General features: G+C 73.0%; 104 protein-coding genes (1 of these 104 cut by a window edge). 58 read left to right on the top strand and 46 right to left on the bottom strand.

The annotated features are described in order from the left end of the window. From ACFQS1_RS18585 to ACFQS1_RS18570, 4 genes are all read right to left on the bottom strand, one after another. Positions 1–635, bottom strand: the 5' portion of a protein-coding gene (locus ACFQS1_RS18585) for a xanthine dehydrogenase family protein molybdopterin-binding subunit (RefSeq protein ID WP_378969789.1). The gene continues 1744 nt to the left of window position 1, outside the view; 635 of the gene's 2379 nt are visible here — the first part of the coding sequence; the start codon lies at positions 633–635; its stop codon lies off the left edge, out of view. Further along, complete coding sequence (locus ACFQS1_RS18580) at positions 632–1141, bottom strand: (2Fe-2S)-binding protein (RefSeq protein WP_378969787.1); 510 nt, start codon at positions 1139–1141, stop codon at positions 632–634. The genes ACFQS1_RS18585 and ACFQS1_RS18580 overlap by 4 nt, the downstream gene beginning before the upstream one ends. 96 nt (positions 1142–1237) lie before the next feature. Then, positions 1238–2302, bottom strand: a complete 1065-nt coding sequence (locus ACFQS1_RS18575; RefSeq protein ID WP_378969784.1) for a vWA domain-containing protein — start codon at positions 2300–2302, stop codon at positions 1238–1240. Then, positions 2292–3284 carry an AAA family ATPase gene (locus ACFQS1_RS18570; protein WP_378969782.1) on the bottom strand — a complete coding sequence of 331 codons (993 nt, stop codon included), beginning with the start codon at positions 3282–3284 and terminating at the stop codon, positions 2292–2294. The genes ACFQS1_RS18575 and ACFQS1_RS18570 overlap by 11 nt, the downstream gene beginning before the upstream one ends. Before the next feature lie 40 nt (positions 3285–3324). Here ACFQS1_RS18570 and ACFQS1_RS18565 point away from each other — a divergent pair, with 40 nt between their 5' ends. Both ACFQS1_RS18565 and ACFQS1_RS18560 read left to right on the top strand, forming a co-directional pair. Next, a complete protein-coding gene (locus ACFQS1_RS18565; RefSeq protein ID WP_378969780.1) occupies positions 3325–3741 on the top strand; it encodes a nitroreductase/quinone reductase family protein in 417 nt (138 codons plus the stop codon). Positions 3742–3790: 49 nt separating this feature from the next. Beyond that, positions 3791–4627 carry a patatin-like phospholipase family protein gene (locus tag ACFQS1_RS18560; protein WP_378969777.1) on the top strand — a complete coding sequence of 279 codons (837 nt, stop codon included), beginning with the start codon at positions 3791–3793 and terminating at the stop codon, positions 4625–4627. A gap of 26 nt (positions 4628–4653) precedes the next feature. On the opposite strand, the gene ACFQS1_RS18555 is transcribed toward ACFQS1_RS18560, so the two are convergent. The 5 genes from ACFQS1_RS18555 to ACFQS1_RS18535 all read right to left on the bottom strand — a co-directional run bounded on the left by ACFQS1_RS18555 (position 4654) and on the right by ACFQS1_RS18535 (position 7483). Further along, positions 4654–5070: a hypothetical protein gene (locus ACFQS1_RS18555; RefSeq protein WP_378969775.1), complete on the bottom strand. Its 417-nt coding sequence runs from the start codon at positions 5068–5070 to the stop codon at positions 4654–4656. Between the two features lie 39 nt (positions 5071–5109). Continuing rightward, positions 5110–5691 carry a winged helix-turn-helix domain-containing protein gene (locus ACFQS1_RS18550; RefSeq protein WP_378969772.1) on the bottom strand — a complete coding sequence of 194 codons (582 nt, stop codon included), beginning with the start codon at positions 5689–5691 and terminating at the stop codon, positions 5110–5112. A gap of 63 nt (positions 5692–5754) precedes the next feature. Beyond that, positions 5755–6450, bottom strand: a complete 696-nt coding sequence (locus ACFQS1_RS18545) for a SprT-like domain-containing protein (RefSeq protein WP_378969770.1) — start codon at positions 6448–6450, stop codon at positions 5755–5757. Positions 6451–6535: 85 nt separating this feature from the next. Then, positions 6536–6985, bottom strand: a complete 450-nt coding sequence (locus ACFQS1_RS18540) for a nuclear transport factor 2 family protein (protein ID WP_378969768.1) — start codon at positions 6983–6985, stop codon at positions 6536–6538. Between the two features lie 207 nt (positions 6986–7192). After that, on the bottom strand, positions 7193–7483 hold the full coding sequence (locus ACFQS1_RS18535; RefSeq protein WP_378969766.1) for a hypothetical protein: 291 nt from the start codon (positions 7481–7483) through the stop codon (positions 7193–7195). Positions 7484–7642: 159 nt separating this feature from the next. Here ACFQS1_RS18535 and ACFQS1_RS18530 point away from each other — a divergent pair, with 159 nt between their 5' ends. Then, positions 7643–8653, top strand: a complete 1011-nt coding sequence (locus ACFQS1_RS18530; RefSeq protein WP_378969763.1) for a PP2C family protein-serine/threonine phosphatase — start codon at positions 7643–7645, stop codon at positions 8651–8653. Between the two features lie 17 nt (positions 8654–8670). Here ACFQS1_RS18530 and ACFQS1_RS18525 read toward each other — a convergent pair whose 3' ends face one another. The 4 genes from ACFQS1_RS18525 to ACFQS1_RS18510 all read right to left on the bottom strand — a co-directional run bounded on the left by ACFQS1_RS18525 (position 8671) and on the right by ACFQS1_RS18510 (position 11644). Then, positions 8671–9276, bottom strand: a complete 606-nt coding sequence (locus ACFQS1_RS18525) for a glycoside hydrolase family 6 protein (protein ID WP_378969761.1) — start codon at positions 9274–9276, stop codon at positions 8671–8673. Between the two features lie 48 nt (positions 9277–9324). Beyond that, on the bottom strand, positions 9325–10044 hold the full coding sequence (locus ACFQS1_RS18520; protein WP_378969758.1) for a polysaccharide deacetylase family protein: 720 nt from the start codon (positions 10042–10044) through the stop codon (positions 9325–9327). Then, positions 10038–10925 carry a glycosyltransferase family 2 protein gene (locus ACFQS1_RS18515; protein WP_378969756.1) on the bottom strand — a complete coding sequence of 296 codons (888 nt, stop codon included), beginning with the start codon at positions 10923–10925 and terminating at the stop codon, positions 10038–10040. The genes ACFQS1_RS18520 and ACFQS1_RS18515 overlap by 7 nt, the downstream gene beginning before the upstream one ends. Positions 10926–11050: 125 nt before the next feature. Continuing rightward, a complete protein-coding gene (locus ACFQS1_RS18510; protein WP_378969754.1) occupies positions 11051–11644 on the bottom strand; it encodes a TIGR03086 family metal-binding protein in 594 nt (197 codons plus the stop codon). 96 nt (positions 11645–11740) lie between these two features. On the opposite strand from ACFQS1_RS18510, the gene ACFQS1_RS18505 reads away from it, so the two are divergent. Further along, the gene (locus tag ACFQS1_RS18505) at positions 11741–12385 is read left to right on the top strand and encodes a TetR/AcrR family transcriptional regulator (protein WP_378969752.1); all 645 of its coding nucleotides are present in this window, start codon (positions 11741–11743) and stop codon (positions 12383–12385) included. Here ACFQS1_RS18505 and ACFQS1_RS18500 read toward each other — a convergent pair. Next, on the bottom strand, positions 12382–12705 hold the full coding sequence (locus ACFQS1_RS18500) for a hypothetical protein (protein WP_378969750.1): 324 nt from the start codon (positions 12703–12705) through the stop codon (positions 12382–12384). The two genes, ACFQS1_RS18505 and ACFQS1_RS18500, sit on opposite strands and share 4 nt — an antisense overlap. Before the next feature lie 16 nt (positions 12706–12721). Further along, on the bottom strand, positions 12722–13528 hold the full coding sequence (locus ACFQS1_RS18495; protein ID WP_378969747.1) for a hypothetical protein: 807 nt from the start codon (positions 13526–13528) through the stop codon (positions 12722–12724). Between the two features lie 122 nt (positions 13529–13650). Between ACFQS1_RS18495 and ACFQS1_RS18490 the strand changes: the two genes are divergently transcribed. Continuing rightward, the gene (locus ACFQS1_RS18490) at positions 13651–13893 is read left to right on the top strand and encodes a hypothetical protein (protein WP_378969745.1); all 243 of its coding nucleotides are present in this window, start codon (positions 13651–13653) and stop codon (positions 13891–13893) included. Here ACFQS1_RS18490 and ACFQS1_RS18485 read toward each other — a convergent pair. The 3 genes from ACFQS1_RS18485 to ACFQS1_RS18475 all read right to left on the bottom strand — a co-directional run bounded on the left by ACFQS1_RS18485 (position 13877) and on the right by ACFQS1_RS18475 (position 16259). Beyond that, positions 13877–14182, bottom strand: coding sequence for a type VII secretion target (locus ACFQS1_RS18485; RefSeq protein ID WP_378969742.1), 306 nt, complete (start codon positions 14180–14182; stop codon positions 13877–13879). The genes ACFQS1_RS18490 and ACFQS1_RS18485 overlap by 17 nt on opposite strands. Before the next feature lie 77 nt (positions 14183–14259). Beyond that, positions 14260–14919 carry a response regulator gene (locus ACFQS1_RS18480; RefSeq protein ID WP_378969740.1) on the bottom strand — a complete coding sequence of 220 codons (660 nt, stop codon included), beginning with the start codon at positions 14917–14919 and terminating at the stop codon, positions 14260–14262. Continuing rightward, positions 14916–16259 (bottom strand): sensor histidine kinase, encoded by a 1344-nt coding sequence (locus ACFQS1_RS18475; protein WP_378969737.1) that lies wholly within the window; start codon positions 16257–16259, stop codon positions 14916–14918. Before ACFQS1_RS18475 ends, ACFQS1_RS18480 begins: the two co-directional genes overlap by 4 nt. A 132-nt stretch (positions 16260–16391) precedes the next feature. Here ACFQS1_RS18475 and ACFQS1_RS18470 point away from each other — a divergent pair, with 132 nt between their 5' ends. Both ACFQS1_RS18470 and ACFQS1_RS18465 read left to right on the top strand, forming a co-directional pair. Continuing rightward, positions 16392–17048 carry an ABC transporter ATP-binding protein gene (locus tag ACFQS1_RS18470; protein ID WP_378969735.1) on the top strand — a complete coding sequence of 219 codons (657 nt, stop codon included), beginning with the start codon at positions 16392–16394 and terminating at the stop codon, positions 17046–17048. Then, a complete protein-coding gene (locus ACFQS1_RS18465) occupies positions 17045–19279 on the top strand; it encodes an ABC transporter permease (protein WP_378969732.1) in 2235 nt (744 codons plus the stop codon). Before ACFQS1_RS18470 ends, ACFQS1_RS18465 begins: the two co-directional genes overlap by 4 nt. Here ACFQS1_RS18465 and ACFQS1_RS18460 read toward each other — a convergent pair. Genes ACFQS1_RS18460 through ACFQS1_RS18450 form a run of 3 tightly spaced genes read right to left on the bottom strand, consistent with a single transcriptional unit; the run spans position 19265 to position 32882 of the window. Next, positions 19265–25567, bottom strand: a complete 6303-nt coding sequence (locus ACFQS1_RS18460) for a beta-ketoacyl synthase N-terminal-like domain-containing protein (protein WP_378969730.1) — start codon at positions 25565–25567, stop codon at positions 19265–19267. The genes ACFQS1_RS18465 and ACFQS1_RS18460 overlap by 15 nt on opposite strands. Continuing rightward, positions 25564–31257 carry an SDR family oxidoreductase gene (locus ACFQS1_RS18455; RefSeq protein ID WP_378969728.1) on the bottom strand — a complete coding sequence of 1898 codons (5694 nt, stop codon included), beginning with the start codon at positions 31255–31257 and terminating at the stop codon, positions 25564–25566. The genes ACFQS1_RS18460 and ACFQS1_RS18455 overlap by 4 nt, the downstream gene beginning before the upstream one ends. An 8-nt stretch (positions 31258–31265) precedes the next feature. Further along, positions 31266–32882, bottom strand: coding sequence for a PfaD family polyunsaturated fatty acid/polyketide biosynthesis protein (locus ACFQS1_RS18450; protein ID WP_378969726.1), 1617 nt, complete (start codon positions 32880–32882; stop codon positions 31266–31268). A gap of 72 nt (positions 32883–32954) precedes the next feature. Between ACFQS1_RS18450 and ACFQS1_RS18445 the strand changes: the two genes are divergently transcribed. The 4 genes from ACFQS1_RS18445 to ACFQS1_RS18430 are packed head-to-tail and all read left to right on the top strand — an operon-like array spanning position 32955 to position 38914. Continuing rightward, entirely contained in the window at positions 32955–36365 is a 3411-nt protein-coding gene (locus tag ACFQS1_RS18445) for an AMP-binding protein (RefSeq protein ID WP_378969724.1), read from the top strand. Next, positions 36346–37485, top strand: a complete 1140-nt coding sequence (locus tag ACFQS1_RS18440) for a DUF3419 family protein (RefSeq protein WP_378969722.1) — start codon at positions 36346–36348, stop codon at positions 37483–37485. Before ACFQS1_RS18445 ends, ACFQS1_RS18440 begins: the two co-directional genes overlap by 20 nt. Next, positions 37482–38096, top strand: a complete 615-nt coding sequence (locus ACFQS1_RS18435) for a class I SAM-dependent methyltransferase (RefSeq protein ID WP_378969720.1) — start codon at positions 37482–37484, stop codon at positions 38094–38096. Before ACFQS1_RS18440 ends, ACFQS1_RS18435 begins: the two co-directional genes overlap by 4 nt. Continuing rightward, positions 38093–38914: an alpha/beta fold hydrolase gene (locus tag ACFQS1_RS18430; RefSeq protein WP_378969717.1), complete on the top strand. Its 822-nt coding sequence runs from the start codon at positions 38093–38095 to the stop codon at positions 38912–38914. The genes ACFQS1_RS18435 and ACFQS1_RS18430 overlap by 4 nt, the downstream gene beginning before the upstream one ends. Here ACFQS1_RS18430 and ACFQS1_RS18425 read toward each other — a convergent pair. Together ACFQS1_RS18425 and ACFQS1_RS18420 are read right to left on the bottom strand one after the other, a co-directional pair. Further along, positions 38883–40595, bottom strand: a complete 1713-nt coding sequence (locus ACFQS1_RS18425; RefSeq protein ID WP_378969715.1) for a methyltransferase — start codon at positions 40593–40595, stop codon at positions 38883–38885. The two genes, ACFQS1_RS18430 and ACFQS1_RS18425, sit on opposite strands and share 32 nt — an antisense overlap. Before the next feature lie 115 nt (positions 40596–40710). Next, positions 40711–41844, bottom strand: coding sequence for a Fic family protein (locus ACFQS1_RS18420; RefSeq protein ID WP_378969712.1), 1134 nt, complete (start codon positions 41842–41844; stop codon positions 40711–40713). A gap of 95 nt (positions 41845–41939) precedes the next feature. Between ACFQS1_RS18420 and ACFQS1_RS18415 the strand changes: the two genes are divergently transcribed. Then, positions 41940–42719, top strand: a complete 780-nt coding sequence (locus ACFQS1_RS18415; RefSeq protein ID WP_378969710.1) for an LLM class F420-dependent oxidoreductase — start codon at positions 41940–41942, stop codon at positions 42717–42719. 27 nt (positions 42720–42746) lie between these two features. Here ACFQS1_RS18415 and ACFQS1_RS18410 read toward each other — a convergent pair whose 3' ends face one another. Further along, positions 42747–43265 (bottom strand): transglycosylase SLT domain-containing protein, encoded by a 519-nt coding sequence (locus ACFQS1_RS18410; RefSeq protein WP_378969707.1) that lies wholly within the window; start codon positions 43263–43265, stop codon positions 42747–42749. Between the two features lie 195 nt (positions 43266–43460). Between ACFQS1_RS18410 and ACFQS1_RS18405 the strand changes: the two genes are divergently transcribed. The 6 genes from ACFQS1_RS18405 to ACFQS1_RS18380 all read left to right on the top strand — a co-directional run bounded on the left by ACFQS1_RS18405 (position 43461) and on the right by ACFQS1_RS18380 (position 49491). Next, positions 43461–45140 carry an ABC transporter substrate-binding protein gene (locus tag ACFQS1_RS18405; RefSeq protein WP_378969704.1) on the top strand — a complete coding sequence of 560 codons (1680 nt, stop codon included), beginning with the start codon at positions 43461–43463 and terminating at the stop codon, positions 45138–45140. 75 nt (positions 45141–45215) lie between these two features. Further along, complete coding sequence (locus ACFQS1_RS18400) at positions 45216–46223, top strand: ABC transporter permease (RefSeq protein ID WP_378969702.1); 1008 nt, start codon at positions 45216–45218, stop codon at positions 46221–46223. Between the two features lie 8 nt (positions 46224–46231). Continuing rightward, positions 46232–47173 (top strand): ABC transporter permease, encoded by a 942-nt coding sequence (locus ACFQS1_RS18395; protein WP_378969912.1) that lies wholly within the window; start codon positions 46232–46234, stop codon positions 47171–47173. A 6-nt stretch (positions 47174–47179) separates the two neighbouring features. After that, positions 47180–48157: an ABC transporter ATP-binding protein gene (locus ACFQS1_RS18390; RefSeq protein WP_378969700.1), complete on the top strand. Its 978-nt coding sequence runs from the start codon at positions 47180–47182 to the stop codon at positions 48155–48157. Further along, positions 48154–49260 carry an ABC transporter ATP-binding protein gene (locus ACFQS1_RS18385; RefSeq protein ID WP_378969698.1) on the top strand — a complete coding sequence of 369 codons (1107 nt, stop codon included), beginning with the start codon at positions 48154–48156 and terminating at the stop codon, positions 49258–49260. The genes ACFQS1_RS18390 and ACFQS1_RS18385 overlap by 4 nt, the downstream gene beginning before the upstream one ends. Before the next feature lie 24 nt (positions 49261–49284). Further along, positions 49285–49491, top strand: a complete 207-nt coding sequence (locus ACFQS1_RS18380; protein ID WP_378969696.1) for a carbohydrate kinase family protein — start codon at positions 49285–49287, stop codon at positions 49489–49491. A gap of 17 nt (positions 49492–49508) precedes the next feature. On the opposite strand, the gene ACFQS1_RS18375 is transcribed toward ACFQS1_RS18380, so the two are convergent. Next, a complete protein-coding gene (locus ACFQS1_RS18375; RefSeq protein WP_378969693.1) occupies positions 49509–50396 on the bottom strand; it encodes a phosphotransferase family protein in 888 nt (295 codons plus the stop codon). 19 nt (positions 50397–50415) lie between these two features. Beyond that, on the bottom strand, positions 50416–50910 hold the full coding sequence (locus tag ACFQS1_RS18370) for a sigma-70 family RNA polymerase sigma factor (protein ID WP_378969691.1): 495 nt from the start codon (positions 50908–50910) through the stop codon (positions 50416–50418). A 145-nt stretch (positions 50911–51055) separates the two neighbouring features. Here ACFQS1_RS18370 and ACFQS1_RS18365 point away from each other — a divergent pair, with 145 nt between their 5' ends. The 3 genes from ACFQS1_RS18365 (at position 51056) to ACFQS1_RS18355 (ending at position 55062) form a co-directional block, all read left to right on the top strand. After that, a complete protein-coding gene (locus tag ACFQS1_RS18365; protein ID WP_378969689.1) occupies positions 51056–53803 on the top strand; it encodes a helix-turn-helix transcriptional regulator in 2748 nt (915 codons plus the stop codon). A 99-nt stretch (positions 53804–53902) separates the two neighbouring features. Continuing rightward, the gene (locus tag ACFQS1_RS18360; RefSeq protein WP_378969686.1) at positions 53903–54628 is read left to right on the top strand and encodes a TetR/AcrR family transcriptional regulator; all 726 of its coding nucleotides are present in this window, start codon (positions 53903–53905) and stop codon (positions 54626–54628) included. Continuing rightward, positions 54625–55062 carry an SRPBCC family protein gene (locus ACFQS1_RS18355; protein ID WP_378969684.1) on the top strand — a complete coding sequence of 146 codons (438 nt, stop codon included), beginning with the start codon at positions 54625–54627 and terminating at the stop codon, positions 55060–55062. Before ACFQS1_RS18360 ends, ACFQS1_RS18355 begins: the two co-directional genes overlap by 4 nt. A 13-nt stretch (positions 55063–55075) precedes the next feature. Here ACFQS1_RS18355 and ACFQS1_RS18350 read toward each other — a convergent pair whose 3' ends face one another. After that, entirely contained in the window at positions 55076–55624 is a 549-nt protein-coding gene (locus ACFQS1_RS18350; RefSeq protein WP_378969681.1) for a CGNR zinc finger domain-containing protein, read from the bottom strand. Between the two features lie 53 nt (positions 55625–55677). On the opposite strand from ACFQS1_RS18350, the gene ACFQS1_RS18345 reads away from it, so the two are divergent. Both ACFQS1_RS18345 and ACFQS1_RS18340 read left to right on the top strand, forming a co-directional pair. After that, positions 55678–56655, top strand: coding sequence for a DMT family transporter (locus tag ACFQS1_RS18345; RefSeq protein WP_378969679.1), 978 nt, complete (start codon positions 55678–55680; stop codon positions 56653–56655). 194 nt (positions 56656–56849) lie between these two features. Beyond that, positions 56850–58064: an EAL and HDOD domain-containing protein gene (locus tag ACFQS1_RS18340; RefSeq protein ID WP_378969677.1), complete on the top strand. Its 1215-nt coding sequence runs from the start codon at positions 56850–56852 to the stop codon at positions 58062–58064. Between the two features lie 38 nt (positions 58065–58102). On the opposite strand, the gene ACFQS1_RS18335 is transcribed toward ACFQS1_RS18340, so the two are convergent. From ACFQS1_RS18335 to ACFQS1_RS18325, 3 genes are all read right to left on the bottom strand, one after another. After that, complete coding sequence (locus ACFQS1_RS18335) at positions 58103–59764, bottom strand: hypothetical protein (RefSeq protein ID WP_378969675.1); 1662 nt, start codon at positions 59762–59764, stop codon at positions 58103–58105. Between the two features lie 133 nt (positions 59765–59897). Next, positions 59898–61703 (bottom strand): SulP family inorganic anion transporter, encoded by a 1806-nt coding sequence (locus tag ACFQS1_RS18330; RefSeq protein WP_378969672.1) that lies wholly within the window; start codon positions 61701–61703, stop codon positions 59898–59900. 109 nt (positions 61704–61812) lie between these two features. Then, positions 61813–62157: an ArsR/SmtB family transcription factor gene (locus tag ACFQS1_RS18325; protein ID WP_378969666.1), complete on the bottom strand. Its 345-nt coding sequence runs from the start codon at positions 62155–62157 to the stop codon at positions 61813–61815. Between the two features lie 179 nt (positions 62158–62336). On the opposite strand from ACFQS1_RS18325, the gene ACFQS1_RS18320 reads away from it, so the two are divergent. Beyond that, a complete protein-coding gene (locus tag ACFQS1_RS18320) occupies positions 62337–62711 on the top strand; it encodes a DUF488 domain-containing protein (RefSeq protein ID WP_378969663.1) in 375 nt (124 codons plus the stop codon). A 5-nt stretch (positions 62712–62716) separates the two neighbouring features. On the opposite strand, the gene ACFQS1_RS18315 is transcribed toward ACFQS1_RS18320, so the two are convergent. Together ACFQS1_RS18315 and ACFQS1_RS18310 are read right to left on the bottom strand one after the other, a co-directional pair. Continuing rightward, positions 62717–63622 (bottom strand): universal stress protein, encoded by a 906-nt coding sequence (locus tag ACFQS1_RS18315; RefSeq protein ID WP_378969661.1) that lies wholly within the window; start codon positions 63620–63622, stop codon positions 62717–62719. Positions 63623–63627: 5 nt separating this feature from the next. Further along, positions 63628–66033 (bottom strand): glycoside hydrolase family 65 protein, encoded by a 2406-nt coding sequence (locus ACFQS1_RS18310; protein WP_378969659.1) that lies wholly within the window; start codon positions 66031–66033, stop codon positions 63628–63630. A gap of 165 nt (positions 66034–66198) precedes the next feature. Here ACFQS1_RS18310 and ctaD point away from each other — a divergent pair, with 165 nt between their 5' ends. From ctaD to mnhG, 8 genes are all read left to right on the top strand, one after another. Then, positions 66199–67950 carry an aa3-type cytochrome oxidase subunit I gene (ctaD, locus tag ACFQS1_RS18305; protein WP_378969656.1) on the top strand — a complete coding sequence of 584 codons (1752 nt, stop codon included), beginning with the start codon at positions 66199–66201 and terminating at the stop codon, positions 67948–67950. 145 nt (positions 67951–68095) lie between these two features. Further along, positions 68096–68881, top strand: coding sequence for a CBS domain-containing protein (locus ACFQS1_RS18300; RefSeq protein ID WP_378969653.1), 786 nt, complete (start codon positions 68096–68098; stop codon positions 68879–68881). 96 nt (positions 68882–68977) lie between these two features. Further along, on the top strand, positions 68978–71809 hold the full coding sequence (locus ACFQS1_RS18295; protein ID WP_378969651.1) for a Na+/H+ antiporter subunit A: 2832 nt from the start codon (positions 68978–68980) through the stop codon (positions 71807–71809). Then, positions 71806–72243, top strand: a complete 438-nt coding sequence (locus ACFQS1_RS18290; RefSeq protein WP_378969649.1) for a Na(+)/H(+) antiporter subunit C — start codon at positions 71806–71808, stop codon at positions 72241–72243. Before ACFQS1_RS18295 ends, ACFQS1_RS18290 begins: the two co-directional genes overlap by 4 nt. Then, entirely contained in the window at positions 72240–73793 is a 1554-nt protein-coding gene (locus ACFQS1_RS18285) for a Na+/H+ antiporter subunit D (protein WP_378969646.1), read from the top strand. The genes ACFQS1_RS18290 and ACFQS1_RS18285 overlap by 4 nt, the downstream gene beginning before the upstream one ends. Then, complete coding sequence (locus tag ACFQS1_RS18280) at positions 73790–74377, top strand: Na+/H+ antiporter subunit E (protein ID WP_378969644.1); 588 nt, start codon at positions 73790–73792, stop codon at positions 74375–74377. Before ACFQS1_RS18285 ends, ACFQS1_RS18280 begins: the two co-directional genes overlap by 4 nt. Continuing rightward, entirely contained in the window at positions 74374–74634 is a 261-nt protein-coding gene (locus ACFQS1_RS18275) for a monovalent cation/H+ antiporter complex subunit F (protein WP_378969641.1), read from the top strand. The genes ACFQS1_RS18280 and ACFQS1_RS18275 overlap by 4 nt, the downstream gene beginning before the upstream one ends. Beyond that, entirely contained in the window at positions 74631–74993 is a 363-nt protein-coding gene (gene mnhG / locus ACFQS1_RS18270) for a monovalent cation/H(+) antiporter subunit G (protein ID WP_378969639.1), read from the top strand. The genes ACFQS1_RS18275 and mnhG overlap by 4 nt, the downstream gene beginning before the upstream one ends. 24 nt (positions 74994–75017) lie before the next feature. Here the strand turns inward: mnhG and ACFQS1_RS18265 are convergent, their stop codons facing one another. Further along, on the bottom strand, positions 75018–75893 hold the full coding sequence (locus ACFQS1_RS18265) for a universal stress protein (protein ID WP_378969636.1): 876 nt from the start codon (positions 75891–75893) through the stop codon (positions 75018–75020). A 171-nt stretch (positions 75894–76064) separates the two neighbouring features. On the opposite strand from ACFQS1_RS18265, the gene ygiD reads away from it, so the two are divergent. The 3 genes from ygiD (at position 76065) to ACFQS1_RS18250 (ending at position 79293) form a co-directional block, all read left to right on the top strand. After that, a complete protein-coding gene (gene ygiD, locus ACFQS1_RS18260; RefSeq protein ID WP_378969633.1) occupies positions 76065–76910 on the top strand; it encodes a 4,5-DOPA-extradiol-dioxygenase in 846 nt (281 codons plus the stop codon). 178 nt (positions 76911–77088) lie between these two features. After that, positions 77089–77460, top strand: coding sequence for a hypothetical protein (locus ACFQS1_RS18255; protein WP_378969631.1), 372 nt, complete (start codon positions 77089–77091; stop codon positions 77458–77460). Between the two features lie 309 nt (positions 77461–77769). Continuing rightward, positions 77770–79293 carry a diguanylate cyclase gene (locus ACFQS1_RS18250; RefSeq protein WP_378969629.1) on the top strand — a complete coding sequence of 508 codons (1524 nt, stop codon included), beginning with the start codon at positions 77770–77772 and terminating at the stop codon, positions 79291–79293. A 6-nt stretch (positions 79294–79299) separates the two neighbouring features. Here ACFQS1_RS18250 and ACFQS1_RS18245 read toward each other — a convergent pair whose 3' ends face one another. After that, positions 79300–80526 carry a PP2C family protein-serine/threonine phosphatase gene (locus ACFQS1_RS18245; RefSeq protein WP_378969626.1) on the bottom strand — a complete coding sequence of 409 codons (1227 nt, stop codon included), beginning with the start codon at positions 80524–80526 and terminating at the stop codon, positions 79300–79302. Positions 80527–80919: 393 nt separating this feature from the next. On the opposite strand from ACFQS1_RS18245, the gene ACFQS1_RS18240 reads away from it, so the two are divergent. The 3 genes from ACFQS1_RS18240 to ACFQS1_RS18230 are packed head-to-tail and all read left to right on the top strand — an operon-like array spanning position 80920 to position 85238. Next, positions 80920–82167 carry an arginine deiminase gene (locus ACFQS1_RS18240; RefSeq protein WP_378969624.1) on the top strand — a complete coding sequence of 416 codons (1248 nt, stop codon included), beginning with the start codon at positions 80920–80922 and terminating at the stop codon, positions 82165–82167. Between the two features lie 27 nt (positions 82168–82194). After that, positions 82195–83682 carry a Na+/H+ antiporter NhaC gene (gene nhaC, locus ACFQS1_RS18235; RefSeq protein WP_378969622.1) on the top strand — a complete coding sequence of 496 codons (1488 nt, stop codon included), beginning with the start codon at positions 82195–82197 and terminating at the stop codon, positions 83680–83682. A 2-nt stretch (positions 83683–83684) separates the two neighbouring features. Beyond that, complete coding sequence (locus ACFQS1_RS18230) at positions 83685–85238, top strand: basic amino acid/polyamine antiporter (protein ID WP_378969619.1); 1554 nt, start codon at positions 83685–83687, stop codon at positions 85236–85238. A gap of 25 nt (positions 85239–85263) precedes the next feature. Here the strand turns inward: ACFQS1_RS18230 and ACFQS1_RS18225 are convergent, their stop codons facing one another. Continuing rightward, positions 85264–86916 (bottom strand): threonine/serine exporter family protein, encoded by a 1653-nt coding sequence (locus ACFQS1_RS18225; protein ID WP_378969617.1) that lies wholly within the window; start codon positions 86914–86916, stop codon positions 85264–85266. A 155-nt stretch (positions 86917–87071) separates the two neighbouring features. Here ACFQS1_RS18225 and ACFQS1_RS18220 point away from each other — a divergent pair, with 155 nt between their 5' ends. Then, complete coding sequence (locus tag ACFQS1_RS18220) at positions 87072–88169, top strand: AI-2E family transporter (protein WP_378969614.1); 1098 nt, start codon at positions 87072–87074, stop codon at positions 88167–88169. Positions 88170–88299: 130 nt separating this feature from the next. After that, complete coding sequence (locus ACFQS1_RS18215; RefSeq protein WP_378969612.1) at positions 88300–88890, top strand: STAS domain-containing protein; 591 nt, start codon at positions 88300–88302, stop codon at positions 88888–88890. A 114-nt stretch (positions 88891–89004) separates the two neighbouring features. Here ACFQS1_RS18215 and ACFQS1_RS18210 read toward each other — a convergent pair whose 3' ends face one another. From ACFQS1_RS18210 to ACFQS1_RS18200, 3 genes are read right to left on the bottom strand one after another with little or no spacing between them, the layout of a single operon-like run. Next, on the bottom strand, positions 89005–89562 hold the full coding sequence (locus ACFQS1_RS18210) for a GerMN domain-containing protein (protein WP_378969609.1): 558 nt from the start codon (positions 89560–89562) through the stop codon (positions 89005–89007). Further along, a complete protein-coding gene (locus tag ACFQS1_RS18205) occupies positions 89559–90911 on the bottom strand; it encodes a sensor histidine kinase (protein WP_378969607.1) in 1353 nt (450 codons plus the stop codon). The genes ACFQS1_RS18210 and ACFQS1_RS18205 overlap by 4 nt, the downstream gene beginning before the upstream one ends. Next, complete coding sequence (locus tag ACFQS1_RS18200) at positions 90908–91585, bottom strand: response regulator transcription factor (RefSeq protein ID WP_378969604.1); 678 nt, start codon at positions 91583–91585, stop codon at positions 90908–90910. Before ACFQS1_RS18200 ends, ACFQS1_RS18205 begins: the two co-directional genes overlap by 4 nt. Before the next feature lie 144 nt (positions 91586–91729). Here ACFQS1_RS18200 and ACFQS1_RS18195 point away from each other — a divergent pair, with 144 nt between their 5' ends. Together ACFQS1_RS18195 and ACFQS1_RS18190 are read left to right on the top strand one after the other, a co-directional pair. Further along, a complete protein-coding gene (locus ACFQS1_RS18195) occupies positions 91730–92071 on the top strand; it encodes an STAS domain-containing protein (protein WP_378969602.1) in 342 nt (113 codons plus the stop codon). A gap of 261 nt (positions 92072–92332) precedes the next feature. Next, complete coding sequence (locus ACFQS1_RS18190; RefSeq protein ID WP_378969600.1) at positions 92333–92662, top strand: BON domain-containing protein; 330 nt, start codon at positions 92333–92335, stop codon at positions 92660–92662. A gap of 11 nt (positions 92663–92673) precedes the next feature. On the opposite strand, the gene ACFQS1_RS18185 is transcribed toward ACFQS1_RS18190, so the two are convergent. After that, the gene (locus ACFQS1_RS18185; RefSeq protein ID WP_378969598.1) at positions 92674–93054 is read right to left on the bottom strand and encodes a nuclear transport factor 2 family protein; all 381 of its coding nucleotides are present in this window, start codon (positions 93052–93054) and stop codon (positions 92674–92676) included. Between the two features lie 67 nt (positions 93055–93121). Here ACFQS1_RS18185 and ACFQS1_RS18180 point away from each other — a divergent pair, with 67 nt between their 5' ends. The 3 genes from ACFQS1_RS18180 to ACFQS1_RS18170 all read left to right on the top strand — a co-directional run bounded on the left by ACFQS1_RS18180 (position 93122) and on the right by ACFQS1_RS18170 (position 95308). After that, on the top strand, positions 93122–93718 hold the full coding sequence (locus ACFQS1_RS18180) for a TetR/AcrR family transcriptional regulator (protein WP_378969595.1): 597 nt from the start codon (positions 93122–93124) through the stop codon (positions 93716–93718). Between the two features lie 139 nt (positions 93719–93857). Continuing rightward, positions 93858–94340, top strand: coding sequence for an STAS domain-containing protein (locus tag ACFQS1_RS18175; RefSeq protein ID WP_378969593.1), 483 nt, complete (start codon positions 93858–93860; stop codon positions 94338–94340). Between the two features lie 407 nt (positions 94341–94747). Then, positions 94748–95308, top strand: coding sequence for a GNAT family N-acetyltransferase (locus ACFQS1_RS18170; protein ID WP_378969591.1), 561 nt, complete (start codon positions 94748–94750; stop codon positions 95306–95308). A gap of 47 nt (positions 95309–95355) precedes the next feature. Here the strand turns inward: ACFQS1_RS18170 and ACFQS1_RS18165 are convergent, their stop codons facing one another. Both ACFQS1_RS18165 and ACFQS1_RS18160 read right to left on the bottom strand, forming a co-directional pair. Beyond that, positions 95356–95562 carry a hypothetical protein gene (locus ACFQS1_RS18165; protein ID WP_378969588.1) on the bottom strand — a complete coding sequence of 69 codons (207 nt, stop codon included), beginning with the start codon at positions 95560–95562 and terminating at the stop codon, positions 95356–95358. Beyond that, positions 95559–96206: a sigma-70 family RNA polymerase sigma factor gene (locus ACFQS1_RS18160; protein WP_378969586.1), complete on the bottom strand. Its 648-nt coding sequence runs from the start codon at positions 96204–96206 to the stop codon at positions 95559–95561. Before ACFQS1_RS18160 ends, ACFQS1_RS18165 begins: the two co-directional genes overlap by 4 nt. Before the next feature lie 68 nt (positions 96207–96274). Here ACFQS1_RS18160 and ACFQS1_RS18155 point away from each other — a divergent pair, with 68 nt between their 5' ends. Together ACFQS1_RS18155 and ACFQS1_RS18150 are read left to right on the top strand one after the other, a co-directional pair. Then, positions 96275–96763 carry a peroxiredoxin family protein gene (locus ACFQS1_RS18155; protein WP_378969583.1) on the top strand — a complete coding sequence of 163 codons (489 nt, stop codon included), beginning with the start codon at positions 96275–96277 and terminating at the stop codon, positions 96761–96763. Between the two features lie 69 nt (positions 96764–96832). Next, the gene (locus ACFQS1_RS18150) at positions 96833–97279 is read left to right on the top strand and encodes a CBS domain-containing protein (protein WP_378969581.1); all 447 of its coding nucleotides are present in this window, start codon (positions 96833–96835) and stop codon (positions 97277–97279) included. A 9-nt stretch (positions 97280–97288) separates the two neighbouring features. Here ACFQS1_RS18150 and ACFQS1_RS18145 read toward each other — a convergent pair whose 3' ends face one another. After that, a complete protein-coding gene (locus ACFQS1_RS18145; protein ID WP_378969579.1) occupies positions 97289–98857 on the bottom strand; it encodes a hypothetical protein in 1569 nt (522 codons plus the stop codon). Further along, positions 98854–99747 carry an ABC transporter ATP-binding protein gene (locus ACFQS1_RS18140; RefSeq protein WP_378969576.1) on the bottom strand — a complete coding sequence of 298 codons (894 nt, stop codon included), beginning with the start codon at positions 99745–99747 and terminating at the stop codon, positions 98854–98856. The genes ACFQS1_RS18145 and ACFQS1_RS18140 overlap by 4 nt, the downstream gene beginning before the upstream one ends. A 177-nt stretch (positions 99748–99924) precedes the next feature. Here ACFQS1_RS18140 and nhaA point away from each other — a divergent pair, with 177 nt between their 5' ends. Next, the gene (nhaA, locus tag ACFQS1_RS18135) at positions 99925–101277 is read left to right on the top strand and encodes a Na+/H+ antiporter NhaA (protein WP_378969910.1); all 1353 of its coding nucleotides are present in this window, start codon (positions 99925–99927) and stop codon (positions 101275–101277) included. Positions 101278–101349: 72 nt separating this feature from the next. Further along, positions 101350–102645, top strand: coding sequence for an ArsB/NhaD family transporter (locus tag ACFQS1_RS18130; RefSeq protein ID WP_378969573.1), 1296 nt, complete (start codon positions 101350–101352; stop codon positions 102643–102645). Here ACFQS1_RS18130 and ACFQS1_RS18125 read toward each other — a convergent pair. Then, a complete protein-coding gene (locus tag ACFQS1_RS18125; RefSeq protein WP_378969571.1) occupies positions 102642–102911 on the bottom strand; it encodes a putative antibiotic biosynthesis monooxygenase in 270 nt (89 codons plus the stop codon). The two genes, ACFQS1_RS18130 and ACFQS1_RS18125, sit on opposite strands and share 4 nt — an antisense overlap. A gap of 75 nt (positions 102912–102986) precedes the next feature. Continuing rightward, entirely contained in the window at positions 102987–103919 is a 933-nt protein-coding gene (locus ACFQS1_RS18120; protein WP_378969568.1) for an NAD(P)/FAD-dependent oxidoreductase, read from the bottom strand. Between the two features lie 77 nt (positions 103920–103996). On the opposite strand from ACFQS1_RS18120, the gene ACFQS1_RS18115 reads away from it, so the two are divergent. Continuing rightward, a complete protein-coding gene (locus ACFQS1_RS18115; RefSeq protein ID WP_378969566.1) occupies positions 103997–104596 on the top strand; it encodes a helix-turn-helix domain-containing protein in 600 nt (199 codons plus the stop codon). Positions 104597–104620: 24 nt separating this feature from the next. Here ACFQS1_RS18115 and ACFQS1_RS18110 read toward each other — a convergent pair whose 3' ends face one another. Then, positions 104621–107152, bottom strand: coding sequence for a LuxR C-terminal-related transcriptional regulator (locus tag ACFQS1_RS18110; protein ID WP_378969563.1), 2532 nt, complete (start codon positions 107150–107152; stop codon positions 104621–104623). A 225-nt stretch (positions 107153–107377) separates the two neighbouring features. Between ACFQS1_RS18110 and ACFQS1_RS18105 the strand changes: the two genes are divergently transcribed. The 8 genes from ACFQS1_RS18105 (at position 107378) to ACFQS1_RS18070 (ending at position 113020) form a co-directional block, all read left to right on the top strand. Next, positions 107378–108151, top strand: a complete 774-nt coding sequence (locus ACFQS1_RS18105) for an SDR family NAD(P)-dependent oxidoreductase (RefSeq protein ID WP_378969560.1) — start codon at positions 107378–107380, stop codon at positions 108149–108151. A gap of 15 nt (positions 108152–108166) precedes the next feature. Then, positions 108167–108475 carry a ScoMcrA-related endonuclease gene (locus tag ACFQS1_RS18100; RefSeq protein ID WP_378969557.1) on the top strand — a complete coding sequence of 103 codons (309 nt, stop codon included), beginning with the start codon at positions 108167–108169 and terminating at the stop codon, positions 108473–108475. Next, positions 108475–109392, top strand: a complete 918-nt coding sequence (locus tag ACFQS1_RS18095) for an alpha/beta fold hydrolase (protein WP_378969555.1) — start codon at positions 108475–108477, stop codon at positions 109390–109392. Before ACFQS1_RS18100 ends, ACFQS1_RS18095 begins: the two co-directional genes overlap by 1 nt. A gap of 336 nt (positions 109393–109728) precedes the next feature. Further along, positions 109729–110055 carry an aldo/keto reductase gene (locus tag ACFQS1_RS18090; RefSeq protein ID WP_378969553.1) on the top strand — a complete coding sequence of 109 codons (327 nt, stop codon included), beginning with the start codon at positions 109729–109731 and terminating at the stop codon, positions 110053–110055. Positions 110056–110062: 7 nt separating this feature from the next. Next, positions 110063–111532 carry a dihydrolipoyl dehydrogenase family protein gene (locus tag ACFQS1_RS18085; RefSeq protein WP_378969550.1) on the top strand — a complete coding sequence of 490 codons (1470 nt, stop codon included), beginning with the start codon at positions 110063–110065 and terminating at the stop codon, positions 111530–111532. Continuing rightward, complete coding sequence (locus ACFQS1_RS18080; protein ID WP_378969548.1) at positions 111529–112134, top strand: sulfite oxidase-like oxidoreductase; 606 nt, start codon at positions 111529–111531, stop codon at positions 112132–112134. The genes ACFQS1_RS18085 and ACFQS1_RS18080 overlap by 4 nt, the downstream gene beginning before the upstream one ends. Beyond that, entirely contained in the window at positions 112104–112859 is a 756-nt protein-coding gene (locus ACFQS1_RS18075) for a ferredoxin reductase (protein ID WP_378969546.1), read from the top strand. Before ACFQS1_RS18080 ends, ACFQS1_RS18075 begins: the two co-directional genes overlap by 31 nt. After that, positions 112856–113020 (top strand): DUF6510 family protein, encoded by a 165-nt coding sequence (locus ACFQS1_RS18070; protein ID WP_378969544.1) that lies wholly within the window; start codon positions 112856–112858, stop codon positions 113018–113020. Before ACFQS1_RS18075 ends, ACFQS1_RS18070 begins: the two co-directional genes overlap by 4 nt. Positions 113021–113146: the final 126 nt, after the last annotated feature.

Raw genomic sequence — 113146 nt, 5'->3', positions numbered from 1 at the left:
CCCGGGTCGACGATGACGCTGCGCGGTTCCATGAAGGCCGGGATGAGCCGCTGCTGGACGTAGCGTCGCTCGATCACCACCTCGTCGTCCGCGGCGGCGACGTCGCCGCCGGTGCCGGCTTGCGCCGAGTCGAAGACCCACGTGTACGACTTGTTGGTGCCCTTGTCCGGATGCACCAGGGGCGACCCCTCGGCCAGCGCCTGCTCGAGGTCGAGCACCGGCGTCAGCGGCTCGTAGTCCACCTCGATCGCCTCGAGGGCGTCCATCGCGCTGGCCTGGTCGCGCGCGACGACGACGGCCACCGCCTCGCCGTGGTGGCGCACCGTGCCGACCGCGAGCGGCGGCCGGTCGGGGTGCACGATGTCCTCGGTCACCGGCCACGCGCACGGCAGGCTGCCCTGCACGTCGGCGACGTCGGCGCCGCTGAACGCGGCGACCACGTTGGGCCGGCCCAGCGCCGCCGAGGTGTCGATCGAGGTGATCCGGGCGTGCGCGTACGGGCTGCGCAGGATCGCCATGTGCAGCAGGCCGGGCAGCGTGATGTTGTCGGTCCAGCGGGTGCGGCCGGTGATCAGCCGGGCGTCCTCCTTGCGCTGGCGTTCGCGGCCGACCTCGCGGTCGTCGGTGACGGTCACGACGGCACCTCCCCGTTGCGCAGCTCGGCGGCGGCGGCCCGCACGGCCCGGACGATGTTCTGGTATCCGGTGCAGCGGCACAGGTTGCCGGAGAGGCCGTCGCGGATCTCGTCGTCGGTCGGGTCGGGGTTGTCGCGGAGCAGGTCCACCGCCGACAGCATCATGCCGGGGGTGCAGAACCCGCATTGCAGGCCGTGCAGCTCGTGGAAGGCCCGCTGCACGGCGTGCAGCGAGCCGTCGGGGCCGGCCAGGCCCTCGACCGTGGTGATGCTGGCGCCGTCGGCCTGCACGGCGAGCACCGAGCAGCTCTTGACGCTCTGACCGGGCCGGTCGGTGGCGCCCATGAGCACCGTGCACGAGCCGCAGTTGCTCGTGTCGCAGCCGATCACCGTGCCGACCTTGCCGATCTGTTCGCGGAGATAGTGGACGAGGAGAGTGCGCGCCTCGACGGTGTCGATGTATTGATTGCCGTCGACGGTCACGGAGATTTTGGCGGTGGAAGACACGGCGCCTCCCGCGGTTGGGCGAAACCAGCCCGCGGCGGACGCACACGGGCCACTGCATTACGGTGAGTTTCCTCACTGATCACAGGCGGCGCAAGGTCAGATCGACACCTCGTCGAGCAGCGCCGTGATCGCCGCGATGCTGTGCCCGGCCACCAGGGCGTCGACGTGCGGCAGCACCGCGGCCAGCCCGCCGGCCGTGGGGGCGAAACCGGGCCGGGCGGCGTGCGGGGTGGCCCAGATCAGGCGGTGCGCGAGCCGGCGTACGTGGGCTGCCGCCACGCCGAGGTCGGCCGGATCCCCGCGTTCCCAGCCGTCGCTGAACACGACCACGACGGCCCGCCGGGCGACGCCGCGATGGCCGTGCCGGCGCAGGAACTCGGTGAGCGTGTCGGCGAGCCGGGTGCCGCCGCGCCAGTCCGGGATCGCCTGCCCGGCGGCGAGCAGCGCCGCCTCCACGTCCCGGGTCCGCAACGACGGCGTGACCCGGGTCAGCCGGGTGCCGAGCGTGTACACCTCCGTCCACCGTGGACGATTCCGGACCAGCGCGTGCCCCAGCCGCAGCAGCGCATCGGCGTACGGCGCCATCGACCCGGAGACGTCGGCCAGCAGCACCAGCCGGCGCGGCCGGGGCCGGCGGGAGCGCCGGGCCAGCAGCCGCGGCTCGCCGGCCGCGCGCAGCATCGCCCGCATCGTCCGCGGCGGATCGGGCCGTCCCCGGGGCCACGGCCGGTACCGCCGGCCGGGGCGCCGCGGATCGGCGGCCGCGGCCAGCGTCAGCAGCCGCATGGCCTCGGCGCGCTCGGCAGCCGACAGCGTGGCCAGATCGCGGTGGCGCAGCACCTCCGCGTCGCCGGCCCGCACCGCGAGCCCCGAGTCGCCGTCGAGGGTCTCGTCCGGCGGCCGTTGCGATCGGAACAGCGCCCGCTCGGGCAGCCGGCGCACCTGCCACGGGGTGCCCTTCGGCTCGGCGTCCCGGGTGAACCCCGCGAACGCCGCATCGAAGCGGGCGACGTCGTCCGGCGAGCCGCACAGCGTCAGCCGGGCTGCCCAGTAGAGCAGGCGGGGGCCGGTGGCGTCCACCGCCCGGAACATCGCCTGGACCCGGTCCGGCGTCGCCGGGACGCCGGCCGCCCGCACCGCGGCGACGAGGTCAAGGAGCATCCGCCGCCGCCTCGACGAGGTCCTCCGGCGGCAGGGCGCGTACCCGGTCGATGTCCTCCCGGACCTTGAGCACCGCGCCGAGCGTCAGCGCCGTGATCTCGGCGCTGAGCGCCGTCGCGCCGAGCGCGCCGACCGCCGCCGCCCAGTCGACGGCCTCCGCCACCCCGGGCGGTTTGACCAGGTCGAGCGCCCGCAGCCGGGCCGTCGCGCCGGCGATCTGCACCGCCAGCCGCTCGGTCACCTCCGGCAGCCGGATGCGCAGGATCGCCGCCTCCCGCTCCGGCGCGGGGTGCCCGACCCAGTGGTACAGGCACCGTCGCTTGAGCGCGTCGTGCACCTCCCGGGTCCGGTTGCTGGTCACCACGACCAGCGGCGGCTCGGCGGCGGCTATCCGGCCCAGCTCCGGTACGGTCACCGCGGCGTCGGCCAGCAGCTCGAGCAGGAACGCCTCGAACTCGTCGTCGGCCCGGTCGACCTCGTCGATGAGCAGCACGCAGGGCGCCTGCTCGATCGCCTGCAACAGCGGCCGGGCGACCAGGAAGCGCCGGTCGTAGAGGCCGGCCTCCAGCTCCTCGGCCGTCTTCGCGCCCCCGGCCGCCGCCTCCACCGCGCGCAGATGCAGCACCTGGCGCGGGAAGTCCCAGTCGTACAGCGCCTGCGCCGCGTCGAGCCCCTCGTAGCACTGGAGCCGGACGAGCGGGAGCCCGGTCGCCTCGGCCAGGGCGCTCGCGAAGGCGGTCTTGCCCACGCCCGCGTCCCCCTCGAGGAAGATCGGGCGGTGCAGCTTGAGCGCGAGGAAGCCGGCGACCGCCAGCCCCTCGTCGGCGAGATAGCCGGCGGCGGCCAGCGCCTCGGCCAGGGCGGCGGGGTCGGCATATCCGGGCACGGCTCCACTATGCGCGTACGGAGATCCGCTGGCTACCGCCGACCGGGCGGCCGGCGCGAAGGTCCAGTCGTTCTCCCGGTACGCGAAATCGGTCACAGTCCCGGTAGAAATTCCGCAAATCAACTAATCTCCGGGCATGGCCTCTTTCAACGACACGGTGATCGAGAAGTTCCGCGCGAGCAAGGGCGTGCTTGGCGGCCACTGGGAGGGAAAGACGACTCTGCTGCTGCACACGCTCGGCCGCAAATCCGGGAAGAACTTCGTCAACCCGCTGGTCGCGGCGCCCTTCAACGGCTCGTACATCGTCTGCGGCAGCGCGGGCGGCGCGCCGGGGGACCCGCAGTGGGTCGCCAACCTGGAGGCTGTCGATGGCCCGGTGACCGTCGAGCTGGGCGCGGACACTCTCAAGGCCGACCACCGCGTGGTCCGGCCGGGTCGCGACGACGACTGGGACAAGCTGTACGGGGTGTGGCGCGCGTACTGGCCGGACGCCGCCGACTACGAGACCAAGACCGACCGCAAGTTCCCGGTCGCCGTGATCACCGTCCACTGAAGTCCCGGCAGGACTGGCCCGGCAGCCGCCGCCCCGGTTAGCGTGCGGTATGAAACGCGCGCTGGTACTGGGCGGCGGCGGGGTGACCGGCGTCGCCTGGGAGATCGGGATGCTGACCGGTCTCGCCGAGGCGGGAGCCGATCTCACCGGCGCCGACATCATCATCGGCACGTCCGCCGGCTCGGTGGTCGGTGCCTTGGTGGCCGGCGGCCGCCCCCTGCCGGAGATGTACGCGGGCCAGCTCGCCCCGCCGACCGCCGAGCTGCCCGCCCGGCTCGGCGTGACGACGCTGCTGCGCTGGGCGTGGGCGGCGGCCGGCCGGCGCGACGAGCAGCGCGCCCGGGCCCGGATCGGCGCGATGGCGCTCGCCGCGCGCACCGTGCCGGAGGCCGATCGCCGCGCGGTCATCGCCGCCCGGCTGCGCAACCGCGACTGGCCCGAGCGGCGCCTGCTGATCACCGCGGTCGACGCGCGGACCGGCGAGTTCGTCGTCTTCGACCGCGAGCACGGCGCGAGCCTGATCGACGCGGTGGGCGCCAGCTGCGCGGTGCCGGGCGTGTGGCCGCCGGTCACCATCGGCGACCGCGTCTACATCGACGGCGGCATGCGCTCACCGGTCAACGCCGACCTCGCCGCCGGCTACGACCGCGTCGCCATCCTCGCGCCGGTGACCGGGGGCTTCGGCCCGTCGGGGCGGCTCAGCCGGCAGATCGCCGCCCTCGGCGGCCGGGTCGTCCTCATCCAGCCGGACGGGCCGGCGAGACGAGCCTTCGGCCGCAACGTGCTGGACCCGGCCCGCCGAGCCGCCGCGGCCCGAGCCGGCCACGCCCAGTCCAGGCAGGAATCCGCCCGAGTCGCCGACTTGTGGACCGGGGCGGCAGCCTGACGCCCTTCCGGCCGATCAGAACGGACTCATCTGGTCGAGAACCTTGCGGCAAGGTCGACGATCTGCTCCACCTTCGGCAGATCGCGCTCGACGTCCTCCGTCTCCATGCTGGGATGTTCGGCGGACGGGTATTCGGCCTGATTCCGGCGTCGGCGCATGCGGTCGAACGGTCGCAGCACTCCGCCCAGCGGCGGATCAAGCTGAGCGGACACCGCCTCGCGTACCGCGATGTGCCCGCCCCGGCTCGTCGCTCGCAGCCCTTGGTTTTCGAGCACGGCCGCCAAGGCCTTGCGCGCCGCGTCGTAGACCAGCTGATAGCTGCCGACCGGATCGATACCGGCGATTGCGCGCGCGGATTCCAGGTGTTGCCGTGCCTGCCCGAGGAGTACCTCCGCGTGATCCCGGCTGGCCGGCACTCGTTCGAGCTCGCCGCTTCTGATCATGCCGTCGAGAGTGTCGCGTCCCTGCTCCCACCTCATTGGTCATCTCTCCGAAAGATCGATCGGATATAGCGGCCGCGCGCGCACCGAGGTCAGGAAGGGATCGTTGCCGGATCCCCACGCCCGGGCGGAAACCTGGTGTACGTTGACTTCACGACCGAGCCGCTGCTCGGCGGCCCGGGCCGCGTCGGCGAGGTCGTCCTCATCAGCCGCACCGACGATCAGGACATCGATGTCACGTGGCGGTGGCCCCTGCTCGCCTGCGTAGCGCGCCGCCCAGGAGCCGTACACGTACGCCTCGTCGACGCCCCCGACCGCGGCGAGCAACTCGCCGAGAACGGCGACTGGTCCGTAGGTCAGAGCCAACAGCTCGCCGAGTGGACGCGCCAGCGGGTTGTCGATATTCGCCCGCAGCAATCGCAGATTTCCCCGGCGCTCCTCGCGCACCACGTCGGCCTCGGAAAGGCGATCGACTTCGCGGCTGATCGTGGACTGAGACACGTGGAGTCGATGGGCCAGCTCCGTGACCGAGTATTGCTCATCGGGATGGAGGAAGAGCCACGCCAGCAGTTCGCCGACCAGCGGCGAACGAAGCAGTGGGAGCAGCCGCGACTGAGCTTGCACGTCTTGCATACTACCTTGCAGGATCTGCAAGTAGTACGGGCGCGGTCAGTCGCCGGGCGGCGGTCAGGGGCTGGGTTGCGTCAACGGCTGGGCGGCCGTGAAGGCCACGCTCAGCAGCCCGGCGCCGGTCTGGACCTGGTAGCGCGTGCGTCCGCGCTTGACGACGGTGCCGGCCAGGCCCGCGTACTTGCCCGTGCCGGTCACCCGGACCCGTTCGCCGACCTGGACCGGGACGGGCGCGGCCGGCGGCGCGGATCGGCCGGCCCGGATGCGCGCCAGCTCGGCCTCGTACCGGGGGTCCATCGCGGCCGGCCGGCCGCGATGGGACCACGTGTAGATCGCGGCCGGGTCGAAGCCGCGCGAGCAGCCGCGGCAGGACTTGACGCGGATCGGCCGGCGGTGTGCCGTCGTGCGGTGACCGGCCGGGCAGATGCCGACCCACGGTCCCTCGACGCCGGGCGCGTCGGCCGGCATGCAGCGCTCACCCGAGCAGCCGATCCGCCGCGCGGTGGCCCGCCAGGCCCGGTCGTGGCCGTGCCGCGGGCCGGTCAGGGCATGGGCGATCTCGTGCAGCACCGTCTCGGTGACCTGCTCGGCGTCGTAGACGGAGATCAGCGGCCGGGACAGCCCGATCTCCTTGCCGGCGAAGCGGCACACCCCGGCCCGGGTCTTGGCGTTGTCGAACACCAGCCGCCATCCGGCCAGCCCGTGCCGGGCCATCAGCCGCGAGGCCAGCCGGCTCGCTTCGGTCAGATCCACCCGTTGCTCCCCGCCGACGTACCAGGCCCGCCATCGTGCCACGCCGGGCCCGGACCGGCGGTCCACGGGTCGATCGGGGCTACGGTCAGCGCAGCGGAAGCTCGGTGCGGTCGCCGGCGGCGCGGGGGCCGAAGATGCGGCGGTCGGACTCCTCGATCCGCAGGTCGTTGATGCTGGCCTCGCGGCGGCTCATCAGGCCCTCGGCGTCGAACTCCCACAGTTCGTTGCCGTAGCTGCGCCACCACAGGCCCGCGGCGTCATGGCACTCGTACTGAAAACGTACGGCGATGAGGTTGTCGCCAAAGGTCCAGAGCGACTTGCGCAGCGCGTAGTCGAGCTCGCGCTGCCACTTCGTGGCCAGGAAGGCCTCGATCTCGGCGCGCCCGGTGACGAAGACGTCCCGGTTCCGCCAGACCGAGTCCTCGGTGTACGCGAGCGCGACCCGCGCGGGATCGCGAGTGTTCCAGGCGTCCTCGGCGGCCTGCACCTTCGCGGCCGCGGTCTCGCGGGTGAAGGGGGGTAGTGGTGGGCGCATGCAATCAACATAGCCGCACCCGCCCGTGTGGCGGTTTGAACCTATCCGCGGATGGTGAACGGTCGGAGGAGTTTGAACGCTGGCTTTCCGGGCATCCGTCGCAGCCACGCGTTGGGAGGAAATGGATGCAGGCCGTTTCGGTCAGGGCCACGGCCGGCGCCAAGCCGCCGGGCTGACAGGGCGCGCGCCGATGGACGGCACCGACGGCTACGCACAACGCCTGGCGGAGCTCACCGCGAGGATCGAACAGTCCCGGCTCAGCCCGGAACTGGTCTGCGAGCGCGCGGCCGGCCTGCTGGCCGGGCGGGTCGGCTGCTGCGTCGACGACGCCCACACCCACCTGCGGATGCTCGCGGCGCAGCGCGACTCCGAGGTCGCCGACGTGGCGGCCGCGGTGATCGCCACCCTGGAGACCCGCCGGCCGTTGCCGTCCATCGGCCCGTACGTCGTCGACTTCCACATCGGCGCCGGAACGCCGCCGGCCGACGGGGCCGGCACGCGGGTCTATCCCGGCGAGCACGCCCCCTGGCCGAGCGGATCGCCCAGACCGAGCGGCTCGGGCAGCTCGGCTGGGGCGAGTGGGACCTGGTTTCCGACGCCACCGTCTGGTCCGAGGGCCTGTACCGGATCTACGAGCGGGACCCGGCGGACGGCCCGATGCCGCGGGAGGAGTCGGACGCGCTCGGACTGTCCGAGGACGAGGCACATCGCCGGTACGCCGCGGAGGCGTTCGGCCGCGGCGAAACCGTGGACGTGACGACCCGTGCCCGCATCAACGGCAAGGTCAAGTGGTTGCGCGCCGTGATCGACGCGATCCGCGACGCCGATGGCCACCCGGTCAAGATCTACGGCATCATCCAGGACGTCACCGCTCGCGAGAACAGTCGCGCGAAGCTGGCCGAGGTCCAGGAGGAGCTGCGCGAGCACAAGCGGAGCCTGGCCGCCGAGCACCGGGTGGCCACCCAGCTCCAGCAGATCGTGCTCCCGATCCCGGACGCGCCGATCAAGCTGCCGGGGCTGCGCGTCGGCGTACGGTATCTGCCGGCCGAACAGGCCGGCCGGGTCGGCGGCGACTGGTACCACGCCGCGCCCGGCCCGGACGGCGCCGTCATCCTGGCGGTCGGCGACGTCGCCGGGCACGGCCTGTGCGCCGCGGCCACCATGGCGAAGCTGCGTCACGCCCTCGCCGCGCTCGCGGTGACCACGACCTCCGACCCCGCGACGCTGTTGATGCACCTCAACGTTCTGCTCTGCACCACCGGGCCGGGGGAGGCGGCGCCCGCCGCCACCGGCGTCGTCGCCCGCTACGAGCCCGCCGGGCGGACCCTGATCTGGGCCCAGGCCGGACACCCCGCACCGCTGCTGGCGCGCGACGGCAGCACCGCCGAGCTGCCCCGGCCGGCCGGGCCGCTGCTGGGCGCCCTGCCGCGGGCCACCTACGCCACTGCCACCTGCACGCTGGAGCCGGACGACCTGCTGGTGCTCTACACCGACGGGCTCGTCGAACACCGATCCGGCGGCGTGGACGCCGGGCTGGGCCGGGTGATCGAGCTCCTCGACAGCCTCGCCACCGGTCCGCGGCCGATGGAGGACTTCCTCAGCCGGCTGCGCCGCGCCAACCCCGACGACGACACCTGCGTCCTGGCCGCGCGACCCGACCCGGTGTGAGCCGGCGACGCCGGGATTCACGACCGTTCCATGGCCCGCTTTCCGTGGATCAGGCGCAGAGCCAGCTCCGGGCTGAAGACGCCGGCCGCGGTGGTGGGCGCGATGCCGCACTTGCCGTCCGAGTTGCCGGGGTTGGTGATCCAGAGCTCGAGGGCGGCCGGATCCGCCGTCGAGCGCCGGCCCAGCTTGCGACCGCCGGGGTTGCACCATTTCCCGTTGCCGCCGTTGCCGTTGCGGCTGGTGTCGATGACGTACCCGGCGGGCCGGCGCAACGCGGCCCGCACCCGTTCCGCGTACCGCCGGGACTGGGACGTGCCGATGTAGTTGGAGACGTTGACGGCGAAGCCGCGCACCCGGGCCACGCCGGCCGCCCGCAGCCGCTTGGCCATCGTCGCGGGACCGGTCCAGTCGGCATGGCCGGCGTCGATGTAGGTCCAGGCGCCCGGGGCCCGCTCGGCCAGGATCCGGGTGGCCGCGTTGAGCAGCCCGAGCCGGGTGGCGATCTGCGCTATGGGCTGACTGCTGATGGCGTTCCGGATGGGGGGCGCGCGTTCGTCCCCGGGATGCGCGGCGACCCAGCGGCGGCCGGCGGGCGGCTTCGATGGCGCGTCGGCGGCGCGCAACGCGACCGCGACCGCGGCCAGTACGACCGCCGCCGGACCTGAGCGGAATCAGGTCGCCTCCCGATAGGCCGGAATCCCGAGCAGCTCGTCGACCGTGACGAAGCGGTACCCGCGCTCCCGCAGGCCGTCGACCGTGAGCTCGACCGCCTTCACCGTTTGGGAGCGGTCGCCGGTCCGGCCGTCGAAGCCGTCGTGGAAGATCAGGATCGTGCCCGGTCTCGTCCGGGCGATCGCGCGGCCGGCCATCGCGGCGCCGTCCCGGTGGAAGACCTCCAGGGGGTGGCCGAAGACGCCGGCCACCGGCTCGAGACCTTCCCGCCGCAGCATGCGCAGCAGGGCCGGCTGGCGCCACAACCAGGGCGTGCGGGCCAGGGCCGGGGTGCGGCCCAGCCGCTCGCGCAGCACCTGCTGGGTCTGGCGGACCTCGCGGCGGAAGGCGCCGGGCCGCAGGTAGGTGCCGAACCGGTGGGTCAGCGAATGGTTCCCGATCACGTGCCCCGCGGCCGCGATCCGCGCCGTCGTCTCCGGATGGCGCTGCACGCACCGTCCCACCTGGAAGAACGTGCCCCGGACGCCGCGCCGGGAAAGAACATTCAAAATCTCTGACGTGTACGGCTCATTGGGCCCGTCGTCGAACGTCAGCGCGACGACGCGGTCCTCGGGCGTGGCGCGGTAGGGGTAGCGGCCGAAGAGTTGCGACTGCGGGAGCATGAAGAGCGCGTACGCCAGCGCGGCGAGGGCCGGCACGACGAGCCACAGCGCTACCACTGGACGCCCGCCGGGACCGTGTGCTGGTGCACGTACTCGGCCGCGGTGTCCGCCTTCTCGGCGAGGAAGGCCCGCGGCTGCTGGAACCCGACCAGCGCCACCGCGGCGACCAGGGCCGCCGCGACCAGCCGGAACCGGTGCGTGGGCCGCGGGCGGCTGTCGCGGAAGACCGGGGCCGAGCCGATCAGCCGCCGTCCGGTGACCCGGTTCAGCAGGTACGCCGACAGGTAGTAGATGAACAGGCAGACCACGACGTTGTAGAAGAAGCCCCGGTTGAACCGCCGGCCCGAGGTGGAGGTCGGATTGGCGTGGTCGTAGACCACCCGTCCCGCCCGGCGCATCCGGCGCAGCAGGTCCAGCTCGTCGCCGCCCTGGGTGAGGCTGGTGTCGTACCCGGTCCAGCGGTCCCGGCGGAAGGCGATGTTGGTGGCCGAGACGTACCAGGTGCGGCCGGTAACGCGGTAGATCGCGTGCACCGCGCCGAACAGCGTACGGGCGAAGACGCGGCCCCACCGCGGCCCGTCGTGGTACCGGCACGGCCCGACCACCGCGACGACGTCGGCGGACTCCCGGAAGGAGCGGTCGATCCTCGAGAGCCAATCCTTGGCGTACGTGGTGTCGGCGTCGGCCGAGACGACGATCTCGCCGGCGCTCGCCGCGGTGCCGGCCTGGCGGGCGTTGCAGACCCCCGGCGCCGGCTCGGCGATCACCCGGACGCCGAGCTGCCGGGCGATCCGGGCGGTGTCGTCGGTGCAGTTGTTGTCGACCACGACTATCTCGTACGGGCCGGGGAAGTCCTGATTCTGCAGGGAGACGATCGCGTCGGAGATGTAGGACGCCTCGTTGTAGCACGGGACGACGACGCTGAACCGGATTGTCATGGCGATCAGCGTCGGCGCGCGGCCATCCCGAGAGCCATCCATGATCACCCCGATTCGGCCCTGATTTCTCCGGTCGGCCGGCCCGATGCGCCCGGGCCGGGTCCGTTGCCGGTCGGGGTTCGCGGTCAGGCGGCCGGCGTCCAGTGCGGGTCGCGGCCGAGGTAGCGCAGCAGCTCGGCGGCGGCGCCGTCGTTATCGCCGGGCGCCAGCGCGGCGGCGTAGGCGCCGTACTGGCGCAGCGGCTCGACGATCGCGCGGGCCACCGGCATCAGCTGGGCGGCGAGGTCGTCGCCGAGCGGCGACGGCTGTCCGGCGGCGACCGCGATGTCCCAGGCGTGGACGGCGGCGTCGAGGGCGGCGGCGCCGGCCGCCGTGGCGGCGGGCAGCGGCCCGTGCGGCAGCGGGGTCGGCGCCGTGCCGGTCGGGTCGACCGTGGCGAAGGCGGCGGCGGACGCGGCCAGGGTGGGCTCGACCAGCTCGGCCGGGGCGCCGGCCAGGACGCCCGACGGGGCGAACGGATTGTCCGTGGGACCGCCCTGGCCGGTGATCGCCGCGACGTACGCGAGCTGGTCGCCCGCCGCGTGCTGCAGGACCTGGGTGACGTTCCACTCGGTGCAGGGGGTGGCCCGGCCGAGGTCGGCGGCGGTCAGCGCGGCGGTCGTGTCGCGCAGGGCCGAGTGTGCGAGGTCGAGGATCGTCCAGGTGGAGGTCGCGCTCATGGTCTCTCTCCTTCGGGATCGGAACGGAACGAACCGTTCCGCTAAGTCCATACAGTAGCGGAACGTTCCGTTCCGGTCAAGTGCTAGCCTAGGTCCATGACCGGGAACACGCTCAGCGGCCGACGGGCCCAGGCCGCCCGCAACGACGACGCGATCCTCGCCGCCGCGCGCGCCGTCTTCATCGCCGAGCCGGATGCGCCCATCGGCGAGGTCGCGCGGGTGGCGGGCGTCGGCATCAGCGCGCTCTACCGGCGCTATCCCAGCAAGGAGGCCCTGCTGGCGACGCTCTGCCGGGACGGGCTGCGCCGGTTCGTCGCGATCGCCGAGGCGGCCCGCGAGGTGGCCGGCCCGTGGGAGGCGTTCGTCGAGTTCCTGCGCGGCGTCGTCGACGCCGACGTCCATTCGCTCACCGTTCATCTCGCCGGCCGGTTCCCGCCCACGCCGGAGCACCGCGAGCTGGCCGTGCGGGCCGGCGCCCTGGAGAGCGAGATCCTCCACCGCGCCCAGCGGGCCGGCGTCGTCCGTGGCGACCTCGAGAGCACCGACCTGCCGATGCTCTACGAGCAACTGGCCGGCATCCGCCTCGGCGATCCCGAGCGGATCCGCGAGCTGCGCCGGCGTTACCTCGACGTGCACCTCGCCGGCCTGCGATCCGACGCGGCCGGGTACGGCCCGCTGCCCGGTGCCGCGCCGACCCAGGCCGAGCTGGGCGCCCGCTGGAACCGCCCGGCTGAGTCCTAGCGGCCCTGGCCGTCGCTGTCCGGGGTGTACCAGGCGTCCGGGATCAGCTCGATCTCGGGCTGTCCCTCGGGCTTGCCGTCGAACGGATGCACCTCGGCTCCCGCCGGAAGGCCGACCCGGCCCAGCCAGATGCCGTGATGGCACCGGTCGCACCACGCCGTGACCGACCCGGTGCGGCTGCCGGCGTACCCGTAGAAGGTGAGCCGGACGTGGCCGCCGTCCCCCTCCGGGCAGGGCACCTCGACCGGGTGGGGGAAGGCCTCGAACACCTTGAGGAAGGCCTGATACCAGGACTCCCAGCGACGCTCTGCCTCCGTCATCTCTGGCATCTCGCTGTCATTCCCCCTCGAGCAGGTGCTTGTGTTCCTGCCACCAGCGTTCCTCATAGGCGTACGCCCGCGCCTCGTAAGCCTTGCGGGCCTCCTCCGTCCACGGGAACGGCAGGCCGTTGCGCAGCTCGTCGAGGTGGAACCGCTCGTGCGCCAGCGTGCGGGCGAGCTGCTCCTCGTCCATGAACGCGTCCCGCGCCAGCTTGATCTCCCCGTCGGGCATCGTCACACCGTAGAACTCCTTGCCCGGGCCGCCGCCGCGCCGGAACTTGTCGATGCTGAAGTTCACGCCCTCCAGGTCGATGCCGTACTTCTTGGCCAGCGCCAGCACGTTGTCGCGGCTCATCAGGATCTTCTTGCCGTTGCGGACGATGCCGTCGCCCTCGCGGAAGAGCCCCCGCTCCAGCCCGCGCGACCCGCGCAGCCGGGCGATCAGCTCCTGGACGATCTCGCCGAGCCGGCGCACCAGCGTGCCGAGGTTGCGCAGGCTGGAGATCAGTTCCTTGAGCCAGCGGGAGATCTTGGCGGCCCACGAGGCACACAGCGTGGACACCTGCTCGACCACCAGCGGCGTGGCCGTGCCCAGCGAGGCGAGCAACTCGCCCGCGTACACGATCAGCCGCGAGACCACGGTGGCGACCGCGTCGCGCACCATCATCCGCACGGTGGCGATCAGCAGCCCGGCGCCCTCGGTGATGAGCGCCATCGTGTCGGACGCCTTGGCCAGCGCCTGCAGCGACTGGTCGCGCTGGCCGGCCCAGGTCCGGTACGCGTCCGAGGCGGCGCCCTGCCATTCGGTCAGGTCGAATCGCACCGCCCGGGCGAAACTCGTCGGAGTCGGCCCGGACGCTCTGCGCCACGTTGCGCCACGTCTGCGCGTGGCCGGCGATCGCGCCCGGGTCGCCGGCGAGCCAGTCGAGGGCCTCGGAGAGCGGCTTGACGTGCTCGATCAGCCACGCGATGCCGTACTGCAGCAGCGCGCCGACCGGGTCGGACACCAGGGCCAGCGCGTCCAGGCCGGCGCCGACCACGCCCAGTGTCCCGTCCACCCAGCTCTTGTTCTGCACCCCGTGCGCGATGAGCTCGATGTCCTCGGCGAGCCAGACCCCGGCCCAGGCCGACTTCGGCTGCTCGATCGGGCCGGAGACCAGTGGGTTGGTGGTCATCCGGCGCCCCTGATCGCGTCGGCGCTGAACGAGTCCGAGGCCTCGTACTCGGCGGCGGTGGTGCGCAGCTTGGCCCCGGTGTCCCGCAGCGACTCGGCGCACTCGTCCAGGCCGTCGACCAGGATGTCGTGCAGCGCGTTCAGCATCACCGGGACCATCACGCAGAGCTGCCCGTACGCGCCGTTGTCGGCCCGCACCGCGCGTCCGGCCCCGGCCGCGGTCGCCACCCGGCCGGCGACCGCCTCGACATGGCTCGCGTGCGTGACCAGCTCGGTCTGCCGCACGCTCAGTTGATCAGACATGAGACACCCCCGTTCCGGCCACGCTAACGAAGGCTGTCAATCGATCGCCCGTGTCGCCGCGGTGCGCCGGGCCTCGCTCAGGACGGCGTGACCAGGCGGGTCTCGTACGCGACGACCACGGCCTGGACCCGGTCGCGGAGGCCGAGCTTGGCCAGGATGCGGGCCACGTGCGTCTTCACCGTCGCCTCGGAGAGGAAGAGCCGGCCGGCGATCTCGACGTTGCTCAGGCCCTGCGCGACCAGGGTCAGCACCTCGCGTTCGCGGGGGGTCAGCGCGGCCAGGTCGCGGTGCGGGGGCGTCTCGCGGGGCTCGGGCGTGGCGAAGCGCTCGATCAGGCGGCGGGTGATGCTCGGCGCGAGCAGGGCGTCGCCGTCGCGGACGATGCGCACCGCGGCGACCAGGTACTCGGGGGTGACGTCCTTGAGCAGGAAGCCGCTGGCGCCCAGGCCGAGCGCCGCGTAGACGTAGTTGTCCAGGTCGAACGTGGTCAGCATGATGACGCGCGGCGGGTTCGGGCCGGCCAGGATGCGGCGGGTCGCCTCGATGCCGTCCATGGTCGGCATGCGGATGTCCATGAGCACCACGTCGGGGCCGGCCTGCCGGACCGCCTCGACCGCTTCGGCGCCGGTCGCGGCCTCGGCGACCACGTCGATGCCGTCCGCGGTGAGGATCATCCGGAAGCCGGCGCGCACGAGCGCCTGGTCGTCGGCGATCACGACCCGCAACGGCTCGGTCATCGGGTCTCCAGCGGCAGCTGGGCCTGCACCCGGTAGCCGCCGGTCAGCCGGGTGGCGGCCTGCAGCGTCCCGCCGTAGACGGCGAGCCGCTCGCGCAGCCCGGCCAGGCCGCGGCCGGTGGAGGTGGCCGATTCCGGGGTCGGCCGGCCGCCGGTGTCGGTGACGGTGATCCGCAGCCCGTCCGGCGCGTACGTGACGTCGACCGTGGCCCGGGCGCCCGAGGCGTGCTTCACGGTGTTGGTGAGGGCCTCCTGCACGACGCGGTAGGCGGCGAGCTCCAGGCCGGCGGGCAGCGGGTACCGGTCGCCGCTGGTGGTGACGGTGACGTCGACGCCGGCGTCGCGGACCCGGTCGATCAGCGGGGGCAGCTGGGCCAGGCCGGGCTGCGGGGTGAGGGTGTCCTCGTCGTCCGCTGCGGCCAGCAGGCCCATCACGCCGCGCAACTCGCCGAGGGCGGCGCGGCCGCCCTCCTCGACCGCGAGCAGGGAGTCGCGGGCGGCCTCGGGCGCGCTGTCGAGCACCTTGCGGGCGGCGCCGGCCTGGATGACCATCATCGAGACGTTGTGGGTGACGATGTCATGCAGCTCGCGGGCGATGCGGGCGCGTTCCTGGCGTGCGGCGTCGCGCAGCGCGTCGGCCCGTTCCTGGCGGAGCCGGTCGGCGCGCTGCCGCCACGTGCGCATGCCGTTGACCGCCAGCCCGATGGGCAGCAGCACCAGGAAGGGCACCGTGCCGACCGGGACGATCGGCACCGCCAGGTCGTGGAACGAGCTGTAGAGCAGGGCGGCGACCGGCAGGGTCGCGAGGGCCCAGACGCGGTACGGGCTGTACGCGGCGGCGGTGTACCCGGCGATCACGCAGGCGTAGAACGAGACCCGCAGGATGTCGGTGCCCGGGGACTCGCCGTGCAGCGACAGCACCGTGATCCCGAGGATGACCATGAGGGTGGCCAGCGGGTAGCGGCGGCGCACCAGCAGCGGCAGGATCGCGGCCACCGCGATCCAGCCCGGACCCTGGGGATTGTTCAGCGGGAACGCGTCCGTGCCGAGAGGCGGCACGGGCACGCCGGGCCGGCCCGGGAAGTCCGGGAACTCCGGGAGGTCCGGGGGCGGGGGCGGGGGCAGACCGTGCGGGGGACCCACCATCGCCGCGTCGCTGGTGGTCTCGAACAGGTGGCTGGTGATGTCGGTGCCGCTGAGCACGACCACGATGAACACCGCGACGAGCAGCCCGTCGAAGACCCAGTTGCGGCGGGTCATCCGCGGTTGCGGCCCGGCCCGGCGCAGCGCCCGCACGAGTTGCGTCAAGCGCCGTCGCACCGGCGGTGGATCCTCGGTCACCGGCCCATTGTGGCCGGGCCGCCGGACCGGGCGCATCCATCTCCCGACTACGCCGCAAGGATGACCCGGTCCCGCGAATGCGCTCTCCCGGCCGACGACCGCGGCGCCCGGGTGTCCCTAACGTCCCGGACCATGATTGACGTCGTAGATGTGAGCCGCCGCTACGAGGGCGACCAGGCCGCCCTCGACCATCTGAGCCTGCACGTCGACGAGGGGGAATGCCTCGCGCTGCTCGGCCCGTCCGGCAGCGGCAAGTCGACCCTGCTCAACTTGATCGCCGCCCTCGACCGTCCGACCGAGGGCACCGTCACCGTCGCCGGCACCCGGGTGGACCGGCTGGGCGAGGCCGCCGCCGCCCGGTACCGCCGCGCCTCCATCGGCCTGGTCTTCCAGTTCTTCAACCTGCTCGACGATCTGACCGTCGCCGACAACGTGCTGCTGCCGGCCCAGATCGCCGGCCGGCCCGCGGCCCGGTCGCGGCAGCGCGCCCGCGAGCTTCTCGAGACGCTCGGCATCGACCGGCACGCCGGCGCCTACCCGGGCCGGCTCTCCGGCGGGGAGCGGCAGCGCGTCGCGGTCGCGCGGGCGCTGATGAACCGGCCGTCGCTGCTGCTCGCGGACGAGCCGACCGGCGCGCTCGACACCGCGTCCGGCGCGGAGGTGCGCAAGCTGCTGGCCGACCTGCACGCCGATGGCCAGACCATCGTCCTGGTCACCCACGACGAGACCCTCGCCGCCGCGGTCGCCACCCGCACCGTACGCCTCGTCGACGGTCAGGTGACCGCGTGAGCGCCATCCGGACCGTCATCCGCGGGGCGCGGCGCCGCCGCGTCTCCACCGTCGTGATCATCGCGGCGACGGCGATGGCGGTGACCGCCACCGTTCTCGCCGGCCTGTTGCTGGCCGCGTCCTCGGCGCCGTTCGCCAACGCCTTCGCCCGGCAGAACGGCGCTCACCTGACCGCGTTCTTCGACGCCGACAAGACGACCAGGGCGCAGGCCGCGGCCACCGCGTCACAGGGCGATCGGGCGATCGGTCCCTTCCCGGTCGCCACCGCCGTGGTGAAGGAGGACCCGCAGTTCCCGCCCACGCCACCGCTGAAGGTCGTCGGGCGGGCCGACCCGAGCGGCGACCCGATCGACAAGGTCACCCTGCTGGCCGGGCGCTGGGCGCGCACGACCGGCGAGGTCGTGGTGGCCCGCACCAGCCTGCGGATCCCCACCGGAACCACCCTGCAGCTCGCGAACGGGTCCACGCTGACGGTCGTCGGCGAGGCCCGGTCGCTCAGCCAGACGGCGCAGGGCTGGGTGACGCCCGACGAGGCCGTCGCGCTCGGCCAGACCGGCTGGCAGATGCTCTACCGGTACGCCGACGCCGGCACCGAGGCCGCGATGACCGCGCACCGGACCGCGCTGGGTGCGGGCGTCCAGACGCAGTCCTGGCTGGAGGTCCGCAACGACGCCGCGCACCGCACCCAGCTGTACGTGCCGCTGCTGAGCGCGTTCGGGCTGATCGGCCTCGCCCTCGCCGCCCTCGTCATCGGCAACGTCACCGCCGGCACGGTCGCCTCGGCCACCCGCCGGATCGGCGTCATGAAGGCGCTCGGGCTGACCCCGTCCCAGGTGGTGCGCGCGTGCCTGGTGCAGGCCCTGATCCCCGGAATGATCGGGGCGGTCCTCGGCATCGTGGCCGGCGACCTCCTCGCGGTGCCGCTGACCGCCGACGTCGCCGACCTGTTCGGCACCGTCCCGATGTCGGTCACCCCCTGGGTGGACGTCGCCGCGGTCGCCGGCGCGGTGCTGGTCATCTGCGCGACCGCGGCCCCGGCCGCGTGGCGGGCCGCCCGGCTGCGCACGGTCGACGCGCTCGCCGTCGGCCGTGCCCCGCACAGCCGCCGCGGCCGCGTCGCCGCCCGGTTCGCCGCTCGCAGCCGGCTGCCGCGCCCGCTCAGCCTCGGGCTGGCCCAGCCGTTCACCCGGCCGGCCCGGCTGCTGGTCATGCTGCTCACGATCGGGCTCGGCACGGCGGCGGCGACGTTCGCCATCGGCCTGGCCACCTCGCTGCGCCACGTCCAGGCCGCCGACCAGAAACCTGAGACCTCCGCCGACGTGCTGGTCCTGCCCGACCGGGAGAGCCGCGCCGATCCGCGGGCCGCCATCGCCGCCGCGCCGGGAACTGGGCAGTTCTACGGCCGAGGGCCGGCCGACATCGTCGTCGACGGGCTGCGCGAGCCCGCCCGCGGCACCGTCACGAGCGGCGACATGCGGTGGGCCGGATACGAGATGCTCGACGGCCGCTGGTACACCGCACCCGGCGAGGCGGTCGTCAACACCGGCTTCCTCACCGCCACCGGCAAGCACATCGGCGACACCGTGACCGGGGCCGGGCACGGGCCGCTCACCCTGGTCGGCGAGGTGTTCGACGGCAGCGCCAACAACCACCTCTACACCGACATCGCCGGCGTTGAAGATGTCGAGCCGATCCTCGAGTGGTACGTCAAGCTCAAGCCCGGCACCGACCGGGCCGCCTACCTCGCGGCGCTGCGGGGCGCGAACGTCCACGCCGAGGCGACCCGCGCCGAGGGCCCGGACGGGACGCTGATCGTGCTCGACTCGCTGACCGCGCTGCTGACCGCGCTGCTGGTGTCGGTGGCCGCGCTCGGCGTGCTCAACGCGGTCGTGCTCGAGTGGCGCGATCGGGTGCACGACATCGGCGTACACAAATCGGTGGGCATGACGCCGAAGCAGACGGCGGCGATGGTCATCGCCTCGGTCGCCATCCCCGGCCTGCTCGGGGGCGCCGCCGGCGTCCCGGCGGGATACCTCCTGCACCATTGGGCCGTGCCCGCCATGGCGCACGGCGCCGGCATCCGGCTGCCGCAGAGCACCATCGACGTGTACGCCCCGGTCCTGCTCGCCGTCCTCGCGCTGGCCGGGCTGGTCCTCGCGGCCGGCGGCGCGCTGCTCCCGGCGGGGTGGGCGGCCCGGACCCGGACGGCGGTGGCGCTACGTACCGAGTGACGGCCGCGGGACCCGGCGCCCGGGCGGCGCCGGGTCCCCGGCGACCACCCGGGCGCCGAGCCGGTCCACGCGGTAGATCCGGCGGCCGTCGATCCACAGCCAGCCCCGGGCGAACGCCGCCCGGTCGCGGATCTCCAGGATCTCCAGCTCGACGGTGATCAGGCGGTCGGTGGGCACGATCTGGCCGCGGTACGTCCACCGCAGCGGCTCGTCCAGCGCGACCGGCTCGAAGCGCGCGCCGGGCAGATCCGCCCCGATGCCCCGGTCGGTCAGGTACCACTGGAGCAGCTGGCACAGCGCCTCGACGCCCAGCGAGCCGGGCATGACCGGGTCCTGGAAGAAGTGGGCCTTGAAGAACCAGGCGCCGGCGTCGACGTCCGTCTCGGCGCGCAGCCGCCCGAGCCCGGCCGCCCCGCCCTCGGGCCAGTACCCGGTGATCCGGTCCAGCATGGTGAGCATCGGACCGGCGGAGGGGCGCAGCTCCGTCGGGTTCGCGCACGGCTCGATCAGGCGCGCGCGCTCGGCCGGGTCCGGCGGCAGGCCGGGCTGCTGCGCGAACGCCGTGGTCCGGAAGTACCCGAACACGGCGGTGCCGGCCAGCAGCGGCGCGCCGTCGGCGTGGCACTCGATCCGGAACGTCTCAATGATCATCCCGGCCGCCCGGGACACGGCCGTGAGCTCGGCGCGGGTGCGCACGACCCGGGCGCCCGGCCGCACCTCGCGCCGGATCCGCAGGTCGCCGTCGAGGTTGCGGAACAGCAGCTCGGCGTCGATCTGCACCGGGCTGCCGACGTAGCAGCCGAGCCACCCGCAGGGCTGCAGGGCGACCTCCATCAGGGCCGCCACCGGCATGGTACGGCCGGCGAAGTACCAGGCCTCGGCGGGCACGTCGTACTCCGCGACGACCGCGCTGCCGACCGCCATGCCCTGATACGGTCCCTCGACCGCGACCACCCGGCTCATGAAGTGGTACGGCGGCCCCGGCAGCCGCGGTCCGCGGCGCCCGCCGGTGAACGCCTCGGCCATCGGCCCGAGCCCGTCCGTCGGCCGGCCCCACGCGCAGGCGAGCAGCGAGGCATAGCCCAGCGGGAGGTCGCCGATCCGGGCGACCGGCCCCGGATCGCGATGCCCGGCGAGCCCGCCGAGCGCCGGGAGCGGCTCGGGCCGGGCGGTCCGCTGCACCGCCGGCGGCCCGAGATGCCGCCAGTGGTCGAGCGGCCAGTCCGGGACCAGCCGCACCGCGCAACCGGCGACGTGCAACGCCTTCAGACCGTCCACATTGACCAGCACGTCCGCGACGGCGGTCGGGAACGGGCCGTCCGAGATCTCGGTGACGAACACCTCGTACGTCAGCTTGTGGCTCTTGGGGGTGACCTGCCCCCGGCAACGCATGCGCGCGGTGCGTCCCGGCACCGGCTCGAACCGCCACCCGTCGCGTGCGATCGTGTGGCCACAAGCGGCCAGATAGAACGAGACGGCCTGGAAGCACGCCTCCGACATGAGGGTGCCGGGCATGCAGGGGTCGTTGTGGAAGTGGCCGTCGAAGAACCAGTCGTCCGGGCGGACGGTCGTCTCGGCCCGCAGATAACCACGCCCCGGGTCGAAGGCGGATACCTCGTCGAGCAGGCGCAGCCGCCCCGATCCGAGGCGCGGGGTGCGCACATGCGCCCGGGTCGCCGCCCATTCGGGCCCGAAACATTCATCGGGCCGGCCGTCGGCGAACGCTGACAGGGCATCGAGGTCAAAGGCAACAGGCGGTTTTTCCGGTACGCCTTCGTGAGCTCCGCCGGTGGGGGCGTCCCAGAGCACCCCGCCGGAGCAGCCCAGCTCCTCGTCGGTGAAGAAGCCGGCTTGTCCGTTGCGGACGGTCAGCAGCAGCGCGTCGCCCACGTGGCAGTCGTACTCGAAGAAGAAGAGCCGGACCGGGCCGTGCGTGACATGCCGGACGACCCGGATCTCGAAGCGGAGCCGCCGGCCGGGACCGGGCGGCGAGCCGTGGAACGTCACGTCGCTGCCGAGCAGGCGGTAGACCCGCTCGCCCCGGTTGCCCAGGTCGGCGCCGAGCCAGCTGATCAGCAGCAGGTCGGCCTGCCCGGCCTCGACGACCAGGCCGGCGGGCATGCGGCCGGCCGGGTCGAGGTACCAGGAGTCGGGGCGCACGTCGGTCTCGGTCCAGATGACGCCCCGGCCCAGCCGGCCCGGCTCGGCGTCGATGCCGAGGACGCGATCGGCGAGCAGGAGTGGCGGGCCCGGCATCCGGGTCTGCCGCACATCGTCGTCCTGCGCGGCGAACGCCGGCCCGAACAGGTCGGAGATTCGCCCGGACGCGAGGTGTTCCAGTTGCGCGCGGTCGAAGCTGGGCCCGGGGAATGCCGGCCTGGCTGGTGCGGGCGCCGGGAGCGCGATGTGGGCCGGCATCGCGGCGGCTGCCGCCCGGCCGCTCAGGAAACGAGCGTGCGCGGCGGCCTGGATCTCCAGGTATTGGCGATGGGCGGCCGTGATGGAAGCGCGCCAGCCCAAAGCAGCCGTCGTGGCCGGATCCGACGGCCGCAGCGGAGGCATCGGCTCGAGCTCCGGGGCGGGCTCCATCACCGTGAACTCCGCCGGCGCCAGGAGCGGTTCGGGGAGCCGCTTGGGCAAGGCGATCGTCGCGGGCCGGGGGACGGGCGACGTCGCGAAATACCTCTCGAGCCCGTCGTGCCGCACCGGAACCCCGGCGGCGGCCAGCTCCGCGACGGCCGCCGACACCGACCACAGGCCCCGACCGGGCACGGCGTCCAGCGCCACCGCGAGGTGCTCCCGGTCGCCCAGGATGCGGCGGATCCAGCCCGTGCACTGCGCGGCCGGCCCCTGCTCGACGAAGACCCGGACGCCGTCCCGCCAGGCCCGCTCGATCAGGTGGGGGAAGTTCACCGGCGCCATCATCTGCTCGGTGATCGCGTCGGCGGCCGACTCCTCAGCCGGGTGATACCAGTCGCCGGTCGCCCCGCGGTAGAACCGGATGCCCGGCACGCTCGTCGTGGGCCGCCGGTGCAGCGCGTGCCAGCGGTCGCGCACCTCGGCCACCTCGGGAACGTGCGCCGCCAGCAGCTGGAGCCGGATGCGGGCGCCCGGGTCGAAGCGTTCGGCGAAGGCCGTGCAGGCCCGTTCCTCCCCGGCCACCACGCAGGCGCCGGGTGCGCACACGGCCGCCAGGTGTACCGCGCGTTCGCCCTCGACCATCGCGCGCACCCGCTCCGGGTCCGCCGCCAGGAGGTAGCCGGCCCACCGCTCGCCCGCGACGCCGTGGCGTGCCCAGAAGCGGCGAACCGCGCGCAGCTCGCCGCTCAGGTCGTGGGCGAACACCCCGTCGGCCCGCGCCTCGGCGGCCATCGCCGGCGCGTCGGTCCAGGCCCCCAGCGCGACGAGCGCCGCCGATTCCCCCGAGGAGTACCCGAGCGCCGCGTGCGGCTCGATGCCCAGCACCTCGCGCGAGATCCGCGTGTGCAGGCCGGAAAGGAAGCCGGTCGCCAGGATCTGGTCGAGCGGCTCGGGTTCGGTGCCGCCCTCGTAGGTTTCGTCTCCGTAGGTTTCGTCCCCGTCGGCTTCGTCCCCGTAGGTTTCGTCCTCGTAGAGCCAGGACACCAGCGCGGCGTCCGGGTCGGCGACCAGCGGGGCGAAGGGGACGGCGAGGTCGGCGCCCATCCCCGGATAGAAGGACGTGCTCTGCGGATAGACGAAGGCCGTCTCGCCCCCGATCGGCGTCTCCCGGAAGGCGACGCCGGCCGGGCGCAACGCCTCGCCCGCGAGCCAGGCGCGCGCGCCCTCGATCCGCCCGGCCAGCTCGGCGGGGTCGCGGGCGAGGACGGCCAGGCGGGCCGGGCCGGTGTCGCTCTCCACGCCGGACGAGGCGGCCGCGATCACGTCCGACCGGTCCGCCCCCGAGTAGACGTGCAGCCGCGGCAATGGACCCGGCCGCCACGGCGCGGCACCGGCGGCGCGCAGCCGGACCCGGGCCGGCGGAGCCCCGAGCACGGGCGTGACCACCTCGGCCGTCGTCGCGCCGAGGTGCGGCCGGGCGGGCTGCCCCGCACGCGGCCGGGCCCGGTGCCGCAGCGCGATGGCCGTGACCGCCACGTCGAGCAGCCCCGCCGCGGCGTGCGGAGTGCCGAAGAGGCGGTCGTCCCGGTCCCCGCGCGCGGCCCCGGCCGGCCTCTCGCCATCGACGATGGCGATGATCTCGTCGCCGTCACGCCGCGCGTCGTCGCGGCGTTTGAGCACGAGCACGACGGCCGCGTCGGCCGGCTCGCCGGTCAGGCCGAGCTGGGCGAGGGCGGCGCGGTGCACCGGCTCGTCGGACAGATCCACCGCCCCGACGATGACGGCGTCGACGTCTCCGGCGCGCAGCGCTCGGGTCGCCAGCTCCAGCGCCGCGGTGCCGGAGGCCTCCTCGGCGCTGACGGCGAAGCCCGGCCCGGAGAGCCCGAGCTGGCCGCCGATCCGGTTGGCCACGATGTTCGCCATGGCACCCAGCACCCGAGCGGCCGTGAGCGGCGGCCCGACCTCATCGCCGCCCGCGCGATCGGCCGCGCCGGTGATCCTGCCACCGGTTCCGGCCGCGGCCTCGAGGCGCCGGCGGGCGTGGGCGCGAGCGATTTCGGGGTCGCAGCCCATGCCCATGAGGACGGCCGTGCGCTCGGCCGGAAGCCGGATCCCGCGGACGGCTTCGCGGGCGGCCTCCAGCGCGAGGACCTGCTGTCCCAGCGCCTCCCCGAGGTCGCGGGGCGGATACCGCAGCCCGTCGAGCGCAGCCTCGACGGTGTCCGGCGCCGCCCCGGGCGCCCGGCCGCTGAGCACGGCGTCCCGAAGCCCGTCGGCGCCCACGTCGCCGACGCGAGCCCCGATCGCGACGATGACAATCTCGGCCGGTGCCGGTGCCGGTGCCGGTGCCGGTGCCGGTGCCGCGGGTGGCGACGGCGCCGCGGGCGGAGGTGGGGAAGGGAGGGCGGGCACCGCGACGCCGGGTGTGTGCGGGCCGTCGAAGGCCTCGACGATCAGGTGGGCGTTGTTGCCGCCGAAACCGAAGGCGCTGATCGCGGCGCGTCGCCGTGGGCCCGACCACGGCTCGTTCGCCTGCAGCAGGCGCAACGGGCCGTCGCGCAGCTGGTCGATGGGGTCGGTGGGGCCGGCCGTGGCCGGTAAGGTGCCGTGGTCGATGGCGGCGAGCAGCTTCAGCAGCCCGGCCGCGCCCGAGGCGGTCAGCAGGTGGCCGACGTTGGCCTTCGCCGAGCCGATCGGCAGCGGCTCCGGGCGGTCACCGAAATATCGGGCGGTCGACCGGGCCTCGACCGCGTCGCCGATCGGTGTGCCGGTGGCGTGGCACTCCAGCAGTTCCACGGTCTCCGGGCCGAACCCGGCCAGCCGGTAAGCCGTGCGCATGGCCCGGATCTGGCCCTCTTCCGCGGGGCCGAGGAGCCCGCCGGTCCGGCCGTCGTTCGACAAACCGATGCCGCGTACGACGCCGAGGACCGGAACCTTCGCGGCCATCGCGTCGGGCAGGCGCATGAGCGCGAGCAGGCCCGCGCCCTCGGCGGGAATCAGCCCGTCGGCGGCGCGGTGGAACGGCCGGCTGCGGCCCGACGGGCTCAGCGCGCCCAGGGCCGCGAAGCCGGCGTCGATGATCAGGCCGTCGCAGCCGCTCACCGCGCCGGCCAGCATCAGGTCGGCCGTGCCGTCGTGCAGCCGGTCGCAGGCGATCTTGATGGCGTAGAGGGCCGAGGCGCAGGCGGCGTCGAGGGCGAGCGACCCGCCGGTCAGCCTGAGGGCGCTCGCGGCCAGGTGCGCCCACAGCCCGGAGCAGAAGCGGTCGCGCGGGTCGAGCCCGCCGGCGTGGCCGTCCCGCCAGACCCGTTCGGCGTACGCGGCCAGGTGCCGGCTGGGATACCCCAGGTTGCCGAGCACCAGCCCGGTGCGCGCCGGGCAGGCGCGGTCACCGGCCTCGCGCAGGGCGGCCCGGCCGGCGTGCAGCACCCACTGCAGCGCCGGGTCGTACGCGTCGATCTCTCCGGCCTCGACGGCGAACCCCTCGGGATCGAAGACCTCGGCGAAGCCCCGGACCAGACCGGCCGTCGCGCCGGCGAGATCCGCGGAGGGCGGCAGACGCCAGTCCTCCGGCCGCACCGCATCGAGCGCGACGCGGCCGGACGCGATGGTGTCCCAGAACTGCTCGGGGCTCAGCGCGCCGGGCAGCACGCAGCCGCGGCCGACGATCGCGATCGGCTCGAACCAGGGCTCGGCGCGACCGGTCACGCCCGGCCCGCCGGCGCGATGTCGGGGCGCCGGACGAGGGTGACGCCGAGCAGTTCGGTGCGGACCTCGCCGTCCTCGTCGACCAACGCGATGTCGCAGCGGGCCTGGTCGGTGGCGACGGCCGCGGCGCGCACCAGGCAGCGCAGCGTCGAGGGCGCCGGTCCCGGGCGGTGGACGCGCACCGCGTCGGCGCCCATCGGCAGGGTCGCGTCGCCGGTGGCGTGCCGCGCCCACAGCACCGCGGCCTGCAGGGCGCCGTCGACCGCCGCCGGGTCCGTCTGCCAGGCAGCGTCCGTCTGCCCGGGAGTGTCGGGCCAGCCGGCCGCCCGCAAGCCGGCCACCTCTGCCTCGGCGCCGTGCCGGGACAGCCCCAGCACCCGCCGCAGCACCTGGAATCGGGGGCCGTGGAACAGCGCGACCGACTCGTAGACCGACGATCCGGTGAAGGGTTGCATGCCGGTCGGCGCGGTCCACGTTCGCGGCCGTTCCGGGGCGGCGAGCCGGGCGCGGTAGTGGTTGCCGATCCGAGCCTCGCCGGCCGGAGCGACCTCGATCGTGAAGCGGTGGCCGCCGGTCGCCAGCTCGGGAAGCTTTATCCGGTGCAGGACACGAACGTCGGCCAGCGCGGCCGGGCACCCCGGGTGGCGTGCCCGCGCGACGGCGGCGAACCACTCCAACGCCATGGCCAGCGGAAGCACGGGCACGCCGGCCGGTGCGTGGTCGGCCAGGAAGGGATGCGTGCGCGCGTCGACCCGCGCCTCGGCGGCGAATCGCGGCCCGGTGGCCTCGGTGGGTTCGCCGCCGGTGATGAGGACCTGGGTCGCGTCACCGGGGGTGCTCAGCTCCGCGACGAACGCGCGGGCGCCGGCGTCGACCGGGATGAGCGGGACGCCGAGCCGCCGGAACTGTGCGGCGTGGGCTTCGGTGACCATGCCCGCCTCCCACGGTCCCCAGCCGATCGCGCGGACCCGGCAGGACGGCCGCCGGCGCTGCTCGGCCAGGGCCACCTGGTTGAGCACCTCGTTGGCCATCGCGTAGTCGCACTGCCCGGGGTTGCCGTAGCGCGCGGCGACCGACGAGAACAGGCACAGCACGTCCAGCGGATCGGAGGCGGTCGCGTCGAGCAGCGCGCCGAGCCCGTCGACCTTGGTGGCGTAGACGCGATCGAACTGGTCGTCGGTCTTGGCCTCGATGCGCTTGTCGGCGAGGGTGCCGGCCGCGTGGACGAGCCCGGTGACGGGACCCCACTCCCGGCGAGTCCGGGCCAGCTCGCGGTCGAGGGCGGCGCGGTCGGCGACGTCGACGGCCGCGTATCGGACGGTCGCCCCGGCGCGTTCGAGCCCGGCGAGCGTCGCGCGCACCTCGCGGCCGGCCAGGATGGCGCGAGCGCGGGCGGTCAGCTCGGCCGGGGTGGCGGCGCGGTCGCGCTCGGCCAGCAGACGGATGAGCGACGGCTCGTCGTCGGCCTGGTCGAGGGGCGATGCTTGCGACGTGGCTGGTCCGGCCGGCGCCGGGTGCTCCGGCTCGCCGGTGCGGACAGTGCGGCCCAGCAGCAGCATGCGGGGCCGGCCCGTCGCGGCCAGCGCGAGCAGCGCGGCGGCGGTGACGCCACGGGCGCCGCCGCTGACGACGAGCACCGAATCCCCGGTGACCGGCAGGTCGACCGGGGAGGGCGGGGTCTCGGTCTCGGTGAGGGTCCAACGCGTGCCGTCGGCGCGCAGGCCGACGTCGAGGGTCGGGCCGCCGGTCAGCAGCTCGGCGACGATGGCGGCGGCGACCTCCGCCGGGGCGCGGCCGCCGCGCCGACAGTCGATGGCCTTGGCGGCTACGGCCGGCCACTCCCGGGCGGCTGTCCGGGTGAGCGCCGCGAGCCCGCCCAGCCAGGCGCGCTGCGGATCGGGATCGATCAGGCCGAAGCAGCCGCCGGTGTCCTGCACGGTCACGAAGACACCGCCGCGCTCGGCCATGCCGGCGGCGACCGTGCGCGCGGCCCGGAACGCGCGCCGGCTCACCGAGGCGGCCCGGCCCGCGTCCGAGATCGGCGCCATCCCGGCGAGCAGGATCAGGCCATGCGCGTCGCTTGCGGGGGCGTCCGCGGCGACCGCGCTGACGCCGTACGTGTGAAGTTCTTGAACGACGGCCGGCGCCAGCCCGCTGCCGCCGTCGACGACGGTGATCGGCCCGTCTTTGAGGCCGGCCAGCGCCAGTCCGCAGGCCGGCGCGAGGGCCGGCCGGACCTGTAATCGGGGCAGCCCGGGGCTGGTGGGGCCGGCGTCGATGCCCCGGATGACCTCGTCGAGCGTGCGGGCCTGGAACAGCCGGGCCATCCGGTCCGAATCGGTCGCCGGGAGTCCGTCCGCGCGCTCGCGGACCGCCGCGAAGATCTCCACCTTCTTGATCGAGTCGATGCCGAGGTCGGCTTCCAGGTCCATGCCCCCGTTCAGCATGTCCACCGGATAGCCGGTCTTGTCGGCGACCACGGAGAGCAGCAGCGGAAGGCTCACCGGTTCCTTGGCCGAGAGCTGTTCGACAGGTGGAGGCGGTGGTGGCGGGGGTGGCGGGGGTGGCGGGGGAGCGGGCCGGTGGACGGTCATCGACGCAACCGGAGGCGGCTCGACGACGGCGGGTTCGAAGGGCGGCGGCTCGAAGGGCGGGGGCTCGAAGGGCGGGGGCTCGAAGGTGCTTGGTGGCGGGCCGGGCGCCGGACGCGGTGGCTGTCCGGTGAAGGCGGCGAACGTGTTCTCGGCCATCTGGAGGAAGGCCTGGTGCGAGTCGGCCAGAACGCGCTGGAAGTGCATGTGCGCCTCGGCGGTCTGGCGCTGCATCTCCTGCATCGCGGCCAGCCAGTCGGCGCTTCGCTCGGGTTCGGTCATCGGGGCGACGGGCTCCAGAGGGATCGGTGTGGTCGGTGGCATCGACGCCGGCCAGGCCGGCTCGGGCACGGGAGTGGTCGGCAGGGGAGGCTCGGGTGCCGCCGGCGGGACGTAACCTGTCCCGTTGACACGGACCGGCATCCGGGACTGGGGGGGTTCCGCCGGGCGCGCTGGGTCCGGGCCGGTCGGCAGCCTCGTCAGGTCCATCGCGACGCCGCGGACGGCGAGCCGGCCCAGGCCCTCGTAGCACGCGGCCACGCCGTCGCGGCCACGGCGGTCGAGGCTGACCGCCAGGTGCTCCCGCTCGCCGAGGATCCGCCCGATCAGGCCGCCGAGCACGGCCCCCGGGCCCACCTCGACGAACGTCCGCACGCCGGCCGCGTACATCGCCTCGATCTGGTCCTGGAACATGACCGGGGCGGCCGGGTGCCGGGCGAGCGCGCGCCGGATCGCCGCCGGCTCCCGGCCGTACACCGCCGCGTTCTCGTTGGCGTACACGTCGATGCGCGGGGCGGCCAGGTCGAGCGTCGCCAGGAAGTCGCGCATCGGCGCCTCGGCCGCCCGCATCAGCGGGCTGTGGAACGCGGCGGAAACCGCGAGGCGACGCGCGCCGATGCCGTTCGCGGCGAGCCGCTCGCGCAGCTCGTCGATCGCCGGCACGGCGCCGGAGACGACGGTCTGCCCGGGCGCGTTCCGGTTCGCGAGCCAGACGTCCGGCGTCTCCGCTTCCTTGATCGCCGACTCCACGACGTCCGGGTCGGCGTCGACCGCCAGCATCGTGCCCGGCTCGGCGTCGATCTCGGCCAGCATCTCGCCGCGGCGTCGCGCCAGGCGCAGCAGGGTCTCCGCGTCCAGGACGCCGGCCGCGTGGAGCGCGACCAGCTCGCCCAGGCTGTGCCCGGCCACGCAGTCGGGCTCGAGCCCGATCGAGGTGAGCAGCGCGAGCAGCGACAGGCTGTGGGCGGCCAGCGCCGGCTGCGCCCAGCGCGTGTCGGTGAGCCGGTGCTCCTGCGCCGCGCGCGCCTCGTCGGTGAAGGCCGGCGGCGGGAAGACCATGTCGCTGAGGCCCCGGCCGGCGGCCGAATCCCACACGTCCTGCGCCACCGGCACGGCCAGGGCGATCTCGCGGCCCATCCCGGCGTACTGCGACCCCTGCCCGGGGAAGACGAACGCGACCCGGCCCGGCTCGGCCGGCCCGTACTCGTAGCAGATCCCGCCGGGCAGCGCGAACGACTCGGCCGGCCGCCGGGCCAGCACCTCCGCGGCCCGGGCCAGCTTCGCCCGCCGGTCTTCGCCGTCGGCGGCGACCATCGCCAGCCGGCACGGCTGACCGGCGTCGAACTCGGCGGTGGTGCCGGCGACCAGCTCGTCGGGCGAGTTCGCGCTGAGCAGGACGAGCTCGGCGGCCCCGGCGCGGAACCGGGCGGGAGCGTTGCCGCCGCGATGCTCCTCCAGGGTGACGTGGAAGTTCGCGCCGCCGAAGCCGAAGCTGGAGACCGACGCCCGCCGCGGGTGGGACGCGGGGCGGGTCCACGGGCGCGCGACCGTGTTCAGATGGAACGGACTGTCCTCGATGCCGAGGCCCGGATGGGGCTCGCGCACCTTGATGGTCGGCGGCAGCGTCCGCTGGTGCAGGGCCAGCACCGTCTTGATCAGCCCGGCCGCGCCCGCCGCCGCCTTGGTGTGCCCGATCTGCGACTTGATGCTGCCCAGCGCGCACCAGCCGGTGTCCGGCCGCCCGGTCTCGCCGAAGACCCGGCGCAACGACTCGAACTCGGCGGCGTCGCCGGCCCGGGTCGCGGTGCCGTGCGCCTCGACCAGATCGACCGTGTCCGGGCCGTACCCGGCGGCCTCGTACGCCCGCCGCAGCGCCCGCACCTGCCCGTTGGCCATCGGCGCGTAGATGGCCCCGCCCCGCCCGTCGGAGGAGGTGCCGAGCCCGCGGATCACGGCGTAGACGCGGTCGCCGTCCCGCTCGGCCGCGTCCAGCCGTTTCAGGCCCAGCATCGCCAGGCCCTCGCCGAGCAGCGTGCCGTCGGCGTCCGCGGCGAACGGGCGCACGTCGCCGGTGGGGGAGAGGGCCGGGGTCTTGCTGAAGCACACGTACATCAGCGGGTTGTTGGTCACGTCCACGCCGCCCGTGACGACCAGGTCGGCCTGGTCCAGGGCGAGCTCGTTGGCGGCGGCCGCCACCGCCGCGAGCGAGCTGGCGCAGGCGGCGTCCACGGTGCAGTTGGTGCCGTGCAGGTCGAGGCGGTTCGCGATCCGGCCCGCCACCACGTTGGACAGCAGGCCGGGGAAGGAGTCCTCCTGCCACGGCACGTACTGCTCGGCGATCCGATCGCAGATCGCCGCCGCCTCCGGCCCGGGGATCCCCTGCGCGAGCAGGGCGTTGAGCCACAGCGGCCGCTGGATGCGCGCGTCCATCGTCCCGACCCGGCTGAGCGTGGAGCTGCCCAGGATCACGCTGACGCGTTCCCGGTCGAGCGGACCGGCCAGGTTCCGGCCGAGGTCGGCCAGCAGCGCGTCGGCCACCGCCAGGCCCAGCAGCTGCGCGGGGTCGACGGCCGCGAGCGTGGCCGGCGGCAGCCCATGGGCGAGCGCGTCGAACTCGACGTCGGGCAGGAACGCGCCGCGATTGCTGTAGGTGGTGTCCGGCGTCGCCGGGTCGGGATCGTAGAACCCGCCGGCGGGCCAACGGCCGGGCGGCACCTCGGTGATCAGATCCCGGCCGGTGACGATGTTGCGCCAGAACTCGGCCGTGTCGCGCGCCCCCGGCATGAGGGCGGCCACCCCCACCACGGCGATCGGTTCCATGGCTCTCCTCAGGACAGCAGACGTGGACGCGGGGCGAAGGCCTCGCCGGGCACCGGGACGCCGTACGACCGCAGCTGGTGGGCCCGGGTCACGACGGCCGCCCCCTCGAGCAGGTTGAGGGCGATCTGGACGACCGTGCGCCGGGCCGGCTCGGCGAGCGGGCTGTCGGCCGCCCACCGGTTGAAGGCGCCGATCGCCGGGCCGCACCAGATCTGGTAGTCGGCCAGCCGGGCCGGTTCCCCGGTGATCGCCCACCGGCTGGACAGCCCCAGGTACGAGCGGAAGACCAGGGCCATCCGATGGCGCGGATCCCGCTCCGCGCGATCCACCTCGCGCGGATCGCGGTCCAGCCAGAACAACCGGGTCTGCTTCCAGCAGTCGTCGAACGTGCTGCGCAGGACGTCCTTCTCGAGTCGCTCGCGGGTCGCCTCCGGAATGTCGGCAAGCGACCGATGGGCCAGGTACGTCTCGTAGAGCTGGCTCGCCCGCGCCGCGAACAGGGTGCCGCGCCGCAGCACCTGCACCTTGATGCCGTACTCGAACATGTCCGCCGCCGGCGCCATCGCCACATCGGCCAGATCGGCCTGCGCGAGCAGGCCCTTCGCCGCGTCCGAGAGCCCGGCCTCGCGCGCGAGCTGGTTGATGGTGCCGGTCACCACGTACGCGGCCCCGGCGGCGAAGGCGGCCGCGACGCCCGCCGGGTCGCCCAGCCCACCGGCGGCCCCGACCCGGATCGGCCGGGAATACCCGTTTCGCCGGACCAGCTCATCCCGCAGCGCCCGGATCGCCGGGAGCACCACGGCGAGCGGCCGGTTGTCGGTGTGGCCGCCGCTGTCCGCCTCCACGGTCACGTCCTCGGCGACCGGCACCCGCGCCGCCAGGGCGGACTCGTCCGGCGTGATCTGGCCGCGCTCGACCAGCCCGCGCAGGATCTCGGGCGGCGCCGGGGCGAGGAACCTGGCGGCGACCTCGGGGCGGGAGACCTTGGCGAACAGGTGCCGGGCGCGCGCGATGCCACCGTCGGCCCCGGCCTCGGCGCGCAGCCCGGCGACCGCGCAGCGTACGACGGCCGGGGTCAGCTCCATGTAGGCCGACGCCGAGACCTTCGGCACCGCCGCCCGGATCAGCAGGTCGGCCAGGCGCTCCTCGTGTCCCGGCTCGGCCGGCGAGTGGATCAGGTTGACGCCCCAGTTGTCCCGGCCGGGCAGGCTGCGGCGCAGTTCCGCGACCGCGCGCTCGACGGCCGGCAGCGCGAGCCCGGCGGCCCCGAAGAACCCGAGCATGCCGGCGCGGGCCATCGCCACCACCGACGCGACGGTCGCGATGCCGTTGGCCATCTCCCCGGCCACGTACGGGAACCGCACGCCGTGGGTGCGGTGGAAGGACCGGTCGCCGAGCCACTCGGGATAGAGCGCGGGCAGCGTGCCGAGCAGCTCGTATCCCGGCTCGGCGCCGCCCGCCGCGGTGGTCAGGCGCCCGCCGAGCCCGAGACCCGGCTCGTGGCCGGGCCGGGCGCGCACGATGTGCACAGGCTCGCGAAAGCGGCGAACACCCTCGGCGATGCCCGCGGGCGAGAAATCCGCCGCACGCTCCGCGGGCACCCAGCGCAGCGCAGGCGTCGCCATGGGCCCCACCGTAGCCCCGGCCGATCCGATCGCCAAGGTCCACTGGGGATGGTGGGGTGTAACGTCCGCACCGTGACCGCGACCCTGCTCACCACGATGGTCGAGCGCCTCGGCGCCGATCCGCGGGCGCCGCTCTACACGTTTCTCGATCGCCACGGCAAGGAGGCGGACGCGGCCGACTGCGAGGAGGTCGTGCGGCGCGCGGCCGGGACAGCCGATCTCCTGCGGGCGGCCGGGGTCGGCGCCGGCGACCCCGTACTCCTGATCTTCCCGCCCGACGACGGCCTGGAGTTCGTCGCGGGCTTCTTCGGGTGCATGCTGCTCGGCGCGATCGCGGTGCCGGTGGCGAGTCCCGATCCGCGTGATCTCGGCCGCGAGCTGCCGAAGCTGCGGCACGTCGCCGAGGACAGCGGCGCTCGCGTGGCGCTCACCCACGCGAAGTACCGCGCGCTCACCACGCTCGCGGCGGTGCGCGACGGCGTGACCCATCGCCTGCGCGGCCGCGCGGCGCCGAGCTGGCCCAAGCTGTCCTGGCTCCGGTCGGATCGCGCCAAGCGCGCGGAGCCAGGCGAGGCCGCGGCCCGGCTCGCCGCCGCGGCGAGCAGGTTCGGCCCGGACCACATCGTGTATCTCCAGTACACCTCCGGCTCGACGTCGGCGCCCCGGGGCGTCGTCGTGCGCCATCGCAACCTCGTGCACAACCTGGAGCTCATCGCCCGCAACACCCGGGTCGACGGCGACTCGGTGCTGGTGGGCTGGGTGCCCCTGTTCCACGACATGGGCCTCGCCGGCGGGATCCTGAACGCGATGTACACCGGGGCGCGCTGCGTCGCGTTCTCCCCGCTGGCCTTCCTCGCCGAGCCCCGCCTCTGGCTGGAGGCGGTCGATCGCTATCGCGGCACCCACGTCGCCGCTCCGAACTTCGGCTACGAGTACGTGCTGCGCGGGCGGCGCGACGGCGACGCGTTCGACCTCTCCTCGCTGCGCGCCGCGCTCCAGGGCGGTGAGCCGATGCTCGCGGCGACGATGGAACGCTTCGCCGCCGAGTTCGGGCCGATGGGCTTCGACCCGGCGTCGTTCTGCAACGTGTACGGCATGGCCGAGGCCGTGCTCTTCGTCTGCGGCCCGGTCGGCCGGGCGCCCACCCTGCTCCGCGGGGATCGAGCCGTGCTGGATCGCGACGGCGTGATCGTCCCGGCCTTGCCCGGGGCGCCGGCGGTGACGCTCGTGGGCAGCGGCGTCCCCGACGCGGAGCTGGGTGTGTCGGTGATCGCCGTCGACCCGGTCACGCGGCTGCCCCGGCCGCCCCACGTCGTGGGGGAGTTGTGGGTGTGGAGCCCGAGCGTCTCCACCGGCTATTGGGGACGGACCGGCGAGGAGAACGCCACCACCTTCGCCGCCCGTCTGGCCACCGGCGACGAGCGGAGCTTCCTGCGCACCGGCGACCTCGGAGTGGTCGGCGAGGACGGCGAGGTGTTCCTCTGCGGCCGCCTCAAGGACCTGATCATCGTCGGCGGCCGCAACATCCACCCGCAGGATCTGGAGGCGGCGGTGGTGGCGGCCGACCCGATCCTCCGGCCGGGCAACGCGGTCGCGTTCGGGGTGCGGGTCGACGGGGCCGAGCGGGTCGTGGTGGCGGCCGAGGTGCGCAAGAAGGCGCTTGCCGGCGGCGAGCCCGTCCCGATCGAGCGCGCGACGTCGGCGATCCGGGCGGCGGTGGCCGCGCATTGCGGCGTCCAGTGCCACGAGGTGCTGCTGGTGCGGCCCGGCAGCCTGCCCAAGACGACCAGCGGAAAGCTGCGGCGCGGGGAGTGCCGGGACCGGTGGGCGAGCGGGTCGCTGGGCTCGGCGGCGCTCGCCGGCCGGCCCGGCCCGGAGCCGCGCCGGGCGGCGGAGGGCGTCGCCGATGCGGGTTACGTGCTCCGGCTGCTGCAGGCGGAGGTCGCGGCGGTCCTGCGGCTGACCGCTCCGGACGAGGTGCCGGTGGACCTGCCGCTCCGCGATCTCGGGCTGGACTCGCTCGGGACGATGGACCTGGCCAAGCGCATCGAGGACCGGACCGGGGCGTACGTGTCGCCGGCCGCCGTCACCGACGACGCGACCCTGCGCGAGGTCGCGGGCCTCGTTCTTGTTCCCGCCGCGCCGGTTGCGGAGACGAACGAGCGTCCCGGCGCGCCGCGCACCGGTGCGGTTCCGTTCAGCCCGGCCCAGGTGCACGCCCTGCGCCTGGGGCAATGGGACTGGTGGAACCGGGCGGTCATGCTCGACGTGCACCGGCCGCTGACCCCGGAGCGCCTGCGCCGGGCCACGGCCGCGCTGGTCGCCCGGCACGAGGCGCTGCGCCTGCGGTTCCGCCGCGACAACGGCCGCTTCGCCCAGCAATACGGGGACATCGAGAGCAGTTTCGCCGTCGAGTCGGTCGACCTGAGCCGCTTCGACGAGGCCGTGCCCGAGCAGCACCGCCGGCTCAGCGTCGAGCACGGCCCGGTGATGCGCCTGCTCCTGGCGACGAGTGCGACCGGCACCGAGCAGCGCCTCCTGATCACCGTCAACCACCTGGTCATGGACGGCGTGACGATGGCGATCCTGGTCGACGAGCTGGACAGCCTGTGCCGGCTGGACGAGCGCGGCGAGCGCCTCCGCCTGGCGCGCAGCTCGGCGCCGTTCGAGGCGTTCGCTCGCTGGATGAACGATTTCGCCCGCGGGGGCGCCGCCGCCGACCGGGATTTCTGGCGCGCGCAGCTCGATGTGCCGCCGCCGGCCGCCTACGACTCGCGGGTGGATCCGGGCCCGAAGATGAAAGACGTGGTCACCGTACGCCATCACCTGCGGCCCGACGAGACGCGCGCGCTGCGCGACGTGGGGATCGACCACACCGGCGGACGCCGCGCCCCGATCGCGACGACGCTGCTCGCGGCGCTGGTGCGGACCGCCCAGCGCCAGTGGAACTGCGGTCGCCTGGTGGTCAAGCTGTCGAGCTCGGGCCGGCAGTCGGCGGTGCACGGCCTCGACCTCTCCCGGACGGTCGGCGACCTGCACTGCTCGTTCCCGCTCGCCTTCGACGACAGCTCGGCCCAGAGCCCGCGGGAGACGCTGACCGCGGTGAGCGAGCGCCTGGCCGGCATTCCGTCCGGGGGAGTGTCGTTTGACGCCCTGACCTACCTGAACGATGATCCGGACGTGCCGATGGGCCCGGCCCCGACGCTCTGGTTCAACTTCCAGGGTGAGATGCCGACGCGGAGCGGGAGCGGCCTGTTCGCGCTGCGCGACGCCCCGCTCGGCGACATGTGGGATCCCGAGTGCGGCGTGAAGCAACCCCCGCTCTACGTCGAATGCTCCATCGTCGAGGGAACGACCCGGATCGACTGGTTCTACTCGCCGCGCCACCTCGGCTGGTCGGGCGCCGAGATCGACGGGTGGGTGGCCCGGTTCGCCGGCGAGCTGCGCGGAATGGTTCGACGTGGTGGCACGACAGCTCGCTGATCGCGCGTTCGCCGCGACGTTCCGGCACCTCTTCGCCTTCTCGCTGCTCTACGAGGACTCGGAGGTCGACAACCGGGTCCTGGGTCTCGACCCCCGCTCGCGGGTGCTGGCGGTGAGCGGCGCCGGCTGCGGTGTGGCCGGCCTGCTGGCCGCGCACCCGGAACGCATCGACGCCATCGACATCAACCCGCACCACCTGGCGCTGGCGGCCCTGAAGGTCGCCGCCACCCGGCGGGTGACGTCCTACGCCGAGTTCTATCAGCTGCTCGGCCGCGGGCGGCACGCCGATCCGGCGGGCGCCCTGCGGCCGCTGATGATCGACTTGCCGGCCTGGGTGGCGCGCTACTGGAGCGCGAATCACGATCGCTTCCGCACCAACTTGTACGCCGAGGGCCTGGCCGGCACGTTTCAGCGGTGGCTGCGGCGGACCATGGGAGTGGACGCGGACTTCCTCCGGGCGCTGCACCGGCTGCCACCCGCCGACCGGCTCGCCCACCTTGCCCCGATCCTCGCCTCGACCCGGCGCGCGTGGCCGATGCGCGCGCTGGTCAACACGCCGCTGTTCCTGCTCGGCATCGGCGTCAACTTCGAGCAGCGGCAGCGCAACCTGCGGGCCAACCGGGCGGCGACCATGATGGACGTCGTCACCGCGCACTTCGAGCGGCTGGCGCAGACCGATCTGGAGACGAACTGGTTCGTCTGGGTCGGCCTGACCGGGGAGTTCAATCACGACCATCCCGCCGCGGTGCCGCCGTACCTGCGGGCCGAGAACCATCGGCGGGCGCTGGCGGCGCCGACCCGGGTGGGATTCCACCGCGAGTCGCTGCAGCGGATGCTGGCCGCGGCGACGCCCGGGCAATGGTCCCACTTCTCGCTGTGCGACGTGCTGGATTGGCTGCCGGCCGGCGCGCAGCGGCAGCTTCTGCACCGGATCGCCCGGGTCGGCGGGCCCGGCGCGCTCGTCCTCACCCGCAGCGTGGAGAGCGCGTGCGTCGTCGACCGCCTCGGCCTCTCGGAGCTCTACGAACGCGTCGAGCCGGTCTCGACCGAGGCGAGCGAGCAGGAGCGGACCCGGCTCTACGGCCGCGTCAACGTCTACCGGGTCGCCGGCGGCGCATGACCTCCGGGGAGCAGGCGTCCCATCGAGCGTTCCTCGATCGGTACTACCGGCTCACGCATCACGTCTACGACGTGTCGCGGAGGTACTTCCTGTTCGGCCGGGACGGCGTGCTCGACCGCCTGCTCGCGAGCGACTGGACGACGCTCGTGGAGCTCGGCCCCGGCACCGGGCGCAACCTCGCCCGGCTGCACCGCCGCCGGCCGGACGCGGCGCTCGGCGGGCTGGAGGCGAGCGAGGTGATGCGCGCGCACGCGGCGCGCCGTTGTCCCTGGGCGCGGATTCAGCCAGGCTTCGCCGAGGACGGCGACATCGGGGCGGTCCTCGGGGTGCCGCCGCAGCGCATCCTCATGTCGTACTGCCTGTCGATGTTCACCGACCCGGACCGGGCGATCGGCAACGCGCGCCGGCACCTCGCGCCCGGCGGCGAGCTGTGGGTGGTCGACTTCGCCGACCTGGCGGGCCTGCCGTCCGGGCCGCGGCGGGCGATGCGGCGGTTCCTCGCCGCGTTCCACGTCGAGGCGGTGCCGGACGAACTGCTCGACCGGCACGGCGCGAGCCACGTCGGGCACGGTCCCCTCCGCTATTTCGTCGTCGCGCGGTTCACGGCGTGAGCCCGCTGACCCGCCGCCGGGTGAACCGGATCTCGTATCAGGTGTGTGCGGGGGAGGGCGACCGCGTGCTCCTGATGATGGCCGGCTACGGACGGTCCGGGAGCAGCTGGATCCCGTGGCTCGAGCGGGTGGGAGCGCTGCCGTTCCGGGTCGTGCTGCCCGACCACCGCGGCACCGGGGAGTCGGCGCGCTCGCCGCGGCCGTACACGCTGGCGGCGCTGGCCGACGACGCCGCCGCCGTCCTGCGGGACGCCGCCGGGGGCGCTCCCGCGATCGTGGTCGGTGACTCGATGGGCGGGATGGTCGCGCAGCATCTCGCCCTCCGCCACCCCGAGCTGGTCGGCGGCCTGGTCCTGTCGGCGAGTTCGGCTCGGACCGGCGGGGTGTCGCCGGCGTTCGTGCGCTCGCTGCCGCTCACCGTCGCGGCCACGATCTCGGCGGACGTCCGGGTGTGGACGATGTGCGATCGCCTGCTCGTGCACGAGACGAAGAGCGCGGGCGAGGCGCACGACCTGCTGGCCCCACTCCGGCGGATCCAGCGGACCGAGCGCTATTCGCGCGTCAACACCCTCCTGCAGGCGGTCGCGATGTCGTTCCATCGGACCGAGGGCCGGCTGGGCGCCGTACGCGTGCCGGTCGAGGTGATCGCCGGCGCCGGCGACCGGGTGCTCTCGCCGGACAACTCACGCACCCTGGCGGAGCGGCTCCCGGGCGCCCGGTTGACGATCCTCGAGGATGCCGGCCACGCGATCCCCTTCGAGAAGCCGATGGAGCTTCGCCACGCGATCACGCGGCTGGTTGCCCGCTCGGGTCTCTGAGGGCCGTGCGAAAGAACGCGGCGCGGCAGAGGAGCGGCACGAGCAGCACGCTGTGCAGCAGGAATTGCTTCCAGGCCCCGCGTTCGCGCTGATAAGAGCTCATGTACGTCCGCTCGCGGAACACGATGTGCGACAGCTCCTGCGCGGCCGTGCCGAGCACGAGCAGCCCCACCGAGACGGGCCAGCCGAGCACCGGAAGCGCCAGATAGACCGCGAGCACGACGCCGGTGAAGAGAATCGACATCAGCGCGGTCTGGTCGGGTGTCGTATACGCGCAGAAGAACGCGTAGACCGCCGCCGCGAACGCCACCGCCGCCGCGGGCGCCGGCACGAAGGCGCCGATCAGCCCCAGGATGCCGAGCAGGCCGAGCCCGGTGGTGACGAGGTGGACGACCACGTTGCCGGTGCGCTGGTGGAAGCGGGCGAAGTCGCGGTACGTCTCCTCGAACCGATAGGTGTCGCCCAGGTGCCGCCGCGATGTCTCCTGGGCCAGGACGAGCAGGTAGAAGGCGACGTGACCCAGCAGCAGGGGCCACCACGCCGCGCGGAACGGGGCAGACAGCGCGAGCCCCGCGAACCCGATCAGCTTGCCGACGATCATCGGGTGCGGGATGACGCCGTACGGGAAACCGGTGACCCGGCCCGGCGGCACGACGCCGAGCTCGGCCCCGAAATACGTCCGGTCCGGCCCGAGCCGGAGAAACGCCAGCCCGGACAGTCCGAACCCGAGCGCCGCCACCACGAGCGACGGCACGTCGAGCCCCATCCGGCCGTACTGGAACGCCAGCGTGCCCAGCGCGATCAGCTGAAACAGTGTCGCGTCGCGCGCGAACTTGCCCGGTTCGACCGCGCGGAACGTGTAGGCGAAGAAGTAGAGGAAGTAGTGGACGAAACTGAAAAGGTACGTCCGCGCGGTCGGATCTCCCTGGCTCACACCCCAGAACAGCAGGACGACCAGCAGGTTCAGCACGCCGATGTAGCGCAGGAAGAGCGGGTACGCGAACGTGCCGGCGTTGACGACCGCGCCGAGGAACTTGCCGATCGCCGACTGCGGATTCTTGCTCGCGAGGAACAGCTGCCGCGCGCGCCGGTTGTACGTCTCGTTCCACCCCGCGAAGACCTTGCCGACCGGCGCCAGCCAGCGCGGGACCACCGCGTAGTGCGCCTTGAGGCAGATGCGGCTGTCGTCCAGCAGCTCGGCCGGGTCGCCGCTCTTGGTGATGTAGTGGATGTCGCGGTTGTAGTCGAACCAGCAGAACTGTCCGGTGCGGAGGGTCTCGCCGCGCCGCTGCGCCAGGAAGATGGTCGCGACCCGCTCGTTGCCCCGCACGACGACCAGGCAGCGCAGCAGCGTCAGAAACGGCAGAAAGGCGAACGGCCCGTCGATGTGGTGCTGCAGAAAGGCGTGGTCGGAGCCCTTCGCGCCCATGTTCGAGACGTACACCTCGTTCATCTCGTCCACGTTGTGCACGGTGCAGCCCGGGAACGCCTCGAGAATGCTCGCCCGGATCGCCGCCGAGTCGGCCAGCGCGGCGAACGCCTCCCGCTCCCGCGCCGGAAGCTCCGCCTCCCAGACGTGAAACGTCTCGCGCCGATCCAGCGCCTGCCCGTCGACGTACGCCAGCATCGTCTCGAGGTGGCCGGCATGCGCCTCCTCGACCGACCCTATCCCCGGCCGCACGCCGGCCCCCGCTGATCGACGTCCGTAAGTCGCACACGGTACTTGTACCACCCGGCCGCGCCGTCCCGCGAGACCTCGGCCGCCGATCGGCGTGCGGCCGCGTGGCCGAGCGGCGTCAGGCCGCGTACGGGTCGCGCCCGGGTCCGCGCACGGCCGCGGTCGCGGCTTGCGCGATGTCGACGGCGACCCCGTCCAGCGCGTAGACCCGCGTCGTCGCATTGCCGCGCGGCGCCAGCAGGCCCACGCGCGTCATCGCCTGGATGTCCCGGATGGCCTGGTCCCGGCTGAGCCCCTCGTCCTGCTGATAGGTGGTGCGCCGGACCTCGCCGACCGCCGCGGCGTAGAGCGCGGACACCACGCGCTCGGGCAGTCCCCGCTCGCCGGCCAGGGCCGCGAGGTCATGCCACAGGCGAACCGTCCACTCGTATCGCCTTTTCACCCGCTGCGCCTGCCGATGGTGCGCGGTGAACACGAATCTGAGCCACGAGTGGGCGTCGTGTTCCGGTTGAAAGCTGCCCTGCTGGACGGCGCGGAGCGCCTCGTAGTACAGAACGGTGTTGGTCTGCTCGCCCAGCCACTCCTCGATCGAGGAGAACTCCGGAGCCAGCTCACCCAGGCGGGCCAGTACCAAGGTGTGCAGCGCCCGCGCGGTACGGCCGTTGCTGTCCCGCCACGGGTGAATGCCCACGAGGTTGAGGTGCGCCATGGCCGCTCGCGCGTACGCCGGCGCGTCGACGTCGCCGCCCCGCAGCCACTCGACCAGTTCGCCCATCAGCCCGGGCACCTCGTCGGCGTCCGGCCCCGTGTAGGACGGCTCCAGCGGGTCGCCGCTGGTCACATAGATCGCACCGGCGCGGTACCGGCCCGGCCACTTGGCCGGCTGATACTTGGTGATCATGAAGTGCAGCGCGGAGAGCAGCGTTTCCGAGTAGTCGAAGAAGCTCATCATCGGCGTCTGCTGCACATAGGTCATCGCGTCCCGATAGCCGATGACCGCCTGCTGCGTCTCCTCGCCGGCCTCGGCCGACATGGGGGCGTGCTCCACCAGCGCACGCGCATCCGAGCTGCTGATGGTGATGTGCTCGATCGTGTTGGAGCCCTGGATCGCCGCCGCGAACAGGCTCCGGCGCAACTGGCCCTCCCACCGCGGCTTGGACCGCAGATGGGCGCGAAGCTCGGAACGCATCTCGCCCAGCTCGGCCAGGACCCGGGCGTCGGCGTCATCGAGGACGGGCATGCCGTACAACATGCTCCTATGCTACAGCACTGATAGCATCGAAGCATGGCTGGCTCCGCCAGGCGCGGCGCCGGCCGTGCCGGCGGGCGGCGGCCTACGCTGTGATCATGACTTCCCGGCCCGTCCGCATCGGCGTCCAGTTGCAGCCGCAGCACGCCCAGTACCGCAGCATCCGCCGCGCCGTCACCGAGGCCGAAGAGCTCGGCACGGACATCCTGTTCAACTGGGACCACTTCTATCCGCTGTCCGGCGACCCGGACGGCCTGCACTTCGAGTGCTGGACGATGCTCGCTGCCTGGGCCGAGCAGACCTCCCGGGTCGAGATCGGCGCGCTGGTCACCTGCAACAGCTACCGCAATCCCGACCTGCTCGCCGACATGGCCCGCACCGTCGACCGGATCGGCGACGGCCGGCTGATCCTCGGCATCGGGTCCGGCTGGTTCGAGCGGGACTATCAGGAGTACGGGTACGACTTCGGCACGGCCGGGAGCCGCCTCGACGACCTCGCCGCGGCGCTGCCGCGGATCGAGGCCCGCTTCGGCAAGCTGAACCCGCCGCCGACCCGCAAGATCCCGGTGCTGATCGGCGGCGGGGGCGAGAAGAAGACCCTGCGCCTGGTGGCCAAGCACGCCGACATCTGGCACAGCTTCGGCGACGCCGCGACGATCGAGCGTAAGCACGGCATCCTCCGCCGGCACTGCGCGGAGGTCGGCCGCGACCCGGCCGAGATCGAGGTCTCGGCGGCAGTGTTCGGCAAACCGGCCGACGCCGGCCCGGCCCTGCTGGCCCAGGGCGTCACGCTGTTCACCGTGGAGGCGAACGGCCCCGACTACGATCTCGCCGAGCTCCGCGAGTGGCTCGCCTGGCGAGACGAGATCAACGGCTGATCGTCCCGCGGAAAGACGGCGCGACCGTCAGGCCCCGGCCGTGCAGGTGGCCGGGGCGCCGAGCAGGTCGACCAGGCGGGTGGCGGCGGGGACATGCTTCGCGTACGCCTCGGGAAAGGCCGACACCTGCACCGCCTGAGCGGCCTCGGTGGCCCGCATCTGCCGCCACCCCCGGGTCCGCAGCAGCTTGTCGTAGAACTTCTGGGCCTGGTAGGCCGGGTCGGCGAGTTGCGCGGGCGTTCCCCAGCCCTGGCTCGGGCGCTGCTGGAACAGCCCGATCGAGTCCCGGTCGCCGCCTCGCAGGTTGCGCAGCCGCGACTCCTGCATCGCGGTGGCGACCGCGATCACCTGGCCGTCCTTCGGCACCCGTCGCTGGTTGCCGATGGTGACGATGGTGCGCGCGTTGGCGACCTGCTCCGCGCTCCAGCCGCCCGGCGACGGCGCGGAAGCGGCCGGGGCGGGGGTGCAGGCGGCATCCGCGTGCAGCAGGGGACTGAGGGCGAAGCCGGCCAGCACGGCGACGGCGATCACGAACAACGAGCGCACGAGGAGCGATACCTTCCGGGAAATGGGCCCGGCGAAGGATACAGATCCACATGAGCGGCTCGAGGTGGGTCGGCCGGCGGAAGGACACGATCCGATACCAACCCGCGACGCGTTCGCCGGGAATGGCTAGTGTCTCGCCAACGGTGACCAGCGGTCACCGCGTTTGCCCGTACCCAAAGGACGAGGTGAATATCGATGCGTGCATCGACGATGCAGGCTAGGAGGCTCCGGACGGCCATCGCCGCCGGTGCCATCGCAGCGCTGACGATCGGCGCGGCCGGCTGCGCGAAAAGCGACCGCGACAGCGGTGGCGACGAGGACAAAGCCACTACCGGTGGCACGTTCATCTTCGCGGGTGCCGGCGATCCGAAGAACTTCGACCCGATTTTCAACGACGACGGCGAGTCGTTCCGGCCGATCCGGCAGATGTACGACACCCTGGTCACCCACAAGCCCGGCACCGCCGAGCTGACCGGTGGCCTGGCGGAGAGCTGGACCAACGACCCGACCGGCAAGATTTGGACGTTCAAGCTGCGCCAGGGCGTCAAGTTCCACGACGGCACCCCGCTGGACGCGGCGGCGGTCTGTGCGAACTTCGACCGCTGGTACAACATGAAGGGCGAGGCCGCCCAGTCCCAGATGATCTATTACGCCGACGTGTTCGGCGGCTTCGCCGGCAGCAAGGACGCCGTCTACGACAACTGCAAGGCGCAGGACGCGTCGACCGCGGTCGTGACGATGACGAAGTACAAGGGCGCCTTCCCGGGCGCGTTCGCGCTCACCGCGTTCTCCATCGCCAGCCCGGCCGCGATGAAGCAGTACGACGCCGACACGGTGACCCAGAACGGCGACTCGTTCTCGTACAGCGCGTTCGCCAACGAGCACCCGACCGGCACCGGCGCGTTCACCTACGGCGGCTGGAACAAGGCGACCGGCGAGATCACGCTGAACCGCAACCCCGACTACTGGGGCGAGAAGGCCAAGGTCGACAAGGTGATCATCAAGATCATCAAGGACGAGAACACCCGGAAGCAGGAGCTGCGCGCCGGCACGGTGCAGGCGATCGACTTCCCGGCGCCGGCCGACCGCAAGGCGCTGGCCGCCGAGGGCTACAAGGTGCTCGACCGGCCCGCCTTCAACATCCTCTACCTGGGCATCAACCAGAAGAACCCGAAGCTGAAGGACCTGCGGGTCCGGCAGGCGATCGCGTACGCGCTGAACCGCGCCCAGCTGGTGCAGACCAAGGGCCCGGGCGGCGCGGTGGTGGCCGACGAGTTCATGCCCAACACGGTGCTGGGTTACGCCCCGGACGTGCAGAAGTACGAGTACAGCCTGGACAAGGCCAAGCAGTTGCTGTCCGAGGCCGGCGCGACCGGGCTGACGCTCAACTTCTACTACCCGACCGAGGTCTCCCGCCCGTACATGCCGAACCCGCAGGAGATCTTCACCGTTCTCGCGAACGACCTGCAGGCCGCCGGCATCAAGGTCAACGGTGTCCCGCGGCCGTGGAACGGCGGCTTCAAGGACGACGTGCAGCAGTTCGGCAAGCAGGACCTGCACATTCTCGGCTGGACCGGCGACTACAACGACCCGGGCAACTTCGTCGGCACGTTCTTCGGCCGGGCCAAGACCGAGTTCGGCGACGCCGCGATGACCGAGATGTTCGACGCCATCGGCAAGGCCGACGCGACCGTCGACCAGGAGGGCAAGAAGGCCGCCTGGGAGCAGGTCAACCGTGACCTCGCCAGCAAGTGGCTGCCGGCCGTGCCGATCTGGCACGCCCCGCCGGCCCTGGCCACCACGAAGAACGTCGAGGGCCTGGTGCCCAGCCCGCTGACCGCCGAAGAGTTCAACACCGTATCGATCACCAAGTAGGGCGCCGCCGGACGGCCCGGCCCCGGGGACGATCTTCCCGGCCCGGGCCGTCCGGCGCACTTCCAAGAAGGACATATGGCGAGAATCGTCCTACGCCGCCTGATTCAGCTGGCAATTACCCTGTTGGCCCTGATGACGCTGGTCTTCTTCTGGCTGCGCAGCCTGCCCGGCGGCCCGGTCGACGCGTTGCTCGGTGAGCGCGCGACCCCCGAGAGCCGGGAGCGGCTGACCCGGGCCCTCGGCTACGACCAGCCGATCTGGATCCAGTACGGCCGCTTCCTCAAGAACGTGGTGACCGGCAACTTCGGCAACTCGATCCGCACCGGCGAGCCGGTCATGGACGTGATCGGCCGGTCCTTCCCGGCGACCGTCGAATTGGCCCTGGCGGCGATCATCATCGCGGTGGGGCTGGGCGTTCCGCTGGGATACCTCGCGGCCCGGCACCGCGGCCGGCTGCTCGACAACGGCACGATCATCCTCACCCTGGTCGGCATCTCGGTGCCGATCTTCTTCCTGGGCTACCTGCTCAAGGACTGGCTGACCCAGGGAGTCCACTTCTTCCCGCCGTCCGGCCGGATCAGCACCGGCCTGGACAACACCGATGTGACCGGCTTCTTCGTCCTGGACGGGCTGCTGACCCGCGAGTTCGACGCCTCCGCCGACGCCCTGTGGCATCTGGTGCTGCCCGCCGTCACCCTGGCGACGATCCCGCTGGCGATCATCATCCGGATCACCCGGGCGAGCGTGCTGGACGTCCTGGACGAGGACTACATCCGCACGGCGGACGCCAAGGGACTGCGCAACGCCACCGTCCGCCGGCGACATGTGCTGCGCAACGCGCTGCTGCCGGTGGTCACCATCATCGGGCTGCAGACCGGCGCGCTGCTGGCCGGCGCGGTTTTGACCGAGAAGGTCTACAACTGGGGCGGGCTGGGCACGCTGATCACCGACTCGATCAGCGGCGGCCGTGACTACCCCGTGCTCCAGGCGCTGATCCTGCTCGCCGCGTTCGTCTTCATCGTGGTCAACCTGGTGGTCGACCTCTCCTATGCGATCATCGACCCGAGGGTGCGTGTGCGGTGACCGGAGGAATCTCGACACTCGCCGAGCACAAGCGCCGCCGGATCGAGGAGCTGGCCGAGCGCACCGCCCAGGCCGGCGGGGTCGGCCTGTTCCGCGACGCCGGCCGCCGGCTGCGGCGCAATCCGACCGCGATGGTCGGCGCCGGGATCATCGTGCTGTTCCTGATCATGGCGATCTTCGCGCCGCTGGTCGCGCCGCACGACCCGGTGCAGCGGTTCCCGGAGCTGACCAAGGACCTGACCGTCGACACCATCCCGGGGGCCACGGCCGGGCATCCGCTGGGCAGCGACCCGCTCGGCCGGGACTTCGCCTCCCGGATGATCTACGGCGCCCGGCAGACGCTGCTCGTCGGCGTCCTGGCCACGACGATCGGCCTGCTGCTCGGCGTCCTGCTCGGCGCGCTCGCCGGCGCCATCGGCGGCTGGGTGGACGTGGTGATCATGCGGTTCACCGACGTCATGCTGGCCCTGCCCAGCCTGCTTCTGGCGATCACGCTGGTCGCCCTGGCCAGCGAGTCCACCCAGTGGACGGTGATCATGGCGGTCGCGATCGTGAACGTGCCCATCTTCGCCCGGCTGTTGCGCGGGTCGATGCTGGCGCAACGAGAAAGCGATCATGTGCTCGCCGCCCGCGCGCTCGGCGTCAAGCAGCGGAACATCGTCACGCGGCACATGCTGCCGAACTCGCTCACCGCGGTCATCGTGCAGGCCACCCTGACGTTCGCGGTGGCGATCCTGGACGCGGCCGCGCTGTCGTTCCTGGGGCTCGGCGACCCGGACATCAACCGGGCCGAGTGGGGTCTGATGCTCGGCGTGGACGGCGTGCGGTATTTCGAGGTCCGCCCGGAGCTGGCCTACTACCCGGCCCTGGCGATCATTCTCGTGGCACTCGGCTTCACCTTGCTCGGCGAGGGCATGCGCGAGGCGCTCGACCCGAAGAACCGGCGGTGATCAGTGATGCCTCTGCTCGACGTACGCGATCTCTCGGTCGTCTTCCAGCACGGCGCGCAACCCTTCACCGCGGTGGACGGGGTCAGCTTCGCGGTCGAACCCGGCCAGACGGTGGGGCTGGTCGGCGAGTCCGGCTGCGGCAAGTCGGTCACCAGCCTGGCGATCATGGGACTGCTTCCCCGGCGCGGCAACAAGGTCACCGGTGAGGTCCGGTTCTCCGGCACCGACCTGCTCGCGCTGCGCCCCCAGGAGATGCGGGACCGCCGCGGCCGGGACATCGGCATGATCTTCCAGGACCCGCTGAGCTCGTTGAACCCGGTGATCCCGCTCGGCCTGCAGGTGGCCGAGGTGCTGGAACGCCACCAGGGCCGGAGCCGGCAGGCGGCGCTGCGGGAGGCCGGGCGCCTGCTGGACGCGGTCGGCATCCCGGATCCGGGGCGCCGGCTCAAGGAGTTCCCGCACCAGCTCTCCGGCGGCATGCGGCAGCGGGCGCTGATCGCCATCGCCCTGGCCTGCAAGCCCCGCCTGCTGATCGCCGACGAGCCGACCACGGCGCTGGACGTGACCATCCAGGCGCAGATCCTCACACTGCTCAAGGAGCTGGTCGACGACTCCGGCACGGCACTGATCATGATCACCCACGACCTGGGCGTGGTGGCCGGGCTGTGCGACACGGTCAACGTCCTGTACGCCGGCAAGGTGGTCGAGCGGGCCGGGCGCCACGACCTGTTCGCGGCCCCGGAGCACCCGTACACCGAAGGGCTGTTGCGGTCCGTGCCCCGCCTGGACGTCGACCGCGGCGGGCGGCTGCACCAGATCCGCGGCTCGGTCAACGACAACATCCCCTGGTCGGAGGGCTGCGCCTTCGCGCCGCGCTGCGACCGGGTGATCGATGCCTGCATCGGCGAGACGGTGCCCCTCGAACCCTCCCGCCGTGGCGCGCTGCGGTGCACGAACCCCGTACCGCAGGAGGTGCCGGCATGAGCGACGCGTTGGTGGAGATCGACGACCTGAAGGTGCACTTTCCGATCCGCAGCGGCGTGCTTCTCAACCGTACGGTCGGCTGGGTCTATGCCGTCGACGGCGTCTCGCTGAAGATCAAGCGGGGCGAGACGTACGGTCTGGTCGGCGAGTCCGGCTGCGGCAAGTCGACGCTGGGCCGGGGCCTGCTCCGGCTGGTCGAGCCGACCAGCGGCGCGATCACCTTCGACGGTGTCGACGTCCGCGCGCTCGAGGGCGAGCAGATGCGCGGGTTCCGCCGGCGCATGCAGATGGTGTTCCAGGACCCGATGTCGAGCCTGGATCCCCGGCAGTCGGTGGAGTCCCTGCTCGTCGAGGGCCTCAAGGCGCATGGCCTGCACAAGGACAAGGCCGCGATGCGGACGCGGCTGCGGTCCACCCTCGACTCGGTCGGCCTGCCGGCGTCCGCGCTGGACAGGTACCCGCACGAGTTCTCCGGCGGCCAGCGGCAGCGCATCGGCATCGCCCGGGCCCTGGTCCTCGGCCCTGAGCTGATCGTGGCCGACGAGCCGGTGTCCGCGCTTGACGTGTCGATCCAGGCGCAGGTGGTCAACCTGCTCGGTGACCTGCAGGATTCGCTCGGCTTGACCTACCTGGTCATCGCGCACGACCTGGCGGTCGTGCGGCACATCTCCGACACCATCGGCGTGATGTATCTGGGCGCGCTGGTCGAGGAGGCGGACGGCGATCAGCTGTACGAGCGGCCGCTGCACCCGTACACCCGGGCTCTGCTCTCGGCCGTGCCCATCCCCGACCCGTACGTGGAGGACCAGCGCGAGCGGATCCTGCTGGCCGGCGACCTGCCCTCGCCGGCCGCCCCGCCGAGCGGCTGCCGGTTCCGCACCCGCTGCCCGTGGTCGCAGAGCCGCTGCGCCGAGGAGCGGCCGGAGCTGCGCGTGTTCGACGATTCCGGCCAGCGCGTCGCCTGCCATTTCGCCGCCGAGATCCTCAGCGGCGAGCTGCGGATGCACGAGGTACGCGCGGAGGTCGTCCGTCCGGATGCGGACACGGCGCCCGACGTGGGCGGCGAGCTGATCCAGACCCGCACGGACCTGCCCACGCCGTAACGGCGCGCTATTTAGGCTGGGTGGATGAAGGTGCTGTCCATTGCCGCCCTGTTCACCGCCCACTACGTGGCGACCGGGGACGCGGCGTTGTCGCTGGAGCGCACGGCCTCCAGCATCTTCGACCTGATCGAGACCACCTACCGGTCCGGCGAGCGCGAGCTCCAGCTGGTGGAAGCGCAGGAGTTCTATGCCGCCCCGCGCATGCAGTTCAGCGCCGAGCAGGTGCGCTGACACTCACCCTTCCCGCGTCAGGCCAGGGCGAGCAGCCATCCGGCGTTGAGGGCCACGTCGTCCCAGCGGTCCCGGGAGGCGCAGTAGGCGATCGAGCCCAGCCCGATGTGCAGGCGATAGGCGCGCAGCGTCGCCGGATCCGGGTTCCAGCGGCGCCCGATCGCCGCCTCGATGTCGATCGCGGACCATCGCGGGTGCCAGCCCCAGCAGTACAGCAGCCAGGCGGCATCGTAGAGCGGATCGCCGAAGCTCGCCCTGCCCCAGTCCAGGACGCCGGAGATCCGGTCGCCGGTGGCCAGGACGTTCCGTTCGAGCAGGTCGTCGTGGATCATCCGGCGATGGTCCGGCAGGCCCGGCGCGAGCCGGCGCAGCGTCGCCAGGGCCCGGTCGAACGGCTCCAGGCCGACGTCGGACGCGGCCAGGGCGGCCCGCCAGCCGGGCACTCGCGGCGTCTCGTGCTCGACCGCGAGCAGGTATTCGGGCCACGAGCGGTAGGGCGCCGTCCGGGACTGATCCCAGATGCCGTAGCCCCGGCCGCCGATCTCGATCCGGCCGATGACGTCCATGACGTCGAACAGGTCGGGCAGGACGGCCTCGAGAGCGCTCCCGTCGAGATCGTCGAGCGGCGTGCCGGTCAGCCGTTCGGAGACGGCGTACGCCCACCCGCCGGCCTCGCCCCGGGCGGTGATCGCCGGGACCGGCAGCGTGCCGCGTACGGCCGCCCCGACGGCCTCGTCCTTGGCGAAGTCGTCGCCGTACCGGCTGACCCGCAACACCATGGCGCGTCCGGCCACGGTCAGCGCGTACGCCGTGGACCAGGCGCCGGCCGCCAGCCGCTCCGGCGTGTCCGCGTCGCCCAGCACGGCCCGCGCGACATGACCGGCCACCTGATCGGGATGATCCATCCGGCCAAGGTACGCGAAGTCACCCGCCGGCTCCGGCCTTCTCGCGCAGATGCGTGCGCGCCCGGCAGGCCACCTGCCGGGCGTTGGCCTCGCTGATCCCGACGGCCGACGCGATCTCGCGGAACGGGTAACCGAACCCCTCGCGCAGCACGAACACGGCGCGTTCGACCGGGGACAACCGTTCCATCAGGACGCGGACCGCGGCGGCGAGGGTCTCGGCCCGTTCGACCTCGCTCGCCGGTTCGTCGGCCACCGGCGCCGGCTCCGGCAGCGATTGGCCGGCACACACCTCGCGGCGAGCGTAGGCCGACGTGGCCGCGTTGAGCGCGAGCCGCCTCGTGATGGTCACCAGGAACGCGACCGAATCGCGGACCTCGGTGCGGTTCGCGGTCTGCCAGCGGACCCACGCGTCCTGAACGACGTCCTCGGCGTCCGCCGCGCGGCCGATGATGCGATAGGCGATGCCGAGCAGCCGGGACCGGACGCTCACGAAGTCCGCCACTGCGGTAGTCATTTCCCATTCCCCCTTGATTTCCGACCCAGGCCCAGAATCGCCGCCGGCGCGCGCGGTCGAGTCCGCAAGTACGCCAGCCGAGGTCGCCAGTCGCGCCCGACCAGCGGATTGACGTGATCGACAAGCCCGGATAGCGTCCGGGACGATGGTGACGACCCCCGGGTTGCGAGATCGGCACAGCGAGCGCGACGCCCTGGATCGACTGGTGACGAACGTGCGATCGGGCCGAAGCCAGGTGCTGGTCCTGCGCGGGGAGGCCGGGGTCGGCAAATCGGTCCTGCTGGATTACCTGGCGCGTGGCGCGTCCGGCTGCCGGGTGGCCCGGGCGGCGGGCCACGAGTACGAGACCGAGCTCGCCTATGCCGGCCTGCATCAGCTGTGCGCCCCGTTGCTCGATCTGCGCGACCGGCTGCCCGGCCCCCAGCGGGACGCGCTCGAGGCGGCGTTCGGCCTGAGCGCGGCCCCGGCTCCGGATCGCTTCGTCGTGGGCCTGGGCGTGCTCGGCCTGCTCGCCGCGGCCGCCGAGGACGAGCCGCTGCTCTGGGTGATCGACGACGCCCAGTGGCTGGACCGTGCGTCCGCGCTGACGCTGGCGTTCGTCGGCCGCCGCCTGCTCGCCGAGTCGGCCGGGATGGTCTTCGCGGTCCGCGAGCCCAGCAACGTTCCGGAGTTGGACGGGCTGGCGGAGGTCGTGCTGGGCGGGCTCGGCGACACCGACGCCCGGGAGCTGCTCGACTCGGCGCTTCCCGGACGCCTCGACGAGCTCGTCCGGGACCGGATCGTCGCCGAGTCACGCGGGAACCCGCTGGCCTTGCTCGAGCTGCCGCGCGGATTGACGCCGACCGAGCTGGCCGGCGGCTTCGCGGTGCGCGACGCCACCCCGCTGGCCGGCCGGATCGAGCAGAGCTTCCGGCGCCGGCTCGACGGGCTCCCCGCGGAGACCCGGCGGTTGTTGCTGGTGGCGGCGGCCGAGCCGGTGGGCGACATCTCCCTGCTGTGGCGGGCGGCCGAGCGGCTCGGGCTGGACGCCGGCAGCGCCGCGCCGGCGCAGTCGGCCGGCCTGGTCGAGCTGCGTGGCCGGGTCCGGTTCCGGCACCCGCTGGTGCGCTCCGCGATCTACGGGACCTCCACCTTGCCGGAACGGGAGCGGGCCCATCGGGCGCTCGCCGAGGCCACCGATCCGGCCGTCGATCCGGACCGCCGCGCCTGGCACCGCGCCCACGCCACGACCGTGCCGGACGAGGACATCGCCGCGGAGCTGGAGCTCTCGGCGGGGCGGGCCGCGCATCGCGGTGGCGTCGCGGCGGCGGCCGCGTTCCTCGAGCGGGCGGCCGAGCTGACCCCGGATCCGGCCGCTCGGGGCCGGCGCGCTCTGGTCGCGGCGCGAGCGAAGTTCGAGTCGGGGGCGCCGGACGCCGCGCACAAGCTTCTGGCGATCGCCGGCCTGTGCCCGTTGACGGATGTGCAGCGCGCGCAGCTCACCCGCCTGCATGCGCAGATCGTCTACGGCCTCCGGCGGGGCAGCGACGCGCCGCCGTTGCTGCTCGCCGCCGCCAAGCAACTGGCGCCGCTCGACGGCGAGTCGGCACGCGAGGCGTACCTGGAGGCGCTCGAGGCCGCGATCTTCGCCGGCCGCCTCAACGAACGGATCGGGCCGAGCGAGGTGGCCGCCGCCGCCCGGAACGCGCCGCCGGCCCGACAACCGTCCCGGGTGATCGATCGGCTCCTCGACGGCCTGGCCACGCGGTACACGCGGGGCTACGTCGCCGCGGTCGCGCCGTTGCAGGAGGTCCTGGCCGCGTTCGAGCGCGACGCCGGCGGCGACCAGCACGACATGCTGCGCTGGTTCTCGCTGCCCTGGCTGGTCGCCGGCGATCTCTGGGACGACGAGACCTGGCATCGGCTGGCCACCCGCGCGGTCCGGGTGGCCCGGGACGCCGGCGCGCTCATCGCGTTGCCGCTGGCCCTGGGCCACCGCGCCGCCGTGCATCTGCACGCCGGCGAGTTCGCCGAGGCGTCGTCGCTGGCCGAGGAGAACCAGGCGATCACCGCGGCGACCGGCAACGCCCCGGTGCGGTACGCCGAGCTGCTGCTGGCCGCATGGCGCGGGGTGGAACCGGCGGCGCGGGAGCTGATGGACTGGGGCTTGCAGAACGCGGTCGGGCGCGGCGAGGGGCGGGGCATCGGCGGGTACGGCTACGCGTCCGCGATCCTGTACAACGGCCTCGGCCACTACGACGTCGCGCTGGCCGGCGCCCGCTCGGCCTGCGAGTACGACGACCTGGGGGTCACCGGCTTCGCCCTCGTCGAGCTGGTCGAGGCGGCCTCCCGCTGCGGGGCTCACGAGGAGGCCGCCGCCGCCCTGCGCCGGCTGGAAGAGCGAACCAGCGCGGCCGGCACGGAATGGGCCCTCGGCGTGCACGCGTGGTCGGCGGCCCTGCTGCTCGAGGGCGAGGCGGCCGAGTCCCGCTATCGCGAGGCGATCGAACGGCTGGCGCGCAGTCGCGTCGCCGTCCACCTGGCCCGCGCGCATCTGGTGTACGGGGAGTGGCTGCGCCGCGAGAATCGCCGGGTCGACGCCCGCGAGCACCTGGGCACCGCGTACGACATGTTCCACCGGGCCGGGGCGGAGGCGTTCGCCGAGCGAGCCCGCCGCGAGCTGGTGAGCACCGGCGCGACCGCGCGCCGGCGCACCGTGGACACCCGCGACCTGCTCACCCCGCAGGAGGGGCAGATCGCGCGGCTGGCCCGCGACGGGCTGTCCAATCCGGAGATCGGCGCCCAGCTGTTCATCAGCCCACGGACGGTGCAGTACCACCTCGGCAAGATCTTCGCCAAGCTGGAGATCACCTCCCGCGCCCAACTCGGCCGGCTGCCGCAGAGCCGTCTCTGACCACCGGCCCGGGCGAGGCCGGGACAGCGTGCCGCATCTCACTAGCGTATGACATACGCCAGGGCTAGCGTATGCGATACGCAAAGGAGGGGACCCGAGATGCCGGCTCACGATCCAGGCAGGGGCGCGCCCAAGCGGGCGCCGCGCAACACGTTGTCTCGCGCGGCGATCGTCGAAGCGGCGCTGGAGCTGATCGACACCGCCGGCCTCGACGCGGTGACGATGCCGAACGTCGCCGGCCGCCTCGGCGTCGGAACGATGTCGCTGTATCGCCATGTCAACGACAAGCGCGATCTCGTCGACGCGGTCGCCGAACGCGTCATGGGCCGGATCGAGGTCCCGGACGGCGTCCCGGACGACTGGGAGGGCCGCGTCGTCGGCTACTTGCGAGCCCTGCGGGAGGCGGCCGCCGCCCACCCCGCGCTCGGGCGCATCCTCGCCGACCACGGGCTGACCGTGTGGCCCGTCTTCGCCCAGCTCGAGACGGTGCACGGCATCCTGATCCGGGCCGGCTTCGCGCCCGGCGACGCGGTGCGCGCGTTCTACAGCCTGTTCACGTACGTCTTCGGCGCGGTCCTGTGGGAGTTGCCGCGGGTGCGTCGGCAACCCGAGGAGGCGTACGTCTCCTCGTGGCACAGCGCCATCGACGCACTCGACCCGGGCGACTACCCGGATCTGCACGCGCTGCGCCGGGAGCTGGCCACGGCCGCGTCGGCCGACCAGTTCGAGTACGGGCTCGGTCTGCTCGTGGCATCGCTGCGCGCCCGGGCCTCGGCAGACCATCGACCGCCCAGCGGTCCGGAACGAGGAGACGACCTCGGATGAAGTTCACCAACACGATCACGATCGACCGCCCGCCCGCCGAGGTGTTCGGGTTCCTCGCCCGCTTCGAGAACCTGCCGCTGTGGAACTATGCCATCAGCGAGACCCGCAACGTCTCCGGCGGCGCGGTCGGCGTCGGCTCCCGCTACCGGCAGACCCGGACGGTTCCCACCCGGTCGGAGGAGACGTTCGAAGTCACCGAGTTCGAGCGCGACCACCGGCTCTCGATCCGGGGCGCGCTCGGCCCGTTCCGCTCCGAGGTCACCTATCTGCTCGCCCCGGCCGGGACCGGCACTCTGCTCAGCAACACCATGAACCTTCAGCCCTCGGGGGTGATGCGGCTCGTCGCGCCCGTGGTGGCGTCCGGCATCGAGTCGGCGGTCGCCGCCAACCTCGGCGTCCTCAAGCAACTCCTGGAAGGAGATCGGCCGGCCTGACCGCCGGTCCGGGCTACTCGGCCGCCCGGGCGCGGGCGCGGTGGGCACGCACGCGGGCTCGTACGCCGCAGCGCTCGTCCGAGCACCAGCGCCGCCGGCCGGTGTGGTCGATGAAGATCCCGGAGCAGCCGTCGTCGCCGCAGGCGTGCAAGCGGTGCCTGGTGGGGCCGGTGAGGTCCGCCGCCGCCTGGCGAGCCAGCCAGGCCAGGGCGACGGACGCCGCGGCGGGCGGGGTCAACTCGAGGGCCGTGCCGGCGCGCGTGATGCCGAACGGCTGATCCGACGCCAGCGCGCTCTGCAGCACCCGCACGTCCTCGACCGCCGGCGGCTGCTCGCGCAGCGTGGCGGTGGCCGCCCGGTGCATGGCCTCGCGCAAATCCCGGGCCGCCTCGACGTCGGCCGCGCTGACCGGCGTGACGGGCGCCATCCCGTGCTCACCGAGCCAGGATCTCAGCGCCGCCGGGCCGGTCAGCATTTCCACCTGTTTTGCCTGGTAGCGGCCGATCCGCGTGGCCAGGAAGTCCAGCCAGTCGGCCCCGTTCCCGGTCCGGAACTCACTCATGCCTTCCAGTGTAACGACTTGACACGTTACGGGCGAGGGCTAGCTTGTAACGCATGAAGTCGTTACAGATCGATCGGACCGGCGCTGTCTTCATCGGGGTGTGGAGCAGCGGTTACATCGGCGGCTCGCTGGCCACGTCGGCGATCGCCCCGCTGGCGGCCAACCTCTGGCGGTTCGCCATCGGCGGGCTGCTGCTGGCCGGGATCGCCCGCCGCCGCCGGGAGGCCTGGCCCCGAGGCCGCGGCCTGGCCGCCGCCGCGCTCGTCGGGGCGTTGCTGTTCGCCGTGCAGTTCGGCGGCCTCTACCTCGGCATGGCCAACGGCACCCCGGCCGCCACCACCGCGCTGATCGCCTGTTCCGCGCCGTTGCTCGTGGCCGCGGTGGGCGCCGTGCTCGGGTGGGACCGGCTCGCCGGCCGGCAGTGGATCGGCATCGCGCTGGGCGTTGCCGGGGTGGCCGTCACCCTGGCCGACCGGCTCGGCCGCCCGCCGACCGAGACCGCCTTCGCCTGGACGCTGCTCGGCCTGGCCGGCCTCACTTCCGGCACTCTGCTGCAGGGCCGTCTCCGGACCGGTGCCGGTCCCGCCGCCCTCGCCGCGACCGAGGTCGCGTTCGCCACGCTGGCGATGGCCGCCTGGGCGCCGCTGGAAGGCTCCCTCGCCATCCCCGGCACGCCCCGCGCGATCGGGTCGCTGCTGTGGATCGCCCTTATCCCCGGCGTGGCCGGCCCCCTGCTGTTCTTCGCCCTGATCAAGCAACGAGGCGCCACCCGGGCCAGCAGCCTGCTGTTCGTCGTCCCGGCCGCCACCGCGATCGCGGCCTGGCCGATCCTCGGCACGCCGATCGGGCTCACCACCGTGGCCGGTCTGATCGTCGCGGCCGTCGGCCTGCGGCTGACCCTCGCCTCCCCGGATCGCCCGCGCCCCGGGCTCGAACCGGTCATCCCGTCGGACGCACGCCCGGCCGACCCGGCCCGCGACGAACGCCCGGTCGTCCTCGTGCCGCAGCCGGACCGGCGGGAAGCGGCCTGACCGCCCGGCATGCACGTCGAAATCGCGGTGGGGTGTCGGGTCAGGTCCCGGGCGTTCGTAGCACGGGTGAAGCCGCCCACGTGGGCGCCCGAGCTCGAACCGGAAGGGTCGGCGTGCTGTTCCTCGCCGCCTTCGCCCACCGCCGGCGCACAAGAATACTTATGGTGGCGTCCCGGCGACCGATGGTGTCGGGCATGACGCAGCGCCCGACAGTGGCCGACGGGACCCCATTCGTCCACGTCGCCCGCCAGCCGATCTTCGACTCGACCGGCGATGTCGTGGCGTACGAACTGCTCTTCCGGGGCCGGATGGACGCCGTCGACGCGGAGGCCCGCGACTCGTACGCCACGAGCCAGGTCATGGTGAACACGTTCACCGAGTTCGGCGTCGACGAGGTGGTCGGCGACCGCATCTGCTTCATCAACCTCACCCGCGAGTTCCTGGTCGGGGAGCTGCCGCTGCCGTTCGCGCCGGACCAGATGGTGCTCGAGGTGCTCGAGACCGTCGCGGTCGACGACGATGTCGTCAAGGGCGTGGCGACGCTGGTGGAGTCCGGCTACCGGATCGCGCTGGACGACTTCGTCCTGGGCTCCGGGCACGAGCGGCTGCTGGCGTACGCCTCGTACCTGAAACTGGATCTGCTGAGCGGGGATCTCTCCCACCTCGACCAGATCGTCGAGCTCTGCCGGGCCTGGCCCGGCATCCAGATCGTCGCCGAGGGCATCGAGACACCCGACCTGCTCAAGCTGTGCGACAGCTACGGCTTCGAGCTTCGCCAGGGGTACGTGCTGAGCCGGCCGCAGACCCTGACCACGGTTTCGCTGTCGCCGTCGCGCCTGCGCCAGCTCGAGCTGATCGGGGTGCTGAGCGCCCCGGAAACGGACATCGAGCGGGTCCGGGAGATCGTCACCGGCGACCCGGCGCTGACCATCCGGGTCCTGCGGGCCAGCAACTCGGCGATGGTCGCGCCGCAGACCCGGATCTCCTCGATCCGCCAGGCCATCGTCATGCTGGGTCTCGACCAGATCCGCCAGTGGGCGATGCTGATGGCGGTGGCCGACGCGGCCGACGCCACCGAGGCGCAGATGATCGAGGTGCTCACGCACGCCCGCCTCTGCGTCAACCTGGCGCCCACCTTCGACGTCGACCCCGACGGCGCCTTCGTCGCCGGCCTGGTCGCCGCGGTGGCGCCGATCCTCGGCATGAGCCCCACCACGCTGGCCCATCACCTGCCGCTGGAGGCCGATATCGCGGCCGCGCTCAGCCGGGGCGTGGGGCCCTACGGCCGCCTCCTGCGCACCGTCGAGGTGTATCAGCGCGGCGACCTGGCCGAGCTGGCCGCCACCTACACCGGCGCCGACCTCACCGGCAAGATGATCGAGGCGATGCGCTGGGCGCGCATCTCCTAGGCCTGTGTGATCCTCCGGAACGTCTCGCCGTGCCGTAGCTACTCCCGGGCGGGGCAGACGATGAGCGGTGGCGGGGCCGGGATCCGGGCCGCGGGTGAGCAGTCGAACCGCTCGTCGAGCAGCGCCCGCACGTCGGGCGCCGACCGGGTGATACTGAACCAGCCGCTGTGCACGATCAGGTATCTGGCGTTCCGGTCCGCGGTCAGGCAGCGCAGGTTGTCGGCGTAGCTGGGGCGGGTGCGCATCCGCGGGAGCAGGGCTCCGCGCTGCAACCACAGCGGCGACGGGTACCGGCACGTCGTCGGGTTGCCCATGGCGTGGTTGAGGCTGCCGTACGTCAGGTACAGCACCGGCGTGTCCGGGCCGAGCCGCCGGCCGAGGTCGGCCAGCGCCGCATCCTTCGACCGGCCGACCCCGATGGTGTAGTTGTAGCTGCTGAACGCGTACGGGTACCCCGGCAGCACGGGCGGAAGCAGCGCGAAACAGAGCACCACCACCCCGGCGGGCCACGGCAGCGACAGCCTCGTCCGGCCGGCGAGGAACCAGGCGGCGACGGCCAGGAGGGCCGCGGCGATCTCGTACGCCCAGACGACCGCACCGGAGTGCGCCAGTCGCCAGGAGGCAGGCTGGCGCAGCAGTACCAGGCTGGCGCCGGTGACGAGCACGGTGGCGGCGGCCAGCGGCAGGCGGATCCCGGGGCACAGCGCGAAGGCGGCGCCGCACACCGCGGCGGCGAGCACGACGGTGGTGGCGAAGTGGTAATTGAAGAACTCGCCCTGCCCGTACGCGGGAGCCAGCGACAGCCCGCCCGCGACCACCGCGACCGCCACGCCCGCCCATCGCCGGCGGCCGGTCTCCCGGCGGACCAGGGCCGCCGCCGCGGCCGGCGCCAGCACCAGGATCGGGCTGAGCACCGCCGCGTCGCCCACCGCGAAGCGCAGCTTGCGCAGGTCGGCCACGTGGATCCCCTGCGGTTCAATGTGCACCAGGTTGGCCAGATCGCTCAGCCAGGTCCACTCCCAGGGCTGGAAATGCTTGGTCAGCAGATACCAGAGCGCGACGCAGACCACAGTGGACAGCGTCGTCCACGCGGCGCGGCGCCGGTCGAGCACGGCGATGACGAGCAGGGCGATCAGCGCGATCGGGAAGGTGGAGGTCTTGACCGCCACCACCAGCATCGCGGCCGGCCCGGCCAGCAGCGCGCCGAGCCACCGCCGCCGGGGCGCGCACGCGGCGCCGACCGCCAGCGCGGCGGCGAGCGCGGCGACCCAGTCCGGTTCGAGGAAGTGCCAGGGCGGCGCGACGATCAGCGCCAGGCCGGTCGCGCCCGCGATCCCGGCCGCCGCCGGCCGCCCGGCGACCCGCCGGACCCCCAGGAACAGCACCGCGATCACGGCCACGACCACCACGTACGTCTCGATCCGGAGCACCAGGTTCGTCGTGTTCGCCGAGGACTCCCCGACGAGCAGGACCCGGCCCTTGTCGAGCGCCGCCATCAGCAGTTTGTAGGCGAGCGGCCGGGAGACGAAAATGTCCCAGATGCTGACGCCGCCCCGACCGGCGGTTTCCAGGCAGCCGAGGGCGTACCGCACGTCGCCGTTCAGATCCGGCCGGGCGGCCACCACGATCGCCGCCACCGCCGCGAGAGCGGCCGCCGCGACGCCGGCCGTCCGCGCAATTCCCCCGTGCAACGTCTTCATCAGACCCTTCCGGTCATGTCGCCGGGCCCATTGTCGCCCCGCGGCAACGTCGGTGGGGGGCGGTGGCCCCGGGCCCTAGCTTGAAGCCGGCAAATCCCCGAGCAGGAGGAGACAGCGCGATGCGCGACCTGGTCTACACCGGTTTCATGTCGCTCGACGGCGTCGTGGACTCGCCCGGCGGCGCGGCCGGATGCTCGCCGGTCAGCAGGTGCGTGCGGGCGTACGAGATGGCCGACGGGGTGTCCGCGAACACGTGCCCGTCCCGGCGAAGTTGCTCGGCCACGCCGAGGGCGGCGAGCACACGCTCGTGGCGGGCGGCGATGCCGGACAACAGAACCGTGATGCCGCGCCGCTGAAGCTTGCCGATCGCGTCGCCGAGCACATGCGCGCCGGTGGCGTCCACGGTGGTGACCCGGGACATCCGCAGGATCACCACCCGCACGTCGGCGACCTCGGAGAGCTCCAGCAGGAAGTGGTGGGCGGCGGCGAAGAACAACGGGCCGTCGAGCCGATACGCCACGATGTGCTCGGCCAGCAGCCGCTGCTCCTCGGCCGAATGATCGCCGGCCGCCAGCGGAACCCGCTGCAGGCGGGCGGACCGGGCGACCGCGCGCAGGGCGAGCATCGCCGCGACCGCGAGACCGACGGCGACCGCGGTGACCAGGTCCAGGGCCACCGTCACGACGAACGTCAGGGCGAGGACCAGCGCGTCACCGCGGGTGGAGCGGGCGATCGCGAGCAGCGAGCCGGCCTCGACCATCCGGACCGTGGTGGCCAGCAGCACCCCGCCCAGCGCGGCCAGCGGTATGTGCGCGACCAGCGGAGCGCCGGCCAGCACGATCGCGGCCAGCACGGCGGCGTGGGTGAGCGCGGCGAGTTTCGACCCCGCTCCGGCGCGGACGTTGACGGCCGTCCGGGCGATCGCCGCGGTCGCCGGCATGCCCCCGAAGGCCGGGACGACGAGGTTGGCCAGGCCCTGACCGAACAACTCCCGGTCGGGGTCGTGCCGCTCGCCGATGCTCATCGCGTCGGCCACGGTGGCCGACAGCAGGCTCTCCAGTGCCGCCAGCGCGGCGACCGCCAGAGCCGAGGGCAGCAACGCGCCGACGGCGTCGGGGTCGAGGAAGCTCGTCGACGGGGCGGGCAAGCCGGACGGCAGCGCGCCGATCACGGGCAGATCCAGTGCCGCGAGCTGCGCGAGCGCCGTGGCGGCGGCCACCGCGATCAGCGAGAACGGCACCCCGGGACGCCGGCGCGCGCCGAGCAGCATGATGGCGGCCACCCCGGCGGCCACCAGCACCGGCACCGGGTCGGGGTGCGCGACGAACCGGCCCACCGCGTCCGCGGCGACGGCCCACACCCGCTCGCCGTGCGCGCCGCTGACCCCGAGCATGGCCGGGACCTGTTGCAACGCGATCACGACGGCGATCCCGGCGGTGAAGCCCTCGATCACCGGGCTCGGCAGGTAGCGGACGTATCGGCCGACCCGGCCGACCGCCATGACGATCAGCACGGCGCCGGCCATCGCGCCCACCATCAGCACGCCGCCCGGTCCGAACTTCGCCAGGATCGGGATCAGCACCACCGTCATCGCGCCGGTCGGCCCGGAGACCTGCAGGCTGGACCCGCCGAAGACGGCGGCGATCGCGCCCGCGATCACCGCCGTGATCAGACCGGCCTGGGCGCCGAGCCCGGAGCTGACGCCGAAGGCGAGGGCCAGCGGCAGAGCCACGATCGCCACGGTCACCCCGGCCACCGCGTCGCGCCGGTGCGAGCGCCGGGCCGCCGCCCAGTCCGAGCGCCGGGGCAGCAGCCGGCCCGGTAGGCGACCCAGGAGCCGGCTCAGCCGCCACGCGCCACCGCGCGCCGCCGAGGGGATCGAGATCCGGGTCGCCGGACGCGGGGGCCGGACTCGCGTGTCCGGCGGTGGAATCGTCATCTCGTCCTCTCGTGGCTGCCCTCCCGCTGTCGGCAGTGCGCTCGCAGACTTTAGCAATTGAAGAATTCTTCAATTGAGTCGCAGGGTGCGGCCCGGCGTTCCTACGCCGTCAGCGGCGGTCTTCCTCGGCCCCGACCTTGAGCTCGGCCAGCAGCTCGCCCCGGTCGGTCAGCATCTCGCCGAGGATGCGCCGGCCGGCCGCGAGCAGGTCCAGCACGGCCGGCGTGCTGAGCGCGTACATGACCGCCCCGCTGTCGCGGAAGGAGACGACGATGCCCGCCCGGCGGAGGACCGCGAGCTGCTGCGACAAGCTCGACGGCTCGATGTCGATCACGGCCAGCAGATCGCGTACGGGCTTCGGCCCGGGTTGCAGCAACTCCAGGACCCGGATCCGGACGGGATGGCCGAGCGTGCGAAACAGCTCGGCCTTGGCCTGGTACAACGGCACTGACACGAGCGTCCCCAAGCGTGGTCGGTCGCCGCGTCGGCCGCCTGCCGGCGCCGCGGCGGACACTCACTGAACTCAGCAGGAGTGCCCTCAGGCTACACGGACGGCAAGGCGTACCCCGGACGAGCGATGCCGTGCGCACGGGGCATGGTTGAGGGACGACAGACTCGACAGCGGAGGTCTCAGTGACGAAGCCACAGGTCCGCATCGGGCGGGTGTACGACGATCCCGCCGGCGAGCAGGCGCTGCGCGTCCTGGTCGATCGGCTCTGGCCGCGCGGGCTCACCAAGGCCCGGGCCGCGCTCGACGAATGGTGCAAACAGGTCGCGCCGTCGCCCGAGCTGCGCAAGTGGTACGGCCATGATCCGGAGCGCTTCGCCGAGTTCCGGCGCCGGTACCAGGCCGAGCTGGACGCGGGGGAGCAGGCCGCCGCGCTGGCGCATCTGCGCGAGCTCGCCAGCGACCACCCGCTCGTTCTGCTGACGGCCAGCAAGGAGCTCACGATCAGCGAGGCGGCGGTCCTCGCCGACCTCCTGACCGGCCGGCGGGCCGCCGAGTGACCGGGTCAGTCGTCGGCGTCGTCGGCGTCGTCCGCGCGGACCACGGCCACCGGGCAGGGTGACTGCGTGATGCAGTGCGCCGACACCGAACCCATCAGCAGCCCCTTCCAGCCGCCGTAGCCGCGGGATCCGACGACCAGCAGGTCCGCCTGGCCGGCCGCCTCCAGCAGCGACAGGTGCGGCAGCCCCTCGACCAGCCACATCTGCACATCCGGGCGGGTGGCGTCGACCGATCCCCGGTGCATGGTGTCCCGCAGCGTCTCCCCGGCGCGGGCGGCGACCTCGTCGATGGCATCCTGCGGCAACGCCCCGGACCGTCCGGCGAATCCGAGGTACGGCAGCGTCCACGCGTGCACCACCTGCAGCACCGCGCCACGGACCCGGGCCTCGTCGGCGGCGAAGCGCAGGGCCCGGACCGACCGGTCGGACCCGTCCACCCCCACGACCACCCGCCCGGCCGCGGCATCCGGCCGGCGTCCCCGGACCACCACCACGGTGCCCTGCGCGTACTGCGCGCAGCCCTGGCTGACCGAGCCCAGCAGCGAACCGGTGAAGGTGCCCCGGCCGCGGGAGCCCACGACGAGCAGCGACTCGGCGCCCGCCGTGCGGGTGAGCTCGCGGACCGGGTGGCCGTAGCGGACCTGGGAAGTCACCGCCACGTCGGTGGCCCGTACCCGTTCGGCGACCGCGCGCACGCTGGACGCGACCTCGTCCTCGAGGCCCGCCCGCAGCTCCGCCACCGACGTCAGCGCCGATAGCCGCTCCACCTCCCGTGGGTCCTCGCTCGGATGCCAGACGTTGACCGCACGCACCGGCAGATTCCGCAGCCGTCCGTCCTCGAGCGCCCAGCACAGGGCCTCCTCGGACGGCGGCGAGTCGTCGAAGCCCACCACCACATCGGTCACCGTCACCTGCATCACCTTCCGGTCTCGCGAGGGAACACCGCGCTGTCGGACGCGCCGCGGCCGGCCGGCGCCGCCCGGTCCGGTTTGTATCCCGGCGGCTGCTCGGGCGGGGAGAGCAGCGGTTTCAGCGGTACGACCGGACGCCGCACCGGATCGCCGGCGGTCAGCTCGACGTCCTCCCCGTACAGCCGGATCGGCAGCCGCGTGTCGGTGCCGTCGCGCATGCTGACCCGTACGGTTTCGTGGTCGGCCTCGACGAGCAGCCGCACCCCGCTGTGCCGCAGCCGGAAGCGCAGGCCGGTGATGCCCTCGGGCAGCCGCGGCGCCAGCACCGGCACGCCGTCGTGATCGCGCAGCCCGCCGAAGCCTTCGACGACCGCCGACCAGGCGCCGGCGAGCGAGGCCAGGTGCAGCCCGTGGCGGGTGTTGCGGTGCAGGTCACGCAGGTCGACCAGGGCGGCCTCCCAGGCGTAGTCGTGCGCCAGCTCGAGGTGGCCGACCTCGGCGCACATCACCGCCTGGGTGCAGGCGGACAGCGACGAGTCGCGGACCGTGATGCGCTCGTAGTAGTCGACGTTGCGGGCCTTCTGCTCGGCGGTGAACTCCTCCGGGCACCAATGCATCGCCAGCACCAGGTCGGCCTGCTTGACCACCTGGCGGCGGTACAGCTGGAAGTAGGGCGCGCGCAACATCAGCGGCTGGTCCGGGCGCTCGCCGGTGAAGTCCCACGGGGCGTACCGGGTGAAGCCGGCCGACTGCTGGTGCACGCCGAGCCGCTCGTCGTACGGCACGTGCACCGCGTCGGCGGCGGCCCGCCAGGCCCCGGGCTCGCCGGCCGACACCCCGAGCCGGGCGGCCGCCTCGGGCCGGCGGGCGCAGGCGTCCGCGGCGGCGCGCAGGTTGCGGGCCGCCATCAGGTTGGTGAACAGGTTGTCGTCGGTGACCGCGCTGTACTCGTCCGGGCCGGTGACGCCGTCGACGTGCCAGGCCCCGTCGGCGTCGTGGTGGCCGTGCGAGAGCCATAGCCGGGCGGTCTCGACCAGGATCTCCAGGCCGCATTCCGCCTCGAGCGCGGTGTCTCCGGTGACCTGGCGGAAGCGCTCGACGGCGCGCGCGACCACCGCGTTCAGGTGCAGCGCCGCGGTGCCCGCCGGCCAGTAGGCCGAGCATTCCTCGCCGTGGATCGTGCGCCACGGGAACGCCGCGCCGTCCAGCCCGAGCGTGCGGGCCCGGTGGCGGGCCTGGCCGAGGATGCTGTGCCGCCAGCGCAGGACGTCGGCCGCGGCGTGCGGGGCGACGTAGGTCAGCAGCGGCAGCACGAAGCCCTCGGTGTCCCAGAACGCGTGCCCGTCGTACCCCGGCCCGGTGAGCCCCTTGGCGGCGATCGCCCGCCGTTCCGCCCGGGCGCCGGCCTGCAGCACGTGGAACAGCCCGAAGCGGACCGCCTGCTGCAGCACCGGGTCACCGTCGATCTCCACGTCGGCGGCGTCCCAGAAGTCGTCGAGGTAGGCGCGCTGGGCGGCGGCGAGGCCGGCCCAGCCGGCATAGCGGGCGCCGGTCAGCGCCCCGGCGACCTGGTCGCGCAGCGCCTGCGGCGAGCGCGAGGAGCTCCACGCGTACGCGAAAAGCTTGGTCACCCGCAAGCGCTCGCCGGGCCGCAGCACGGTGACCACCGTCGTGCGCGCCCAGTCGTCGCGGACGTCGGTCTCCTCGTCGTATGCGCCGGGCGCCGTCACGACGTGGTCCATGCCCGCGCCCATCAGCAGGCCGCTGGCCCGGGTGCGGTGCAGCAGCACCCCGCCGTGCTGCTCGGTGTCCTGCCCGACCGCCACCAGCGGACGGTCCAGCGCGGCGGCGACCCGCGGATCCGACGACTCCTGCGGCTGCTCCTCGTTGGCCACCAGCGCGGACTGGACGGTGATCCGCACCTCGTGGCCGACGGCTTCGACCTCGTAGTCGATCGCCGCCACCGCCCGCTGGGTGAACGAGACGAGCCGGCAGCTGCGGATCCGCACCCGCCGCCCGGCCGGGGACACCCAGTCCACCCGGCGCCGCAGCACCCCGGCCCGCAGGTCCAGGATCCGCTCGTGGGCGATCAGGTGGCCGTGCGCGACGTGGAAGGGCTCGTCGTCGACCATCAGCCGGATGAGCTTGCCATCGGTGACGTTGACGAGGGTCTGGCCCTGTTCCGGATAGCCGTACCCGCCCTCCGGGTAGGGCAGCGGCCGCTGCTCGTAGTACGAGTTCAGATACGTGCCCGCGATCGCGTGCGGCTCGCCCTCATCCAGGTTGGCGCGCACTCCGATGTGGCCGTTGGCGAGCGCGAACACCGACTCGGTCGAGCCCAGCCGATCCAGGTCGAGCGACGGTTCCCGGACCTGCCAGGGCTCGGCGGGGAACACCGCGTCGCCGATCACCCCTCCAGCCTGGACCCGGACGCGACCAAGAGCAACTGCTGGGGTGCTCCGCCGCTCGCCCGCCGGATCGAAACGGGACCCGTCGGCTGCTGCGCGCGCGGGCGGACAGGCGTAGCGTCGGTGGCCGATGGCAGAGCTTGCGCAGCCCATTCCCGGGGGGACGCCATGAGCACCGTCGTACCAAAGCCGATCGTCACCCGCCCCTGGCCGGTGCGGCGCCAGGTCAGAGGCTCTGCGCTGGCGCGCGTGCTGCGGACCACCGACGCGAAGCAGATCGGGATCATGTACATGATCACGTCCTTCGGCTTCTTCATGCTCGGCGGTCTGATGGCGATGCTCATGCGGGCCGAGCTGGCCCGGCCGGGCATGCAGTTCCTGTCGCCGGAGCAGTACAACCAGTTGTTCACCATGCACGGCACGATCATGCTGCTGCTGTTCGCCACGCCGATCTTGTTCGCCTTCGCCAACTTCGTGGTCCCGATCCAGATCGGCGCGCCCGACGTCGCGTTCCCGCGGCTCAACGCGTTCGCGTACTGGTTGTATCTGTTCGGCGGGCTGATCGCGGTCGGCGGCTTCCTCACCCCGGGCGGCGCGGCGGACTTCGGCTGGACCGGGTACGCGCCGCTGAGCGACTCGCTGCATTCCCCGGGTGTCGGCGGCAACATGTGGGTCGTCGGCCTGGCCATCAGCGGTCTGGGCACCATCCTCGGCGCGGTCAACATGATCACCACGATCCTGACCCTGCGCGCGCCCGGCATGACCATGTTCCGGATGCCGATCATGACGTGGAACATCCTGGTCACCAGCCTGCTGGTGATCCTGGTCTTCCCGTTCCTGGCCGCCGCGCTGCTCGTGCTCGGGGCCGACCGCATCCTCGGGGCGCACGTGTACGACCCGGGGACCGGCGGCCCGATGCTGTGGCAGCACCTGTTCTGGTTCTTCGGCCACCCCGAGGTCTACATCGTGGCGCTGCCGTTCTTCGGCATCATCACCGAGGTCATCCCGGTCTTCAGCCGCAAGCCAGTGTTCGGCTACAAGGGCCTGGTCGCCGCGACCCTGCTGATCGCGGCGCTGTCGATGAGCGTCTGGGCGCACCACATGTTCGCCACCGGGCAGGTGCTGCTGCCCTTCTTCAGCTTCCTCAGCTATCTGATCGCCGTGCCCACCGGGATGAAGTTCTTCGTGTGGATCGGCACGATGTGGCGTGGGCAGCTCAGCTTCGAGACACCGATGATGTTCGCGCTCGGTTTCATGGTCACCTTCCTGCTCGGCGGGCTGACCGGCGTGCTGCTCGCCTCGCCGCCGGTCGACTGGCACGTCACCGACAGCTACTTCGTGGTCGCGCATTTCCATTACGTGTTGTTCGGCACCATCGTGTTCGCGGTGTTCGCCGGCATCTACTTCTGGTTCCCGAAGATGTTCGGCCGGATGCTGGACGACCGCCTCGGCAAGATTCACTTCTGGCTGACCTTCCTCGGCTTCCACGCCACCTTCCTGGTCCAGCACTGGCTGGGTGCCGAGGGCATGCCCCGCCGCTATGCCGACTACCTGCCGTCGGACGGCTTCACGTTCCTGAACACGTTCTCGACGATCGGCTCCTTCGTCCTCGGCGCCGCGACGTTGCCGTTCCTCTACAACGTGTGGAAGTCCTACCGGGCCGGCCCGCTCGTGACCGTCGACGATCCCTGGGGGCACGGCAACTCCCTCGAGTGGGCCACCTCCAGCCCGCCGCCGCTGCGCAACTTCGACCGGATGCCGCGCATCCGCTCCGAGCGGCCCGCGTTCGACGCCAAGTTTCCCGAGCTGGCGGCCGGCCCGCAGTCCGACGCCGGGCCGCCCGAGGGCGGCGCCCGCCCGCTGACCGCCGAGTCCCACACCGGCGCCTCCTACCAGGAGGATCGCTCGGACAATCCGTGACCCACCCCGGGCCTTTGTTGCCGGGCCCCGGCAACCAGACCCGGGCGGGAACCGCCGTTGCCAGCCCTGACCCGGGCGCGCCTCCGCGGCGAGACTGGAGACATCCGATCGCGGAGGTCGCGGTCGGCGCCGGGAAGGAGCAGCCGTGCAGCAGTGGACGGTCCGAGACGTCATGACACCCCAGGTCCTCACCGTGGACTACGACACGCCCCCGGCCGAGGTCATCGCCACCATGGCTAGGTACGACGTGAGCGCCCTCGCCGTCGTCGACGCCTACGACAGCGTGCTGGGCATCATCACCCGTACCGACGTGCTGAACGGCATCGCGGTGGCGGCACCGGAGCGGGCCCGCCGCGCGCCGTGGCGCCGGCCGGCGCCGACGCCGGCGTTCACCGTGCGGTCGGCCGGCGAGATGATGAGCGCGCCCGCGCTGACCGTCGCACCGGATGTCACGCTCGCCCAGGCCGGCCGGCTGATGCGCCGCCACGCGGTGAACCGCCTCCTGGTCACCGGGGCCGACCGGCGGCTGGCGGGCATCGTCACCGCCGCCGACCTGCTCGAGGTCTACGACCGCCCGGACGAGGCGATCCGCGCCGACGTACGCCGGCTGCTGGCGGCCCTGCCTGCTCCGAACGTCGCCTTCGCCGTCCACGACGGCGTGGCCACGCTGGGCGGGACGGTTGCCGAGGCCCGCACCGCAACGCTGCTCGAGCGGTTGATCCGCGACGTGCCCGGGGTGACGGCCGTCCGCAACGAGATCGCGGTGACCGCGCCCGCCGCTCCCGCGGCCGCCCCGGAGCCGCGACCGAAGCGCCGGCCGCTGGACGGTTGGTGGGCGAGCCGGCGACCCGAGCGGGCGACAGCGGCCCCGGGCGACGCGAGCGCCGCGAGGGAAGGAGCGAACCAGCAGTTCGCGGAAATGACGCGGTGACCGCTGGCCCGGCGACGCGGCGGCCGGGAACATGGGACGGGTTATCCGGCCGGAAGGCGGGTAACCCGTGCCAGCAACAGGGGGAGGAGGCCGCGCGTGCTGGTGCTGTTGACCGCACACCTGATCGCCGCGACCCTGGCCCCGGTACTGGTGCGCCGTCTGGGACGGCCGGCGTTCTATGTGCTGGCGATGGTGCCGGCCGCGGGACTGGTGTGGGCGTCGGCCCGCACCGCCGCCGTGCGCGACGGCCGGGCGGTCGCCGAGGTGTATCCGTGGGCCGGCCGGCTCCACCTCGAGCTGGCCCTGCGGATGGGCACCCTGTCGTGGCTGATGGTGCTGCTGGTCGGCGGCGTGGGCGCGCTGGCTCTGGTCTACTGCGCGCGGTACTTCCCGGCCGATGAGCCGGGACTGGGCCGGTTCGCCGGGGTCTTCGTCGGCTTCGCCGGGGCGATGCTGGGCCTGGTCGTCTCGGACAACCTCATCGTGCTGTACGTCTTCTGGGAACTCACCACCGTCTTCTCGTACCTGTTGATCGGGCACGACCCGGCGAGCCGGGCCGGCCGGCTGGCCGCGTTGCAGGCGCTGATCGTCACCACGCTCGGCGGGCTGGCGATGCTGGTCGGCATCGTCATGCTGGGCCAGCACGCGGGCACCTACCGCTGGTCGCAACTGACCTCGATGCCGGTCGAGGGCGGCTATCAGGCGGTCGCCGTGGTGCTGCTGCTGGTGGGCGCGCTCTCCAAGTCGGCGATCTTCCCCTTCAGCTTCTGGCTGCCCCGGGCGATGGCCGCCCCCACTCCGGTCAGCGCCTACCTGCACGCCGCCGCGATGGTCAAAGCCGGCGTCTTCCTGATCGGGCTGACCGGGCCGGTGCTCGCCGGCGCCGCGCCCTGGCGTCCGGTCGTGCTCGTCGCCGGCACCGTGACCATGTTCCTCGGCGGTTGGACGGCGCTGCGGCAGCACGATCTGAAGCTGCTGCTGGCGTACGGGACGGTGAGCCAGCTGGGCCTGCTGGCCGTCACGCTCGGCGCGGGCCTGCGGAACGCCGCGCTGGCGGGTGCGATGATGCTGCTCGCCCACGCCCTGTTCAAGGCGGCGCTGTTCTTCGTGGTCGGGGTCATCGACCACACCACCGGCACCCGCGACCTGCGCGACCTCAGCGGCCTGCGACGCGCGGCGCCGGCCGTCTGGCTGGTGGCCCTGCTCGCCGCGGCCTCGATGGCCGGGGTGCCGCCGCTGGCCGGATTCGTCGGCAAGGAGGCGATCCTCGCGGCCTTCCTCGGTGGTGGCTGGTGGCAGTGGGCGGTGCTGGCCGGCGTCGTCTGCGGATCCGGGCTCACGGTGGCGTACACCGTGCGGTTCCTGTGGGGCGCCTTCGCCGACAAGCCGGCGGTCGCGGCGCGGCCGGTCCGGCCGGCGTCGTGGCTGTTCCTGGCCCCGGCGGCAGTGCTGGCCGTGGCCGGGCTCGTGGCCGGGCTGTCCGCGCCGGCGCTCGACGGCTTGCTGGCCGGGTACGCCGACAGCTATGCGGACGGCGGGACGTATCACCTCGCCCTGTGGCATGGGCTGACACCCGCGCTGGGGCTCTCCGCCGTGGTGCTGACCGGCGGCGCCGCCCTGTTCCTCGGGACGGCGCGGACGCGGTGGTGGCTGCGGCTGCGGCTGCCGGCCGACGGGGCCGCGATCTACGAGCGGGCGATCGGCTGGCTGGGGCGGCTGGCGGTCGAGGTCACCGGCGCCACCCAGCGCGGCTCGTTGCCGATCTACCTGGGCACGATCCTGTCCGTGCTGGTTGTGCTCGGCGGCGCTGCCCTGGCGTCCGGCGCGGCCGTCGCGACCGGGCCCCGGCTCTGGGACGCCCCGGTGCAGCTGGTCCCGGCGGCGGCCTTGATCGTCGCGGCCGTGTTCGCGACCCGCGCGCGCCGCCGCCTGGCCGCCGTGGTTCTGGTCGGCGTCACCGGGTACGCCACGGCCATCCTGTTCGTCCTGCACGGCGCCCCCGATCTGGCGCTGACGCAGTTCCTGGTCGAGACCTGCACGATGGTGATGTTCGTGCTGGTGCTGCGCCGGTTGCCGGGTCACTTCTCGGTCCGCCCGCTGGTGGCCAGCCGGCGGCTGCGGGTGGCGATCGGGGTCGCGGTCGGCGCGGTGGTCTCCGGCCTGGCGTACGCGGCGACGACCGGCCGGCAGGCCACGCCCATCTCCACCGGCTTTCCCGGGCCCGCCGTGTCGTACGGCGGCGGCCGCAACGTCGTGAACGTGACGCTCGTCGACATCCGGGCCTGGGACACGATGGGGGAGATCTCGGTGCTGCTGGTCGCCGCCGTCGGCGTCGCCGCCCTGGTCTTCGGCGGATCCCGGCGCCTGGTGCACGGCGCCCGGCGCCCGCCTCTGCCGGACCCGCCGCGAGGTCAGGTGTGGCTGATGGCCGGCCACACGCTCGACGCCGGGCTGCGCTCGCCGATCCTCGAGGTCATCACCCGGCTGATCTTCCACGTCATCGTGCTGTTCTCGGTGTATCTGCTGTTCGCGGGGCACAACGCGCCGGGCGGCGGGTTCGCCGGCGGTCTGGTGGTCGGGCTGGCCCTGGTGCTCAGATACCTGGCCGGCGGGCGGCACGAGCTGGACGTCGCGGCGCCGGTGGACGCCGGCGTGGTGATGGGCGCCGGCCTGTTCGTCGCGCTCGGCACCGCGCTGGCGGCCATGATCGCCGGTGGCCAGGTGCTGCAGAGCACGCTGATGGACTGGCACCTGCCGGTGCTCGGCCACGTCCACTTCGTCACGTCGATGATCTTCGACGTCGGGGTGTACCTCGTCGTCATCGGCGTCGTGCTCAGCATCCTGCGCAGCCTCGGCGCGGAGGTGGACCGGCAGGAGCAGATCGAGCGCGCCGAGGCCGAGGCCCGGCGGAAGGAGGAGCTGGTGTGAGCCCCAACCTGGTGCTGGTCATCGTCGTCGGCGTGCTGTTCGCCGCGGGCGTCACCCTGCTGCTGGAACGCAACCTCACCCGGGTCATCCTCGGCATCACCATGCTCGGCAACGGCGTCAACCTGCTCATCCTGCTCGGCGGCGGCTACGGCGGGCCCCCGATCGTCGGGCTCACGCCCGAGGCGCGGATGAGCGACCCGCTGACCCAGGCGATGATCCTGACGGCCATCGTGATCACCCTGGGCATGACCGCGTTCCTGCTGGCGATGGCCTACCGCAGCTGGCTGCTGACCGGCCACGACGACGTGCAGGACGATGTGGAGGACCGGCGGATCATGCAACGGGCCGAACGCGACGAGGGCCTGGAGGACCAGGACTCGCCGACGCCCACGCCGGCGACGTCCGGTCCCGCCGCCGGGCGGGAGCCGCGATGACCTGGCTCGTGCCGCTTCCGGTGGTCATGCCGCTGCTCGGCGCCGCCCTCACGCTGCTGATCCGCCGGCGCGCGAACCTGCAGCGGGCGGTGAGCCTGGTCGTCCTCGGCGCGACCCTGGCCGTGTCGGTCGCCCTGCTCGCGCTGACCAGCACCGGCGACACGCTGACCGTCGCGGTCGGCGGCTGGGCGGCGCCGATGGGCATCGTGCTGGTGGCCGACCGGCTCGCGGCGCTGATGCTCGTCGTCTCCTCGGCGGTGACCCTGTGCGTGCTGATCTACTCGATCGGACAGGGCCTGGCCGACGGCGACAACACCATCCCGGTGGCGGTCTATCACCCGGCGTACCTCATCCTCACCGCCGGAGTCACCAACGCGTTCCTCGCCGGCGACCTGTTCAACCTCTACGTCGGCTTCGAGATCCTGCTCGCCGCCAGCTACGTGCTCATCACCCTGGGCGCCACCCGTAGCCGCATCCGCGACGGCACCACGTACGTCGTGGTCAGCCTGCTGTCGTCGCTGATCTTCCTGACCGCGATCGGCCTGATCTACGCCGCGACCGGCACGCTGAACATGGCCCAGCTGGCCGGCCGGCTGGACGACCTGCCCGGCGCCCTGCAGCTGGCGTTGCAGAGCATGCTGTTGCTGGCCTTCGGGATCAAGGCCGCGGTCTTCCCGCTCTCGGCGTGGCTGCCGGACAGCTACCCGACGGCCATCGCGCCGGTCACGGCGGTCTTCGCCGGCCTGCTCACCAAGGTCGGTGTGTACGCGATCATCCGTACCCAGACCCTGCTGTTCCCCGACGGCCCGGCGACCGACGTGCTCCTGGTCGCGGCGCTGCTCACCATGATCGTCGGAATCCTGGGCGCGGTGGCGCAGTCGGACATCAAGCGTCTGCTGTCGTTCACCCTGGTCAGCCACATCGGGTACATGCTGTTCGGGATCGGGCTCGCCACGAACGCCGGACTCTCCGGGGCCATCTTCTACGTCGTGCACCACATTGTCGTGCAGACCACGCTGTTCCTCGCCGCCGGCCTGATCGAGCGGCGGGGCGGCACCACCGCGCTGGACCGGCTCGGCGGTCTGGCCCGGCTGGCGCCGGTGCTCGGCGTGCTGTTCTTCCTGCCCGCCCTGAATCTCGCCGGGATCCCGCCCTTCTCGGGCTTCCTCGGCAAGCTCGGACTGCTGCAGGCGGGCGTCGCCGACGGCACGCCGCTGGCCTGGGCCCTGGTCACCGGCAGCGTGGTCACCAGCCTGCTCACCCTCTACGCGATCGGCCGGGTCTGGAACCTCGCCTTCTGGCGTACGCCTCGCGCGGAAGCGCTGGACGGTGAAGACGCCGCTCGCGCGGAATCGCCGAACGGTGCGAGCGCCGCACCGAGCCGGGCGATGCCCCGGCTGATGGTGGGCGCCACGCTCGCGCTCGTCGTCCTCGGCACGGGGCTGACCGTGGTGGCCGGACCGCTGTCCGAGTTCACCGGCCAGGCGGCCACCGAGCTCCGCGACCGCGAGCCCTATGTGCGGGCCGTCTTCGCGCAGGAGTCGCCATGACCAGCGCCGCCACCGATCAGAAGGCGACCGCCCGCCTGCGCCGGCGCGACCGGGTCGTGGCGGCCGCCGTGCTGGTCGCCATCTGGATGCTGCTGTGGGGTGTCGTCTCCTGGGCCAACCTGATCAGCGGGCTCCTCGTCGCGGCCGTGGTGCTGACCGTCTTCCCGCTCCCGCCGGTCACCTTCTCCGGCCACCTGCGCCCGCCCGCGTTCCTGTATCTGGCCGGGCGCTTCGTCTTCGACCTGGTGGTGGCCAGCGTGCAGCTGGCCGTGCTGGCGTTCCGGTTCGGTCACCGGCCGCGCAGCGCGATCATCCGGGTGCCGTTGCGGGTGCCGTCCGACCTGGTGCTGACCCTCACCGGCGAGGCGATCTCGCTGGTGCCGGGCAGTCTCGTGGTGGACACCGACCAGTCCTCGACCACGCTGTACATCCACGTGATCGGCGTGGCCGACCGGGCCGCCGTGGAAAAGTTCCGCCACGAGGTGTACGAGACGGAGGCCCGGATCGTCCGCGCCATCGGCTCCGACGCCGAAATCGCCATGCTCGCCCAGCGGCCCCCGGCCGGAAAGGGGAAACTCACATGATCGTGGCCGGCATCATCGTCTCCGCGCTGCTGTTCGCGGCGGTGTCCCTGGTCCTCGTCCGGATCGTCCGCGGGCCCACGACCCTCGACCGGATCGTCGCCGTCGACGTGCTGCTCGCCATCGTCGTGTGCGCCGTCGCGGCCGAGGCCGCCTACACCCGCGACGCGACCTCGCTGCCGATCCTGGTCGTCCTGTCGATCCTGGGCTTCATCGGGTCGGTCAGCGTCGCCCGGTTCGCGCCGCGCAGCGGGCGATGACGATGCGGACGCTCGCCGACATCCTGGCCGGCGCCTGCCTCGTCTCCGGGGCCCTGCTGAGCCTCGCCGCCGGCGTGGGCCTGCTGCGCTTCCCGGACCTGCTCTCGCGCATGCACGCCGCCACCAAACCGCAGGTGCTCGGCCTGCTGCTCATCCTGGCCGGCGCCGCGCTGCGGCTGCCGAACACCGTCGACATCACCACCCTGATCCTGGTGGGTGCGTTCCAGCTGGTCACCGCGCCGGTCGCGGCGCACATGGTGGGCCGAGCCGTCTACCGGACCGGGCAGATCCGATCGAGCGCGCTCGTGACCGACGAACTGGCCGAGGACCGCGCCGATGGCCCGCCGCGCGCGGGATGACGGTCCGGTCCGCAGGATGACGTTTTATGAGGTGGCGGTGTGTGCCTCGTCGCGGTCGCGGGTCACCGCGACCGGGCACGGCGCTCGCGTGACGCACTGGGTCGACACCGAGCCCAGTAGCAGCCCTTTCCAGCCGCCGTACCCGCGGGAGCCGACCACCAGCAGGTCGGCGCCCGCCGCGACCTCCAGGAGCGACGGCGCGGGCGGCCCCTGCATCAAGTACGTCCTCACCCGGGCGGCGGCGCGGTCGATCCCACCGCGGCGGACGCTCTCCCGCAGGGTCGCCGTCGCTTCGGCCGCCACCTCGTCCAGCAGGTCCTGTGACCAGGGCACCGGGCTCGCGAAGCCGAGGTGGGACGGATTCCAGGTGTGCACCACCTCCAGCACGGCGCCGCGGCGGGCGGCGGCGTCGTGGGCGAAGCGGAGCGCGCGCACCGAATGAGCCGAGCCGTCCACACCGACCACCACCCGTCGTGCCGCGGGGTCCGGCCGGTCACCGCGGACCACGACCACCGTGCCGTCCGCGTACTGAGCGCAGCTCTGACTGACCGAGCCCAGCACCGAGCCGGCGAAGCCGCCCCGCCCGCGGGATCCCACGACCAGCAGCGCATCGGCGCCCGCCGCGCGGATGAGCTCCCGGGCGGGATGGCCGGGCCGGACGTCCGCCGCCACCGGGAGGTCGGTCGCGCCGGACCGCTCCACCACCGCGCGCACACCCGCCGTGACGTCCCGCTCGAGATCGGCCGTGACGTTCCGCTCGGGACCGGCCGCGGCGGCCGGCTGCCAGACGTGCACCGCCCGCACCGGCAGACCGCGCAGGCGGCCTTCGCCAAGCGCCCACACCAGGGCCTCCTCGGCGGGCGCGGACCCATCGACTCCCACCACCACGCTGCTGAGCATGCCGACCGCCTCTCCGGACCGCGATGGACGAGAGCCCACCGCGATGGACAAGAGCCACGCTAGGCACCGGGCGCGGGCCGCGCATTCCGGCGTGCTCCGGGGCCGCCGGGTCTACGCTGGCGCGCAGAGCAACGGCGTCGTGGCCGGAGGGGGTCTGACGTGGAGGTTCCGATGCCCGCGGCGTTCATCGGCCATGGCAATCCGATGAACGCCCTCGAGGTCAACCGCTACACCACCGCCTGGCGGGCCTTCGGCGCGTCCGTGCCGCGCCCGCGGGCGATCCTGGTGGTCAGCGCGCATTGGTACATCAACGCCACCGCGGTCACCGCGATGCCCCGGCCGCGGACGATCCACGACTTCTACGGCTTCCCGCGGAAGCTGTTCGACGTGCAGTACCCGGCGCCCGGGCTGCCAGAGCTGGCCGCCGAGGTCAGCGACGTGGTCCATCCGACCTGGGTCGGCGCGGACGTGGACAGCTGGGGCATCGATCACGGCACCTGGTCGGTCCTGATGCACGCCTTTCCGGACGCGTCGGTGCCGGTCGTGCAGCTGAGCATCAACGCCAGCAAGCCGATGGACTACCACTTCGAGCTCGGCGCGAAGCTCGCCCCGCTGCGGCGGCGCGGGGTGCTGGTCGTCGCCAGCGGCAACGTCGTGCACAACCTGGGCGGGATGGACTGGAAGCTCACCGACGAGGGGTACGCCTGGGCCCAGCGCTTCGACGAGGACGCCAAGGTCCGGATGCTGACCGACCCGCACGGGTTCGCCGCCCTGGACTCCCATCGGGACTATCACCACGCCGTGCCCACGCCCGACCACTTCATCCCCGCGCTGTACCTGGCCGGCCTGGCCGCCGCCGCCGACGAGGCGGACACCTCGGTGCTGGTCGACGGCTATGCCTACGGGTCGTTGTCGATGACGGCGTACACCCTGGGGCTGGCCTGCCCGGCGGCGTCCGCCGACGGCGCCTCCTCGCCGCCACCGGCCGGCCTGCCGCCCGACGGCTCCAACATCTGACGCCGAAGGTTCCGCAGCCGTGCAAGACCTGTGTACTTGCGAAAGTCTGCAAGTGCGGTGCGGCACCCACCAAACATCACACAGCCGATTCCAAGTCGCCGCACAGCGCGTCCGATTCGCGGCCGCGCCGCCGGGTCATTCTCGCCGTACCAGACCGGAGAGATCGAAGGATTCGAACATGGCTGAGATGGACGTGGCGCTCAAGGAAGCGATGCAGATCGACGGCGCGATCGGCGTCGCCCTCGTGGACCACACGAGCGGCATGGCGCTGGGCACCGTAGGCGGCGGCCGGGAGCTCGACCTCACGGTCGCGGCGGCCGGCAACACCGACGTGGTCCGGGCGAAGCTGCGGGCGATGGAGATGCTCAACATCTCCGAGAAGATCGAGGACATCCTCATCACGCTCGACACCCAGTACCACATGATCCGCCCGCTCACCAGCCGCTCCGGCAAGGGCCTGTTCCTGTACCTGGCCCTGCGCCGCGACCGCGCCAACCTCGCCATGGCGCGGCATCGCCTGCGGACGATCGAGCAGACGCTGGACGTCTGACCGGGTTCAACCTCAGCCGAGGTCGAGGGCGGGCTCCTTCGGGGTCCGTCCCCCGGGCAGATCGGCATGCGGCCCACGATCGTGAGAGTTCGCCGGTGCTTCGAGCTGTGATAGCGACACGGCTGCCGCGGGCGGTGTCCGGCGCCACTGCGACGAACGCGGGCGGATTCTCAGGCCGGCGGCCGGACGGTCGATAACAGGCTTCGGAAGCGAGAGGTGCGGACAGCGGCGGCAACGCAGAAACGGGGAGAAAGTGCGTACAGCGCGATTCGACCAGCGGGCCGCCGAGCCGTCGGGCGACCCGATCACATGAGCCGCCGGCTTGCCAGCAGAGCCGTGCCGGCGACCGGCATCGCGGTCGCCGTCGGGCTGTCCGGCTGGTTCAACCTGGTCGGCGGCGGATTGCGCTTCCAGGTGATCAGCTGCTGGCTGGCGGTCACCGTGTTCACCTGCCTGCTGTCGTATTACGCGTTCTGGGCGAGCCGCCAGATGGCGCCCACCAACTCGCAGCGCCGGTTCTGGAGCGCCATGGCGGTCGCGGCCGCCGTCTTCGCGATCGGTGACTGGGCGCAGCTCGTCACCGCGATCGCCGGTCCGCTCAGCGTGCCCGCGCTGACCGGCACCGGGATCGCCCGGACGGCCGCCCTGGTGATCGGCTGCGCCTGGCTCGCCGCGGTGCTGCTGACCTACCCGATTCCGCATCGCTCGGCCCGCGAGCGGCTGTGTTACCACCTGGACCTGGCGACCGTGGTGACCGGCGCCGCGGCCTACGGCGTCTACTGGACCCTGGCGACCACCGCCGACGACCGCTCGCCGATCGCCCATGACCTGGCCACCGTGCTGACCGGGCCGGTGGTGGTGATCCTCACGGCGTTCGCCATGGGCCGGCTCTACCTGAGCAAGGTGGTGCCGTTCAGCTGGCACATCGGCATCCTCGGCCCGATCGCCGCCGTCGTGGAGGCGGTGGCTCGCGTGGTCGGGCCGGAATGGGTCGCCGCCGGGCACCCCGGCATCAACTTCACGATGACCGCCGGATCGCACCTGCTGCTCATGATCGCTGGGTGGGCGCAGTACCGCTCGGCCGGCGCCGGATCGGACCGCCGCCGCGACGAGCCCCGCCGGCGGTCGTTCAGCCTTCTCCCGTATCTCGCGCTGTGGCTCACGTTCGCCCTGCTGGTCGTCACGTTGGTGAGCAAGGGGTTCGATCTGCGGGTCTGGATCGCGGTGGCCGGATTGGCCGCGATCACCGGCGTGGTGGTGGCGCGGCAGCTCGTCTCGTTCGTTGCCAACGAGGAGCTCCTCGCCGAGCGGGACGGCCTGACCGCCCGGCTGCGCGAGATGGCTTTCACCGACAGCCTCACCGGCCTGGCCAACCGCGCGCAGTTCCTGGAGAACCTGGACGCCGCGCTGCACCGCCGCGATGGCGAAGTCGGTGTTCTCCTGATCGACCTGGACGACTTCAAGCCGGTCAATGACACGTACGGCCACGCGGCCGGCGACACGGTGCTGGTCGAGACCGCCGAGCGCCTGCGCCGCACCGCCCGCCCGGCCGACATGGTCGCCCGTCTCGGCGGCGACGAGTTCGCGATCCTCATCGAGGACGCCGGGCTGGACGACATCGCGACGGTCGCCGACCGGGTCGTGCGGGCCCTCGGCCGGCCGTGCGAGCTCGCCGGCGGCGCCGTGGCAACCGTCCGGGCCAGCGTGGGCGGGGCGGTGACGACCGGCGCGAACCGGGATGCCTCGACCCTGCTGCACACCGCCGACGAGGCGATGTACACGGCCAAGTCCTCGGGCAAGGGCTCGTTCCGGCTGGCCGGCGCCGCCGCCTGACGCCGGCTACTCCGTGCCGGCCGGCGGGACGCGGCGCAGGGCGAGCACGGCGATGTCGTCGCCGGGCCGTTGGTCGGTGACCAGCGACATCGCCGCGTTGCAGGCCGCCTCCGGGTGGTCGGCGTGAACCGCGTTGGTGAGCGCCTTGATGCCGACGTCAATGATCCGGTCGCGCCGCTCGACCAGGCCGTCGGTGTAGCACAGCAGCAGCGACTGTTCCGGCATCGCGACCGTGCCGGTCCGCCGGGGCGCCGCGGTCCGGCCGACCCCCAGCGGCCCGTCGACCGGGATGTCCGTCAGCTCGGCCGGCCGGCCCGGCGCCGCCAGCAGCGGCCGCAGGTGGCCCGCACACGAGATGCGCAGCGTTTCCCGGTCGGGGCTGACCATGATGTACAGCGCCGTGGTGAGGGTGCCGGCCTCGAAGTGGTGGATCTTGCGGTCGAGCAGGGTGAGCACCTCGGCCGGATCGTCGCCGGTCAGCGCGTACGCGCGAAGAGCGCTGCGGATCCGCCCCATCACGACCGCCGACGCCAGCCCGTGCCCGGACACGTCGCCGATGACCGCGCCCAGCCCGCCCGACGGCAGCGTGAACACGTCATACCAGTCGCCGCCGACCCCCAGCCCGTGGCCGGGCTGGTAGCGGGCCGCCACCTGCAGGCCCGGCAGGTCGGGCAGCTGCGCCGGGAGCAGGCTGCGCTGCAGGGCCAGCGCGGCGGCATGCTCCAGCTTCTGCGACCGCGACTGCCCGGCGACACCGGCCCGGCCGGCGGCCAGCTCGAGCAGCCGCACCTCGTCGGCGGTGAACGCGCGTGGCTGCCGGGTGCCCGCGTACAACACCCCGATGACCTGCCCGGCAGCGAAGATCGGCACGCCGGCCAGCGACCGGACGCCGCGGCGCAGCAGCGGCGCGATGTCCGCCTCGTCGCCGATCGCCTCGGCTCGGACGTCCGGCCGCGCGAGCCGGGCGATCCGGCCGGCGAAACCCTGCCCGATCGGGATGCGGAGGCCGTCGCGAACCTCGTCCGCCAGGCCCTTGGCCGCGGCCGGGACCAGGTGCCAGGCGTGCTCGTCGAGCAGGACGATCGCCGCGGTGTCGGCGTCGAGCACCTCGCAAACCCGTTCGACGACCTCGTCGAGGAGATCGGGGACATCCAGCCGCGACAGCGCCGCGTCGGCCAGCGACTCCAGACGGCGTAGCCGCTCGTCGGCGCTGGTGAGTGCGGGGGAGTCCACACCGGTCAGTGTAATTCCGGACCGGCCTCGCGGAGCCATGGAGTTCAGCCGCGCGAGTCTCCGGCCTCGAAGATCTCAGGTCCGGATCTTGCCGGCCGGCGTCCATAGTGGCTGATCGTCCGGGTCCATCGATCCCGGCCGCTTCGCGGGATCATCCGCGGCGGATGAAGACCTTGGTGCCGGGCGCTGGTTATGGTCCGGCGAACAGCGGCGAAGGGCCGGCTCCGCACGGGGTTCGAGCATGGGTACGACGCCGAAGGCAGCGGTTTCGATATGTCTGTGCGCAACGGTTGTCGGGTCGCCGCGCCCGGGGCGTGCCGGACGGGCACGCCGGGCGACCGTGATTTTCACCGCCCCCCGGACCGGCGCAGAGACCAGGAAGAGGGGACCGCCATGCCGGACAACCAGAGCCTCGGTGTGTACTCGGAGGTGGGCAGGCTGCGCAAGGTGCTGGTCTGCGCGCCCGGCCTGGCGCATCGGCGGCTGACCCCGACCAACGCCGACGACCTGCTGTTCGACGACGTCATGTGGGTGGAGATGGCCCAGCGTGACCACGCCGACTTCGTCAACAAGCTGCGCGGTCGCGGTGTCGAGGTGGTCGAGCTGCACGATGTGCTCGCCGAGACGATGGCGATCCCGCCGGCCCGGGACTGGCTGCTGGACCGCAAGATCGTCGCGAACGAGGTCGGCATCGGCCTGCTCGACGACACCCGGGCCTTCCTCGAGTCGCTCGAACCCCGGAACCTCGCCGACTTCCTGATCGGCGGACTGGCCACCAGCGACCTGCCCGACGAGTTCCGCTCCGGCTACGTGGCCCTCGCCCGGGAGGCCACCGGGATCCGCGAGTACCTCATGCCGCCGCTGCCCAACACCCTCTACACCCGGGACACGACCTGCTGGCTGTACGGCGGCGTCACGCTCAACCCGCTGTACTGGCCCGCCCGCCACGACGAGACCCTGCTGATGAAGGCCATCTACCAGTTCCATCCCGACTTCACCGGCGCCACCGTCTGGTGGGGAGACCCGGAGCGGGACTGGGGGATGTCGACCTTCGAGGGCGGCGACGTCATGCCGGTCGGCAACGGCGTGGTGCTGGTCGGGATGAGCGAGCGCACCTCCCGGCAGGCCATCACGCAGGTGGCGGCGGCGCTGTTCGCGGCCGGCGCCGCCGACCGGGTGGTGGTCGCCGGCATGCCGAAGCTGCGGGCGGCGATGCACCTCGACACCGTCTTCACGTTCGCCGACCGCGACATCGTCACGCTCTACCCGAACATCGTCGACGGGGTCCACACGTTCTCGCTGCGCCCCAGCGACCGTGCCCCCGGCGTCGAGGTGGTCGACGAGGGCGACCGCAGGTTCGTCGACGTCGTCGCCGAATCCCTGAACCTCAAGCAGCTGCGGGTGATCGAGACCGGCGGTGACGTGTACGCGTCGGAGCGGCAGCAGTGGGACAGCGGCAACAACGCGGTCGCGGTCGAGCCCGGCGTGGTGTTCACCTACGACCGCAACACGCAGACCAACGCCCTGCTGCGCCGGGCCGGCGTCGAGGTCATCACGATCGTCGGCGCCGAGCTCGGGCGCGGCCGCGGCGGCGGCCACTGCATGACGTGCCCGCTGATCCGCGACGCCGTCGACTTCTGAGTGCGTGCCGCGCCGGAGAGGTACACCATGGCAGAGCGCGAGGTCCGGAAGGCCAGACAACCGTCGCTGATCGATGCCATCGTCCCGCTGATCGCGCTGGCGGTGCTGATCGCCGGCTCGCTGGCGCTGTTCGGTCTGGACGCCCTGGACGGCCCGCTGCAGGTGGCGCTGGTGATCTGCGCCGCGATCGCGGCGCTGATCGCGCTGAAGAACGGGCACACCTGGGACGAGGTCCAGAGCGCCGGGCAGGAGGCGATCGCCTCGGTGACCAGTGCGTTGTTCATCCTGCTGGCGGTCGGCGCGCTGATCGGCACCTGGAACCTGTCCGGCACCATCCCCACGCTCGTCTACTACGGCATCCAGATCCTGTCGCCGTCGTGGTTCTACGCGGCCACGGCGGTCATCTGCGGGATCGTCGCCCTGAGCATCGGCAGCTCCTGGACCACCGCGGCGACGATCGGCGTCGGCCTGGTCGGCATCGCCACCCTGCTCGGCGTCTCCCCGGCGATCACCGCGGGCGCGGTGATCTCGGGCGCCTACCTCGGCGACAAGACCTCACCGCTGTCGGAGACCACCGTCCTGACCGCCCAGATGGTGGGCGTCGACACGCGCGAGCACATCAAGCGCCAGGTGTGGACCTCGGTGCCGGCGTTTCTCGTCGCGCTGGCCGTCTTCTTCGTCCTGGGTCTGGTGATGGCCCCGGACGTGCACGACACCGTGCCCACGTCCACCGAGCTGGCCGACCTCGACCAGCTCTTCTGGATCAGCCCGGTGAATCTGCTGCCGTTGCTGCTGCTGGTCGTGCTGTCGGTGCGCAAGGCCCCGGCTTCGCTGTCGCTGCTCGGGTCGGCGCTGTTCGCCGGCCTGCTCGCGGCGTTCACCCAGCGTCAGGTCATCGCCGACTTCATCGCCGGGCCGGGCAACGTGGTGGTGGAGTCGATCAAGGCAACCTGGCTGGCGATGGCGACCGGATTCCACGCCGACACCGGCATCGCCGACGTCGACCGGCTGGTCTCGCGCGGCGGCATGTCGAGCATGCTGTTCACGCTGTGGCTGATCTTCGGGGCGGTGACCTTCGGCGTCCTGCTGGAGAAGTTCGGGCTGATCGCGCGGCTGGTCGACCCGATGATCGCCTCCGCGAAAAGCACCGGCCGCTTGTTCTTCACCGTGTTCGCGTGCGCGTTCGGCCTGAACATCGTGGCCGGCGACCAGTACATCGCGCTGGTCCTCCCGGCGCGCGTCTTCCGCGTCGAGTTCGCCCGGCGCGGTCTGGCCCCGACGAATCTCTCCCGGCTGACCGCCGACAGCGGGACGGTCACCTCCCCGCTGGTGCCGTGGAACTCGTGCGGGGCGTTCATGGGCGCCACGCTCGGCGTCTCCACCATCCTCTACCTGCCGTACGCCATCTTCTGCTACGTCAGCCCCGCGCTGAGCGTGCTGTACGGCATCACCGGTTTCAAGATCGAGAAAGTCGAGCCCGTCGCGCTCGACCCGTCACCAGGACGGAGTGAATGATCGTGGCAGACACCTTCCCCGCCGCAGCCGGCCCCTCGGCCGCCCACACCTCGGCCGTCGACGCCCCGGCGACCGGCACGCTGGTCGCCGGCGCCCCGGGCGTCGATGTCCCGAGTGCCGACCCGCCGGTCGTGACGCCGGGCAAGATGAGCATGCCCACGCTCACCGGGATGGTGGTCGGCAGCATGGTCGGCGCGGGCGTGTTCTCGCTCCCGGCGCGCTTCGGCGTGGCCACCGGCATCCTCGGATCGCTGATCGCCTGGGCCATCGCCGGCACCGGGATGCTGATGCTCGCCTTCGTCTTCCAGAACCTCGCCATCCGCAAGCCGAACCTGGACTCCGGCGTGTTCATCTACGCCAAGGCCGGCTTCGGCGACTACGCCGGCTTCAACTCCGCCATCGGCTTCTGGGCCAGCGCGATCGCCGGTAACGCCTTCTACTGGGTGTTCATCACCGCCACCCTGGGCGGCCTCTTCGCCGGCTTCGGCGACGGCGACACCGTCCTCGCGGTGGCGCTGTCCACCGTCGGGGTCTGGCTGTTCCATTACCTCATCGCGCGCGGGATCCGCGATGCGGCGGTCATCAACCGGATCGTGACCGTCTTCAAGATCCTGCCCATCCTCGTTTTCATCGTCGTGCTGTTCGTCGCCTTCGACGCCGGCATCTTCGCCGACAACTGGACCGCCACCGGGTACGGCGACCTGGGCTCGCTCAACGAACAGGTCCGCAACACGATGATCATCACGACGTTCGTCTTCCTCGGCATCGAGGGCGCGAGCGTCTACTCCCGCTATGCGAAGCGACGCGAGGACGTCGGCCGGGCGACCGTCATCGGCCTGCTGAGCGTGCTGTCGATCTTCGCACTGGTGACGCTGTCCAGCTACTCGGTGATGACCCAGCCGGACATCGCCGGCACCCGCCAGCCCTCCATGATCGGTCTCTTCGAGCACGTGGTCGGCGACTGGGGCCGCTGGTTCATCAGCATCGCCGTCATCGTCTCGGTCCTGGGCGCCTATCTCGCCTGGACGCTGATGGCCGCCGAGGTGATGTACATACCGGCGCACAACGAGGACTTCCCGGCCTTCCTCGGCAAGGAGAACGCCAAGGCGACGCCGATCACCGCCCTCGTCGTCAGCTCGCTGGCCGTCCAGGTGCTCCTGGCCGTCACCCTGGTGCTGACCGACGCGCTGAACTTCATGCTCGACCTGTGCACCAGCCTGGCGCTGATCCCCTACTTCCTGGCCGCCGCGTACGCCCTGAAGATCGGCCTCACCGGCGAGGCCTATGCGGAGGTAGCGCCCCGGACGCGCCGCAAGGAGACGATCTTCGCCGGGATCGCGACCGCCTATACGCTGTTCCTGTTCGAGGCCGCCGGGCTGAAGTTCCTGCTGCTGTGCTCGGTGATCCTCGCGCCCGCGACGCTGCTGTACGTCAAGGCCCGCAGCGAGCGGGGCCGCCGGCTGTTCACCCCCACCGAGGTCGTCCTCTGTGTCCTGATCGTGGCCGCCGGAATCACCGGCGTCGCCGGTCTGTGGGCCGGCTTCATCACGATCTGACGCTCGCTCGGCAAACCAGCGCCCGCTACCGCGGCTCGCGGTCGTGGCCGGGATCGGCCGCCTCGGCCGTCGCCGGGCCGGCGACGCCGGTCGACGGTGCGCGTGACCGGTCCGGCCGGCGGATCTCGCTACCCAGCAGCACGCCGAGCGCGACCGCGACCATCGTCACCGCGGTGGACTGCAGGGTGGTGAGCCCGTCCAGCGGGTCGGCGCCGAGATACTTCGTCACGCCGAGCAGGCCGAGCGCGCCCGGCACCAACAGCCAGAAGGCGGGCAGGACGCTGACCGGCGCCGGTGGTCCGTTGCGGGCCCGCGCCGCCAGCCGGGCGACGGGCGTCATGAGCACCGCTCCGGCGAACGCCGACAGCACTCCGCCGAGGAAGAAACCCCCGATGACCTGACCCGCGTACGCGATATAGAGCACCAGCAGCAGCCACCCGAGCGAGGCCAGGCGGGCGCAATGATGCAGCACCACACCGGTACCGAACAGCGCGACGCCGAACCAGGTCGTCCAGGCCGGCAACGGCTGGGCGCCGACCGCCATGACGGTGTCGGCCGGGGCGCCGACCAGCTCGGCCCCGCTGGTGATGCCGAGCGCCAGCAGGAACAGGCGCATGCTGCCGGACGCCAGCCGCCCCGCGCCGGAGATCATCTGCCCGGTGGCCAGCTCGATCGCCGCCGTCGTCAGCAGCGCGCCGGGCAGGAACGTCACCAGCGGCGCCGCCAGCGGCGCCAGCACTCCGGTGCCCGGGGCGAGCCGGGCGACCAGGAATGCCCCGGCGGCCACGCCGAACGCGCTCAACGGCGGAAGAAACGGCTGCCAGCGGGCCGGCGCCCGGTCCGTCGCCAGCTGCAGCAGGCCGACCCCGGCGCCCAGCAGGGCCGCGGTCCACAGGCCGGTCCAGTCCGCGCGCAGGACCAGCGCGAGCCCGGCCGACAACAGCACATAGCCGGCCACCCGGACCGCCGACCCGAACGCCGGCGGCATCCGGCGGATCCGGTCGAGCTCGCCGAGCCCGTCCGCCGGCCCGACCCGGCCCCGTTCCGCGGCCCGCACCAGCCGGTGCAGCTCGTCCATCTGCTCCAGGCGAAGCTGGTCGATGCCGGCCGGCGCGACCGCGGTCTGCACCGTGCCCAGCGTGGGCGCGGTGACGAACAGCGCCGTCGCCAGCACCACGACCTCGGCGTTCGGAACGCCGTTGACCGCCGCCACCCGGCCGAGGGTCCGCTGGACCGAGGACACCGGCTCGCCGCCGTCGATCAGTGCCTGCCCGAGGGCCACGAGGAAGGGCACCAGCGACGCCGGAACCCCCGGGTGCGGTGGCCCCGGGACGGTCTCGCGAGGGGGGAGGCGGGTTATCCGGCGGCCGATCGCCACCGCGACGGCGCCCGCGGCCAGCAGCGCGCCGAACGCGGCGAGCAGCGTGGACACCGCGATGCCGGACCGCGCCGCGGCCGGGGAACCGGCGGAGTCCGGCGTCGGGACGGGTGCCGGGGTCGCCTGCTCCGGCGCCGGGGCGGCGGGGGCCGCGGTGGTGGCCGGAGGTGGCGTGGCGCCGGGCGACTGGCCGGCGGACGCGGGACCGGTGACCGGCGCGGAAGCGGCCAGGGCGAGGACGGCAGCGGCGGCGAGACCGGACAGGGCGACCAGGACGCGCGTCTCGTAGCGGGCGACCATGGCTCCTCCGGGACGCCGGGTGCTCCCGCATTCTCACCCACTTCCGGCGTGCCGGGCTCACCCGTGCGGGGTGAGACGGCGCCGGCCGGACAACGACGCCGGTCCGGCCGCGGATTGCCGCTAGATTGCTCACGAAGGCCATGAAGGAGCCTGGTATGGAATCAGCAGGGTTCAGGCCGCCGCGTACGGTCACCGCCGTCGTGGTCCTGGGTGGAATCGTGCTCGCCGTGCTGGGCCTGCGGGAGTTGGCCTGGCTGGTCACCCCGGTGGCGTTCGCGCTGGTGATGGTCATTCTCGTGCATCCGGTGCACACCTCGCTGGTGCGGCGCGGGGTTCCGTCGATCGTCGCGTTGCTGGTGTTGCTGCTGGCGATCTTCGGGATCCTGCTCGGGCTGGTCGCGATCGTGGTGTACGCGATCGCCCGGCTCGCCACGGTCCTGCCGAACTATTTCGACGAGGCGTCCGCCCAGACCCGGGAGTTGTCCGACTTCCTGGCCGAGCTCGGCGTCGGCCCGGAACAGATTCGCGAGATGGTCAAGGACATCGACCTGACGGTCGTGGCCGGCTGGCTGACCGCGCACATCCCCTCGGTGGTGGGGGCGGCCGCGACCCTGGTGCTCGTCTACAGCCTGATGATGTTCGTCGCCGTCGAGTCGGCCCAGATCGGCGGACGGGCCGCCGCCATGGTGGCGGATCACCCCCGGCTGGCCGGCGCGCTGGCCAGCTTCGTGGCGAACACCCGCAGGTACGTCGTCATCACCGGCGCCTTCGCGATCGTGGTCGGCGCGCTGGACTCCATCTTCCTGCTCATCCTGGGGATTCCGCTGGCGCTGCTGTGGGGACTGCTGGCGGCGGTGTGCAACTTCATCCCGTACGTCGGATTCCTCATCGGCCTGGTTCCGCCGGCCCTGCTGGCGCTGCTGACCCAGGGATGGCAGACGATGCTGCTGGTGATCGTCGTCTACACCCTCCTGAACTCGATCGTGACCACGTACGTCCCGGCGAAGATCGTGGGCGACGCGGTGGGCATGTCCATGACGGTGACCGTGATATCGGTGGCGTTCTGGTCGTGGACGCTCGGTCCGTTCGGCGCCATCCTCGCCATCCCGATGAGCCTCCTGGTCAAGGCGATCTTCATCGACGCCGTCCCATCGGCGCGATGGCTGGCCGGATTCGTCGACGCCGGCCCGAGACGGCGACGGCCCGCCCGAGCCGTGCCGGCCGCGGGGACGCCGCCGGCGCCGGGTGCGTGAGCAGGGGACGATCGGGCGTTCGTCATCGGACCGTCATATTTCCGGGGACCCCCCGCCACATGGCTTCGCGACGCTGATTGGTCACGAAGGAAACGGTCGTCCCGCGCGGACGAAGTCGCGAGGAGCGGATATGACAGCCGTGCCGGCGCTCGGCGGTGTGGGTGTGGAAGTGATCTGCGACCAGTGTGGCGCTGCCGCCGTGACCAACGGCTGCGGCATCCACGATGCCGAGGTGGTGTACGGCGCCGTGGCGGCGCTCGGCTGGTCGGGCTCGGCCTTCGCGACCGGGCCGCACGCGTGTCCGGCCTGCGCCGAGTGCATGGCCGGGGCGCGTCCGCCGGCTCGGCCGGAGCGGGCCGGCGACGCGCCCGGCACCTGGGTGTCGATCCGCCTGCTGCCGTCGGCGGCCGTCGTGCGGGTGACGCGCGACATCGACGCCGACGTCGTCCCGGACCTGCGGACCGCGCTGGAGCAGGCGTTGCGCGAGCGAGCGCGGGTGGTCGTGGACCTCGAGCAGGTGCACCTGATCGACTCGACCGGTCTGGGGACGCTGGTCCGGGCGCGCAACGCGGCCCGGCAGCGGCACGGCACGCTGGCGCTCGCGGCGCCGTCCCGGTTCGTGCAGACCGTGCTGCGGACCATGCGTCTGCACACGGCGTTTCCCGTCTACAGCTCCGCCGACCAGGCGGTGGCCGGGCCGGGCGTCCCGGAAACGGCCTGATCATGGCCGGCCGTCCGACGTGTACGCCCCGGGGCGCCGCATGGCTCGGCTGGCGGTTGTTCTCCGGCCGGATCCACGCGGATCAGCAGCGCCCACCTCGGCGTAGCCCACTGCTCACGAGCCCAGCAGGCCGGCGTAGTCGGCGATGGTGAGCGGGTCGGCGGACAGCGATCCGTCGCCGCGCGGGACGCCGAGGGGCCGGCCGTCGCTGGTGAACGAGACGGTGCCGACCTCGGCGCCCTGGCTGGTCAGCGTGCAGACGATCTGCCCGTACGCGAGAATCTCGTCACTGCGGGTCCCCTGCTGGCCCGCGCCACCGATCGCCACCACGGCCCGCCGCTGGTCGACGGCGATGCCGTCGATCGTCATGGTGCTCAGCGCCGTGCTCAAGCCGTCCTCGTGCTCCGCCGCCGTGGGACCGGCCAGCAGATCCTGCAGCGTCTGCTCGGGCGATCGGGCGGCCGGCACCCGGCGCAGCACCCGGGCCAGCCCGCCGTCGCGCACCAGGTAGAGGCGCTCGACGGCGCTGCCGAAGCGATCCGGGGCCGGCCCGCTCGAGCCGTACGAGATGCCCGGACTGCGCAGGTTGCGAGGCTCCTCGTCGACCGGCACGCCGCAGCCGCCCACGAACGCGGCCGCCAGGAGGACCGCGGCCAGCGCACGTGCCCTCACGAGCCGCATCCCGGCAGGTCGATGCGGAATCGGGCGCCGCCGCCCGGCCGGTCGAGCACCGTGGCGCTCCCGCCGTGCGCGGCGGCGTGCTGGGCCACCAGGGCGAGCCCCAGGCCGGTGCCGTCGGAGGTCCGTCGGGTGCCCGCGGCCCGGCCGCGCACGAAGCGGTTGAAGATCACAGCCTTGTCCTCGGGCCCGACCCCGGGCCCTTCGTCGTCGACCTCGATACTGCCGTGGTCCCCGGCGAGCCGCAGGCGTACGGCCGTCGCGCCGCCGCCGTAGGCCGCCGCGTTGTCGAGGAGGTTACCGAGCATCTGGGCGACCCGCCGCCGGTCGACGTTCCAGGTGGTGTCGCCCTCGGCCACCACGATGCCCTCGGCCAGGCCGCGCTCCCGGCAGGCGGACCGGGCGAGCCCGGCGACGTCCGCCGGCGCGCGCTGCGCGGGCTGGTCGCCGCGGGCGAGCGTGAGCAGGTCGTCGACCAGCTGCTGGAACCGGGTGATCTCGTCGGCGACCAGTCCGGCCGCGGTCGCGGTGCGCTCGTCGAGCTGGTCGCGGCGGCGGGTGAGGACGCTGGCGGCGGCGGACAGCGTCTGCAACGGGGAACGCAGCTCGTGGCTGACGTCGGCGGCGAACCGGCGGTCGCGCTCCAGCCGGGCCGACAGCTCGTCGACCATGTGGTTGAACGAGGTCGCCAGGCGCGCCAGGTCGGGCTCCTGGGCCGGGTCGAGACGCGCCTCGGACGCGCCGGTGGCGATGTCCTGGGCGGCCTGCTCGACGCGCACCAGCGGACGGAGCACGTACCGGCTCGCGTAGAGGCCCAGGCCCGCCCCGGCCAGCGTGGTGCAGACCGCGACCGCGGTGAGCACGATCGTCAGCACACCGAGCGTGTGGTCGAGCTCGGCCAGCGAGTCGACCTCGTAGAACACGGTGTCGGCGGCGATCGGGACGGCCACGACCAGCGTCGGGGTGCCGTCCGCGCGGACGCGCTGCACGGCGGCCGTGCCGGCAGTGGCGCGGCTCTGCAGCTCGGCGGGCACGGCTTTGGTGGTGCCGGCGTCGGCGTTTCTGGCGAACCATTCGCCCGAGCGGTGCAGCAACGCTCGCCGGCTCTCGCCGGTGTCGAGCGAGCGCAGCAAGGCCACCAGGTCGGGATCGGTGGTGGTGATGATGCCGGCCCGCATGACGGCGGCGTCGTAATAGGCGGCGCGTACGGCGGTGCTCTCGCGTTCGCCGAGCAGGGAGTGGCGGATGATCTCGTACGAGGCGAAGGCCATGGTGGCGGAGAGGGCGAACGCGCCGGCGGCGAAGCCGGCGATGACGCGGGAGCGGAGCCCGGCCCGGATCATCGTTGCAGCTTGTAACCGAGGCCGCGGACCGTGACGAGGTGCCGGGGCGCCGCGGAGTCCTCCTCGATCTTCTGGCGCAGCCGGCCGATGTGCACGTCGACCAGTCGCTCGTCGCCGCCGTCGTAATCCCACACCCGCTGCAGCAGTTGCTGCCGGGACAGCACCCGGCCGGGATGGTCGGCCAGCTCGCAGAGCAGCTGGAACTCCGTCCGGGTGACCGAGACGGGCTCGCCGCGGCGGCGCACCTCGCCCGCCTCGGGCATGATCTCGAGGTCGCCGAACCGCAGCACCGGCACGGCGTCCGGCGCCGCGGCCCGCGCGCGGCGGCGCAACGCGCGCAGCCGCGCGGTCAGCTCCTTGACCGCGACCGGCTTGACCAGGTAATCGTCGGCGCCGGCCTCCAGGGCGGCGACGATGTCGTGGGTGTCGTCGCGGGCACTGATCACCACGATCGGCACGTCGTCGGTGCGCCGCAGCTGCCGGATGCACTCGAAGCCGTCGATGCCGGGCAGCATCAGGTCCACCAGCACGGTGTCCGCGGGGGAGTCGCGTTGCGCGTCGAGGCCCTCCTCGGCGGTGGGCACGCCGGTCGCCGCGTACCCCTCGTCCTCGAGCGCGAGCACCAGCGAGAGCCGGATCCGATCGTCGTCTTCGATTACCAGAACTGCGGACACCACCACATCATCCCTGCTCGACGACGGCATCGGCGAACCGGGCGGCCGGATCCGGCGGACTGTCACGGAACTGTCATGGTGCCGCGGACGGGCCGCCACAACCGGCGGCGAATCTTTCCCCAAGACGTCAAGGGAGGGATGCCGATGCCCGGGCACGAGATACCGGAGGCGGTGGTGGTCGTCACCGAGTCGTTCGACGGCGTGTCGGTTCCGCAGTGGGGTCGGCTGATCGCCGAGGCGGTGGAGCTGCGTCCGCGCTGCCTGATCGTCGACCTGCGGGACAGCCCGCTGGTCGACGCGGCCGCGATCGAGGTCCTCCTGAAAGCGCACCGCGACATGATCAGCGGCGGGGGCCGGCTGGTGCTGCGCGCGCCGTCGCCCCGGGTCCGGCGCATCCTCCGCCTCGCCCGCCTGGAGCAGGTGTTCGAGGTCGACGACGACCTTCCGGCCCGGCCGGCGCCGGCCGTCCCCTCGGTGGCCAATTAGGGCTCGATGCCCACCCGGGGGCGCCCGCATCGGCGCGCCCCCGGGTGGGCCAGGGGGAGGGTTCGTAGAGCGCCTTCGATGCTCGACGGCGGTTGTGGCGGTCGTACCGCGGCCGTATGACGATCGCGTGACGACCGGCACCCATCCACCGTGCTGGATCAAGCTGTCATCCAACCGACACATCTCCGCCGGGCGGCCGCCACATCCCTCGCCCAGCCTGTGGGCGCGAGTTGGCGGGCCTCAGTCGCGGAGGAGGCGACCATGGTGTTCCCGTACTGGCTGTGGCCCGACGATGACGACCACGAGGAGGCCGAGATCAGTTTCGAGTGGGCGGACGAGACCGACTGGGTCGCGCGCCGCAGCGCCGACGAATGGCTGGTCGGCCGGGCCGCCGAGGCGCTGGCGACCGATCCGCAGGTGCACGGCCGGCGTCTCGAGGTCGTGGTGCAGAACGGCGTGGTCATCCTGCTCGGTGAGCTGGGATCGGCGGAGGCCAGGGAAGCGGCGGGACGCCGGGCCTGGACCGTCGAGGGCGTCATGGACGTCTGCAACCGGCTGACGGTGACCGGGGCGGACGAGGGCGGCCGGTAGGCCGAACCTGGCTAACCGCGGGTCAGCTGGGTCACCTCGCGCAGCCGCCCGTCCGGGGCGAGCCGGCCGAACATGAAGATCTCGGTGTCGATGACCTGGCCCTTGCGCATGACCGCGGTCAGCACGTAACGCGCGGCGACCACGTCGCCGGTCGTGGCGACGGCGTGCACGGTGGTGCGGATCTCGGCCGCCCGCTTGCGTCCCGAGGCGACGTGCGCGAGCAGCCGGTCCCGATCGAGAACGATGCCGTCGTTGGACAGCACGAAGCCGGGCGCGTGGTAGCGGTCGAAGACATCGGCGGGCTCCTCCGCGCCGAAGGTGATCTCCACCGGATAGCGGGTCAGGTAACCCGCCAGGTCCGTGCCGGGCAGACCGGCCGGGTGAGTGGCCATGACGACCTCCGCTGATTAAGTCTGACAGCCGTGTCAAACGTAACCGTACCCGTTAGCCTTGACAACCGTGTCCAACTTTTCCGGTACGAGGCGTCGGCGGGCCGACGCCGAGCGCAGCCGGACCGCCGTGCTGCGGGCGGCGATCGAGCTGCTCGGCCGCCGGCCGCAGGCGAACATGGAGGAGATCGCCGCGGCCGCGGGGGTGACGCGCCAGACCGTGTACGCCCACTTCGCGTCCCGGGAGAGGCTGCTGGCCGCGATCCTCGACAAGGTGACGGCCGAGACGGTCGACGCCTTCGACGGGCTGGACCTGGGCGGGCTGCCCGCGCCGGCCGCCCTCGGGCGCTGGGTCGAGGCGTCCTGGGCGGTGCTGGCGCGTTACCCGATCCTGCTGACCGACGAGGTCGCGCAGCCGCCGGGCGACGAGGTCGACCGCCACCAGCCGATCGCCGGGCAGCTCCGGGGCGTACTCGAAAGGGGCCGGGCCGCCGGGCAGTTCGATGCCGGATCGCCGGTCACCTGGCAGATCGCCGCGATCGTGGCCCTGGGCCACGCCGCCGCCCAGGAGGTCGCCGCCGGCCGGATGTCGCAGGCCGACGCCGGCGTCGCCTTCCGCGACGCGGTGCTGCGCCTGTGCCTGCGACCTTCCGTCGCCGGCTCGTGAGGCGGTGCCTGCGGCCGCACCCCTCGGGCGCCGCCGTGCGGCGGTGACGGCGGCGAATTGTCGTGAGACTGTCATGTGGCCGCGTGCTCGCCGCCACGCGGCGGCGCGACCTTCGTGAGAAGCCGACGAAGGGATGAGCATGCCGCCATCAGCGTTCCCCGCTCCGCGTTCCCGGGAAGCCGGCCACCGCGGGCCCGACACCATCCGTGTCACGGAACACGCGGGCGTCGCCGTCGTCACGATCCGCGGTGGCATCGACGTGGCGGCCGTGCCGGTGATCCGCGACGTTCTCGGCTGGGCCGTGGAGCATCATCACCGGGTCGTGGTGGACTGGTCGCAGGCGGCGCGCATCGACCGCGACGGGCTCGGCCTGCTGCTCACGATGCAGGATCGGGCCCACCAGCGCGACGTCGACCTGCGCTTCACCGCCGTGCCGTCCGCGCTTCTCGCGGCGCTCCGCCAGTTGCGCGCCGAGACCCTGTTCACGCCGGGCGAGGGGCACCCCGGCCGGGGCCACGCGCAGCCCGCCGACGACACGCCGACCTTCGTGCTTCCGCGGCCCGGACCCCTGCGCTGGCAGGCCGGCGAGGCGGCCATGGTGATGGAGCAGCCGGCCGGCTGAGAGCCGTCACGGGCCGCCAGGTCGCGAGGCGACCTCGCTTAATAGGTTGACCCGTTCGGTAACCGGTGTAACGATTACGCCGGTTGCACTCGAACGGGAGGTCATCATGGCGGCGCGGGGAACGGTCGCGCGCTCCGGTGAGCCGGCGCTGTTCTGCGACATTCCGCTCGCCGGCCGCATCGAGCTGGCCGAGGCGCGCTTCATCGCCGCCTACAGCGAAGCGGCGGCCGGTCGCCGCGGCGCCGGCGAGGGCTTCGTCATGCCGATCGCCGGCGGGGTCGCCAGCTACGCCGAACCCGACTCGCCGCTCAACAAGGTGGCCGGGCTCGGCTTCGCCGGGCCGCCCGATCCGCTCGATCTCGAGGCGATCGAGCAGGCGTACGCCGCCCGGGGCGCCCCCGGTCCAGGTGGAGCTTTCCGGTCTCGCCGACGCCGCGGTGCTGGAGCTGCTGGCCGGGCGTGGCTACCGGCTGGTGTCGTTCGAGAACGTGCTCGGCCGGTCCCTCGGCGGCCCGGTCGAGCCGGTCGACGCGCCCGGGGTCGAGGTCCGGCCCAGCGGCGACGATGAGTTCGACGCCTGGCTGGAGGTGGTGGTCGAGGCGTCGCTGCACCCGGACGCGCAGGGCGTCCCGTGGCTCGAGGAGTTCCCGCGCGAGATCCTGGAGAACGCCGAGCGGGACGCGGCCGGCCTGGTCCGGCGCTATCTGGCCCGGCTGGACGGGGTGCCGGCCGGCGGCGGCAGCATGCGGACCGCCGACGGCATCGCCCAGCTCACCGGCGCCGGGACAGCGCCGGCCTTCCGGCGCCGCGGCATCCAGAGCGCGCTGTTGTCCGCCCGGCTCGCCGACGCCACCGCGGCCGGCTGCGACCTCGCCGTCATCACCGTCCAGCCCGGCTCGAAGTCGCAGCAGAACGCCCAGCGGCGCGGTTTCGACCTGCTCTACACCCGCGCCGTGCTGGCCCGCTGATCGCGCCGAACCCCGGTGGCAGCGCGCCCGAGGACCGCCACGCCGCGTCAGGCCACCGCTGCGAGCAGGCCCCGCAGGTCGTCCTCGCACGGCAGGCACGCGCGCAGGTGCGCGGCGATCCCCGGGTACCGCTGTTCGACATCGACGCCGGCCAGGATCAGTTCGGCGTACACGTCAAGCATTTCCATCGTCTGCCCGCAGCCGGCGTCGCGCGGGTCGGTGGCCAGGATGCGTTCCAGGTCTTCGCCGGTCATGACACCTCCCCCTCGTCGAGGTACCCCTCGGCCACCAGCGCCTCGCGCAGCTTGCGCCGGGCGTCGAACAGGGTCTTGTAGATGGCGTTGCGGTTGCCGCCGAACTTGGCCACCAGCGCGTCGAGCGGCACGTCGTGCAGCACCCGCGCCACGAAGAGGGCGCGCTGCCGCTCGGTCAGCCGGGTGTCGACCGCCCGGCGCAGCGCCTGCACCAGTCCGCGCTGATGCGCCTGGTGGTCGGGCTCCACGCCGAACCGGTCCGGCAGCCGGTCCCAGTCCTCCGCCTCGTAGGCGACGTGCGGCCGCTGCCAGAAATGCCGGCCCAGCTTGGCCGACACCTCGAAGATGACGAACTTGCACGCCCACGTGGTGAACCGGCTCTCGCCGCGGAAGGTGTCCAGCTTGCCGACGATGGTGACCAGCGCGTCGGCGGTGGCCTGGTACGACAGGTCGTCGAGCTCCGGGCCGCCGATCCGCCCGGTCGCGCTGCGCCGGTGCAGCTCGGCGCGGGCGACCCGCAGCAGCAACTCGTGCAGCCGTTCGATCGCCGCGTCCCGGGCCGGGCCGGTCGCGTGCAGGTCCGCGAGCCACCGCGCCGACTCGTGGTCGGGCGCGGCGGTCCGGGTCTGTTCGGCCGGGGTCATGCTCCGCACCCTACGTCGCGCGCCTCACATTCCGGTAAGACCGGCAGGCCCCGCGTCACCAACGAGGCATGACACTTCTGCTTCCCGGGGACACCTTCCCCCAGATCGCTGTGGACCAGTTGGGCGGCGGCGTGCTGCGGCTGCCGGAGGCCACCGCCGGCCACTACGGCGTGGTGCTGTTCTACCGGGGCTCCTGGTGCCCGTACTGCTCCGCGCAGCTGCGCGCGTTCCAGCGGGCCGCCGCGCTCGATGAGGTCGACGCGCGGGTGGTCGCGCTGTCGGTGGACGACGAGCCGACCACCCGGGCGTTCGCCGACAAGAACAAACTGCAATTCCCCATCGGGTACGGCGCCGACGCGGCCGCCGTGGCGAAGGTGACCGGAGCCGTGGTCAACCCCGACCCGGCCTACCTGCAGTCGACCGGCTTCGTCCTCGACCCCGAGGGCAAGGTCATGACCAGCGTCTACTCGAGCGGGGCGATCGGCCGGCTGGTCCCCGACGACGTGGTCGGATTCATCCGGTACGCCCGGGAGCACGCCGCGAACCCGGCCGGGTAAGCGTTCGGCGGGCGCTGCGCTGGTCGGCGCCGCGCCCGCCCCGTCGCGGCCGAGGATTACGGTGAGGTCATGCGCGCTAGTGATGTGTCGAGGCCGTTCAGCACGGTGACCGAGACGACTCCGGCCCGGGAGGCGGTCAAGGTCCTCGCGGCACAGGACCTGCCCGGGCTGGTCGTGCTCGACGGGCGAGGGCACCCGCTGACCGTGCTGGCCGGCACGCAGGTGCTGCGGATGGCGTTGCCCACCTACTGCCAGGACGACCCCGCGCTGGCGCGGGTGGTCGACGAGAACGCCGCCGACCTGATCTTCGAGGGCCTGGGCGACCGGACGGTCGCCGAGCTGCTGCCCCGCAGCCGGCCGGAGCTGCCGGTGGTGGCGCCCGAGGCGACCGTGCTGGAGGTGGCCTCGGTGATGGCCCGCTCCAACGTGCCGTTGGTCGCGGTCGTGGGACGCGACGGGGCGATGACCGGCGTGATCACGCTGGACGGGCTGCTCGACCGCATGCTCGGCACCTGAGCGGCGGTCTCAGCCGCTCAGGTCTCGCGTGCGGTAGGCCCACAGTCCCGCGCCGGCCAGCGTCACGCTGAGCGCGGCCATCACCAGTTCCGCACCGAGGTCCACCGGGACCAGAGGGACCGGTGCGAGGTGCGCGTACGGCGAGGTGCCGCGCACCCAGGCCGGCGCTCCGACGCTGTCGGCCACGGTGTAGAGCAGGAACCCGCCGACCGTCGGCAGCGAGCCGAGGGCGATGACCGCACGGGGCACGCGGCCGGCGGCGAGCACGGCCGCGCCGAGGCCGAGTAGCGCGACCGGCAGCGCGTTCCAGGTGCCGCGCAGCAGCGCGGCCATGCTCATCTCGCCGCCGGCCGCGGCGATGCCCGTCCAGGTGGCGAGCGCGGCCACGGTGACCAGGAACGCCATCCCGGCCGCGGTCACCGCGGTTTCGGCGGCGAGCAGGCGGACGCGGCTGACGGGTTGCGCGGCGAGCAGGGTCAGTCGCCGGTCGTTCTCGGCGGCGACGAACCCGCCCAGCCGGACCGCGGCGAATCCGGCGACGGGCAGCGAGAGCAACCCGAAGACCGCGGCGGTCAGGCCTTCGAGCCGATCGAGACCGCCGAATCCGGCCTGCCCGGCCAGGTCGGCGATGGAGCCGTTCTGCGCCATGAACTCGGTGACCGCGACGCCGGCGAGCCCGATCACCAGGAAGTAGGCGATCACTCCGGCGGTCCAGGCGGTCAGGGCCGGCAGCATCCGGCGCAGCGCGAACGCCTCGACGCTGCCGAGCAGGCCACGAGTGCCCGTCCGGCCCGGCGTGCCGCGGATCAGACCGTCGCCGGCGTCGCGGCGCCCGGCCAGGCGCACGGCAACGGCGCCGAGCGCGCCGCTGAGGACGAGCAGGAGCAGCACTGGCAGCGGGCGGTTGTCCCGGTACGGCGAGCTGAGCTCGAGCAGGCCGAGCGGCGATGCCCAGCGCAGCCAGGCGAGCGCGGTGACGCCGTCGGCGGCCATGCGGATCAGCAGGCCGACGGCGAGCACCGCGACCGCGGAGCCGGACGCGGCGGATCGCGAGGCGAACAGCTGGGCGGTCAGTGCCGCGGTGGCGGTGCAGAACAGGCCGATAGCGGCGATGCCGGCGCCGTGGACGACGGCGCCGGCCGGCCGGTCGGCGGTGGCCGCCAGGGCCACGGCGACGGCGCCGCCCGTTGCGGTGGCCGCGGCGGCGACACCCGTCACGTGCCGCACGGTGGCGCCGCGCAGCGACACCCGGCCGCCGAGCAGGAGATCCCATCGGCGGGCTTCCTCGGCGCCGCGGGTGATGCGGGTGGTGGCGAGGATCGCCCAGATGCCGAGGAGGAAAGCGATGACCGTGCCGACTCGCCAGACGGTGAATCCGCCGGCCTGGTCGAGGGCGATCGGCTCGCCGAAGAGGGTGCGGATCGCGGCGTTGCCGGCGATCCGGTGCAGACTGGCGGCTGCGGCCGGATCGGCCATCACACCGGCGTAACTGGCCGCGACGATCGCGGTCATCCCGGCGCAGATGACGGCGACGACGGCGGCGCCACCGCGGATCTGCCGGACGACGAGGCCGGTCACCGGCCGGCCTGCTCGCCGTAGTAGTCCAGGAAGATCTCCTCGAGGCTGGGCTCGCGGATCGCCAGCGCGGTGACATCGGCGCCGGCGAGCGCCCGCAGCGCCGCGGCGGGCGGCCCGGTCAGGGTGAAGCGCAGGTGGTGATCGCCGCCGGTCTCGACCGTTTCGATCCCGGGCACGCCGGACAGCCGTGGGGGCGCGCCGGTGTAGGTGACCGTCACCTCGTTGCGATGCAGGGCACGGAGCTGAGCGACCGCGGCGACCTCGACGAGCCGTCCGGCGCGCAGGATGCCGACGCGGTCGCACACCGCCTCCACCTCGGCGAGCTGATGGGAGCTGAGGAACACGGTCTGACCGCGCTCGCGGGCGGCGGCGACGGCGCGCCGGAACTCGCGTTCCATCAGCGGGTCCAGGCCGCTGGTGGGCTCGTCGAGCACCAGCAGGCGGGCCCGGGTGGCGAACGCGGCGATCAGCGCGACCTTCTGCCGGTTGCCGGTCGAGTAGGTGCGGGCCGGCTTCGACGGGTCGAGCTCGAACCGTTCGACGAGCTCGTCGCGGTAGGCGCGGTCGATGCCAGGCCCGGTCGCGGCCAGCAACTCCAGATGTTCGCCGCCGGTCAGCCGCGGCCACAGGGCCACGTCGGCCGGCACGTACGCCAGCGCGGCATGCGCGGCGACCACGTCGGCGGCATCGATCCCGAAGACCCGGATCCGGCCCGCGGTGGGGCGGGCGAGCCCGAGCAGCATGCGGATGGTGGTGGACTTGCCGGCGCCGTTCGGGCCGAGGAATCCGAAGACCTCACCGGCCGGGACTTCCAAGGTGAGATCATCGACGGCGGCCAGCCGCCCGTACCGCTTGGTGAGGTGGACAGCGCCAACCGCGACAGCGTCCATGACAGGGAGCCCTTCCAGCCGGAAACGGATCATGACCGCCGACCAGACTTCCCGGCACACCTGCCGTCACCGTACTCCCATGACGCACGTGCCCCAGTGTCCGGCGGCTCGGACCGATTGACCTGGTGCCGCAGCGGGTAGGGTTGTTGCCTGGTGCGCCGGGAAGTCTGGTCGGCAATGTCGTTCGCCGACCAGAAAAATGGAGACACCGTGCCCGAAAACTCCCGTTCGACGCCGTCGCTGCTCGCCCGCGGGTCGTGGGCCGAGGTCCGGCGCATCGCCGACGTGCTCCGCCAGGAGACCATCGGCGGGATGTTGCTGCTGGCCGGCGCGCTCGTCGCGCTGGTGTGGGCCAACTCGCCGTGGTCCGGCCGATATCACGCGCTGACCCAGCTGACGGTCGGCCCGGCCGCGCTGCATCTCGATCTCAGCCTGGCGGCCTGGGCGTCCGACGGGCTCCTCGCCATCTTCTTCTTCGTCGCGGGCCTGGAGCTCAAGCGCGAGTTCGTCGCCGGCGACCTCCGGGACCCGCGCCGGGCCGCGGTGCCGGTGGCCGCCGCGGTCGGCGGGGTGATCGTCCCCGCGGTGTGTTATCTGCTGGTCAACTGGGACGGCGCCACCGACGGCTGGGCCGTGCCGACCGCCACCGACATCGCCTTCGCGCTGGCCGTGCTGGCGGTCGTCGGGCGGAGCCTGCCCACCGCGCTGCGGACCTTCCTGCTCACCCTCGCCGTGGTCGACGACCTGCTCGCCATCGTGATCATCGCGGTGTTCTACACGGCCCATCTGGCCGTGCTGCCGCTGCTCGCGGCCTTGATCCCGCTGGGCCTGTTCACCGTGCTCGTGCAACGGCGGGTCCGATCGTGGTGGCTGCTGCTGCCCCTGGCCGCGGCGACGTGGGCCCTGGTGCACGCCTCCGGGGTGCACGCCACGGTGGCCGGGGTTCTGCTGGGATTCGCCGTTCCGGTGCTGACCCGGGCGGGAGATCATTCCGGCCCCGGGCTGGCGGAGCACTTCGAACACCGGTTCCGCCCGATCTCGGCCGGCGTCGCGGTGCCGGTCTTCGCGCTGTTCTCCGCGGGCGTGACGATCGGCGGCCTCGACGGGCTCGGCTCCGCGCTGTCCGACCCGGCCGCGATCGGCATCATGCTGGGCCTGATCGTCGGCAAGCCCGTCGGCGTCCTGGCCGCGACGTGGCTGACCGCCCGGTTCACCCGGGCCCGGATCGACGCCGGCCTGGCCTGGATCGACGTGGCCGGACTGGCCGTGCTGGCCGGCATCGGCTTCACCGTGTCGTTGCTGATCGGGGAGCTGGCGTTCGGCATCGGCGGCGAGCGCGACGGGCACGTGAAGATCGCCGTCCTGACCGGCTCGCTTGTCGCCGCCCTGCTCGCCGCGGGGGTGCTGCGCATGCGCAACCGCACCTACCGTCTGCTGCACGAGGCCGAGCAGGCCGACCGCGACGGCGACGAGATCCCGGACGTCTACCAGCACGCGGTGCGGACGCGGGAAGAGCCCGGCCCCGGCTGATAGGTTGATCGCGGTGTGCCGGGAAGTCTGGTCGGCGATCGCTGAAGGCTGACCGGAAACCGGGGAACACAGTTGAGCGCCATCGCCTGGACCGCCGTAGCGGTGTTCGCCGTCGCCTACGTGCTGATCGCCACCGAGAAGCTCAACCGCGTCACCGTCGCGCTCGGCGGCGCGGCGATTCTGCTGGCCGTCGGCGCCACCGACGCCGAGCACGCGTTCTTCTCCGAAGAGGCGGGCGTCGACTGGAACGTCATCTTCCTGCTGATCGGCATGATGCTCATCGTCGGCGTGCTCAAGCGCACCGGGGTGTTCGAGTACGTGGCGATCTGGTCGGCCAAGAAGGCCCGCGGCCGCCCTTTCCCGATCATGGTGATCCTCGTCGTGGTGACCGGCGTTGTCTCGGCCGCGCTGGACAACGTGACCACCGTGCTGCTGGTCGCCCCGGTGACGCTCCTGGTGTGCGACCGGCTCGGCGTGCCGCCGGTGCCGTTCCTGATCGCCGAGGTGTTCGCCTCCAACATCGGCGGCGCCGCCACCCTGGTCGGCGACCCACCCAACATCATCATCGCCAGCCGGTCCGGGCTGACCTTCAACGACTTCCTCGCCGTGCTCGCCCCGCTCGTCGCGGTGGTGCTGGTGGTGTTCGTCCTGTTGTGCCGGATCATGTTCCGCAAGGCGTTCCGGTACGACCCCGAACGCGTGTCCAAGGTGATGGCGCTGCGTGAGCGCGACGCGATCCGCGACCCCCGCTTGCTCGTGATCAGCCTGTCCGTGCTGGCCGCCGTGCTGGTCGCGTTCGTCCTGCACACCGTGCTCGGCCTGGAGCCGTCCGTGGTGGCGCTGCTCGGCGGCCTGCTGCTGCTCGCGCTGTCCCGGCTGGACGCCGGCGAGGTGGCCCGCGACGTGGAATGGCCCACGCTGATCTTCTTCGCCGGGCTGTTCGTTATGGTCGGCGCGCTGGTCACCACCGGCGTGATCGACCAGATCGCGCGCGCCGCGACCGACGCCGTGGAGGGCAAGCTCTGGCCGGCCACGATGCTGTTGCTCTGGGCGTCGGCGGCGCTGTCGGCGATCGTCGACAACATTCCGTACGTCGCCACCATGAGCCCGATCGTCGCCGAGCTGGTCGACGGCTCGGGCGGTCTGGGCAAGGCGCAGGTGCTGTGGTGGGCGCTGGCCATCGGCGCCGACTTCGGCGGCAACGCCACCGCGGTCGGCGCCTCCGCCAACGTCGTCGTCCTCGGGATCGCCGACCGCGCCGGCCACAAGATCACCTTCTGGGAGTTCACCAAGTACGGCCTGATCGTCACGGTCGTCTCGGTCGCGCTGGCCGTCCCGTACCTGTGGTTGCGGTTCTTCGCTTTTTAAGTGCCCTGCCGCCGAGGCGTGGCGCGGGCGAGCAGGTGGCCGCGCAGTCGATGCAGCTGGGGCATCAGGCCGTAGATGACGATCGGCACCGCGATGGTGGCCAGGACGAAGGTGCGCAGCACCGGCGACAGGGCGCCGAGCCAGCCGCCCAGCGCCAGGTTCAGCACGGTGAGCGTGGGGAAGACGGCCAGCCAGATCATCGCGGCGAGCTCGTGTTTGGTCGGCGGGCGAGTCCCGGCGGGCGGGGCTTTCGGGGCGGACGTCATGACAGGGTTCCTTCCAGAGCGGGTGGGTTCGGGCCAGGGCAGGCGGGTCAGGGCTGGCGGGTCAGGGCAGGCGGATCAGGGCAGGTGGGCCGGGGCGCAGGCGCGGACGGCGTCGGCCACGTCCTCGTCGACGAGGTCGGCGTTGATGGCGATGGCGGCCGCGGAGCCCGCCCCGGCCGCGGTGATCAGCTGAGCGCGCGGGTCGACGACGTTGCCGGCGGCCCAGACGCCGGGGACCGAGGTGCGACCGGCGGCGTCGGTGACCGTCCAGCCGTCGCTGCCGGCGTCGCAGCCGAGGGCGGCGAGCAGGTCGTCGTGGGGAACGAAGCGCGGCGGCACGAACAGGGCATCGAGGGGCACGACGCGGCCGTCCGCCAGCCGCACCCCGTGGAGCCGGTCGTCGTCGATGACGAGCTGGTCGATCGGCCCCTCGACGATGCCGATGGCGCGGGCGGTCAGCTGAACGCGCTCCGCATCAGTCAGCGTCCCCGCGGAGGCGAAGTAGACCAGGTCGTCGCTCCACTGGCGGACGATCTGCGCGTACCGCACCGCGCCCGCGTTGGCGCCGAGCACGCCGAGCCGGCGGTCCCGCACCTCATGGCCGTGGCAGTACGGGCAGTGCAGCACGTCGCGGGCCCACCGCTCGCGCAGGCCGGGGATGTCCGGCAGTTCGTCCCGCAGGCCGGTCGTGACCAGCAGCCGCCGCGCCGCGAGGTGCCGCCCGTCGGCGAGCCGGACCGAGAACCCGTCGTCGAGCGGGGCGAGAGCGGCGACGCGGCCGGCGGTGATCTCGCCGCCGTAGCCGGTCACCTCGGCGCGGCCGGACGCCAGCAGCTCGCTGGGCGGCATGCCGTCACGTGAGAGGTAGCCGTGCAGGTGAGCGGCCGGCGCGTTGCGCGGCGAACCGGCGTCGACCACGAGGACCCGGCGACGGGCCCGGGACAGGACGAGGGCCGCGGACAGCCCCGCCGCGCCGCCCCCGATGATCGCTACGTCGTACTGAGTCATGTCACCAGGCTGGAGCCAACCGCGCCGCGAGCCAACGAACGTTGCCGTTTCCGGGAAATCCGGGTGAGATGAGCCGGGTGGACGACCCACCCGCCGCGATCGCCGCCGCGCTCGACCAAGTCGGGCCCCGCCTCAAACGGCTCCGCGCCCAGCGCCGGATGACGCTGATCGGCCTGGCGGAGGCCACCGGCATCTCGAAGAGCACCCTGTCCCGGCTCGAGACGGGACAGCGGCGGCCGACGCTGGAACTGCTCCTTGCGCTGTCGCTGGCCTACCGCGTGCCGCTGGACGACCTCGTCGGCGCCCCCGAGGTCGGCGACCCCCGGATCCGGCTCAAGCCCGGCCGGGTCAAGGGCCGCACGGTCATCCCGCTCACCCGGCAACCCGACGGCGTGCAGGCCTGGAAGATCGTCATCCCGACCGGCATGGTCGACCCCGAGCCGCGCGCGCACGACGGGCACGAGTGGATCTACGTGCTGTCCGGCCGCATGCGCCTGGTCCTCGGCGTCCGGGACTGGATCCTCGACGCCGGCGAGGTCGCCGAGTTCGACACCCGGGAACCGCATTGGTTCGGCAGCGCCGGCGACGAGCCCGCCGAGATCCTCAGCATCTTCGCGCGGCCCGGCGAACGCATGACCGTGCGGACCGAGCCGCCGGTCGCACCCGGCCGGCCCTGAGCCACGTCGCGGCCGGTCGCGGTGTCAACTCGCGAGCGCCGTCGGCAGCTTGGCGCGTGAGTTGATGCCCAGCTTGGCGAAGGCCTTCGAGAGGTGGTACTCGACGGTGCGGCGGCTGAGGAAGAGCTGCCCGGCGATCTCGGCGTTGCTGAGCCCTTCGCGCGCCAGCGCGGCCACCCGCGACTCCTGCGGCGTCAGCCGCTGCCGGGTGTCGTCGGTGCGCCTGCGGGTGGATTCGCCGGTGGCGAGCAGCTCCCGGCGGGCGCGCTCGGCGAACGCGGTCGCGCCGGCGGCCGCGAAGAACTGGCCCGCGGCGCGCAGATGGCTACGAGCGTCGGACCGCCGGTTCCGGCGGCGCAACCATTCCCCGTAGAGCAGCCGCGCCCGCGCGTGCGGACCGCGGGCGTCGCCGCCGGCGAGGCGATCGATGGCTTCCCGATAGAGCGCCTCGGCCCGCGGCCCGTCGGCGAGGAGCGCCTCCACCAGGGCCTGGACCCCGAGAGCCCAGCCGGTGCCGGCCGGGACCGTACGATCGCGGAGCCGGGCGGCCGCGCCCGCGGCGAGGGCCGGATCGCCGGTGCGAACCGCCGCCTCCACCAGTTCGGCCAGCGCCCGGCCGGTGAAGCCGGGAAGGTCGCACCGGAGCGCCTCGCGGGCCGCGTCCAGCGCCTCGTCGTAGCGGCCCTCGGCATTGCGCAGCACCGCCGAGGCCGCCGCACCCGCGATCGCGGCCTCCGGGCCGCGCGCGCTCCGGGCGACGCTCACGGTCTCGGCCGTGGGGGAGCGCCCGGTGAGGGCCGTCCAGCCCGGACCGTCCCAGAGGTCGGCGGCGACCAGCGCGGCCAGCCCCGACCATCGGGTCGTCCGGGGCTCGGGCTCGGGTTCCCGGAACGCGGCGACCGCGGCGCGCAGAGGCCCGACCGAGGCGCCGTATCCGTCGAGGACTCTGGTGGCGAGGCCGCTCAGGATCTGGTCGGCCGGGTGCCCGCGGTGGCCGGCCGCGGCGGCCCGCGCCTCCCGCGCCGCCGCGGCCAGCAGCTCTCCGCTGCCGGTCCCCGCCGCCATCGCCGCGACGAGGGTCTCCAGGTAGGCCTCGCGGGCGTCGGCCGGCTCGACCGCATGCAGCCGCCGGGCGGCGGCCAGCAACAGCCCGGCGGAACCGGCTCCGGGCCGCGCGACCGTCTCGATCCGGGCCCTCTGCCAACCGTGCCGAGCGGCCCGGGCGGTCTCGTGCGGCTCGATGTCGACCATCGCGAGGATCCGCTGGGCCGCGGCGAGGTCGGCGCTGTCGTACTTGGCGGCCGCCGCGGCCAGCGCGCGGTCGGCGCGGCGGCCGCGGTCACTGGTGAGGTGCGCCGCCCTCTCGAGGAAGGCGGCGCGGGCCGGGGCGCCGCCTCGGGACTGGGCCGGGCCGGCGCTCGCTTCCAGCTCGTCGGCCAGCTCGTCGTCGTGACCGGCCGCGGCCAGGCCGAAGTGCCAGGCCCGCCGCACCGGGTCGTCGGCGATGCCCGCGCCGAGCTTGCGGTGGATCAGCCGGCGGTCCTCGGGCGTGGCCGCGTAATAGGTGACCGAACGCAGGCCGGAGCAGGCGAACGCGACCCGGTCGCCGATCGCCAGCAGACCGGCCGCGGTGAGGGCCGCGGAACTCGCGCCGAGGTCGGCGGCCAGCAGCTCGTGCAGCAGCACGTCGCCGGACGGATCGGCAGCGGCGGCGAGTAGGAGCCGGCGCTCCGGCGGGCCCAGCCGTGCCGCCCGATCGACGCAGGAGCGACCATGGGCGCAGGATCGCTCGCGCGGCGGCGGGGGGATCGCGAAGCCGCCGGCCAGCGCGGCGGCCGTGAGCCCGCGCAGTGATTCGCCGAGGACGCGCAGGTTGCCGCGCGCTTCCACCAGCATCCGTTCGGCGACGGTGCCGTCGATCGGTCCGGGCGAGACGCTGGCCAGCTCGGTGCGGACTTCGCCGAGGCTCAGCGGCCGCAGGCGCATCGCGGGCAGCCCGCCGAGCGGATCCAGCGCATGCGGTTCTTCCTCGGTCACGAGCAGCAACAGGGCCAGTCCGGCGACGCCGGCGGCCACGTGGGCCAGGACCTCGGCGGTCGCCGGGTCCAGCCAATGTCCGTCGTCGACCGCCACGCAGACCGGCTGGGCGGCGGCGATGCGCTCGAACAGCGCCAGGACGGCGGGCCCGACCTCGGCGGGCTCGGGCCGGGCGGCACCCGTCCGGCCGAAGGCGGCGTTCAGCGACATCCGGTGGCGAGCGGCGAGGTCGCCGGCGTCGAGCGCGTCGGCGCAGAGCAGGTGCAGCGACGCGTACGGAATCTCCCGCTCGACCGGCACCGCGCGGACCCGCAGCACGCGGAAGCCGGTGGCCCGGCCGATCGCGTGGCCGAGGGCACAGGACTTGCCGGCGCCGCGCTCGCCCACGATGCGCAGCGCGCGGCCGTCGCCGGCCGCCGCCGACCGCACCAGGTCATCCAGCCGGGCCCGCTCGTCCGTCCCGCGCAGCGGCGGCGCCGGACGCGGCGGCCCGTTCTCGATCGACGCGTACCCCACCATGGGTCAACCCTGCACCCGGCCGGCCCCGGCCGGCCCCGCTCCGGCCACGGGTCGTACCCCCGGTCCCGGCCGCCACACCCCGGGGCCGACGGCCGGGAACCCCGGGGGTGCGACCGGGCGTATCTCGGAGGCGGCGCGGCCCGGCCGGCGACGACGGTGGTGACAGCCGGGTGACAGCGCCATGACCGGGGCGCACCGGTGCAAGTCGAAGAAAGGAAGCCTGTCATGACCGAAGCTTTCCGGGACCGCAAGCTCATCGTCGTCGGCGGCAGCAGCGGAATGGGCCGGCAGACCGCCGCCGATGTGGTGGCGGCGGGCGGCAGCGCCGTCATCATCGGCCGTAACGAGGGCAAGGTCGACGAGACGGTGATGGCGCTGGGCGCCCACGGCAAGGCGTGGGGGATCGCGGCGGACCTCGCCGACCGCCGGCAGGTGGACCGGGTGCGGGACCAGCTCGCCGCCGAGCACGCCGACGCGACCCTGCTCGTCAACGCCGCCGGCGTGTTCCTCCCGCAGCCGTTCCTCGACCACGACGGCGCCGCCTACGACTCCTACCACGAGCTCAACCGGGCGATCTTCTTCCTGACCCAGACGGTCGCGCGGGGCATGGTCGACGGCGGACGGGGCGGGGCGATCGTCACCGTGGGCAGCATGTGGGCGCACCAGGCCGTCGGCGCGACGCCGTCCAGCGCCTACTCGATGGCCAAGGCGGGGCTGCACGCACTGACCCACAACCTGGCCCTCGAGCTGGCCGGCAACCGGATCCGGGTCAACGCGGTGGCGCCCGCCGTCGTGGCGACGCCGATCTACGAGGCCTTCATCCCGCCGGAGAAGGTCGCCGAGACCCTCGAGGGCTTTCAAGCCTTCCATCCGCTGGGCCGGGTCGGGACGCCGAAGGACATCTCCGCCGCCATCAGTTTCCTGCTCTCCGACGACGCGGACTGGATCACCGGGACGGTTCTCGACGTCGACGGCGGCGTCATGGCGGGCCGCAACTGACCGACGGAGGCAACGATGTCACGTTCGCCCGAATGGAACCGGGTCGACCGCGGCGCCGTGGACCGGGCCGTGGCGGAGTACGACCGGCTCGGGCCGGCCGAGTTCTTCGCCCGGCACGGGTTCGCGCCGACCACGACGTACGAGATGACGGTGGGCGACCGCCGCTATCCACCGAAGGCCATCCTCGGGGTCGCCTACGAGCTGGCGACCGGGCACCGGCTCGCCTCCGGTGACTTCGAAGGGGGCCGGTCGGGCGCCGTACGCGTGCTGACGGCGCTCGGATTCACGGTCCGCCCCATCCGGCAAAAGTTGAAGGAGGAGTAATGCCGCAAGTTCATCACCGGTATGCCGCGGTCGCCGGGCATCAGCTTTTCTATCGCGAGGCCGGGCCGGAGGACGCCCCGACGGTCGTCCTCTTGCACGGGTTCCCGACCTCGTCATTCATGTTCCGCAATCTGATCCCGCACCTGGCGGCGAGCTATCACGTCATCGCGCCCGACTACCTCGGATTCGGATTGTCGGACGCGCCGCCGGCCGGCGAGTTCGATTACACCTTCGACGCGCTGTCCGATCTCACCGCCGGTCTGCTCGATCAGCTGGGTGTCTCCCGGTACGCGATTTATGTGCAGGACTACGGTGCGCCGGTCGGTTTCCGGCTGGCCCTGCGCACACCCGAGGCGGTCACGGCGATCATCACGCAGAACGGCAACGGGTACGAGGCCGGCTTCGTCGAGGGCTTCTGGCGGACCGTCCGGGACTACCAGAAGGAGCAGACCCCGCAGACCGAGGCCGCCATCCGTCAGGCGCTCACCCTGGACGTGACCCGTTGGCAGTACCTCACGGGCGTCCCGGACGAGACGCTGGTCAGCCCGGACACCTGGCATCACGACTACGCGTTGCTGAGCCGGCCCGGCAACGATCTGATCCAGTTGGCGCTGTTCCGCGACTACGCGAGCAACCCGCCGCTCTATCCGGGCGTGCACGCCTACCTCCGGGACAGCGGCGTGCCGGTGCTGGCGGTGTGGGGCCGGGGTGACGAGATCTTCGGCCCGGACGGGGCACGGGCGTTCGCCGCCGACGCCGTCCAGGCCGAGATCCATCTGCTCGACGGCGGCCATTTCCTGCTGGAGAGCGCCGGCGACGCGGTCGCCGCTCTGATCCTCGATTTCCTCTCTCGCCGGCTTCCGCGGACGGCCGGCGACGGCGGCGCGATGGCTCGAACGGCGAGCCACGCCTCCTGACGATCCGCGGGTCCGGCCCGGCGGACGTCCCCCCCCAGCGTTCGGACGGATCGAGAATCCGGGGGAGACCATGACGCTCAGGGCTCTGGCCGGCCGCGAGCCGGCGGTTTCCGGGATCGGGCTCGCCGCGATGGACCGGACCGTCCGGGACGAGGCGGGCGACACCATCCGGCGCGCAATGGACCTCGGTATCACGCTCATCGACCTCGGCGAAGTGCCGGCGCCGGGGATCGGTGCGCGGCGGCTGCGGCCGCCCGGCGCCGGTGACGATGTCGTCATCGCGGCCCGGGCGGCCTCGACAGAGCGCGACGGCCGGCCGGAAGCCGTACGCCGTGCGTGCGAACGATCGAGGCTCTCGGCGCGGTGGCCGACCGGTACGGGGCCTCGTGTGCCCAGCTTGCGCTCGCCTGGCTGCTGGCACAGGGCGACGACATCGTGCCCGTGCCCGCCACCCGCCGTCCGCTGCACCTGGTGGAGAACTACGCCGCGCAATGGCTGCCGCTGGACGCCGCCGCCGAGTCGATGATCCGGCGCTCGGTGCCGGCCATTGCCGCCCGGGCCCCGGGGTCACGGGCCGATGCCGGGGTGATTACGGACTCGTCCGGCGCCCTCGGCTGGGACCGTCGACCGCATCGAGACAGCACATGTCGTCCAGAAGGCTGAGGCAAGAATGAAAAACGCTGCATCCAAGACAACGCCCGACACCACGTTCGACGTCATCGTGATCGGCGCCGGTCCGATCGGGCAGAGCGTCGCCGCGCGAGCGCGAGCCGGCGGCCTGTCCGTCGCCGTTGTCGAAAAGGAACTGGTCGGCGGCGAATGCTCGTACTGGGCCTGCATCCCGAGCAAGGCGATGCTGCGGCCGGTGGTGGCGGTCGCCGACGCCCGCCGGCTGGACGGGGCCCGGGAGGCGGTCACCGGGCCGGTCGCCGCCGCCGGGGTGTTCCGCCGCCGGGACCGCTACGTCACCGACTGGGACGACAGCGGCCAGGCGCAGTCGCTGGCCGACATGGGCGCCCACCTCGTCCGCGGCCACGGCCGGGTGGACGGGCCGCGGCGGGTGGCCGTCGCCACGCCGGAGGAGACGATCGTGCTGCTCACCGCCGTGCACGCGGTGGTCGTCTGCACCGGCAGCCGCGCCGCCGTGCCGGACATGCCGGGCATCGCCGAGGCCAAGGTCTGGACCAACCGGACGGCCACCGACACCGCCACGGTCCCCGGCCGCCTCGCGATCATCGGCGGTGGGCCGGTCGGCGTCGAGATGGCGACCGCCTGGCAGGGCCTCGGGGCGGAGGTCACCCTGATCGCCCGGGAGCCGCGGGTGCTGCCGCAGTTCGAGGAGTTCGCCGGTGAGCTGGTCGACGCCTCGCTCAAGGCGGCCGGCGTCGACGTCCGGCACAGCACCACCGTGACGTCGATGCGGCGGCCGTCCCCGGCCGGCCCGGTGACCCTGCTGCTCGACGACCACTCCGAGATCGAGGCGGACGAGGTGCTCGCGGCCGTGGGGCGGGTCCCGCTCACCGGCGACATCGGGCTGGAGACCGTGGGGCTCACCCCGGGCTCGTGGCTCGACGTCGACGACACCTGCCGGGTACGCGGCGTCGAAGGCGGCTGGTTGTACGCGGCCGGCGACGTCAATCACCGGGCGCTGCTCACCCACCAGGGCAAGTACCAGGCGCGGATGGTGGGCAACGCGATCGCCGCGCAGGCGGACGGCCGGGCGCTCGACACGTCGCCCTGGGGCCGGCACGCCGCGACGGCGGACACCCACGCGCTGGCCCAGGTCGTGTTCACCGATCCGGAGGTGGCCACGGTCGGCCTCTCCGCCGACCAGGCCGCCCGCGACGGCCGCGAGATCCGGGTGGTCGACGTCGACATCCCGGCCACGGTGGTGGGCGCCCTCCTGTACGCCGACGATTACCAGGGCCAGGCCCGCCTGGTCCTCGACGGCGCGACCGACTGCGTTCTCGGCGTGACGTTCGTCGGCTACGGCGTCACCGAGCTGCTGCACTCGGCCACGGTGGCGGTGGCCGGCCAGGTTCCGGTCAGCCGCCTCTGGCACGCCGTCCCGTCGTTTCCCACGATCAGTGAGGTCTGGCTGCGGCTGCTCGAGGCGCTGCGCGACGGGGAGCGGCAATGACCACGGCGTCACCCGGCTTCCACGGCCGCCGTCCGGCCGCCGCGGACTCGTCGCGGATCCCGCCCGGCCAGCACCTCACCACGGCCTTCCCGGTGCTGTCGGCCGGCCCCACGCCGCACACGCCGCTCGACGAGTGGACCTTCACGGTCCGGGGCGCCGTGGACCGTACGGTGTCCTGGACCTGGGAGGAGTTTCTCGCGCTGCCCAGCCGGACCTTCACCACCGACATCCATTGCGTGACCCGGTGGTCGAAGCTCGACACGGTCTGGACCGGCGTCGCGGTCGACACGCTGCTCGCCGGCCTCGACTTCACCGCGGCCTACGCGGTGGCCTTCTGCGACGGCGGCTACACCACGAACGTGCCGCTGGCCGACCTCCGCGGGGATCGGGCCGTCATCGCCCATCGCTACGACGGGGCCCCGCTCGAGGCCGAGCACGGTGGCCCCGCCCGCCTGCTGGTACCGCATCTCTACTTCTGGAAGAGCGCCAAGTGGATCCGCGGGATCGAGCTGCGGGACGACGACGCGCCCGGTTTCTGGGAGCGATACGGCTACCACAATTACGGAGACCCATGGCAAGAACAGCGTTACTCGGGCGACTGAACTGGCTGACCGGCATGGTCGTCGCATCGGTGCCGGAGACACCCGACGCCCGGACCATCGGCCTGGAGATCCCGGATTGGCCGGGGCATCGAGCCGGCCAGCACGTCGACCTCCGCCTGACGGCCGAGGACGGATACCGGGCGGAGCGCAGCTATTCGATCGCGTCCGCGCCGTCCGACACCTACGTCGAGCTGACGGTCGAGCGGGTGCCGGGTGGCGAGGTCTCCTCCTACCTGGTCGATGACCTGCGGATGGGTGACCGGCTGGAGCTGCGCGGCCCGGTGGGTGGGTACTTCGTCTGGGACCAGGAGCTCGGCGGGCCGCTCCTCCTGGTCGCCGGCGGCTCCGGCATCGTGCCCTTGCGTTCGATGCTGCGTCATCACCGCGCGATCCACAGCTCGATTCCGGTGCGGTTGCTCTATTCGGTCCGCGACCCCGACGGCCTGATCTACGCCCGGGAGATGATGCGGTTCGCGACCTCGGACGAGATCGACGTGAATCTGACCTATACGCGCGCGACACCGCCCGGGTGGCACGGGTACGGTCGCCGTATCGACGCAGAGATGGTCGCCGACGTGGCATGGACGCCGGCCGACCGGGCCCTCACGTACGTGTGCGGTCCGACCACCTTCGTAGAAGCGGCGTCGAACCTTCTCGTCGCCGCGGGGCACGCCCCCGGACGTATCCGTGCCGAGCGTTTCGGTGGCACCGAGGAGTCGAAATGACGGCAACAGATGGCAATACGGTCGCGGCTCTGCTTCGCGACATCTTCGGTCAGGAAATGACCACCGTGCACGGGACGTGTGCCCACTGCGGCAACCGTTCGCCGATCGGCCAGGTGATGGTTTTCCGCGGCGCGGGCACGGTGTTGTCGTGTCCCGCCTGAGTGGCGTCCCTGATAGTGGTGTAACGCGATCGGCGTGATCGTCGGGCGGCCCGTCTGCGGGCTGAACGAAGAGCGCGGTCATCGCGTGATCTTTCGAGTGAACCTTCCACAGCACTCTCGAAAGGC

Source organism: Paractinoplanes rhizophilus (genome assembly GCF_042664765.1).
Classification (GTDB): domain Bacteria; phylum Actinomycetota; class Actinomycetes; order Mycobacteriales; family Micromonosporaceae; genus Actinoplanes; species Actinoplanes rhizophilus.
Note: the sequence above shows the minus strand (reverse complement) of the source record. Positions and strands in the feature narration are given on the sequence as shown.

Bases quoted from the DNA above. Each gene is read 5' to 3' on its own strand.
- ACFQS1_RS18255 (WP_378969631.1), top strand. From the start codon at position 77,089: ATGGCTGAGATGGACGTGGCGCTCAAGGAAGCGATGCAGATCGACGGC.
- mnhG (WP_378969639.1), top strand. From the start codon at position 74,631: ATGACGATGCGGACGCTCGCCGACATCCTGGCCGGCGCCTGCCTCGTC.
- ACFQS1_RS18450 (WP_378969726.1), bottom strand. From the start codon at position 32,882: ATGGCGACGCCTGCGCTGCGCTGGGTGCCCGCGGAGCGTGCGGCGGAT.
- ACFQS1_RS18160 (WP_378969586.1), bottom strand. From the start codon at position 96,206: ATGACCCCGGCCGAACAGACCCGGACCGCCGCGCCCGACCACGAGTCG.
- ACFQS1_RS18080 (WP_378969548.1), top strand. From the start codon at position 111,529: ATGACCACGGCGTCACCCGGCTTCCACGGCCGCCGTCCGGCCGCCGCG.
- ACFQS1_RS18120 (WP_378969568.1), bottom strand. From the start codon at position 103,919: ATGACTCAGTACGACGTAGCGATCATCGGGGGCGGCGCGGCGGGGCTG.
- ACFQS1_RS18385 (WP_378969698.1), top strand. From the start codon at position 48,154: ATGAGCGACGCGTTGGTGGAGATCGACGACCTGAAGGTGCACTTTCCG.
- ACFQS1_RS18480 (WP_378969740.1), bottom strand. From the start codon at position 14,919: ATGACCGAGCCGTTGCGGGTCGTGATCGCCGACGACCAGGCGCTCGTG.
- ACFQS1_RS18075 (WP_378969546.1), top strand. From the start codon at position 112,104: ATGGCAAGAACAGCGTTACTCGGGCGACTGAACTGGCTGACCGGCATG.
- ACFQS1_RS18435 (WP_378969720.1), top strand. From the start codon at position 37,482: ATGACCTCCGGGGAGCAGGCGTCCCATCGAGCGTTCCTCGATCGGTAC.
- ACFQS1_RS18505 (WP_378969752.1), top strand. From the start codon at position 11,741: ATGACCGGGAACACGCTCAGCGGCCGACGGGCCCAGGCCGCCCGCAAC.
- ACFQS1_RS18335 (WP_378969675.1), bottom strand. From the start codon at position 59,764: ATGAAGACGTTGCACGGGGGAATTGCGCGGACGGCCGGCGTCGCGGCG.
- ACFQS1_RS18415 (WP_378969710.1), top strand. From the start codon at position 41,940: ATGACTTCCCGGCCCGTCCGCATCGGCGTCCAGTTGCAGCCGCAGCAC.
- ACFQS1_RS18250 (WP_378969629.1), top strand. From the start codon at position 77,770: ATGAGCCGCCGGCTTGCCAGCAGAGCCGTGCCGGCGACCGGCATCGCG.
- ACFQS1_RS18540 (WP_378969768.1), bottom strand. From the start codon at position 6,985: ATGCGCCCACCACTACCCCCCTTCACCCGCGAGACCGCGGCCGCGAAG.
- ACFQS1_RS18110 (WP_378969563.1), bottom strand. From the start codon at position 107,152: ATGGTGGGGTACGCGTCGATCGAGAACGGGCCGCCGCGTCCGGCGCCG.
- ACFQS1_RS18370 (WP_378969691.1), bottom strand. From the start codon at position 50,910: ATGACTACCGCAGTGGCGGACTTCGTGAGCGTCCGGTCCCGGCTGCTC.
- ACFQS1_RS18105 (WP_378969560.1), top strand. From the start codon at position 107,378: ATGACCGAAGCTTTCCGGGACCGCAAGCTCATCGTCGTCGGCGGCAGC.
- ACFQS1_RS18095 (WP_378969555.1), top strand. From the start codon at position 108,475: ATGCCGCAAGTTCATCACCGGTATGCCGCGGTCGCCGGGCATCAGCTT.
- ACFQS1_RS18420 (WP_378969712.1), bottom strand. From the start codon at position 41,844: ATGTTGTACGGCATGCCCGTCCTCGATGACGCCGACGCCCGGGTCCTG.
- ACFQS1_RS18100 (WP_378969557.1), top strand. From the start codon at position 108,167: ATGTCACGTTCGCCCGAATGGAACCGGGTCGACCGCGGCGCCGTGGAC.
- ACFQS1_RS18285 (WP_378969646.1), top strand. From the start codon at position 72,240: ATGACCTGGCTCGTGCCGCTTCCGGTGGTCATGCCGCTGCTCGGCGCC.
- ACFQS1_RS18390 (WP_378969700.1), top strand. From the start codon at position 47,180: ATGCCTCTGCTCGACGTACGCGATCTCTCGGTCGTCTTCCAGCACGGC.
- ACFQS1_RS18330 (WP_378969672.1), bottom strand. From the start codon at position 61,703: ATGACGATTCCACCGCCGGACACGCGAGTCCGGCCCCCGCGTCCGGCG.
- ACFQS1_RS18470 (WP_378969735.1), top strand. From the start codon at position 16,392: ATGATTGACGTCGTAGATGTGAGCCGCCGCTACGAGGGCGACCAGGCC.
- ACFQS1_RS18085 (WP_378969550.1), top strand. From the start codon at position 110,063: ATGAAAAACGCTGCATCCAAGACAACGCCCGACACCACGTTCGACGTC.
- ACFQS1_RS18150 (WP_378969581.1), top strand. From the start codon at position 96,833: ATGCGCGCTAGTGATGTGTCGAGGCCGTTCAGCACGGTGACCGAGACG.
- ctaD (WP_378969656.1), top strand. From the start codon at position 66,199: ATGAGCACCGTCGTACCAAAGCCGATCGTCACCCGCCCCTGGCCGGTG.
- ACFQS1_RS18275 (WP_378969641.1), top strand. From the start codon at position 74,374: ATGATCGTGGCCGGCATCATCGTCTCCGCGCTGCTGTTCGCGGCGGTG.
- ACFQS1_RS18555 (WP_378969775.1), bottom strand. From the start codon at position 5,070: ATGATCAGAAGCGGCGAGCTCGAACGAGTGCCGGCCAGCCGGGATCAC.
- ACFQS1_RS18560 (WP_378969777.1), top strand. From the start codon at position 3,791: ATGAAACGCGCGCTGGTACTGGGCGGCGGCGGGGTGACCGGCGTCGCC.
- ACFQS1_RS18515 (WP_378969756.1), bottom strand. From the start codon at position 10,925: ATGACAATCCGGTTCAGCGTCGTCGTCCCGTGCTACAACGAGGCGTCC.
- ACFQS1_RS18205 (WP_378969607.1), bottom strand. From the start codon at position 90,911: ATGATCCGGGCCGGGCTCCGCTCCCGCGTCATCGCCGGCTTCGCCGCC.
- ygiD (WP_378969633.1), top strand. From the start codon at position 76,065: ATGCCCGCGGCGTTCATCGGCCATGGCAATCCGATGAACGCCCTCGAG.
- ACFQS1_RS18215 (WP_378969612.1), top strand. From the start codon at position 88,300: ATGACAGCCGTGCCGGCGCTCGGCGGTGTGGGTGTGGAAGTGATCTGC.
- ACFQS1_RS18070 (WP_378969544.1), top strand. From the start codon at position 112,856: ATGACGGCAACAGATGGCAATACGGTCGCGGCTCTGCTTCGCGACATC.
- ACFQS1_RS18355 (WP_378969684.1), top strand. From the start codon at position 54,625: ATGAAGTTCACCAACACGATCACGATCGACCGCCCGCCCGCCGAGGTG.
- ACFQS1_RS18340 (WP_378969677.1), top strand. From the start codon at position 56,850: ATGACGCAGCGCCCGACAGTGGCCGACGGGACCCCATTCGTCCACGTC.
- ACFQS1_RS18125 (WP_378969571.1), bottom strand. From the start codon at position 102,911: ATGACGTCCGCCCCGAAAGCCCCGCCCGCCGGGACTCGCCCGCCGACC.
- ACFQS1_RS18195 (WP_378969602.1), top strand. From the start codon at position 91,730: ATGCCCGGGCACGAGATACCGGAGGCGGTGGTGGTCGTCACCGAGTCG.
- ACFQS1_RS18240 (WP_378969624.1), top strand. From the start codon at position 80,920: ATGCCGGACAACCAGAGCCTCGGTGTGTACTCGGAGGTGGGCAGGCTG.
- ACFQS1_RS18345 (WP_378969679.1), top strand. From the start codon at position 55,678: ATGAAGTCGTTACAGATCGATCGGACCGGCGCTGTCTTCATCGGGGTG.
- ACFQS1_RS18485 (WP_378969742.1), bottom strand. From the start codon at position 14,182: ATGTCTGATCAACTGAGCGTGCGGCAGACCGAGCTGGTCACGCACGCG.
- ACFQS1_RS18455 (WP_378969728.1), bottom strand. From the start codon at position 31,257: ATGGAACCGATCGCCGTGGTGGGGGTGGCCGCCCTCATGCCGGGGGCG.
- ACFQS1_RS18405 (WP_378969704.1), top strand. From the start codon at position 43,461: ATGCGTGCATCGACGATGCAGGCTAGGAGGCTCCGGACGGCCATCGCC.
- ACFQS1_RS18155 (WP_378969583.1), top strand. From the start codon at position 96,275: ATGACACTTCTGCTTCCCGGGGACACCTTCCCCCAGATCGCTGTGGAC.
- ACFQS1_RS18510 (WP_378969754.1), bottom strand. From the start codon at position 11,644: ATGAGCGCGACCTCCACCTGGACGATCCTCGACCTCGCACACTCGGCC.
- ACFQS1_RS18190 (WP_378969600.1), top strand. From the start codon at position 92,333: ATGGTGTTCCCGTACTGGCTGTGGCCCGACGATGACGACCACGAGGAG.
- ACFQS1_RS18265 (WP_378969636.1), bottom strand. From the start codon at position 75,893: ATGCTCAGCAGCGTGGTGGTGGGAGTCGATGGGTCCGCGCCCGCCGAG.
- ACFQS1_RS18380 (WP_378969696.1), top strand. From the start codon at position 49,285: ATGAAGGTGCTGTCCATTGCCGCCCTGTTCACCGCCCACTACGTGGCG.
- ACFQS1_RS18220 (WP_378969614.1), top strand. From the start codon at position 87,072: ATGGAATCAGCAGGGTTCAGGCCGCCGCGTACGGTCACCGCCGTCGTG.
- ACFQS1_RS18185 (WP_378969598.1), bottom strand. From the start codon at position 93,054: ATGGCCACTCACCCGGCCGGTCTGCCCGGCACGGACCTGGCGGGTTAC.
- ACFQS1_RS18350 (WP_378969681.1), bottom strand. From the start codon at position 55,624: ATGAGTGAGTTCCGGACCGGGAACGGGGCCGACTGGCTGGACTTCCTG.
- nhaA (WP_378969910.1), top strand. From the start codon at position 99,925: ATGTCGTTCGCCGACCAGAAAAATGGAGACACCGTGCCCGAAAACTCC.
- ACFQS1_RS18365 (WP_378969689.1), top strand. From the start codon at position 51,056: ATGGTGACGACCCCCGGGTTGCGAGATCGGCACAGCGAGCGCGACGCC.
- ACFQS1_RS18280 (WP_378969644.1), top strand. From the start codon at position 73,790: ATGACCAGCGCCGCCACCGATCAGAAGGCGACCGCCCGCCTGCGCCGG.
- ACFQS1_RS18565 (WP_378969780.1), top strand. From the start codon at position 3,325: ATGGCCTCTTTCAACGACACGGTGATCGAGAAGTTCCGCGCGAGCAAG.
- nhaC (WP_378969622.1), top strand. From the start codon at position 82,195: ATGGCAGAGCGCGAGGTCCGGAAGGCCAGACAACCGTCGCTGATCGAT.
- ACFQS1_RS18225 (WP_378969617.1), bottom strand. From the start codon at position 86,916: ATGGTCGCCCGCTACGAGACGCGCGTCCTGGTCGCCCTGTCCGGTCTC.
- ACFQS1_RS18360 (WP_378969686.1), top strand. From the start codon at position 53,903: ATGCCGGCTCACGATCCAGGCAGGGGCGCGCCCAAGCGGGCGCCGCGC.
- ACFQS1_RS18400 (WP_378969702.1), top strand. From the start codon at position 45,216: ATGGCGAGAATCGTCCTACGCCGCCTGATTCAGCTGGCAATTACCCTG.
- ACFQS1_RS18530 (WP_378969763.1), top strand. From the start codon at position 7,643: ATGCCGCGGGAGGAGTCGGACGCGCTCGGACTGTCCGAGGACGAGGCA.
- ACFQS1_RS18575 (WP_378969784.1), bottom strand. From the start codon at position 2,302: ATGCTCCTTGACCTCGTCGCCGCGGTGCGGGCGGCCGGCGTCCCGGCG.
- ACFQS1_RS18140 (WP_378969576.1), bottom strand. From the start codon at position 99,747: ATGGACGCTGTCGCGGTTGGCGCTGTCCACCTCACCAAGCGGTACGGG.
- ACFQS1_RS18500 (WP_378969750.1), bottom strand. From the start codon at position 12,705: ATGACGGAGGCAGAGCGTCGCTGGGAGTCCTGGTATCAGGCCTTCCTC.
- ACFQS1_RS18165 (WP_378969588.1), bottom strand. From the start codon at position 95,562: ATGACCGGCGAAGACCTGGAACGCATCCTGGCCACCGACCCGCGCGAC.
- ACFQS1_RS18375 (WP_378969693.1), bottom strand. From the start codon at position 50,396: ATGGATCATCCCGATCAGGTGGCCGGTCATGTCGCGCGGGCCGTGCTG.
- ACFQS1_RS18175 (WP_378969593.1), top strand. From the start codon at position 93,858: ATGCCGCCATCAGCGTTCCCCGCTCCGCGTTCCCGGGAAGCCGGCCAC.